This window comes from Massilia luteola, assembly GCF_034420155.1.
GTDB classification, from domain to species: domain Bacteria; phylum Pseudomonadota; class Gammaproteobacteria; order Burkholderiales; family Burkholderiaceae_D; genus Telluria; species Telluria luteola.
Genome location: NZ_JAXOFN010000019.1, coordinates 1 through 113,304 on the forward strand (window position 1 = coordinate 1; position 113,304 = coordinate 113,304).

General features: G+C 63.8%; 113 protein-coding genes (1 of these 113 only partly in view). 56 read left to right on the plus strand and 57 right to left on the minus strand.

Features of this window, described 5'->3' with window-relative positions; all coding sequences use genetic code 11:
• Positions 1-36: 36 nt before the first annotated feature.
• The 10 genes from U9J41_RS18670 (at position 37) to U9J41_RS18715 (ending at position 8,594) form a co-directional block, all read left to right on the plus strand.
• On the plus strand, positions 37-2,679 hold the full coding sequence (locus U9J41_RS18670; RefSeq protein ID WP_322403671.1) for a type VI secretion system Vgr family protein: 2,643 nt from the start codon (positions 37-39) through the stop codon (positions 2,677-2,679).
• 17 nt (positions 2,680-2,696) lie between these two features.
• Entirely contained in the window at positions 2,697-3,683 is a 987-nt protein-coding gene (locus tag U9J41_RS18675; RefSeq protein WP_322403672.1) for a hypothetical protein, read from the plus strand.
• A gap of 94 nt (positions 3,684-3,777) precedes the next feature.
• Positions 3,778-4,263 (plus strand): hypothetical protein, encoded by a 486-nt coding sequence (locus tag U9J41_RS18680; RefSeq protein ID WP_322403673.1) that lies wholly within the window; start codon positions 3,778-3,780, stop codon positions 4,261-4,263.
• Positions 4,264-4,559: 296 nt separating this feature from the next.
• Positions 4,560-4,745, plus strand: coding sequence for a hypothetical protein (locus U9J41_RS18685; RefSeq protein WP_322403674.1), 186 nt, complete (start codon positions 4,560-4,562; stop codon positions 4,743-4,745).
• Positions 4,746-4,792: 47 nt separating this feature from the next.
• Positions 4,793-5,176: a 3D domain-containing protein gene (locus U9J41_RS18690; protein WP_322403675.1), complete on the plus strand. Its 384-nt coding sequence runs from the start codon at positions 4,793-4,795 to the stop codon at positions 5,174-5,176.
• Complete coding sequence (locus U9J41_RS18695; RefSeq protein ID WP_322403676.1) at positions 5,176-5,661, plus strand: hypothetical protein; 486 nt, start codon at positions 5,176-5,178, stop codon at positions 5,659-5,661. The genes U9J41_RS18690 and U9J41_RS18695 overlap by 1 nt, the downstream gene beginning before the upstream one ends.
• Before the next feature lie 58 nt (positions 5,662-5,719).
• Entirely contained in the window at positions 5,720-5,998 is a 279-nt protein-coding gene (locus U9J41_RS18700; protein WP_425260706.1) for a PAAR domain-containing protein, read from the plus strand.
• Positions 5,999-6,084: 86 nt separating this feature from the next.
• Positions 6,085-7,113 (plus strand): IS5 family transposase, encoded by a 1,029-nt coding sequence (locus tag U9J41_RS18705; RefSeq protein WP_322403788.1) that lies wholly within the window; start codon positions 6,085-6,087, stop codon positions 7,111-7,113.
• A gap of 283 nt (positions 7,114-7,396) precedes the next feature.
• Positions 7,397-8,029, plus strand: a complete 633-nt coding sequence (locus U9J41_RS18710) for a hypothetical protein (RefSeq protein WP_322403677.1) — start codon at positions 7,397-7,399, stop codon at positions 8,027-8,029.
• Positions 8,030-8,315: 286 nt separating this feature from the next.
• Positions 8,316-8,594: a PAAR domain-containing protein gene (locus tag U9J41_RS18715; protein ID WP_322403678.1), complete on the plus strand. Its 279-nt coding sequence runs from the start codon at positions 8,316-8,318 to the stop codon at positions 8,592-8,594.
• 80 nt (positions 8,595-8,674) lie between these two features.
• On the opposite strand, the gene U9J41_RS18720 is transcribed toward U9J41_RS18715, so the two are convergent.
• The gene (locus tag U9J41_RS18720; protein WP_322403679.1) at positions 8,675-9,304 is read right to left on the minus strand and encodes a TetR family transcriptional regulator; all 630 of its coding nucleotides are present in this window, start codon (positions 9,302-9,304) and stop codon (positions 8,675-8,677) included.
• Between the two features lie 223 nt (positions 9,305-9,527).
• On the opposite strand from U9J41_RS18720, the gene U9J41_RS18725 reads away from it, so the two are divergent.
• The 4 genes from U9J41_RS18725 to U9J41_RS18740 all read left to right on the plus strand — a co-directional run bounded on the left by U9J41_RS18725 (position 9,528) and on the right by U9J41_RS18740 (position 16,568).
• Positions 9,528-10,826 (plus strand): efflux RND transporter periplasmic adaptor subunit, encoded by a 1,299-nt coding sequence (locus U9J41_RS18725; protein ID WP_322403680.1) that lies wholly within the window; start codon positions 9,528-9,530, stop codon positions 10,824-10,826.
• Between the two features lie 30 nt (positions 10,827-10,856).
• Complete coding sequence (locus U9J41_RS18730) at positions 10,857-14,012, plus strand: efflux RND transporter permease subunit (RefSeq protein ID WP_322403681.1); 3,156 nt, start codon at positions 10,857-10,859, stop codon at positions 14,010-14,012.
• Between the two features lie 8 nt (positions 14,013-14,020).
• Entirely contained in the window at positions 14,021-15,436 is a 1,416-nt protein-coding gene (locus tag U9J41_RS18735; protein ID WP_322403682.1) for an efflux transporter outer membrane subunit, read from the plus strand.
• 214 nt (positions 15,437-15,650) lie between these two features.
• Complete coding sequence (locus U9J41_RS18740) at positions 15,651-16,568, plus strand: zinc-binding metallopeptidase family protein (protein WP_322403683.1); 918 nt, start codon at positions 15,651-15,653, stop codon at positions 16,566-16,568.
• A gap of 71 nt (positions 16,569-16,639) precedes the next feature.
• Here the strand turns inward: U9J41_RS18740 and U9J41_RS18745 are convergent, their stop codons facing one another.
• From U9J41_RS18745 to U9J41_RS18785, 9 genes are all read right to left on the minus strand, one after another.
• Entirely contained in the window at positions 16,640-17,398 is a 759-nt protein-coding gene (locus tag U9J41_RS18745; RefSeq protein ID WP_322403684.1) for an MIP/aquaporin family protein, read from the minus strand.
• 55 nt (positions 17,399-17,453) lie between these two features.
• Positions 17,454-17,834: a response regulator gene (locus U9J41_RS18750; protein WP_322403685.1), complete on the minus strand. Its 381-nt coding sequence runs from the start codon at positions 17,832-17,834 to the stop codon at positions 17,454-17,456.
• A gap of 99 nt (positions 17,835-17,933) precedes the next feature.
• Complete coding sequence (locus U9J41_RS18755) at positions 17,934-18,326, minus strand: VOC family protein (RefSeq protein ID WP_322403686.1); 393 nt, start codon at positions 18,324-18,326, stop codon at positions 17,934-17,936.
• 25 nt (positions 18,327-18,351) lie between these two features.
• On the minus strand, positions 18,352-18,936 hold the full coding sequence (locus U9J41_RS18760) for a transglutaminase-like domain-containing protein (RefSeq protein WP_322403687.1): 585 nt from the start codon (positions 18,934-18,936) through the stop codon (positions 18,352-18,354).
• 4 nt (positions 18,937-18,940) lie between these two features.
• Positions 18,941-20,197, minus strand: coding sequence for a radical SAM family heme chaperone HemW (gene hemW, locus U9J41_RS18765; RefSeq protein WP_322403688.1), 1,257 nt, complete (start codon positions 20,195-20,197; stop codon positions 18,941-18,943).
• Complete coding sequence (gene rdgB / locus U9J41_RS18770) at positions 20,194-20,787, minus strand: RdgB/HAM1 family non-canonical purine NTP pyrophosphatase (protein ID WP_322403689.1); 594 nt, start codon at positions 20,785-20,787, stop codon at positions 20,194-20,196. Before rdgB ends, hemW begins: the two co-directional genes overlap by 4 nt.
• Before the next feature lie 73 nt (positions 20,788-20,860).
• Entirely contained in the window at positions 20,861-22,249 is a 1,389-nt protein-coding gene (locus U9J41_RS18775) for a sensor histidine kinase (protein WP_322403690.1), read from the minus strand.
• Entirely contained in the window at positions 22,230-22,934 is a 705-nt protein-coding gene (locus U9J41_RS18780) for a response regulator transcription factor (RefSeq protein WP_322403691.1), read from the minus strand. Before U9J41_RS18780 ends, U9J41_RS18775 begins: the two co-directional genes overlap by 20 nt.
• Positions 22,935-22,963: 29 nt before the next feature.
• Complete coding sequence (locus U9J41_RS18785; RefSeq protein ID WP_322403692.1) at positions 22,964-24,163, minus strand: aminotransferase class I/II-fold pyridoxal phosphate-dependent enzyme; 1,200 nt, start codon at positions 24,161-24,163, stop codon at positions 22,964-22,966.
• Positions 24,164-24,757: 594 nt separating this feature from the next.
• On the opposite strand from U9J41_RS18785, the gene U9J41_RS18790 reads away from it, so the two are divergent.
• Genes U9J41_RS18790 through U9J41_RS18805 form a run of 4 tightly spaced genes read left to right on the plus strand, consistent with a single transcriptional unit; the run spans position 24,758 to position 28,934 of the window.
• Positions 24,758-25,276 (plus strand): hypothetical protein, encoded by a 519-nt coding sequence (locus U9J41_RS18790; protein ID WP_322403693.1) that lies wholly within the window; start codon positions 24,758-24,760, stop codon positions 25,274-25,276.
• Between the two features lie 14 nt (positions 25,277-25,290).
• Positions 25,291-27,018: an ABC transporter permease gene (locus tag U9J41_RS18795; protein WP_322403694.1), complete on the plus strand. Its 1,728-nt coding sequence runs from the start codon at positions 25,291-25,293 to the stop codon at positions 27,016-27,018.
• Positions 27,019-27,064: 46 nt separating this feature from the next.
• Positions 27,065-28,366: an ABC transporter ATP-binding protein gene (locus U9J41_RS18800; RefSeq protein ID WP_322403695.1), complete on the plus strand. Its 1,302-nt coding sequence runs from the start codon at positions 27,065-27,067 to the stop codon at positions 28,364-28,366.
• A 1-nt stretch (position 28,367) separates the two neighbouring features.
• Positions 28,368-28,934 carry a DUF4337 domain-containing protein gene (locus U9J41_RS18805; RefSeq protein ID WP_322403696.1) on the plus strand — a complete coding sequence of 189 codons (567 nt, stop codon included), beginning with the start codon at positions 28,368-28,370 and terminating at the stop codon, positions 28,932-28,934.
• Positions 28,935-29,087: 153 nt separating this feature from the next.
• Here U9J41_RS18805 and rph read toward each other — a convergent pair whose 3' ends face one another.
• Genes rph through U9J41_RS18820 form a run of 3 tightly spaced genes read right to left on the minus strand, consistent with a single transcriptional unit; the run spans position 29,088 to position 31,782 of the window.
• A complete protein-coding gene (gene rph / locus U9J41_RS18810) occupies positions 29,088-29,822 on the minus strand; it encodes a ribonuclease PH (RefSeq protein WP_322403697.1) in 735 nt (244 codons plus the stop codon).
• Between the two features lie 31 nt (positions 29,823-29,853).
• Complete coding sequence (locus tag U9J41_RS18815; RefSeq protein ID WP_322403698.1) at positions 29,854-30,783, minus strand: PP2C family protein-serine/threonine phosphatase; 930 nt, start codon at positions 30,781-30,783, stop codon at positions 29,854-29,856.
• 9 nt (positions 30,784-30,792) lie between these two features.
• Positions 30,793-31,782 (minus strand): serine/threonine protein kinase, encoded by a 990-nt coding sequence (locus U9J41_RS18820; protein WP_322403699.1) that lies wholly within the window; start codon positions 31,780-31,782, stop codon positions 30,793-30,795.
• A gap of 166 nt (positions 31,783-31,948) precedes the next feature.
• Here U9J41_RS18820 and U9J41_RS18825 point away from each other — a divergent pair, with 166 nt between their 5' ends.
• The 4 genes from U9J41_RS18825 (at position 31,949) to U9J41_RS18840 (ending at position 36,284) form a co-directional block, all read left to right on the plus strand.
• On the plus strand, positions 31,949-32,836 hold the full coding sequence (locus U9J41_RS18825) for a YicC/YloC family endoribonuclease (protein ID WP_322403700.1): 888 nt from the start codon (positions 31,949-31,951) through the stop codon (positions 32,834-32,836).
• A 130-nt stretch (positions 32,837-32,966) separates the two neighbouring features.
• Complete coding sequence (gene gmk / locus U9J41_RS18830; RefSeq protein WP_322403701.1) at positions 32,967-33,614, plus strand: guanylate kinase; 648 nt, start codon at positions 32,967-32,969, stop codon at positions 33,612-33,614.
• 117 nt (positions 33,615-33,731) lie between these two features.
• Entirely contained in the window at positions 33,732-33,935 is a 204-nt protein-coding gene (rpoZ, locus tag U9J41_RS18835; protein ID WP_056443456.1) for a DNA-directed RNA polymerase subunit omega, read from the plus strand.
• Positions 33,936-34,034: 99 nt separating this feature from the next.
• Complete coding sequence (locus U9J41_RS18840) at positions 34,035-36,284, plus strand: RelA/SpoT family protein (protein ID WP_322403702.1); 2,250 nt, start codon at positions 34,035-34,037, stop codon at positions 36,282-36,284.
• Positions 36,285-36,338: 54 nt separating this feature from the next.
• Here the strand turns inward: U9J41_RS18840 and U9J41_RS18845 are convergent, their stop codons facing one another.
• From U9J41_RS18845 to greB, 7 genes are all read right to left on the minus strand, one after another.
• Positions 36,339-37,106, minus strand: a complete 768-nt coding sequence (locus U9J41_RS18845; RefSeq protein ID WP_322403703.1) for a hypothetical protein — start codon at positions 37,104-37,106, stop codon at positions 36,339-36,341.
• Between the two features lie 7 nt (positions 37,107-37,113).
• On the minus strand, positions 37,114-37,470 hold the full coding sequence (locus U9J41_RS18850; RefSeq protein WP_322403704.1) for a hypothetical protein: 357 nt from the start codon (positions 37,468-37,470) through the stop codon (positions 37,114-37,116).
• Positions 37,457-39,319: a carbamoyltransferase family protein gene (locus U9J41_RS18855; RefSeq protein WP_322403705.1), complete on the minus strand. Its 1,863-nt coding sequence runs from the start codon at positions 39,317-39,319 to the stop codon at positions 37,457-37,459. The genes U9J41_RS18850 and U9J41_RS18855 overlap by 14 nt, the downstream gene beginning before the upstream one ends.
• Positions 39,320-39,328: 9 nt before the next feature.
• Positions 39,329-40,345 carry an SGNH/GDSL hydrolase family protein gene (locus U9J41_RS18860; protein ID WP_322403706.1) on the minus strand — a complete coding sequence of 339 codons (1,017 nt, stop codon included), beginning with the start codon at positions 40,343-40,345 and terminating at the stop codon, positions 39,329-39,331.
• Between the two features lie 57 nt (positions 40,346-40,402).
• Positions 40,403-40,687 (minus strand): hypothetical protein, encoded by a 285-nt coding sequence (locus U9J41_RS18865; RefSeq protein WP_322403707.1) that lies wholly within the window; start codon positions 40,685-40,687, stop codon positions 40,403-40,405.
• 129 nt (positions 40,688-40,816) lie between these two features.
• Positions 40,817-41,425: a biliverdin-producing heme oxygenase gene (locus U9J41_RS18870; protein ID WP_322403708.1), complete on the minus strand. Its 609-nt coding sequence runs from the start codon at positions 41,423-41,425 to the stop codon at positions 40,817-40,819.
• A gap of 74 nt (positions 41,426-41,499) precedes the next feature.
• Entirely contained in the window at positions 41,500-42,069 is a 570-nt protein-coding gene (gene greB / locus U9J41_RS18875; protein WP_322403709.1) for a transcription elongation factor GreB, read from the minus strand.
• Between the two features lie 80 nt (positions 42,070-42,149).
• On the opposite strand from greB, the gene U9J41_RS18880 reads away from it, so the two are divergent.
• The 15 genes from U9J41_RS18880 (at position 42,150) to U9J41_RS18950 (ending at position 56,187) form a co-directional block, all read left to right on the plus strand.
• The gene (locus U9J41_RS18880; RefSeq protein WP_322403710.1) at positions 42,150-42,746 is read left to right on the plus strand and encodes a hypothetical protein; all 597 of its coding nucleotides are present in this window, start codon (positions 42,150-42,152) and stop codon (positions 42,744-42,746) included.
• 18 nt (positions 42,747-42,764) lie between these two features.
• Positions 42,765-43,889, plus strand: coding sequence for a sensor histidine kinase (locus U9J41_RS18885; RefSeq protein WP_322403711.1), 1,125 nt, complete (start codon positions 42,765-42,767; stop codon positions 43,887-43,889).
• Complete coding sequence (locus U9J41_RS18890; RefSeq protein ID WP_322403712.1) at positions 43,886-44,533, plus strand: response regulator transcription factor; 648 nt, start codon at positions 43,886-43,888, stop codon at positions 44,531-44,533. Before U9J41_RS18885 ends, U9J41_RS18890 begins: the two co-directional genes overlap by 4 nt.
• A gap of 194 nt (positions 44,534-44,727) precedes the next feature.
• Positions 44,728-46,299: a sensor domain-containing diguanylate cyclase gene (locus U9J41_RS18895; protein WP_322403713.1), complete on the plus strand. Its 1,572-nt coding sequence runs from the start codon at positions 44,728-44,730 to the stop codon at positions 46,297-46,299.
• Positions 46,300-46,628: 329 nt separating this feature from the next.
• On the plus strand, positions 46,629-48,086 hold the full coding sequence (locus U9J41_RS18900; RefSeq protein WP_322403714.1) for a flagellin N-terminal helical domain-containing protein: 1,458 nt from the start codon (positions 46,629-46,631) through the stop codon (positions 48,084-48,086).
• An 88-nt stretch (positions 48,087-48,174) separates the two neighbouring features.
• Positions 48,175-48,537, plus strand: a complete 363-nt coding sequence (locus U9J41_RS18905) for a flagellar protein FlaG (RefSeq protein ID WP_322403715.1) — start codon at positions 48,175-48,177, stop codon at positions 48,535-48,537.
• Positions 48,538-48,725: 188 nt separating this feature from the next.
• Entirely contained in the window at positions 48,726-51,371 is a 2,646-nt protein-coding gene (gene fliD / locus U9J41_RS18910) for a flagellar filament capping protein FliD (protein WP_322403716.1), read from the plus strand.
• 22 nt (positions 51,372-51,393) lie between these two features.
• Positions 51,394-51,849, plus strand: a complete 456-nt coding sequence (fliS, locus tag U9J41_RS18915; RefSeq protein ID WP_322403717.1) for a flagellar export chaperone FliS — start codon at positions 51,394-51,396, stop codon at positions 51,847-51,849.
• A gap of 15 nt (positions 51,850-51,864) precedes the next feature.
• Positions 51,865-52,188, plus strand: a complete 324-nt coding sequence (locus U9J41_RS18920; RefSeq protein WP_056443499.1) for a flagellar protein FliT — start codon at positions 51,865-51,867, stop codon at positions 52,186-52,188.
• Positions 52,189-52,217: 29 nt separating this feature from the next.
• Entirely contained in the window at positions 52,218-53,345 is a 1,128-nt protein-coding gene (gene fliK / locus U9J41_RS18925) for a flagellar hook-length control protein FliK (RefSeq protein ID WP_322403718.1), read from the plus strand.
• Entirely contained in the window at positions 53,332-53,712 is a 381-nt protein-coding gene (locus tag U9J41_RS18930) for an EscU/YscU/HrcU family type III secretion system export apparatus switch protein (RefSeq protein ID WP_322403719.1), read from the plus strand. Before fliK ends, U9J41_RS18930 begins: the two co-directional genes overlap by 14 nt.
• Positions 53,696-54,454 carry a flagellar brake protein gene (locus U9J41_RS18935; protein WP_322403720.1) on the plus strand — a complete coding sequence of 253 codons (759 nt, stop codon included), beginning with the start codon at positions 53,696-53,698 and terminating at the stop codon, positions 54,452-54,454. The genes U9J41_RS18930 and U9J41_RS18935 overlap by 17 nt, the downstream gene beginning before the upstream one ends.
• Before the next feature lie 86 nt (positions 54,455-54,540).
• Positions 54,541-55,242, plus strand: a complete 702-nt coding sequence (locus U9J41_RS18940) for an RNA polymerase sigma factor (protein ID WP_322403721.1) — start codon at positions 54,541-54,543, stop codon at positions 55,240-55,242.
• Between the two features lie 79 nt (positions 55,243-55,321).
• Positions 55,322-55,849 carry a DUF4142 domain-containing protein gene (locus U9J41_RS18945; protein WP_322403722.1) on the plus strand — a complete coding sequence of 176 codons (528 nt, stop codon included), beginning with the start codon at positions 55,322-55,324 and terminating at the stop codon, positions 55,847-55,849.
• On the plus strand, positions 55,846-56,187 hold the full coding sequence (locus U9J41_RS18950) for a plastocyanin/azurin family copper-binding protein (protein WP_322403723.1): 342 nt from the start codon (positions 55,846-55,848) through the stop codon (positions 56,185-56,187). The genes U9J41_RS18945 and U9J41_RS18950 overlap by 4 nt, the downstream gene beginning before the upstream one ends.
• A gap of 107 nt (positions 56,188-56,294) precedes the next feature.
• On the opposite strand, the gene fliE is transcribed toward U9J41_RS18950, so the two are convergent.
• Positions 56,295-56,690 (minus strand): flagellar hook-basal body complex protein FliE, encoded by a 396-nt coding sequence (gene fliE, locus U9J41_RS18955; protein ID WP_322403724.1) that lies wholly within the window; start codon positions 56,688-56,690, stop codon positions 56,295-56,297.
• 158 nt (positions 56,691-56,848) lie between these two features.
• Here fliE and fliF point away from each other — a divergent pair, with 158 nt between their 5' ends.
• The 13 genes from fliF (at position 56,849) to fliR (ending at position 68,652) form a co-directional block, all read left to right on the plus strand.
• Positions 56,849-58,543 (plus strand): flagellar basal-body MS-ring/collar protein FliF, encoded by a 1,695-nt coding sequence (gene fliF, locus U9J41_RS18960; protein ID WP_322403725.1) that lies wholly within the window; start codon positions 56,849-56,851, stop codon positions 58,541-58,543.
• The gene (gene fliG / locus U9J41_RS18965; RefSeq protein ID WP_322403726.1) at positions 58,543-59,547 is read left to right on the plus strand and encodes a flagellar motor switch protein FliG; all 1,005 of its coding nucleotides are present in this window, start codon (positions 58,543-58,545) and stop codon (positions 59,545-59,547) included. The genes fliF and fliG overlap by 1 nt, the downstream gene beginning before the upstream one ends.
• Positions 59,547-60,275, plus strand: coding sequence for a flagellar assembly protein FliH (fliH, locus tag U9J41_RS18970; protein WP_322403727.1), 729 nt, complete (start codon positions 59,547-59,549; stop codon positions 60,273-60,275). The genes fliG and fliH overlap by 1 nt, the downstream gene beginning before the upstream one ends.
• Positions 60,275-61,669, plus strand: coding sequence for a flagellar protein export ATPase FliI (gene fliI, locus U9J41_RS18975; protein ID WP_425260722.1), 1,395 nt, complete (start codon positions 60,275-60,277; stop codon positions 61,667-61,669). The genes fliH and fliI overlap by 1 nt, the downstream gene beginning before the upstream one ends.
• A 35-nt stretch (positions 61,670-61,704) precedes the next feature.
• The gene (gene fliJ / locus U9J41_RS18980; RefSeq protein WP_056443533.1) at positions 61,705-62,145 is read left to right on the plus strand and encodes a flagellar export protein FliJ; all 441 of its coding nucleotides are present in this window, start codon (positions 61,705-61,707) and stop codon (positions 62,143-62,145) included.
• 32 nt (positions 62,146-62,177) lie between these two features.
• Positions 62,178-63,509, plus strand: a complete 1,332-nt coding sequence (locus U9J41_RS18985; RefSeq protein ID WP_322403728.1) for a flagellar hook-length control protein FliK — start codon at positions 62,178-62,180, stop codon at positions 63,507-63,509.
• Positions 63,510-63,735: 226 nt separating this feature from the next.
• Entirely contained in the window at positions 63,736-64,272 is a 537-nt protein-coding gene (fliL, locus tag U9J41_RS18990; protein WP_322403729.1) for a flagellar basal body-associated protein FliL, read from the plus strand.
• 29 nt (positions 64,273-64,301) lie between these two features.
• The gene (gene fliM, locus U9J41_RS18995; RefSeq protein WP_322403730.1) at positions 64,302-65,285 is read left to right on the plus strand and encodes a flagellar motor switch protein FliM; all 984 of its coding nucleotides are present in this window, start codon (positions 64,302-64,304) and stop codon (positions 65,283-65,285) included.
• Positions 65,286-65,345: 60 nt separating this feature from the next.
• Entirely contained in the window at positions 65,346-65,771 is a 426-nt protein-coding gene (gene fliN, locus U9J41_RS19000; RefSeq protein ID WP_322403731.1) for a flagellar motor switch protein FliN, read from the plus strand.
• Positions 65,768-66,679 (plus strand): flagellar biosynthetic protein FliO, encoded by a 912-nt coding sequence (gene fliO / locus U9J41_RS19005; protein ID WP_322403732.1) that lies wholly within the window; start codon positions 65,768-65,770, stop codon positions 66,677-66,679. The genes fliN and fliO overlap by 4 nt, the downstream gene beginning before the upstream one ends.
• Positions 66,676-67,422 carry a flagellar type III secretion system pore protein FliP gene (gene fliP / locus U9J41_RS19010; protein ID WP_322403733.1) on the plus strand — a complete coding sequence of 249 codons (747 nt, stop codon included), beginning with the start codon at positions 66,676-66,678 and terminating at the stop codon, positions 67,420-67,422. Before fliO ends, fliP begins: the two co-directional genes overlap by 4 nt.
• 11 nt (positions 67,423-67,433) lie before the next feature.
• Positions 67,434-67,703: a flagellar biosynthesis protein FliQ gene (gene fliQ / locus U9J41_RS19015; protein WP_322403734.1), complete on the plus strand. Its 270-nt coding sequence runs from the start codon at positions 67,434-67,436 to the stop codon at positions 67,701-67,703.
• Between the two features lie 127 nt (positions 67,704-67,830).
• Entirely contained in the window at positions 67,831-68,652 is an 822-nt protein-coding gene (gene fliR, locus U9J41_RS19020; RefSeq protein ID WP_322403735.1) for a flagellar biosynthetic protein FliR, read from the plus strand.
• 113 nt (positions 68,653-68,765) lie between these two features.
• On the opposite strand, the gene flgL is transcribed toward fliR, so the two are convergent.
• From flgL to flgB, 11 genes are all read right to left on the minus strand, one after another.
• Positions 68,766-69,989 carry a flagellar hook-associated protein FlgL gene (gene flgL / locus U9J41_RS19025; protein WP_322403736.1) on the minus strand — a complete coding sequence of 408 codons (1,224 nt, stop codon included), beginning with the start codon at positions 69,987-69,989 and terminating at the stop codon, positions 68,766-68,768.
• A 14-nt stretch (positions 69,990-70,003) separates the two neighbouring features.
• Entirely contained in the window at positions 70,004-71,947 is a 1,944-nt protein-coding gene (gene flgK, locus U9J41_RS19030) for a flagellar hook-associated protein FlgK (RefSeq protein ID WP_322403737.1), read from the minus strand.
• A 76-nt stretch (positions 71,948-72,023) separates the two neighbouring features.
• Positions 72,024-72,983, minus strand: a complete 960-nt coding sequence (flgJ, locus tag U9J41_RS19035; RefSeq protein ID WP_322403738.1) for a flagellar assembly peptidoglycan hydrolase FlgJ — start codon at positions 72,981-72,983, stop codon at positions 72,024-72,026.
• Between the two features lie 21 nt (positions 72,984-73,004).
• Positions 73,005-74,111, minus strand: coding sequence for a flagellar basal body P-ring protein FlgI (locus U9J41_RS19040; protein ID WP_425260729.1), 1,107 nt, complete (start codon positions 74,109-74,111; stop codon positions 73,005-73,007).
• Between the two features lie 113 nt (positions 74,112-74,224).
• A complete protein-coding gene (locus U9J41_RS19045; protein ID WP_322403739.1) occupies positions 74,225-74,854 on the minus strand; it encodes a flagellar basal body L-ring protein FlgH in 630 nt (209 codons plus the stop codon).
• Between the two features lie 38 nt (positions 74,855-74,892).
• Entirely contained in the window at positions 74,893-75,675 is a 783-nt protein-coding gene (flgG, locus tag U9J41_RS19050) for a flagellar basal-body rod protein FlgG (protein ID WP_056443568.1), read from the minus strand.
• 61 nt (positions 75,676-75,736) lie between these two features.
• Positions 75,737-76,477 carry a flagellar basal-body rod protein FlgF gene (flgF, locus tag U9J41_RS19055; protein WP_322403740.1) on the minus strand — a complete coding sequence of 247 codons (741 nt, stop codon included), beginning with the start codon at positions 76,475-76,477 and terminating at the stop codon, positions 75,737-75,739.
• 178 nt (positions 76,478-76,655) lie between these two features.
• Positions 76,656-78,182, minus strand: a complete 1,527-nt coding sequence (locus tag U9J41_RS19060; protein ID WP_322403741.1) for a flagellar hook protein FlgE — start codon at positions 78,180-78,182, stop codon at positions 76,656-76,658.
• Between the two features lie 42 nt (positions 78,183-78,224).
• Positions 78,225-78,932, minus strand: a complete 708-nt coding sequence (locus U9J41_RS19065) for a flagellar hook assembly protein FlgD (protein WP_322403742.1) — start codon at positions 78,930-78,932, stop codon at positions 78,225-78,227.
• 38 nt (positions 78,933-78,970) lie between these two features.
• Positions 78,971-79,369 carry a flagellar basal body rod protein FlgC gene (flgC, locus tag U9J41_RS19070; RefSeq protein WP_056443580.1) on the minus strand — a complete coding sequence of 133 codons (399 nt, stop codon included), beginning with the start codon at positions 79,367-79,369 and terminating at the stop codon, positions 78,971-78,973.
• Between the two features lie 2 nt (positions 79,370-79,371).
• Complete coding sequence (flgB, locus tag U9J41_RS19075; RefSeq protein ID WP_322403743.1) at positions 79,372-79,800, minus strand: flagellar basal body rod protein FlgB; 429 nt, start codon at positions 79,798-79,800, stop codon at positions 79,372-79,374.
• 169 nt (positions 79,801-79,969) lie between these two features.
• Here flgB and flgA point away from each other — a divergent pair, with 169 nt between their 5' ends.
• The 3 genes from flgA (at position 79,970) to U9J41_RS19090 (ending at position 81,608) form a co-directional block, all read left to right on the plus strand.
• Positions 79,970-80,668 carry a flagellar basal body P-ring formation chaperone FlgA gene (gene flgA / locus U9J41_RS19080; protein ID WP_322403744.1) on the plus strand — a complete coding sequence of 233 codons (699 nt, stop codon included), beginning with the start codon at positions 79,970-79,972 and terminating at the stop codon, positions 80,666-80,668.
• A gap of 159 nt (positions 80,669-80,827) precedes the next feature.
• Complete coding sequence (flgM, locus tag U9J41_RS19085) at positions 80,828-81,130, plus strand: flagellar biosynthesis anti-sigma factor FlgM (protein WP_056443589.1); 303 nt, start codon at positions 80,828-80,830, stop codon at positions 81,128-81,130.
• Between the two features lie 7 nt (positions 81,131-81,137).
• Positions 81,138-81,608 carry a flagella synthesis protein FlgN gene (locus U9J41_RS19090; protein ID WP_322403745.1) on the plus strand — a complete coding sequence of 157 codons (471 nt, stop codon included), beginning with the start codon at positions 81,138-81,140 and terminating at the stop codon, positions 81,606-81,608.
• A 102-nt stretch (positions 81,609-81,710) separates the two neighbouring features.
• Here U9J41_RS19090 and U9J41_RS19095 read toward each other — a convergent pair whose 3' ends face one another.
• Positions 81,711-84,131, minus strand: coding sequence for a bifunctional diguanylate cyclase/phosphodiesterase (locus tag U9J41_RS19095; protein ID WP_322403746.1), 2,421 nt, complete (start codon positions 84,129-84,131; stop codon positions 81,711-81,713).
• Between the two features lie 382 nt (positions 84,132-84,513).
• On the opposite strand from U9J41_RS19095, the gene U9J41_RS19100 reads away from it, so the two are divergent.
• Complete coding sequence (locus U9J41_RS19100; protein ID WP_322403747.1) at positions 84,514-85,587, plus strand: M35 family metallo-endopeptidase; 1,074 nt, start codon at positions 84,514-84,516, stop codon at positions 85,585-85,587.
• Here the strand turns inward: U9J41_RS19100 and U9J41_RS19105 are convergent.
• The 6 genes from U9J41_RS19105 to flhF form a co-directional block, all read right to left on the minus strand.
• On the minus strand, positions 85,584-85,985 hold the full coding sequence (locus U9J41_RS19105; RefSeq protein WP_322403748.1) for a hypothetical protein: 402 nt from the start codon (positions 85,983-85,985) through the stop codon (positions 85,584-85,586). The two genes, U9J41_RS19100 and U9J41_RS19105, sit on opposite strands and share 4 nt — an antisense overlap.
• A gap of 64 nt (positions 85,986-86,049) precedes the next feature.
• Positions 86,050-86,784 carry a flagellar motor protein MotD gene (gene motD / locus U9J41_RS19110; RefSeq protein WP_322403749.1) on the minus strand — a complete coding sequence of 245 codons (735 nt, stop codon included), beginning with the start codon at positions 86,782-86,784 and terminating at the stop codon, positions 86,050-86,052.
• Positions 86,785-86,794: 10 nt separating this feature from the next.
• Entirely contained in the window at positions 86,795-87,538 is a 744-nt protein-coding gene (locus tag U9J41_RS19115; protein WP_322403750.1) for a flagellar motor protein, read from the minus strand.
• Positions 87,529-88,248 (minus strand): RNA polymerase sigma factor FliA, encoded by a 720-nt coding sequence (locus tag U9J41_RS19120; protein WP_322403751.1) that lies wholly within the window; start codon positions 88,246-88,248, stop codon positions 87,529-87,531. The genes U9J41_RS19115 and U9J41_RS19120 overlap by 10 nt, the downstream gene beginning before the upstream one ends.
• 30 nt (positions 88,249-88,278) lie before the next feature.
• The gene (locus U9J41_RS19125) at positions 88,279-89,238 is read right to left on the minus strand and encodes a MinD/ParA family ATP-binding protein (RefSeq protein ID WP_322403752.1); all 960 of its coding nucleotides are present in this window, start codon (positions 89,236-89,238) and stop codon (positions 88,279-88,281) included.
• A complete protein-coding gene (flhF, locus tag U9J41_RS19130) occupies positions 89,231-90,718 on the minus strand; it encodes a flagellar biosynthesis GTPase FlhF (protein ID WP_322403753.1) in 1,488 nt (495 codons plus the stop codon). Before flhF ends, U9J41_RS19125 begins: the two co-directional genes overlap by 8 nt.
• A 429-nt stretch (positions 90,719-91,147) precedes the next feature.
• Between flhF and U9J41_RS19135 the strand changes: the two genes are divergently transcribed.
• Positions 91,148-91,384, plus strand: coding sequence for a hypothetical protein (locus U9J41_RS19135; protein WP_322403754.1), 237 nt, complete (start codon positions 91,148-91,150; stop codon positions 91,382-91,384).
• 33 nt (positions 91,385-91,417) lie between these two features.
• On the opposite strand, the gene U9J41_RS19140 is transcribed toward U9J41_RS19135, so the two are convergent.
• From U9J41_RS19140 to flhB, 3 genes are all read right to left on the minus strand, one after another.
• Positions 91,418-92,572: an MraY family glycosyltransferase gene (locus U9J41_RS19140; protein ID WP_322403755.1), complete on the minus strand. Its 1,155-nt coding sequence runs from the start codon at positions 92,570-92,572 to the stop codon at positions 91,418-91,420.
• 376 nt (positions 92,573-92,948) lie between these two features.
• Positions 92,949-95,075, minus strand: a complete 2,127-nt coding sequence (flhA, locus tag U9J41_RS19145; RefSeq protein ID WP_322403756.1) for a flagellar biosynthesis protein FlhA — start codon at positions 95,073-95,075, stop codon at positions 92,949-92,951.
• 171 nt (positions 95,076-95,246) lie between these two features.
• Positions 95,247-96,413: a flagellar biosynthesis protein FlhB gene (gene flhB, locus U9J41_RS19150; protein WP_322403757.1), complete on the minus strand. Its 1,167-nt coding sequence runs from the start codon at positions 96,411-96,413 to the stop codon at positions 95,247-95,249.
• Between the two features lie 361 nt (positions 96,414-96,774).
• On the opposite strand from flhB, the gene U9J41_RS19155 reads away from it, so the two are divergent.
• Complete coding sequence (locus U9J41_RS19155) at positions 96,775-97,086, plus strand: hypothetical protein (protein WP_322403758.1); 312 nt, start codon at positions 96,775-96,777, stop codon at positions 97,084-97,086.
• A gap of 96 nt (positions 97,087-97,182) precedes the next feature.
• Here U9J41_RS19155 and rfbC read toward each other — a convergent pair whose 3' ends face one another.
• From rfbC to U9J41_RS19230, 15 genes are all read right to left on the minus strand, one after another.
• Positions 97,183-97,734: a dTDP-4-dehydrorhamnose 3,5-epimerase gene (gene rfbC, locus U9J41_RS19160; protein ID WP_322403759.1), complete on the minus strand. Its 552-nt coding sequence runs from the start codon at positions 97,732-97,734 to the stop codon at positions 97,183-97,185.
• Positions 97,735-97,744: 10 nt separating this feature from the next.
• On the minus strand, positions 97,745-98,620 hold the full coding sequence (rfbA, locus tag U9J41_RS19165) for a glucose-1-phosphate thymidylyltransferase RfbA (protein ID WP_322403760.1): 876 nt from the start codon (positions 98,618-98,620) through the stop codon (positions 97,745-97,747).
• A gap of 9 nt (positions 98,621-98,629) precedes the next feature.
• Entirely contained in the window at positions 98,630-99,517 is an 888-nt protein-coding gene (rfbD, locus tag U9J41_RS19170; protein ID WP_322403761.1) for a dTDP-4-dehydrorhamnose reductase, read from the minus strand.
• On the minus strand, positions 99,518-100,576 hold the full coding sequence (rfbB, locus tag U9J41_RS19175) for a dTDP-glucose 4,6-dehydratase (RefSeq protein WP_322403762.1): 1,059 nt from the start codon (positions 100,574-100,576) through the stop codon (positions 99,518-99,520).
• Between the two features lie 103 nt (positions 100,577-100,679).
• Positions 100,680-103,517, minus strand: a complete 2,838-nt coding sequence (locus U9J41_RS19180) for a YjbH domain-containing protein (RefSeq protein WP_322403763.1) — start codon at positions 103,515-103,517, stop codon at positions 100,680-100,682.
• 95 nt (positions 103,518-103,612) lie between these two features.
• Entirely contained in the window at positions 103,613-104,290 is a 678-nt protein-coding gene (locus U9J41_RS19185) for a glycosyltransferase family 2 protein (RefSeq protein WP_322403764.1), read from the minus strand.
• A gap of 154 nt (positions 104,291-104,444) precedes the next feature.
• Complete coding sequence (locus tag U9J41_RS19190; protein ID WP_322403765.1) at positions 104,445-105,464, minus strand: EpsG family protein; 1,020 nt, start codon at positions 105,462-105,464, stop codon at positions 104,445-104,447.
• Between the two features lie 3 nt (positions 105,465-105,467).
• Positions 105,468-106,661 carry a glycosyltransferase family 2 protein gene (locus tag U9J41_RS19195; protein ID WP_322403766.1) on the minus strand — a complete coding sequence of 398 codons (1,194 nt, stop codon included), beginning with the start codon at positions 106,659-106,661 and terminating at the stop codon, positions 105,468-105,470.
• 4 nt (positions 106,662-106,665) lie between these two features.
• Entirely contained in the window at positions 106,666-107,553 is an 888-nt protein-coding gene (locus U9J41_RS19200) for a glycosyltransferase family 2 protein (protein WP_322403767.1), read from the minus strand.
• Positions 107,554-107,596: 43 nt separating this feature from the next.
• Positions 107,597-108,613 (minus strand): polysaccharide biosynthesis protein, encoded by a 1,017-nt coding sequence (locus U9J41_RS19205; protein ID WP_322403768.1) that lies wholly within the window; start codon positions 108,611-108,613, stop codon positions 107,597-107,599.
• A gap of 23 nt (positions 108,614-108,636) precedes the next feature.
• Positions 108,637-110,034, minus strand: a complete 1,398-nt coding sequence (locus U9J41_RS19210) for a lipopolysaccharide biosynthesis protein (RefSeq protein WP_322403769.1) — start codon at positions 110,032-110,034, stop codon at positions 108,637-108,639.
• Positions 109,988-111,070: a DegT/DnrJ/EryC1/StrS family aminotransferase gene (locus tag U9J41_RS19215; protein ID WP_322403770.1), complete on the minus strand. Its 1,083-nt coding sequence runs from the start codon at positions 111,068-111,070 to the stop codon at positions 109,988-109,990. Before U9J41_RS19215 ends, U9J41_RS19210 begins: the two co-directional genes overlap by 47 nt.
• Before the next feature lie 62 nt (positions 111,071-111,132).
• The gene (locus U9J41_RS19220; RefSeq protein ID WP_322403771.1) at positions 111,133-112,218 is read right to left on the minus strand and encodes a DegT/DnrJ/EryC1/StrS family aminotransferase; all 1,086 of its coding nucleotides are present in this window, start codon (positions 112,216-112,218) and stop codon (positions 111,133-111,135) included.
• 3 nt (positions 112,219-112,221) lie between these two features.
• Entirely contained in the window at positions 112,222-113,094 is an 873-nt protein-coding gene (locus tag U9J41_RS19225) for an acyltransferase (protein ID WP_322403772.1), read from the minus strand.
• A 115-nt stretch (positions 113,095-113,209) separates the two neighbouring features.
• Positions 113,210-113,304, minus strand: partial view of a GumC family protein gene (locus U9J41_RS19230; protein ID WP_322403773.1) — the 3' portion only. 1,132 nt of this gene lie beyond the right edge of the window; 95 of the gene's 1,227 nt are visible here — the last part of the coding sequence; its start codon lies off the right edge, out of view — the gene reads right to left on this strand; the stop codon is at positions 113,210-113,212.

The following is a 113,304-nucleotide window of genomic DNA, read 5'->3' on the forward strand; positions in this document are numbered from 1 at the left end:
GGAAATCAGATACCTAAAAACGCTCGGAGGCAACACATGGATGGAAACCAAGCGATCGCGGCGGGCGCTGCGCTGTCGGCGTTCAGTCACAATGCCCAGCACGACCGCCTGATGCGCCTGGACTTCCCCCTCGATGATGGACCGGAAGCGATCCTTCTGCCGAACCGGATGACCGCGCGCGAAGAAGTCTCACGCTGCTTTCGCGTCGAAGCCGAACTCCTGTCGGACGACGCCCGAATTCCCCTGAAGGCGATGATGGCCAGGATGGTGACGATTTCCGTCGTGCGCGAAGACGGCTCTCTGCGTTACTTCAACGGCTACGTCACCGAATTCCGCTTCGTGCGCGCCGACGGCGGTTTCGCGTTCTACCGCATGGTGCTGGAACCGTGGCTGGCATTCACCAGGCTGCGCAAGGACAACGTATCGTTCCACGGCAAGAGCGTCATCGAACTGACCGAACTTACCTTCGCCCATTACCGCCAGGCCGACTGGCGGACGCACATCATCGACGACGATCCGCGGCTGACCTGTGCGAACCAGTACGACGAGACCGACTACAACCATTTGCATCGCCGCTGGGAGGCACTTGGGCTGATGTATTGGTACGAGCACCGGGCCGATGGACACACGCTCTGGCTCACCGATAGAAGCACGCTCGTGCAACCGATCGATCCGACCGGGAGCGACGATTCCGCCGCAATTCCGTTCCGCGACAAGGCCGGCTCGCTCGAAGACGATGGCATCCGCGAATGGAGCCCCGTGCGCCGCATCGGTTCCGGCCAGACGACCCTGGCCAGCTTCGACTACAAGAACCCGATTGTGCAGCGTTCGACCGCCGAATCCCTCAACAACCAGGGCGACGTCTATCCATACGAGGTCTACGAAAACACTGGGTCGTACGGTTTTCGCACCCACGACGACGGCGAAAAGCTCGCCTACCGGCGCATGGGCGAGCGCGACGCGAACACCCAATATTTCGAAGCGCGCGGCAACGATCGGACCGCCCAGCCGGGCCGGTTCTTCAAGCTCGGCGGCCACTTCAGCGCCGAGCTGCAGGCCGCCAGGTGGGACGAGGCGCCGCACCCCAGCATCGCCGACCGGGACTACCTGATCCTGTCCGTCGACCACGAGGCCAGCAACAACTACCAGGCCGGACCGGGCGCGCCGTCGAACTACGAGAACACGTTCCGCTGCGTGCGCAAAGATATTCAGTGGCGCCCGGGCCGCAACTACAACAGCCAGCCCTGCACCTATCCCGGCATCCAGACAGCCATCGTCGTCGGACCTGACGGGGCCGAGATCCACACCGATGGCTACGGGCGCGTCAGGGTCCAGTTCCACTGGGATAGGCTGGGCAATTACGACGAGAACAGTTCTCCTTGGCTTCGCATCATGTCGCCCGGCGCGGGCAGTCGGTTCGGAAATATTCGCCTACCGCGGGTCGGCGAGGAAGTGGCGGTGGTTTATCTCGACGGGAACATCGACCATCCTGTCATTCTCGGAGCGCTTTACAACTACACGCACATGCCGCCATGGAAGTTGCCGGAACAGCAGGCCTTGTCCGGGCTGCGGAGTCGGGAATTGCAGGGAGGCGCCAGTGGCAGGCGTGGCAATCACCTGATCCTTGACGATACTGCCGGGAAGATCCAGGCGCAGTTGAAAAGCGATCATCAGTGTAGTCAGCTGTCGCTGGGCCATATTACCCGCATCGAAGATACAAACGGACGCAAGGATGCGCGTGGCGAAGGCTTTGAGCTACGCACGGACGGACATGGGGTGGCGCGCGCGGCTGCGGGCTTGCTGGTCACGACCGAGAGTCGCCAGCGCGCACAATCATCCATGAAAGATATGGGCGAAACCATCCAACGACTCGAAACTGCACATGAGTTGCATGCCGCTCTCGCCGTCGCTGCACTGAAGTGCGAAGCCCAAGAAAGCGGGCAGCAGCACGATGTGGCCGATGCTTTAGAGGCACAGAACGACTCCATTCGAGGAAGCGGCGATAAATTTCCCGAATTGACGGAGCCTCACCTCGTGTTGGCCAGTCCAGCCGGCATCGAAAGCACCACCGCGAAGTCGACTCACATCGCGAGCAGCGAACACACGTCGCTAACAACTGGCCGCAGTTTATCAATCGCGACCGGGGATAGCTTATTCGCTAGCATCAAGCAAACCTTTCGGCTATTCATTCAAACGGCCGGCATGAAGTTAATCGCGGCGGCCGGCAAAGTGACGGTTCATGCCCAGGACGACGACGTCGACGTCATTGCGCGTAAGGTGCTCACACTGATCAGCCAATCCGACTGGGTGGACTTGAAGGGCAAAAAAGGGGTGCGACTGCACGGCGCCGGGAGCATGGTAGAAGTCAGCGACCGGGTGCAGATCTACACCTCCACGCCTGTGCTCATTCACGGAAACTTAGAAACACTTGACCCTCAAAATCGTCCTCATCCCAACTACACGAAAAGCACTAATAATTTCATACCGATACCGGAACGCGGGAAATTTGATGAGCGTTTTCACTTTGTTGCTGAGGACGGAGAAACGCCACTGGCACATCGCCAGTATCGAATCCACGCGGCGGATGGGCAATGCTGGGAAGGCGTAACGAATGCACAAGGACTAACCGATCGGATTTACACCTCGTCTCCGCAAGAGCTATCTGTTGAAATTCTCTAGATCAGGAGTCATCGTTTATGAGCGACAACGAATTCAAGCAAGTCGCCGCGGGCGCCAAGGCGAACGAGACCAAGGGCTCACTAGTTAAAGTGGTTGTGAAAAATAGCAGTGGATCGTGGAAAAGCCCAGCCGAAGGCGAGAAATTTTATATCGACGAAAACGGAGTGTTTCCACGAATTTTCTTCCAACCAGAAGTAGACGAGAGTCGGAAATGTATTTGGAAATGGGAAATTAAGTGGGCGGCGGCCACTAGCGGCCTTCGTGAATCAAAAAAACGAGGACGCACTATCAAAAACTGGAGCCAAACAGGGAAAGAATTTGAAGGCACCACTTCATGGACGGCCGATCTAAATGGCCTATGCTTAGGTGGCACCTTAATCGTAGTCGTAAAATCTGGCACCACGACCTTACGAAGATCAGTTCAAATTCTAGGAACAAATCCAACCGAAGACAAGATCCGAGAGTATATTGCAACCTTTGATAACATACCAGGATTCGACCGCCTTGTTGCTCAAGAAAGCAAACTTAAACAATTTATCAATGCGGACCACGAACCCATTGTCGCCTTTGATGGCGGGTACGGCCTAACACAATTAACCGACCCGAAACCAAAATATAATGAGGCCTGGGATTGGAAAGCAAATATTCGCGCCGGTGTCGCGCTTTATCGCACAAAAAGAAAAGAAGCAGAAATTTACCTAAAAGGAGGCGAAAAACGTACTTTTACCGAGGAGCAATTACAGCTAGAAACGTGGTGTCGCTGGAACTCGGGACATTATCACGAATGGGATAAAGAAAACAAAAAATGGATTCGAAACCCAGCAATTCTCTCAGATAATGAAACGGCAAATATCGGATGGGATATGACAAAGGAGGAAAACAAAGGAAAATCGGAACAAGAGTTGCATAAACGTGATAAGGACGAATACACCAAACCACCGACCAAAAAAAATTTGTGGCGTTACTCAGGGGTAGTCTATGCGGACCATGTCAAGCAAAATTAGATTTTCTTTTATTCTCATTAACATTTTCATCGCTATCCAAACGAACGCTAACGACGAGGTTTTGCTGTTGTCCTCGCACGACAGTCGAGTTTCCTTGAAAATTCAGAATCACCGCTTAGTCGCCAAAGAAACCGGGAAAAACTTAAATTATCAGGTTTCCAATGCGACTTCCAATCACTTGATGCGAGCATACGATGCTCGCATGATTTCCGATAACAGCGACCAGAATGGCCCACTATTTATTGTGCTTAGCCGCGAGCCGTCGCGGCCAAATTCTATGGGGCGAGGTTATTGTGGCGCAGGGTATGAGGAATATCTACTACTGATCGAGATTTCCCGCGCAAAAATCGAACTCCGTGATCAGCTGCTATTGCAGAGTTGCCTAAAGAGCATCTCTATGTTCATCGACCATGGTGATGACTTGGACGACGCTGGAAATGGTTTAGTTCCTAATAACGACGGTTCATTTAGCTATCGCCTCTTCGAAGACGAGGCCAGCCAAGAACGAAATCTAGTCGTCCGTGGCCGGCGATTCCACGTCAGTTTAGTGCCAGCAAAAGATCATTTCACCTCAAAATGACTTGTGATCTCCTTCGTTCGTTGAAAAAGACCCGGCACGCATCAATTCTCCTATTGCTGCTCCGCTAGCCATTTTAATCCAAAAGCGCCTAATTACGCATACTTCATATCGCCGGATAATCGATACTATCACCATAAGCCGATGGTCCCCATTTTTAGTGCGAGCTAGAACAATTGAGAGCCAGAGTAACTCAACATAGAGATGGCGCCTCCGTTCCAAGGTGCAGCTCCTCCCTCAAATCCGACCCTCCTTGTGACCGGATAGAGTCAAACGGAAAAACAAATGCTCAAGGAGAGATGACGTTCACCCTCATCACCCGCGAACCTGGCAAACTCGAACTGACCGTGCAGACCGCGGGAATTACAATGCCTAGCTTAAAAATAAAATTACATGAAGCTTGGTACGAATCTTCATTTCTCATCACTGGCTACCATGTTTGTGAAGAGGATAATTTTTCTGGTGAACTAGAGAGACAGGGCTAGATGAGAAGCACAGGGACGATTTCCTTTACGGAGCGGTAGGGGTGGCCATGCAAGGAACAGGAAAAATAAGCGAGGGCAGATATATACGTCTCGACAACAAACCGGCAAGCTGGCATAAAAACAGCAAAGACAATCCTGACCGGTTAAGCAATCCGTCTGCTGCAAAATCTTCGTACACTGACAAATTTTACGGAAAATATGGAATAGTCGAGAAAAATCATTCGATAGCGGCTGATAAATCAATAATCTCGAAAAAATCCAGAGTCAGCATAGAAGGACTAGGGGAAAGAGTAGCCGATGATTCTGGAGGCGGCACACATTCATATCACATCGATAACTTCCTCGGATCAGGAGACTCAGTAGTGAAGGCTTGGTTAAAAAGCGGAATCAACCATACGCAGCGAGCAGTTAAGTACTTGGGAGTTACCTGATGAATCTTGCGCGTCGATTTATCGTGTTTTTGGCTGCCAGCATCCTCATGACGAGCGCTTATCCGGAAACCTTAAAGAAGGTTTATCTTGATAGCAACCGGAACATACATATCATAAACGACCATGGGATCGACAAGCAAATAACAAACAAAGGAAATGCCGGCCCGCCAAAGCTAGCTCCTGACAGAAAAACCGTGGCTTGGTTAGTCATGAATACTTGGATGGCAGAAGGAGATGATGGCGCGGGCTCTGAAGAGTTAACGCTCTATCGCGACGGAAAAATCAACTCACTTAAATGCACACCGTTTATTCGAGATTATTGGTTTTGGATGAATGGGAATCAAATTGCTATTGACTGCGGCTCAAGGCATTTTGCAGGACGCGAAACCCTTTATGACACCAGGACCATGCGCGGACTTTCGAGTTTCGATGAGGCCAAGGTTCCGTTAGAGAACCGACCAGATTGGTCGGGCGCTGATAACTAATAAAGTTTTCGCGTTACTGCCCTGACTGGGCGGCCCATTATGGTTCCAGTTACGTCTCATGAATGCACTGAGGGGAAACGACGTGATACACAACGGACGCGGGGTAATTCGCCTCAACGATAAAACCGATCACGGTGGCCAGGTCATCAGTGCATCCTCTGACACAACCGTGATGGGCAGCGTCGCAACACTTCAAGATGACATGACGCACTGTCCCAAGTGCAAGGGTAACTTTGCGATCAAACCTGACGGAGCAGGCGCACGGCACGAAGGTAAGCCGTATGCGTATGACGGGGACGTGACGGAATGCGGCGCGCGGTTGATAACATCATTGTGAGTTAAGGGCACCTCGAAAAACCTCGGCTGACCTGACGACGGCTGGGTAAAATCTTGACATCGAACCAGCCAGCGAGAGTCGTCATGATGAAACCCCGGATCAGCCTTTTTGCCGAGCAGGAGCGCGAAGACCGGCGAGCAAAAATAGGCGATCCTTTGGTAGGCCTGGCCGAACACGTCGATTTCGACGCACTGGGTGCTCGCATTGATGCAGCCGCGCCGAGGCCTTCTCGTGCCAAGGGTGGTCGTCCGCCTTACCCGACAGTGCTGATGATCAAGATCTTGGTGCTGCAACAGTTGTACAACCTGGCCGACGACGCCCTGGAGTACCAATTGCTGGACCGCCGCAGTTTCCTGCGTTTTCTCGACCTGACCGAGAGCAGCAGCATCCCCGACGCCAAGACGATCTGGCTGTTCCGTGACCGACTGGCCCAGGCCGGCGTGGGCAATCAGGTATTCGAGCAAGTCCAGCAACAACTGCTGTCGCAAGGTTATTTGGCGCGCCGCGGGCAAATCGTCGACGCCTCGCTGGTGCAAGCGCCGATCCAGCGCAACAAGCGAGAGGAGGCCGGGGCGGTCAAGGAAGGCACGATGCCGCTGGGTTGGAAACCGCACAAGCGCGCGCAAAAAGATGTCGACGCGAAGTGGACCAAAAAGCACGGCAAGGACCACTTCGGCTACAAGCTGCACGCCAGCGTCGACAAGCGCTGCAAGCTGATCCGCAAGATCGCCATCACGCATGCTGCCGTGGCCGATACCAACGTCTTCGAAGAATTGCTGGATCCGAGCAATACCAGCCGCGACATCTATGCCGATCGCGGCTACCCCAGCATTGAAAGGGAAACGAGGTTGAAGCAAGCCGGCTGGCGCGTGCACATCCAGCGACGAGGCCACGCGACCAAAGGCATTTCCGAGACACAGAAACAGCGTAACCGCGGTATCGCTACGCCGCGTGCTCGTGTCGAGCATGTGTTTGGCGCCTTGGCCCAAATGGGCGGCAAACTGGTACGTTGTCTGGGGATCGTACGCACCACATTCGTCCTGCAACTGAAGGCCGCCAGTTATAACCTCAAGCGCCTCGTCTTTTTGAAGGAACACGGCGTAGCACCGTTCTGAACCAGCAGTTTGGCAGCCTGCGGCTGCCAAACTGACCTCATCCAAGTTCACATAGCTATCGACATCCCGACGATGCGCCGGCATGGCGACGCCGAATCAAGCCTGAGATTGCCTTGCTCATGCCGAAAATCGGGTTATTCGAGGTGCCCTTAAATACAGACGGCACGGCTTCTGTTATCGCACATTGGATGAGAGAATCCAGCAATTCCACCCTTGAGAGGATCCATCAAAACTGGAACTATTTAATGTACAAAATGACAAACGACTACCAGGAGATCGTATTTTGAGAAATCTTGACTCCATTAATAGCTCAGCAAAAAGCACAAGGTTTATCTTTACACTCTCTCTTATTATTCCACTAATTATGGGATATGGAGCTTGGGCTTTGGCTATCGGAGCCGCGTCAGAACAGCCACTCCACGGCAACTACCTCGGGCTGTTCGGTCTTGGAATTTCCTCTGCCGCGATTATCGCATTACCAATTCCATATATATTTCATTGGAATTGGGAAGCCAAATATTTCGGCGCAAGCATGCTTTCCCTGAGTAGCGCCTCGATACTCGGCATTTATCCCGTCTTATGTATTGCGCAATACAGCTCACTGCCAATATTTTTCCGTCTAATCTTTGTCTTTCTGGAGTTCATGCTAATAATACGGTGGTGCCTGCGATTTGTAAATATTTATGATTTCATATATTGCGACAAATCGTTATTTAACCATATCTACACAGAAGACTCATCTGCCGTTTATTACTCGCAGCAAGCAGATAAAAAGGTCATAGAAAAGTCGCTTAAATTTGAACAATTTCCGCACTCAAAATATTTCATCCTAACCAGTTTAGTCGCATTTTCTTTAATCCCTTTTGCAACACCAGTATCAAAATTCGTTGGAGTGCCTTTCATTCATATTTTTTAGCAATTTTCGCAATACCATTAAACATGATGTTTCTTGGATTAGCCACGAAAGGATGGCTTGTATTTTACTTCTACCCAACTAAAATAAAAATAAAAACAAATAAGACGGTTTATGTCGATATATCATCGCGACCGCCCAAATCCTCGACATAGCACCAAATTCATGAGCGCACGATCTAATTTCATCAGTGGATGAAGTGGTGTCGCTGCAGGAACTCCGGTTGCTTTAATCGATTACTGTTGGCTAGCGACGCCTGTTTTGAATTCACCAATCCTGAGGAGGGCAAATGTCTTTAAGAATAATCACGGTTGGCGACAAAACCGACCACGGTGGAACCGTCATCAGCGGTTCACCTACACATGATATCCACGGACGCGCGATTGCCAGGCTTGGCGACAAGGTCGACTGCCCACAATCATATCCAGGGGGTAACCCGCACGGGGTCAACAAGATCATCTCGGCACACGATACATTGACCGTGAATGGCGTCCCTGTTGCGGTGGAAGGATGCACAACGGAATGTGGATGCAAGTTGCTCGGGAGCTCGCCGGCAACAGTTAATTAAGATCGCAAAAGGACCGAGCAGCTGACCGAGAGATCGATCCTGCCGGCGCGATCGCCAGCAGGCCGTCTCTTGAGTCACGTCTATTTCGCGACGCCCCCCGCCCTCAACCCATCCAGATACGGATCGATCACGCACCGCCCCAGCGCCAGCAAATCGAAATCCTGCGGATCGAACATCCAGTTGCGGATCAACCCATCGATCATGATCCACAACGCCAGCGCCACGCGGCTCGCGTCGACGTGGCGGGCGAGCAGCCCCTTGTCGGCGGCCAGGCGGATGCGGCGTTCGGCGCGCGTCATCCAGTTGGCCATATTGTCCTTGCGGCGCTGGCGCACCGCGTTCATCTCGTCGACGAATTCCACCTTCAGCGTCGCGATCTCGAACACGCGGCGCGCGCTCGGGTCATTGACGGTCCGGTCCAGCACGGCCAGCATGTGATTGCGCAGGTCGACGAGCGGGTCGTCCGACTCGGCCTGGTCCAGCACCTGCATCTCCGCTTCCAGCGGCAGGATCGCGCGTTCCATCATCGCGTTGAACAGTGCGCCCTTGTCGTCAAAATGCCAATAAATTGCTCCGCGCGTCACACCGGCCGCGGTTGCGATATGCTGCAACGTCGTGCGCGAAACACCTTGTTCCACGAACAATTTTTCAGCAGCATCCAAAATGCCGTCACGGGTCGCAGCCGCCTCTTCCTTGGTCCTGCGGGCCATCCGTTGTACTCTCCGTTTTTATAGGTAAGAAACATTAAACATACACTCGTGATAGTATCTCGTGGTTTTCCCAAAAGCCAGCGATAAACCCGAAGCCGTGCAAGAGGAAGCGTCGAGCGCCCCGCCATCTGTTGCATTTTTTGAACTGCGGTGGTCGATCGAGCCCCTGTAAACAGCGCCGCGGATCGGTTTTGTCCTTTTTTCCACAAGAAGGAAGCATTGAATGCGCTCTGCCCACTCGTCCCTCACCCTGTCCAGGATCGCGGCATGCACCTTGGTCGCCGTGGCCATGCTGTCGGCCTGCGGCTCCAAGGATAAGCCCGAAGCCGGTCCCGGCGCCGCCGGCGCCAAGATGCCGCCACCCCAGGTCGGCGTCATCACCACCAAGTTCCAGCAGGTCGCGCTCGAGACCGAGCTGCCGGCTCGCGTCGAGGCGATCCGCACGGCCGAGGTGCGCGCCCGCGTCAACGGCGTCGTCCTCAAGCGCCTGTTCACCGAGGGCAGCATGGTCAAGCAGGGCCAGTCGCTGTTCCAGATCGATCCCGAGCCTTACCAGGCCCAGCTGAGCGCCGCCCAGGCCTCGCTCGGCCGCGCCCAGGCGAACCTGACGTCGACCGCCGCCACCGTCGAGCGCTACAAGCCGCTCGTCGAAGCCCAGGCCGTCAGCAAGCAGGAATTCACGAACGCCGTCGCTGCCCAGAAGCAGGCCGAAGCGGACGTCAATTCGGCCAAGGCCCAGGTCCGCATCGCCAGGATCAATTACAACTACGCGAACGTCTACGCGCCGATCTCGGGCCGCATCGGCCGCGCGCTCGTGACGGAAGGCGCCCTCGTCTCCGCCGCCGAGGCGACGCAGATGGCGCTGATCCAGCAGACCGACAACGTGTACCTGAACATCACCCAGTCCGCCGCCGAACTGCAGCGCCTGCGCAAGGATGCCGGCGCCAAGGGCATCGGCTCGACCGTCCCCGTGACCGTCGTGCTGGACGACGGCACCGTGATGGCGCAAAAGGGCAAGCTGCTGTTCTCCGACATCACCGTCGACCCGACGAGCGGCCAGGTCACGCTGCGCGCCCAGGTCGCGAACCCGGACAACGCCCTGCTGCCGGGCCAGTACGTGCGCGTGCGCCTTGCCCAGGCCGAGCTGCCGTCCGGCATCCTGCTGCCGCAGCAGGCCGTCACCCGTGGCGGCCCGAACGGCGACACCGTCCTGGTGGTCGGCGCGGACAACAAGCCGACGCCGCGCACCGTCAAGATCGGTTCGCAGAACGGCGACGACTGGGTCGTCACGGATGGCCTCAAGGAAGGCGAGAAGGTGATGGTGGACGGCTTCCAGAAGCTGCAGATGCTGCCGCCGGGCACGCCGGTACAGCCGGTCGCATGGACGCCGGCCGGCGCGCCGGCAGCGCCCCAGCCCAACGCGGCCGGCGCCCAGGCCGCCGCGGCCGCGCCCGCCGCGCGCACGCCGAAAGCCGGTTCGCCGGCCGCCGGCGCCGCCGGCCCGGCCACCACCCGCCAGTGAGCAAGGCAAGGCTAGATAACAGGAACCACAATGGCACGTTTTTTTATTGACCGCCCCATTTTCGCCTGGGTGATCGCGCTGTTCATCATGGTGCTTGGCGGCGTCGCCATCAAGCAATTGCCGATCGCGCAGTATCCAACCGTGGCGCCGCCGTCGATCGTCGTCAGCGTCGCCTATCCCGGCGCTTCCGCACAGACGCTGGAAGACTCCGTCATCTCCGTCATCGAACGCGAGATGAACGGTGCCGAGGGCATGATCTACATGGAATCGACCAGCCAGGCCAACGGCACCGGCTCCATCACGATCAGCTTCGAGACCGGCACCAATCCCAACCTGGCCCAGGTCGACGTCCAGAACCGCCTGGCGCGCGCGACCCCGCGCCTGCCGGCCGCGGTGACCCAGCAGGGCGTGCGCGTCGACAAGGCGCGATCGAACTTCCTGCTGTTCACGATCCTGTCGTCCGACGACCCGACCTGGGACACCGTCGCGCTGGGCGACTACGCGTCGCGCAACGTGCTGCCCGAGATCCAGCGGATCAAGGGCGTCGGCCAGGCCCAGCTGTTCGGCACCGAGAAGGCGATGCGCATCTGGATCGATCCGGCCAAGCTGGTCGGCTTCAACCTGTCGCCGGATGACGTCAACACGGCGATCCGCCAGCAGAACGCCCAGGTGGCGTCCGGCACGATCGGCGACCTGCCGGTGGCCAAGGGCCAGCAGATCACGGCGACCGTCGTCGTCACGGGCCAGCTGGCCACCGTCGAGCAGTTCGGCAACATCGTGCTGCGCGCGAATGCGGACGGCTCCACCGTGCGCCTCAAGGACGTCGCCCGCATCGAGATCGGCGGCCAGGCCTACTCCACGTCGACGCGCCTGAACGGCAAGCCGTCGACCGGTATCGGCGTGCAGCTGTCGCCGACTGGTAACGCGCTGGAAACCGCCAAGCTGATCAAGCAACGCATGGAGCAGCTGCAGAAGTACTTCCCGAAAGGGATGAAGTACTCGATCCCTTACGACAGCACGAAGTTCATCCAGATCTCGATCCAGCAGGTGGTGGAAACGCTGATCGAGGCCGTGATCCTCGTGTTCATCGTGATGTTCGTGTTCCTGCAGAACATCCGCTACACGATCATCCCGACGATCGTCGTGCCGGTCGCCCTGCTGGGCTCCTTCGCCACGCTGCTGGCGATGGGATTCTCGATCAACGTGCTGACGATGTTCGGCATGGTGCTCGTGATCGGTATCGTCGTCGACGATGCGATCGTGGTGGTGGAAAACGTCGAGCGCATCATGTCCGAGGAAGGCCTGCCGCCGCTCCAGGCGACGCGCAAGGCGATGGGCCAGATCTCGGGCGCCATCATCGGCGTGACCGTCGTGCTGATGTCCGTGTTCGTGCCGCTGGCGTTCTTCCAGGGCGCCGTCGGCAACATCTACCGCCAGTTCTCGATCGTGATGGTGTCGTCGATCGGCTTCTCGGCATTCATGGCGCTGTCGCTCACGCCCGCGCTGTGCGCGCACCTGCTGAAGCCCGTCGAGGCGGGCCACCACATGGAGAAGAAAGGCTTCTTCGGCTGGTTCAACCGCACGTTCACGACGGGCGCCAAGCGCTATGAAGGCTTCGTCGGCAAGATCCTCAAGCGCACCGGCCGCGCGCTGGTCGTGTTCGTCCTGCTGGTCGGCATCGTCGGCCTGATGTTCGCGCGCCTGCCGAACTCGTTCCTGCCGAACGAGGACCAGGGCTACATCATCGCTAACATCCAGCTGCCGCCGGGCGCCACCGCCGAGCGCACCAACGTCGTCCTGCACGCGATGGAAGACTATGTGCTGAAGCAGCCGGAAGTGGCCGACATGGTCGCCGTGACGGGCTTCTCGTTCACCGGCCAGGGCCAGAACATGGGTCTCGCGTTCATCCCGCTGAAACCGTGGGACCAGCGCAAGGGCAAGGGCCAGGATGCGCAAGGCCTCGCGGGCCGCATCACGGGGCACATGATGGCCCTGCGTGACTCGTTCATCTTCGTGGTGAGCCCGCCGCCGATCCCGGAACTGGGCCGCGGCACGGGCTTCTCGTTCCGCCTGCAGGACCGCGGCGGCCTCGGCCACGCCGCCCTGCTCCAGGCGCGTAACCAGTTGCTGGGCATGGCGATGCAGAGCAAGGTGCTGACGGGCATCCGTCCGGAAGGCCTGGAAGACGCCCCGCAACTGAAGCTGAACATCGACCGCGACAAGGCGCAGGCCCTGGGCGTGACGTTCGGTGCCATCAATACGGCGCTGTCGACGTCGCTCGGTTCCGCGTACGTGAACGACTTCCCGAACGCCGGCCGCCTGCAGCGCGTGATCGTGCAGGCCGACGCGCCGCAGCGCATGCAGCCGGAAGACCTGCTGCACATCAACGCCCTGAACACGAAGGGCCAGCCGGTGCCGCTGTCCGCGTTCGCGACGACGCAGTGGATCACGGGTCCGATGCAGACGACGCGCTACAACGGCTATTCCGCGATGAGCATCACGGGCGACGCCGCCCCGGGCTATTCGACCGGCCAGGCGCTGGACGAGATGCAGGCGCTGGCCGCCAAGCTGCCGGCCGGCTTCGCGTACGAATGGACCGGCCAGTCGCGCGAGGAGATCCTCGCCGGTTCGACCGTGTTCGTGCTGATCGGCTTCGCGCTGCTGGCCGTGTTCCTGGCCCTCGCCGCACTGTATGAAAGCTGGTCGATCCCGGTCGCCGTGCTGCTGGTCGTGCCGCTGGGCGTGCTCGGCTCGCTGATGGCGGCATCGCTGCGCGGACTGAACAACGACGTGTACTTCAAGGTCGGCCTGATCACCATCATCGGCCTGGCCGCGAAGAACGCGATCCTGATCGTGGAATTCGCGAAGGACCTGCAGGCGCAGGGCAAGTCGCCGTTCGAAGCGGCGCTGCAGGCGGCGCACCTGCGCTTCCGTCCGATCATCATGACGTCGCTCGCGTTCATCCTCGGCGTGCTGCCGCTGGTGGTCGCCAGCGGCGCCGGCGCGGCATCGCAGCGCGCGATCGGTACCGGCGTGATGGGCGGCATGCTGACGGCGACGACGCTGGGCGTGTTCTTCGTGCCCGTGTTCTTCGTCGTCATCCGCGGGTTCTTCAAGGGCAGCGAACGCCAGCGCAAGAAGTACGCGCACGAAGAAGACGCCACTGTCATCGACTCGAAAATCTGATGAACTCCATGAAACGACTCACTCCCCTCGCGCTCGCCCTCGTGCTGGCCGGCTGCGTGAACCTGGCGCCGAAGTATGAGCGGCCGCAAGCGCCGGTGGCGGGCGCCTTCCCGACCGTGGAAGGCACCGTCAACAGCGGCAACGCGGTCGCGACCGAAGCGCCGGCCGCCATCACGTGGCAGCGCTTCTTCACCGACGCGCGCCTGCAGCAGCTGATCTCGCTGTCACTGGCGAACAACCGCGACCTGCGTGTCGCGATTCTCAATATCGAAGCCGCGCGCGCGCAATACCGGATCCAGCGCTCGAACGAGTTCCCGGCGGTGAACGCGGGCATCACGGGCCAGCGCCAGACCACCGGCAAGGACCAGCCGATCAGCAGCGTCTACCAGGCCGGCCTGTCCGTGTCCGCGTTCGAGCTGGATTTCTTCAGCCGCGTGCGCAACCTGTCCGACGCCGCGCTGGCGCAATTCCTCGCCACCGAGGAAGCGCGCAAGACGGCGCAGATCAGCCTGATCGCCCAGGTCGCCAACACGTACCTGACGTATCTCGCCGACGAGGAATTGCTGGCCCTGGTGCAGCAGACCCTCAAGACGCGCGAGGAATCGCTGCGCCTGACGCAGCTGCGCTTCGACAACGGCGTCTCGTCCAAGCTCGACCTGCAGCAGGCCGTGTCGCTCGTCGAGACGGCGCGCACGACCCTGGCGCAGGCCCAGCGCCAGCGCGCGCAGGACCTGAACCTGCTCACCCTGCTGATCGGCCAGCCGATTCCGGACAACCTGCCGGCCGGCGCCACGCTCGCGACGACGAACCTGCCGGACCTGCCGGCCGGGATGCCGTCCGACCTGCTGGCCGTGCGTCCGGACATCCGCGCCGCCGAGCAGCAGCTGATGGCCGCCAACGCCAACATCGGCGCGGCGCGCGCGAATTACTTCCCGCGCATCACGCTGACGGGCAGCGCCGGCACCGCGAGCAGCCAGCTGTCGGGCCTGTTCAAGAGCGGCACGTTCGGCTGGACGTTCGCGCCGCAGGCGATCATGCCGCTGTTCGACTTCGGCCGCACCCGCGCCGGCGTCGAGGGCGCCCGGGCCCAGCGCGACATCGCTGTCGCGCAGTACGAAAAGTCGATCCAGACGGCGTTCCGCGAAGTGGCGGACGCGCTGGCCGGCCAGGCCACGTACAGCGAACAGCTGCGTGCCCAGCAGGCCGTGGCGGCCGCCGAGACGGACCGCTTCAACCTGTCCGACCTGCGCTACCGCAACGGCACCGCCAGCTACCTCGACCTGCTGGATGCCCAGCGCTCGCTGTTCACCGCGCAGCAGCAGGCCATCCAGGCCAACCTGCTGCGCCTGCAGAACCAGGTCACGCTGTACCGCGTGCTGGGCGGCGGCTGGAGCGAGCCGGGGCCGGCGACGGCGGCGCGCTGATTCAAGGCGGAATGATTTCCGCGCGCCATTGAGGACGATCCCGACCGGGGCCGGCTGCGATTTCGGTATCATGAAATTGCAGGCCGGCCCCGGTTTTTTTATGCATGCACGGGCGGCCCCGGCAGCCGTCGCCGGACGGCGTCCGCCAGGACCGCAACCGCGCGCCGAGCCCGGCCTGTCCGGCACGGTCGCCCCATGCGCCGCGCCCCACGCCATGCGACATTTTTTTCGTGCACATTGGAAATCCATCGTCGCCATCGTCCTGCTCGTGCTGCTGGCGCTGGTCACGGTGAATCCGGGCTCCGCCATGCCGGCCCCGCCGCTGGCCGCGCGCCTGCGCGCGCACGTGACGGCGCTCACGGCCGGCACGCGCGACCCGGCCTCGCGGCGGGCGGAGGCGGCCGCCTACATCGACAGCGTGCTGCGGATCGCCGGCTATGCCGTGCACGACCGCGGCAGCGGCGGCCAGCGGCACGACATCGAAGCGGTACTGGCCAACGTGGCGCCCGGTGCGAAGGCGGCACGCACCTTCATCGTCGGCGCCCGCATGGACGGCAATCCCGGCAACGCGCCCGACGGCGACCCGGGCGCGGCCGGCGGCGCGGCCGCCGTGCTGGAGCTGGCGCGGCTGCTGGCCGATGTGCATCCCAGCCGCGGCACCGAAATCCGCTTCGTCTTCTTCCTGGCCCCCAGGCCCGCCGCGGCCGCACCCGCACCGACGCGCGACGTGGACCTGGACGACCTCGCGCGCATGCTGACGGACGCGCCGGTCGAGCGTCCCGCCAGCTTCATCGCCTACGTCGGCAGCCTGGCATCGTCGCGCGAGGTGCAGGATGCGCTGTCGGCCTTCCAGAGCATCGCGGGCGTGCCGGCGCACGGCCTGGCGACGCCGGCCTACATGCAGGGCGTGACCCTGCTCGACCGCGCCGCCTGGCACCATCCCGGCACCGGCATGCCGGCCCTCGTGCTCACGGATACGTCGTTCACGCGCTTTCCGTTTCGCCAGGCCCGGGACAAGCCGGCCGCCGCCGACGACGAACCGCCCGAGCAGGTCATCTTCGGCGGCATGGCGCGCGTCGTGAGCGGCCTGGCGCGCACGCTGACGGCGCTGGCGGCCGAACAGCGCGGATGAAACAGCGGGGATGAAACTGGGCCGATGAAACAGCGCGGATGAGTCGGCGCGAATGAGCCGGCGCCGATGAATCAGTCGGCCGGCGCGAATTCGCCGGCCGCCACCGTGCCGTCCACCGTGCCGTCCACCATGCCGCCCACCGTCGCGCCCGCCTGCGCACGCGGATACAGCCAGCCGAAGACGACCGTCGCCGCCGCCGCGCCGGCCAGCTGGGCCAGCACATAGCCCGGCACGTCCGCGAGCCGGATGCCGGCGCACGTGTCGGTGGCGGCCCGCGCCAGCGTGAGGGCGGGATTGGCGAACGACGACGACGCCGTGAACCAGTACCCCGCGACGATGAACAGCGCCGCCGCATACGGCGTGACGCCAGGGCGCGTGCGCGCGCAGCTGATGATGGTGGCCATCAGGCCGAATGTAGCGACACCCTCGCTCCACCACAGCGCGGCGCCGGTGCGCGCCTGCGTCGCGGCGACGAACGCCGGTTCGCCGAACATCAGGTGCGCGATGGCGACGCCGGCGAACGCGCCGCCCGTCTGCGCCGCGACATACGGCAGCGCGAACGCGACCGGCAGGTTGCGCTGCCAGACTTCGGACAGGGTGACGACGGGATTCAGGTGCGCACCCGAGACGCCGCCGAACATCAGGATCAGCACGACGAGGCCGCAGCCGGACGCGATCGAATTGACGAGCAGCGCGATGGCCGCGTTGCCGCCCGCGAGCCGGTCGCCCATGATGGCGGAGCCGACGACGACGGCCAGCAGCAAGGCGGTGCCGAGCCCTTCGGCGACGAGGCGGCGGGCGGGAAAGAAGGTGTGGTCGAGGTGCTTCATGGCGCATCATTGTGCGCGGGCGGCACCGGTTCGGAGTACTGCCGTTCCGATATATTCAGTCGATACGGCGCCCGATGAGGGACGGAATGATACCGAGGAGGTCGGCCATCGACACCGGTTTCGACAGGAACCGCACGCCATCGGGCATGACGCCCGCCTCGATGGGATTGCCGGAGATGACGAGCGCCGGCAGGCCGGGACGCAGGCGGCGCAGCGCGTGGATCACCTCGACGCCGTTCATGCCGGGCATGCGGAAATCCGTGATGAGCAGGTCGAAAGGATCGGCTTCGGCGGCTTCGACGGCACTGACGGCGTCGAAGCCGTTGTTGGCGACGGCCACGCGATAGCCGGCGACGCTCAGGTAGCGCTCGAACACATAGAGGATGGCTTCTTCGTCATCCACGACCAGGATGCGCGGCGTTGCGGGGACAGGCATCGACCAGCTGCCTTTCATTGAAACACATGCAAGACAGCTACTTTAACACATGGTTGTCAGGATACCCGACACGTTTCGTCACCGCCCCCGCCGGCGCGGCTATGTCGGACGGTACATGGCGCAGAGCTTGTGGCCGTCCGGATCGCGCACATAGGCCAGGTACATCGGCCCCAGGCTGCCCTCGCGCAGGCCCGGCGGCGCTTCGATCGACTTGCCGCCGTGGGCGACCGCGGTATCGTGGAACGCCTGGACCTGCTCGATCGAATCGCATTTGAAGCCGATCGTGGCGCCGTTCGCGCACGTGGCTTCCGCGCCGTCGATGGGTTCGGTGATGCCGAGCGTGCCGCCGTGGTGGCGGTAGAACAGGCGCTGGTGCCCGGTCGGGGCAACATTGGGGAACGGCGCGCCCACGCCGAGCGTTCCCAGCACGGCGTCGTAGAAACGCCTGGAACGTTCGAGGTCGTTCGAACCGATCACGATATGACTGAACATGCTTGTCCTTTCTTCAGGGTCGAGGCTACGGTCGATCCAGGAGCTCGACATCCGGCAGGTTGGCCAGCACCCGGTCCCACGTATCGTAGCATTCGAGCGCATCGACGACGACCGGCAGCGGCTCGGCCCAGATCTCCGGCAACATGCGTTCGTCGCGTTCGCGGACCGCGAACGCCAGCCGCTCCGCCGGCGGCTCGAAACGCGCGTCGACACCCGGCTTGTTGCCCCGCGCATCGATGCGATACCAGCCGAAGTCCTTCAGATGCACGGCGTTCAGGCCGTGCAGGCAGTACGGCGCGCCGCCGTCGCCGACGGACAGGCGCTGGTAGCACAGCCCGGCCGGAATGCCGTTCGCGCGCAGCAGCGCGGCCAGCAGATGGCTCTTCGCGTAGCAGTAGCCCGTCTGGTGGCGCAGGACGTCGGACGCCTTGCACGTCACCGGATTCAGCTTGAAATCGACGCTGTGGCGGATCTCGTCGCGCACGAATTCGAAGCAGGCACGCACGACCTCCAGCTCGGACGCGGCACCCTCGGCCAGCCGGCGCGCGGCGGCTCGGACAGCGGGCGTGTCGGCGTCGATGTACGTGCTTGCGGCAAGATAGCGTTGCATGGCTTTACCCTTCGGCCAGGAAGATTTCCTGCAGATCGTTGAGGAAGCGCTGTCCCAGTGCCGTCGGCCGGATGACGCGGAAGTCGCGATAAATGAGTCCCTTCGACTCGGCCTCGTTCAACCCTTTTTCGATGGCGTTGAGCGGCATGCCGGTACGCTCGCCGAACAGGTTCGGGTCGAAGCCTTCCGTCAGCCTCAGCCCGTTGAGCATGAATTCGAAGCCCATGTCGGCGCGCCCGATCTCGTGTTCCTCGGCGACGGCATTGCCCTTCATGGCCGCTTCCATGAACGACGCGGGCTGCTTGTAGCGGGCCTGGCGCAGCACGCGGTGCGGGAACGACAGCTTGGAGTGGGCGCCGGCGCCGATGCCGAGATAGTCGCCGAACCGCCAGTAGTTCAGGTTATGGCGCGCGCGGTGGCCCGGCCGCGCATAGGCCGAGACTTCGTAGTGGTCGTAGCCGGCGGCGGCCGTGCGCGCGGCGATCATGTCCTGGATGTCGGCAGTCGCGTCGTCGTCCGGCACCGCCGGCGGATACTTGGCGAACACCGTGTTCGGTTCCATCGTCAGGTGGTAAAGCGACAGGTGCGGCGGCGCGAATCCCAGCGCCATGTCGATGTCGGCCTGCGCCTCGGAAAGCAGCTGTCCCGGCAGCGCGTACATCAGGTCGAGGTTGAAGTTGTCGAAGTTCGCCTGCGCGATCTCCACGGCCTTGATCGCCTCGTTGGCGTCGTGGATGCGGCCCAGCGCCTGCAGGTGCCGGCTGTCGAAGCTCTGGATGCCGATCGACAGGCGGTTGATGCCGCTGGCGCGGAACGACTTGAATTTGTCGGCTTCGAACGTGCCGGGATTCGCCTCCATCGTGATCTCGGCATCGAGATCGAGCGGCAGCAAGGTGCGCAGGTCCGACATCAGGCGCTCCAGCCCCGCCGCCGACATCAGGCTGGGCGTGCCGCCGCCGATGAACACCGTGTGGATCTTGCGACCCCAGATCAGCGGCAGCGACTGTTCCAGGTCGGCGCGCAGCGCGTCCAGGTAAGCCTGTTCCGGGATCGGGTCTTTCGACTCGTGCGAATTGAAGTCGCAGTACGGGCATTTGCGGACGCACCACGGCCAGTGGGTGTACAGCGACAGCGGCGGCAGCGCCGCCAGGTTCAGCGCCCCCGGTTGCAGGTATTGCAGGGCTGCAGTCGCCGCGTCGCGGGGTGTGGCGGCGGGCGTGGGGGGCACGGCCGCCGAGCTGGCGGGCTTGATCGGAATCATGCCAGCTTCCCGAGCTTGTCGACGAGCGCGCGCAGCGCCTGGCCGCGGTGCGACACGGCGTTCTTTTCCGCCGGCGCCAGTTCGGCGGCCGTGCGGCCGAAATCCGGCACCAGGAAATACGGATCGTAGCCGAAGCCGTTGGCGCCGCGCGGCGCGTCGATGATCCGCCCGCGCCAGACGCCGTCCGCGATCACGGGTTGCGGGTCGTCCGCGTGGCGCACGTACACGAGCACGCAGTAGTAATACGCCGATTTGTCGGCGTGGGCCGCGAGGTCGGCGATCAGCTTGTCGTTGTTGCGCGCGTCCGACTTCGGCTCGCCGGCAAAGCGCGCGGAATACACGCCGGGGGCGCCGCCGAGCGCGTTCACGCACACGCCGGAATCGTCGGCGAGCGCGGGCAGGCCGGTCAGGCGCGCCGCGTGGCGGGCCTTCTGCAGGGCGTTCTCGACGAAGGTGCCGAACGGTTCTTCCGCTTCGGGGACGTCGAACTCGCCCTGCGGATGCAGTTCGAAGCCGATCGGGCCGAGTAATTGGGCGAATTCCTTGAGCTTGCCCGCGTTGTTGGAGGCAAGGATGAGGCGTTGGGTCATTGCTGTCTCGGTCTGGACGAAGAACTGCGTATTTTACCGCTCATCCCGCGATCCGCGCAGCAGGCCGGGCGCGCTAGGCGTGCGGGAACACCATGCTCGCCTCGAACCCGGGATCGGCGCGGCGCAGCGCGAGCGTGCCCTCGTGCAGCTGGGTGATGGCGGTGACGATCGACAGGCCCAGGCCATTGCCCGGCAGGTGGCGGCTCTGGTCCACGCGGTAGAAGCGCCGCGTGATCTTGTCCATGTCTTCGACCGGCACGCCCGAACCGTAATCGCGCACGGTCAGTACCGGCGCGCCGTCCACCGTGCCGACGTCGACGTCGACCCGGCCGCCGCCGCGGCCGTACTTGAGGGCGTTGTCGATCAGGCTCGCGAGGGCGCTGGCCAGCAGGTCGCGGTCGCCGCGGATCGTCGTCGGCCGGCCCACGAAGCGCAGCAGCACGCCCTGCTCTTCGGCGGCCGCTTCGTACAATTCCGTCATGTCGTGCGCGATGGCGGCCAGGTCGAGCTTTTCGAAGGTGCCCGCGCGCACGCCGGATTCCAGCGCGGCGATCTGCAGCAGCTTGTCGAACAGCGAGATCACGCTGTCGATGTCCTCGATGGCCAGGCGCGCATCCGCCACGAGCGCATGCGGGTCGGCCGACGCCTGCAGCGCGCGGTCGAGGCGCGAGCGCACGCGCGACAGCGGCGTGCGCAGGTCGTGCGCGATCGAGTTCGACACGTGGCGCACGCCCTCCATCAGCGCCTCGATGCGGTCGAGCATGCGGTTGATGTCGTCGCCCAGGCGCGCGAATTCGTCGTTGCCCATCACGACGATGCGGCTGGACAGCTCGCCCGCCGCGATGCGCGCCGTCGTGCGGCGGATGCGGCCGATGCGCGCCTCCAGCCGCGAACGGAAGATCTGGGCGCCGAAGAACGCGAGCACGATCGACACGGCGGCGCTGATCAGGAGCGCGCGCTCGACGACGTCGCGGATGGCGGCGAGTTCGATCAGGTCGCGGCCGACGATGAGCCGGCTGCCGTCGTCGAGCCGCGTCGCGATGAGGCGCACGGACACGGGCGCGCCGTTGCGCTGCATCTGTCCGAATCCCAGCTCGCCGGACGCCGGCAGCTCGCCGGACCAGTGCCCCAGGTTGCCGGCCAGGACGCGGCCCTGGGCGTCGACGACGCCCACCACTTCCGTGTCGGTGTCGATCAGGTCGTGCAGCTGGGCGTCGATCTCGCGTACGAGGCCGCGGCGGCCGTCGCTGGTCCAGGCGTCGGCCAGGTGCGCCTCCACGCTCATGATCTTGCTGTCGATCGAGTGCTCGAACACGCCCACCGTGCCGAAATAGACGATGCCCGACAGCGTGGCCATCGACGCGGCCAGCAGCAGGCCGTAGCCGACCGCCAGCCGGAACGCGATCGAGCCGCGCAGGCTGACGCCGGCGCCGGCGCCGGATCTAGCGTGACGACGGGCCATACGTCGGGGCGGCGCTCAGCACATAGCCGGCGCCGCGCACCGTGTGGATCAGGGCCGGGTTGAAATCCTTGTCGATCTTGCTGCGCAGGCGGCTGATCTGGACGTCGATCACGTTCGTCTGCGGATCGAAATGGTATTCCCACACGCCTTCCAGCAGCATCGTGCGGGTGACGATCTGGCCTTCGTGGCGCATGAGGTATTCGAGCAGGCGGAATTCGCGCGGCTGCAGGGTGATCGTCGTGCCCTGCCGCGTCACGCGCATCGTGCGCACGTCGAGCTGCAGGTCGGCCACCTGCAGCACGGTGGCGTCGCGCGACCAGGCGTTGCGCCGGCTGAGGTTTTCCACCCGGGCCAGCAGCTCCGACATGACGAAGGGCTTGGTGAGATAGTCGTCGCTGCCGGCGCGCAGGCCGCGCACACGCTCGTCGACGCTGTTCAGCGCGGACAGGATCAGCACCGGCGTGCCGTCGCCGCGGGCGCGCATCTGCTCGAGGATGCCGATGCCGTCGACCTGGCCGGGCAGCATGCGGTCGAGCACGACGACGTCCCAGCGCGTCTCCTGCAGGCGGCGGTTGCCCGCCTCGCCGTTGGTCTCCGCCTGCACGGCGTAGCCGGCCGCGCGCAATCCGCTGCAAAGGTAGTCGCGCGTTTCGGTGTCGTCTTCGATCACGAGGCAGTTCGGCATGGTTCGGCTCTTGGTCTTTCTCGGGTTGACTATAGCATGGCGGCCAGGCGCGCCATCACGGCCACGACGTGGTCGATCTGGTCGCGCGTATGCCCCGCGTTGAGCATGAAGCGCAGCCGCGCCTGGCCCACGGGAACGGCCGGGAACTGGATCGCGTCGACGTGGATGCCCTCCGCGCGCAGCGCGCGCTGGAACATCTGGCAGCGCTCGGCGTCCTTGATCAGCACGGGCACGATCGGCGTCTGCGTCGACGTGAGCGTGTAGCCCAACGGGCGCATGCGCTCGACGAAGTAGCGCTGGTTGTCCCACAGGCGCACGCGGCGCTGCGGCTCTTCCCGCAGCAGGTCCAGCGCGGCCAGCAGGGCGTTGGCCTGGTCCGGCGGCGGCGGGCAGGTGAAGCCGTAGGCGGAACTCGTCAGGCGCAGCACGTCGGCCATCTCGCGCTCCAGCGCCACGAAGCCGCCGATGGCGCCCAGCGCCTTGGACAAGGTCCCCATCTGCATGATGGCGGGGCTGTAGCAGCCATAGTGCTCCGACGTGCCGCCGCCGTTCGCGCCCAGGATGCCGGTCGCGTGGGCGTCGTCGACATACAGGATCGCGCCGTATTTCTCGGCGAGCTGCGTGAGCTCGGGCAGCGGCGCGATCGTCCCTTCCATGCTGAACACGCCGTCGCTGACGATGATCGGACTGACCCCGTCCGCCGCCTTCAGCAGCGACTCCAGGTGGTCCATGTCGGCGTGGCGGTAAGTGTGCTTGTCCGCGCCCGACATCAGGATGCCCTCGCGGATGCTGACGTGGTTGTACTCGTCCGTGAAATATGCGTACTTGCGGCGCTTCTTCGGGCGGTAGCCGTGGATGCGCGCCAGCAGGCCGACCTTGACGAGCGTGGACAGCACGCCGATGTTCGTCATGTAGCCCGTGACGAACAGCACGGCGTCGGTCTTGTGCTTGAGTTCACCCAGCCGGCGCTCCAGCTCGCGGTACACGGGCAGGTCGCCGCCCAGCAGCCGCGATTCGCAATTGCCGACCCCGTAGCGTTCCAGGCCCGCCTTCGCGGCGTCCACGAGACGGGGATGGTTCGCCAGCGCCAGGTAATTGTTGGTGCTGAACGACACGGCAGCCTCGCCGTTCACGCGGAACACCGGGTCCGGCAACGTGTCGTGGACGGGCGTCTCGTGGTGAATGGCGTGGGTTTGCAGCCAGTCTGCAATGTCGGCGAGGTCGTGCATGTTTGGGGGCAGTGTCGGAAATGGACGCGCTGCCGGATTGGCATGGAAATGGCGCTGCGATGCAGTATAGGCGAGCGGCGGGAGCGTAAAAATTACGATCAGGTAATGTCACTCACATTAACAAACGGTAATATCGTAAAGACGAATACACCGCTATCATTCGCAGCGGCCTCCCACGTCCGCCCAGCCGTCCTGTTCGCGCGCGCGAGCGGCGCCGCCCTGCCGTTGCGCATGTCATTGCGGTGCAATATTCAATGCCCAGGATAGCGCCCCACAGCGCAGGATATTTCCTTGACGCTAGAAAGGACGGCCACGTAGAATCCGACCGTTTTCATTTCATGGAGTCCCTTTCATGGGCACTTGTTCGAGTGGCAGTTGTTGCCGGCTGAATGCCGGTCCGGCCCCGGCAAGATAACGCAGGTCCTTCCTCCTGCCGTCATCTCGCCTCGGGCGAATGATGGTATCCGCGTCCCTTTGCATCCGGGACATCGCATTCCACGACAAACGAATCGTGCCGCACGCCTTCCAACGAGGGACGCGCACGGCGTCACCAAGCGCGAATGAAAGGTATGCCGTTCACCGACGGAGATACCGATGTTTCGTTGTTCGATGTTTTATTGTGCCGCCTGGCTGCTGGCCGCGGCACCGGGTGTGCGTGCCGACGACCTCCCCGCGGCGGAGGCCTGGAACGCGCACGTCCAGGCCACGTACGTGTGGCAAGCCAAACCCGCGTCCGGCGCCGGCTGCACCGGCCCCGCCAGCCTCGCCCCGTGGCGCGGGACGGGCTATTGCTTCAGCGCGACGGCCGCCGAACGCTACTTCGACCCGGAAGTGGTACAGGGCAAGGCCATGTCCGGCCTGCACGGCTTCGGCGGCATGACCAATGGCGGGCAGCAGAAGACGAGCGGCACGAGCCCGACGTTCCACCGCGCCTGGCTGTTCCTGCGCCAGACCTGGAACCTGGGCGGCGACATGCAGGCGGCAAGCGCGCCGGGCGTGGGCGCGTTCATCGGCGACGGCCGGCTGGGCTGGCAGCACGGCGCCAACCCTGCCTACGAGGGCGCGCGCGGACCGGCGAATGTGTTCGGCCCGCGCCGGCACGGGCAATCCTGACGGAGACGAGGACCATGTTCGAACTGTTCACCCCGGGCCGCACCGGCCGCTCGTTCCTCACGACGACCCCGAACCGCTGGGACTGGGCGCTGCTGCCGCTCGTCCTCGTCGTGCTGGCGCTGGCCGCGTACGGCGCCATGCAGATGGCGCGGCCGTTCGTGCTGGGCCAGCCGACGCCGATCTCGCTCGATCCGGCCTTCCTGCCCTACTACCTGCTGCGCACGATTCTGCGCATGTTCAGCGCCCTCGGCGCCGCGCTGCTGTTCACGTTCACGTTCGCCGTCGTCGCCACGCGCTGGAAGAGCGCCGAAAAGATCATGGTGCCGCTGCTGGACGTGCTGCAGTCGGTGCCGATCCTGGGCTTCCAGGCCATCGCCATCGCCCCGTTCATCGCCCTCTTCCCCGGCAACCTGCTGGGCGTGGAATGCGCCGCCGTGTTCGCGATTTTCACGTCGCAGGCGTGGAACATGGCGTTCAGCCTGTACCAGTCGATGAAGACGATCCCGCCCGAACTGGCGGAAGCGGCGCGCGTGTTCCGGCTGTCGCCGTGGCAGCGCTTCTGGCGCCTGGAACTGCCGTACGCGATGCCCGCGCTGCTGTGGAACATGATGATGTCGATGTCCGGCGGCTGGTTCTTCCTCGTCGCCGCGGAGGCGATCTCGGTGGCGGGCCAGGACATCAAGCTGCCCGGCATCGGCGCCTACATCGCGGTCGCCATCGAGCAGAAGAACGGCAGCGCCATCGCCTGGGCCATCGCCGCGATGTTCGCCGGCATCCTGCTGTACGACCAGTTGTTCTTCCGCCCGCTGCTGGCGTGGGCCGACAAATTCCGCTTCGAGGAATCGCAGGGCGAATACGCCCAGCAATCATGGGTGCTGGACTGGGGGCGCCGCAGCGTGTGGATCCGCGCCCTCACCGACCGCATGTGGGCGATGCTCGCGCGCACGCTCGGCTGGTTCGGCACGCGCGACGTCGTCGACGCGGCGCCGCGCCCGTCGCGCTTCACGCTGTCCACGCGCGCGATCGACCGGATCGTCCTCGTGCTCGCGCTGCTGGGCGCGTGGCGCTTCCTGCTGTTCATCCACGCGCAGGTGGGCTGGGGCGAGGCGCTGCGCGTCGTGGGCCTCGGCTGCATCACGCTCGTGCGGGTGATGCTCCTGATCGGCCTCGCCTCGCTCGTGTGGGTGCCCGCCGCCGTGTGGATCGGCCTGCGCCCGCGCTACGCCCAGGCCGTGCAGGCGCTCGCGCAATTCCTGGCCGCGTTCCCCGTCAACCTGATGTTCCCGATCGTCGTTTACGCGCTCGTGCACCTGCGCCTGAATCCGAACGTGTGGCTCAGCCCTTTGATGGTGTTCGGCACGCAGTGGTACATCCTGTTCAACGTGGTCGCGGGCGCGTCGACCCTGCCGAACGAGCTGCGCCTCGCGGCCGACAACCTGGGCCTGACGGGCTGGCTGAAATGGAAGCGCGTGTACCTGCCGGCCGTGTTCCCCAGCTTCGTGACGGGCGCGATCACGGCGAGCGGCGGCTCGTGGAACGCGAGCATCGTGGCCGAATACGTCACGTGGGGAAAAACGTCGCTCGTGGCCGATGGCCTGGGCAGCTACATCAAGCAGATGACGGACGCCGGCGACTTCCACCGCATCGCGCTCGGCATCGGCGTGATGTGCGTGTTCGTCATGCTGCTGAACCGGTTCTTCTGGCGCCGGCTTTACTTGCTGGCCGAGGGCCGCAGCCGTTGAAGTGCACGGTGGGCACAGGGTGCCCACCAAACTCATTGGAACCACCATGGAAAAACTGGTTGAACTGAAAGGCGTGAAAAAGGCCTTCCGCAGCGCCGACGGCGCCCCGCGCACCGTGCTCGAAGGCGTCGACTTCACGCTGGCCGACGGCGAGATCGTCGCGCTGCTCGGCAAATCCGGCTCCGGCAAATCGACGCTGCTGCGCATCGTCGCGGGCCTCATCCCCGCCGACGCGGGCAAGGTCGAATACCGCGGGCGTCCCATCCGCGGGCCGCTGTCCGGCGTGGCGATGGTGTTCCAGTCATTCGCGCTGTTCCCGTGGCTGACGGTGCAGCAGAACGTGGAACTCGGCCTGGAAGCGCAAGGCGTTGCGCCCGCCGCGCGGCGCGAACGCGCGGACGCGATGCTCGACCTGATCGGCCTCTCCGGCTTCGGCAGCGCGCTGCCGCGCGAGCTCTCGGGCGGCATGCGCCAGCGGGTGGGCATCGCGCGCGCGCTCGTCACGCACCCGGACGTGCTGCTGATGGATGAAGCCTTTTCCGCCCTCGACGTGCTGACGGGCGAGACGCTGCGGGGCGACATCCTCGACCTGTGGGACGGCAAGCGGATTCCCACGCGCGGCATCCTGATCGTCTCGCACAACATCGAGGAAGCCGTCATGATGGCCGACCGCATCATCATCCTGTCCAGCGATCCTGGCCGGGTGCGCCACGAGATCCGCATCGACCTGCCGCGCCCGCGCAATGCCGACACGCCGGAAGTGCGCGCCCTCGTCGACGAAGTCTACGGCCTGATGACGATGCGTCCCGCCGTCGCGCCGGCGCTGGGCGCCGCGCGCCCGGCCACCATCGACTATCGCGTGCCGGACACGGACGTGGGCCGCATGGAGAGCGTGCTGGACCTGCTGGCCGGCGCCCCGTACGACGGCCGCGCCGACCTGCCGCAGCTGTCGGAAGACACCGAGCTGCCGGACGAGGAACTGTTCCCGACCTACGAGGCACTGGGCCTGCTGGGCCTCGCGCACGTCGAGCGCGGCGACATCGCCCTGACCGGCCTGGGCCTGCGCTATGCCCAGGCCGACCAGGCGCTGCGCCAGGCCCTGTTCGGCCAGCAGCTGCTGAAGAACGTGCCGCTGGCCGCGCGCATCCGCCGCCAGCTGGAGGACGAATCGGGCGGCGCGCTGCCGGAAGACCCGTTCATCGACCTGCTGGAGGACACGCTGGAAGCCGACCAGGCCAAGCGCATGCTGGAAGTGGCGATCGAATGGGGCCGCTACGGCGAATTGTACGAGTACGACTATCACACGGGACGACTGAAACTGCCGGGCACCGGCAACACGAAGGAGTGACATGGAAGGATTGGACATCACCGGCGACTCCAGGCTGGATCGCAAGGTCGCGCTGACCGTCGCGCTGCTGGCGTCGTTCATGGGCGTCTGCAAGATCAAGGACGACAACATCGTACAGGCGATGCAGCAGGCGCAGGCCGACAAGATCGACCACTGGTCCTTCTACCAGGCCCGCAACCTGCGCCAGGAACAGGCGCATACGACCCTGCTGCAGCTGCGCCTGGCCGCGGCGGCCCGCCCGGCCGGCGAGCAGGCGGGCTACGCCGCCGCGATCGCGGAGCTGGAAAAACTGGAGAGCGGCCAGGCGAAAAAGAAGGACGAGGTGCTGGCGCAGGCCAAACAGGACCAGACGACATACGACGCGCTGAATTACCGCGACGACCAGTTCGACCTGTCGGACGCGGCGCTGGCGCTGGCCTTGTCGCTGCTGGCCGTGACCACGCTGACGCGGCAGCGCTGGCTGTACCTGGCGGCGCTGGTGCCGACGGTGGTCGGCGTGTTTTATGGCGTGGCCGGGTTGTGCGGGTTGCCGTTTCACCCGAGCTGGTTGACGGGGTTGTTGTCGTAACGCCGATACGTCATCCCCGCGCAGGCGGGGACCCAAGTTTGCCGGCAGCGGTAGGGTGGGCACACCGTGCCCACGCGGACGTTTGCGGCATGCCGGCGTCACGCGTGGGCACGTGATTGATGCCCCCGGCATCAATCACCCCACCCTACTCGATCAAGCACTCAGGCCGAGCGCCTGCTTCTGCAAGGTCACCAACTCGCGAATCCCCTGCTCCGCCAGGTCGAGCAACCGGTTCATGCCCGCCCGGTCGAAGGCCTCGCCTTCGGCCGTGCCCTGCACCTCGACGAAGTGGCCGGCATCCGTCATCACGACGTTCATGTCCGTGTCGCAGCCGGAATCCTCGATGTAGTCCAGGTCCAGCACGGGCACGCCCGCCACCACGCCCACCGAGATCGCGGCCACGAAGTGCTTCACCGGCACGGCCGGGATCAGGCCCGCGCCCACCAGGCGCGAAAACGCGTCATGCGCCGCCACCATCGCACCGGTGATCGAGGCCGTGCGCGTGCCGCCGTCGGCCTGGATCACGTCGCAGTCCAGGTGCAGGGTGCGTTCGCCGAACGCTTCCAGGTCGAACGCGGCGCGCAGCGAGCGGCCGATCAGGCGCTGGATTTCCTGCGTGCGGCCGGACTGCTTCCCGCGCGCCGCCTCGCGGTCCATGCGCGTGTGCGTGGAGCGCGGCAGCATGCCGTATTCCGCCGTCAGCCAGCCCTGCCCCTTCCCCTTTAAAAAGCCCGGCACTTTTTCTTCGATGCTGGCGGTGCAGATCACCTTCGTGTCGCCGCACTCGATCAGCACGGAACCTTCGGCGTGCTTCGTGTACTGGCGGGTGATGCGGATGGCGCGCAGCTGGTCGACGGCACGGCCGCCGGGGCGGAGGGTTTCGGTCATGGATGTCCTTCGTGTGAGTGGTTGTTCGGGTTTATTTCAGTATCTGCGACGACTTCTCGATCGCGTCGCGGATCTCGGCGATCGCCTTCTCGATGTCGTCCTCGTCGAACGGATCGTCGGGGCCGGGCGCGGCGGCCGGGGAATCGATGCGGCTCGTGACTTCGCCCTCGGGCAGCATCTGCGTGGAGACGACGCCCGGGTCGGCGGCAAGGGCCGGCGTGCCCGCGCCCTGCCACTGGATGGCGAGGGCCGTCGTGTTGTCGCCGCGGCTGCCGGCGATGGTGGTGGCCATCGCGACCATCTCCGGCACGGCCTGCACGACGCCGTGCGCGGACAGGCGGTGCGCGATCTCGGTGTCGGGCAGGACCGACCACAGGCCGTCGGAGCACAGCAGCAGGATGTCGCCCGGCTCCAGGCTCGCGCCGCGCGTCAGCTCGACCTTCGGCGGCGTCGACGCGCCCAGGCAGTTGTACAGCTTGTTGCGGTCCGGGTGCGTGGCGCGCTCGCTCGCGTCGGCCTGCCCTTTCGCGATCAGGTACTCGATGTGCGAATGGTCGCGCGTGCGTCCGAGGACCTGCCCGCGGCGCAGCCAGTACAGGCGCGAATCGCCGCAATGGGCCCACACGGCGCTGTTGTGCTGCACCAGGCAGGCGACGATCGTCGTGCGCGGGGAGTCCGGCATGGCGTGCTCGCGGGTGTAGCGCAGGATGTCGTCGTGGGCCTGCCGCAGGGCCTCCTCGAGGAAGCGTTCGGGCTTGCGCACGTACGGCGTCGCCTGCGCCTTGAAGCGCGCGGCGATGCTTTGCAGGGCGATCGTGGCCGCGACCTCGCCGCGCAGATGGCCGCCCATGCCGTCCGCCAGCACGAGCAGCAGCGCTTCGCGCGTGTACAGATAGCCCATGCGGTCCTGGTTGAGTTTGCGGCCGCCGATGTGGCTTTGCTGGTAGACGGAGAATTGCATGTCGGTTCCTCAGTTACGTCCGCCGCGGCCGAAGCCGATGCGTCCCACGAGGCCGCGCCAGCCGGATTCCGGGGCGGCCTCCGTCGCCGCCTGCTGCGGTCCGGTGCGCGCCGCGGGGAGCCCGGCCTGCAGCGCCTTCTGCACCGCGAACACGCTCTGCGGCCGCGCCAGCGGATCGAGCGCGAGGCAGGCGTTCACCATCGCCACCAGGCCCGGCGTGTACGCGCCTTCGAGCCGCGCGACCTGGTCGACCATCGTGTCGGCCACGCGGCGCTGGTCGGCCGGCTGCGGCGGCGCGCCCGCCATGCAGGCGAACATGGCCGCGCCGATGCTGTAGATGTCCGTCCATGGCCCGAGCGCGGCGCCTTTCGCATACAGCTCGGGCGCGGCGAAGCCGGGCGTGTACATCGGCGCCAGGGTGGGCGAATCGGTATGGATGGTCTGGCGCGCCGCGCCGAAGTCGAGCAGCAGGGGCGAGCCGTCGGCGCGCAGGTAGATGTTGGCCGGCTTCAGGTCCAGGTGCAGCAGCTTGTTGGCGTGGACCTCGCGCAGCCCGGCGCAGACGCCGTTGAAGACCTGCCGGATGAAGGGTTCGCTGGCGCGGCTGCCCTTGGCAACGAGACGCGCGGCATATTCCTGCAGCGAGTGGCCGGATTCGTAGGCCATCACCATGTAGACCGTGTCGTTGGCACGGAAAAAATTTAACACACGCACGACGTTCGGATGGACGATGCGCGCCAGCGCCCGCCCTTCCTCGAAAAAGCATTTCAGGCCGATGCGGAAGATGGGCAGATTGGTCTTGGCGATCACGGGCGCGAGCGCGCCCGGCGGGCGCAGCGCCAGGGCGCTGGGCAGGTATTCCTTGACGGCGACGGCGTTGCCGTCGCCGTCATATGCCAGATAAACAATACTGAACCCGCCGGACGCAATTTTCTTTACAATGCGATATCCGCCAATTTCCAGGCCATCGGGCAAGGGAGCATTATTCTGGGCAGCCATTTGGGAAAGTATTCCTTGCTAAACACGGGGATTGTGTGGATAAATCACCGCTTTGTAAAGAATAAGGGAATCTCGCAAAACCACAGCGCGCGGCGCCACCCGCACCGCGCCGCCGGGTGGGTCGCGCAGATTCCGGAAATCGGGGACTCCATTGAGCATTTCTAGCATGACAGGTTATGCGGTCGCCACAAGCGAAGGCGCTGCCGGCACGCTGACGATCGAGATCAAGAGCGTCAATTCGCGCTTCCTCGACCTGCAGTTCCGCATCAACGACGATTTGCGCGCGCTTGAACCGGACCTGCGCTCCGCCATCATGGCAGCCATCACGCGCGGCAAGGTCGAGGTCCGACTGTCGTTCGGCCGCAAGGCCACGACAGGCTCGCAAGCCCTCAACCACACGCTGCTGGCCGACCTCGCCCGGCTGCAGACCGAGGTCACGCGCCACTTCGTATCCGCGCCCCTGATGACGGTGGCCGAACTGCTGCGCTGGCCGGGCGTGATCGAGGAAGCGCAGATCGGCCAGGAATCGCTGCAGGCCGACGTCGCCGCCCTCGCCGCGAAAACGATTGCCGCCTTCGTCGACAGCCGCAAGCGCGAAGGCGCGGCGCTGGAAACGATGCTGGTCGCGCGCATCGAGGCGATGGAAGCCATCGTCAAGCGCATCACGCCGCTGATCCCGCAGGTCATCGCCCAGTTCCAGCAAAAGGCCATCGAGCGCATGCAGGACGCGCTGGGCCTCGCCGGCCACGGCAATCCGCAAGTCCTCACGCGCCAGGAAGTATTCGAACGGATCCGCCAGGAAGTCACGCTGTACGGTATCCGCATCGACGTCTCGGAAGAATTGTCGCGCCTGACGGCCCACCTGACCGAGACCCGCCACATCCTCAAAAAAGGCGGCCAGGTCGGCAAGCGCCTCGACTTCATGATGCAGGAACTGAACCGCGAGGCGAATACGCTGGGCGCCAAGGCTTCCGTCAAGGAGCTGGCGGATGCGTCGATGGAGCTCAAGCTGCTCATTGAACAGATGCGCGAGCAGGTACAGAATCTCGAGTAATCGCGGGCACGCCGCTGGGCGCGCATGCGTCACGCGTGGGCAGTGTTTCGGGCATCTAGTCCGAAACACTGCCCACGCGGATTTAGAATCACCGATACATCAAGAGTCACACGTAATAAAGGAACCCACCATGCTCACCTCCGCTTTCTCAGGCAGCCTGTTCGTCGTCGCCGCTCCGTCCGGCGCCGGCAAGTCGACCCTGGTCAATGCGCTGCTGGCGCTGGAACCGGGTATCAAGCTGTCGATCTCGACCACGACGCGCCCGCCGCGCCCGGGCGAGGAGGACGGCCGCGAATACCACTTCACCAGCGCCGAGGATTTCGTCGCCCGCGCCGACCGCGGCGAATTCCTGGAATGGGCCGAAGTGCATGGAAATTACTACGGCACGAGCCGCCTGACCGTGGAACAGGAAATGAAGACGGGCATCGACATCCTGCTGGAAATCGACTGGCAGGGCGCGCGCCAGGTGAAGAAGCAGTTCCCGGATGCGGCCGGCATCTTCATCCTGCCGCCGTCGATCGCGGCGCTGGAAGAGCGCCTGCACAAGCGCGGCACCGACGAGCCGCACATCATCACGCGGCGCCTGCTGGCCGCAGGGGGCGAGATCGCTCACGCTCCCGAGTTCGAGTATGCTATCATCAACGAAGAATTCAACGTTGCCCTGTCCGAGCTGCAGGCGATTGTCAGGGCGACACGTTCGCGCTTCGCCCAACAGGCAGCCCGCAACGCCTCGCTGTTTGCCCAACTGGGAATCCACGCGCTGCTACCGCAAACTTGACCATTGGTGGGCACGGGGTGTCCACCCTACTGCGATTCGTAGGGTGGGCGCCCCGTGCCCACGTGCCGTTTGCGTGACAGAATTATCACTGAAACAATTTCATTTGTTGGAGTTACCATGGCCCGCATCACCATCGAAGACTGCCTGAAAAACATCCCGAACCGTTTCCAGCTGACCCTGGCCGCGACCTACCGCGCGCGCCAGCTGCTGCAAGGCCACACCCCGAAAGTCGAAGCCAAGGACAAGCCGACCGTCGTCGCGCTGCGTGAAATCGCTGCCGGCAAGGTCGGCCTGGAAATGCTGAAAAAAGTCCCGATGTAAGCCGGACGGTGCCTGAGCTTATATGAGCCGACGGTGGTCCATGAATCAGCCCGTGATTCTGTTATGCTGTTTCCATACTGCGGCTGATTGTCTTTTCGTATGAACCTGTCCTCACCGGATTCCGTCCACTCGGGCACCAACACCACCAAGGCGAGCCGGCCCGGCCGGCCCGCCAACAAACCGCAGGAAACCGAACCGGTCCCCGCGCCCGGCGTCGCGTCGATTACCCATCTGGCCACCAAGCTGGCCGAATACCTCACTCCCGTCGAACTCAAGCGCGTCAAGGAAGCGTACCGCTTCTCGGACGAGATGCACCTCGGCCAGGTCCGCAAATCGGGCGAGCCCTATATCTCGCACCCGATCGCCGTCGCCGAAATCTGCGCCGACTGGAAGCTGGACGCCCAGGCCATCATGGCCGCGCTGCTGCACGACGTGATCGAGGACCAGGACGTCAAGAAGGAAGAGCTGCTGGAACGCTTCGGCCCGCAGGTCGCCGACCTCGTCGACGGCCTGTCGAAGCTGGAGAAAATCGAATTCCAGAGCGTCGTCGAGGCGCAGGCGGAAAACTTCCGCAAGATGCTGCTGGCGATGGCATCGGACGTGCGCGTCATCCTCATCAAGCTCGCCGACCGCCTGCACAATATGCGCACGCTCGGCGTGATGGTCCCGGCCAAGAAGCGCCGCATCGCGAGCGAGACGATGGAAGTCTACGTGCCGATCGCGCATCGCCTCGGCCTGAACGACATCTACCGCGAGCTGCAGGACCTGTCGTTCTCGCACCTGTATCCGCTGCGCTACCGCACGCTGTCGAAGGCGATCAAGTCGGCGCGCGGCAACCGCCGCGAAGTGGTCAAGAAGATCCTCGACGCGGTCAAGAACCAGCTGGCCACAGCGGGCCTGCCGGCCGAAGTCTACGGCCGCGAGAAGACCCTGTACGGCATCTACAAAAAGATGCGCAGCAAGCACCTGTCGTTCTCGCAGGTGCTGGACGTGTACGGCTTCCGCGTCGTCGTCGACACCGTCCCGAACTGCTACGTGGCGCTCGGCTCCCTGCATGCGCTGTACAAGCCCATGCCCGGCAAGTTCAAGGACTACATCGCGATCCGCAAGATCAACGGCTACCAGTCGCTGCACACCACCCTGATCGGCCCGTACGGCACCCCCGTCGAATTCCAGATTCGCACGCAGGAGATGCACCGCACGGCGGAATCCGGCGTGGCCGCGCACTGGCTGTACAAGACCGGCGACCAGAACATGACCGACCTGCAGCAGCGCACGCACGCGTGGCTGCAGTCGCTGCTCGACATCCAGCAGCAGACGGGCGATTCCGCCGAATTCCTCGAGCACGTGAAGGTCGACCTGTTCCCGGACTCCGTCTACGTGTTCACGCCGAAGTCGAAGATCATCGCCCTGCCGCGCGGGGCCACGCCGCTCGACTTCGCCTACAGCATCCACACCGGCATCGGCGACCACACGGTGTCCGTCAAGATCAACCACGAACCCGCGTCGCTGCGCACGGAACTGCGCAACGGCGACATCGTCGAGATCGAGACCGACCCCGATTCGCGCCCCAGCCCGACGTGGCTGTCGTTTGTCCGCACGGGCAAGGCGCGCTCGGCGATCCGCCACCACCTGCGCACCATCAACCTGAACGAATCCGTCGAACTCGGCCAGGAACTGCTGCGCCAGGCGCTGGCCCAGCTGAGCATCAAGGCCGAGCTGGCGCCGTCGACCGTCGACCGGCTGCTGGCCGAATCGTCCGCGAAGTCGATGGACGAGGTGTACGCCGACATCGGCATCGGCAAGCGCATGCCCGCCCTCGTGGCACGCCACATCGTGAGCCTGCTGGGCGGCGACGTCACCACCGTGCCGGCCCAGCCGAGCAACGGCAGCGAACTGGACCCTGTCACGATCTACGGCAGCGAAGGCGTCGCGGTCCAGCTGGCACCGTGCTGCCTGCCGATCCCGGGCGACCACATCATCGGCCAGCTGCGCCGCGACCAGGGCCTCGTCGTGCACACGGCCGACTGCTCGCAAGCGAACCGCCTGCGCCTGAAGGAACCGGACCGCTGGATTCCGGCCCAGTGGGGCACCGAACTGAACCGCCGCTTCGACTGCCGCATCCGCCTCTTGATCAACAACGAAAAGGGCATCCTGGCCCGCGTCGCCGCCGAGATCGGCGAGTCCGATGCCAACATCACGTATGTCGGCATGGACGAGGACGACGAACACATGATGACCCAGCTGCGCTTCACGATCCAGATCAAGGATCGCGTGCACCTGGCGCATCTGATCCGGAACCTGCGGCGGGTGGCCGGCGTCAATCGCGTGGAGCGCGAGCGCGCGTGACGCGTCCGCGGCGGCGTCTTAGTCTTAGCCTTAGCCTTAGCCTTAGCCTTAGCCTTACAACGCCAGCGTACACCGGAACCCGACGTACGCCCGCCGCGCCCGCGGCCGCTCATCGACGACGGTAAACACACCCGCTCCTTCCTGCGACGACCAGCTGCCGCCCCGCGCCAGCGCCCTGCCCCACCAGCTGCGCCCGGCCCGCGGCCACCACCCCAGGCCCTGCTGCATCGGCACACCAGGTGGCGTCGCCAGGGTGGGCGAATCGGGCGCGAAACCGTGCGCGACGATGCCGTCCGCGTCGCCCTGGACATCGTCGAAGACCCAGCTGAACGCATTGCCCGCAAAGTCATGGATGCGTTCGCCGTTCGACAACACATGCCAGCGCCGCTCGCGCGGATCGGGCGATGTTGCGCAGGCCGGCTGGGGCGCGTCGAACCGGCCCAGGTGCAATCCCTGGAACAGCCGGCCCGCACCGACGGCGCCGCCGCTCCAGTTCGCCGCCTGGGCCGCGAGATCGTGCGCGATGGCCAGTGCCTGCGATTCGGTCAGCAGCCCGGCCCCGGCCCGCGTGCACGCCTGGCGCGCGGCGTGGTAGCCGATGCGCACCCACGGCGGCGCCGTCGCGCTCAGCAGGAGCTGCCCGTCCGGTCCGCGCGCCGCCAGCCAGCGCGCCACCGCGAACGCCGGCACGGTGACGCCGCCCGGCAGCGTGGTCGCCGGCACGACGACGAAGCCGGCCGGAAGCAGCGCGGCCGGGAGTGGCCCGGCCGGCCACATGCGCGCGGCCGTCACGACAGCCATGTCCGCATCGGGATTGCCCATGCGTTGCCTAGAACATCGGGTAGACATAGGGCGACAGCGCCGCGCGCGGCCACGCCGCCACGTGCAGTTCGTGCAGCGCCCGCGCCGCCTCGGCCGCGCGCGGCGCGAGCGCCGCCAGTTCGGGATGCCCGTGTGCGCGCCAGTGCGCGGCGAGGCACGCGCCGAACTCCTCGGCATCCAGGCACGACGGCGCCAGGAAATCGCCGAGGCCCATTGTCGTGCGCGTGCGCTGCGTGTAATAGCTGGCCAGGCGCGGGTTCGGGCCCAGCGGGAACGGCACCTGGCCGAGCACGCAGCCGGCGGTCAGCGCGTCGAACAGCGGCGCCGCAATCTCGCGCGCGGCCGCGTCGTCAATCGAGCTCATAGGTCTTCCTCCAGTCTTCGCCGTCCGCCAGCGGCGGCTGTTCGCGGCGCCACAACACGATGTCTTCCAGCACCAGCAGGTCCATCTCCGTGCGCATGAAGCAGCGGTAGGCATCCTGCGGACTGCACACGATCGGCTCGCCGCGCACGTTGAACGACGTGTTCACGAGCAGCGGGCAGCCGGTCAGCCTTTCGAACGCTTCGAGCAGCGCACGGAATTCCGGATGGCCGTCGCGATCCACCGTCTGGATCCGCGCCGAGTAGTCGACGTGCGTGACGGCCGGGACGTCGCTGCGGGGCTGGTTGATGACGGCCATCATGTCGTCGTCGCCGGCCTCGAACGCCCCCGTATCGATCGGCAGCCGCCGCATGTCGTTCACCGGCGCCACCATCAGCATGTAGGGACTGTCGCCGTCAAGATCGAAGTATTCGGCGCAGCGCTCGCGCAGCACGGCCGGTGCGAACGGGCGGAACGATTCGCGGAACTTGATCTTGAGGTTCATGGTGGCCTGCGTGCGCGGGTTGCGCGGATCACCGAGGATCGAGCGCGCACCCAGCGCGCGCGGCCCGAACTCCATTCGTCCCGACAGCCAGCCGACGATCTTGCCGGCCGCGAGCTGCTCGGCCACGAGGGCCAGGCGCTCGGCGCGCTCGGGCATGCGCCGGTACGGATAGCCCTTGCGGTCGAGGAAGGCGAGGATCTCCTCGCTCGAATAACGCGGCCCCAGATAGCTGCCGCGCTGGGCGTCGCCGGCGCCGGGCGCGCGCCGGCGCGGGGCCTCGAACGCCATGTGATGCGCCAGCAGGGCCGCGCCGAGCGCGCCGCCCGCGTCCCCGGCGGCCGGCTGGATCCAGATGCCGTCGAAGATGCCGGCCGCGGCCAGCTTGCCGTTGGCGACGCAGTTCAACGCCACGCCGCCGGCCAGCACGAGCCGGCTTTCTCCGCTCAGGCGGCGCAGGTGGCGCGCCGTCTTGAGCACGATCTCCTCGGTCACCTGCTGGATGCTGGCCGCGAGGTCCATCTCGCGCCGCGTGATGGGCGTTTCGGGCTGGCGCGCCGGGCCGTCGAACAGGTCGGCGAAGCGCGGGTCCGGCATCGCCAGCCCGTCCAGCCAGCCGAAGAACGCCATATCCAGCCGGTACGAACCATCGGGACGGACGTCGATCAGGTGCTCGCGGATCCGCCCGGCGTAACGCGGCCGGCCATACGGCGCGAGGCCCATCAGCTTGTACTCGCCGGAATTGACCTTGAAGCCGCAGAAGCTCGTGACGGCGCTGTACAGCAGGCCCAGCGAATGCGGATAGTCGATCTCGGCGAACAGCTCGAGCGTGCGGCCGTGGCCGACGCCGAGCGTGGTCGTGGCCCATTCGCCGACGCCGTCGATGGTCAGCACGGCGGCGCTGTCGAACGGCGACGGGTAGAAGGCGCTGGCCGCATGCGCCATGTGGTGCTCGGCGAACAGCACGCGGCCGGCGCGGCCCAGCGTGCCGAGCGTCTGCCGTACGTGCTCGTTCACCCAGATCTTATCGCCCAGCACGGCCCCCGCCGCCTGCGCGAACAGGGCGCGCGCGCCGGCCGCATCGCCGCGGACGGCGCCGGCGCAGGCGTTCTGCACGACGCGGTCGAACGTCAGCACCGGATTGTCGTAGAAGACGATCGCATCGAGGTCGGCGGCGTCGACGAAGCCTTCCTCGAGACAGTAATTGATGGCGTTGGCGGGAAACGATGGATCGTGCTTGCGGCGCGTGAAGCGCTCCTCTTGCGCGGCCGCGACGATCGCGCCGCTCCGCACCAGCGCCGCCGCCGCGTCATGGTAATAGCCGGCGATGCCCAGGATGGTCTTGGCCATGGCGCCTCCTCAGCTCGCGCGGGCCAGTTGCGCGCCCAGCAGCGCGGCGACGACGGGTTCGAGCGAGCGCGCGAGGGCGTCGTGGCCGGCCGGCGTGAAATGGATGTCTGTTTCCCAGCGCAGCCGGCGCCGCGCCGCGGGCGCGATGCGCAGCAGGTCGGGCAGCGGATCGTGCAGGCGGCAGCCGAGTTCGGCGGCCAGTTCGGCAAAGCGGGCCTGGTACGGCGCGGCATCGCAGGTCTCGTCGAGATGCTGCGGCAACGGCAGCGGCATCAGCACCACGGGCCGGTCGAGCGCGCGGATCCATTGCGCCAGGATCGCGCGCATCAGGCGCCAGGCGGGATTGGCGGGCGAATCGTAATGCGGCAGCGGCTGGTACTGGGTCAGGTGCTGGACCATGTCGCGCATGCCCAGCCTCGTGATCATCTTGCGCAGCAGGAGGAAGCGCCCGCCCTGGTCCACAGCCGCGGCCTGGGCGGCATCCAGTTCGTGGTCATCGTACGGTGCGCGCCGCGGCGGCACGTGGCACAGCCGCAAGGCGTCGTTCTCCAGCCGGAAGTACGGCTTGGCGTAGATACGCTCGATGCCATGTTCGTCGCGGTGCGGACGGAACTGCGCGGCGACGCGCCGGATGTTTTCGACGAAGACCGTGATCACGACGAGGTCGTGCTCGATGTCGCGGGCGAATTCGCGCCAGATGAGGTATTGCTGGTCGGTCCCGGTCGACGACAGGCCGAAATTGTAGAACTCGACGGGCGGCGTGCCGGCATCGGGCAGCCGCGTCTCCAGCAGGTCCGTATAGCGCTGGCGGTTGGGCACGGCGTCGCCGGCCGTGAACGAATCGCCGAATACGAGTACCCGCCGATGCCCGGGCGGGCGTGCCCGCACGAAGGGCCGGTCGGCGCGGAAGCCCTGTTCGTTGACCTGCATGAGATATCCCCCGCCTTCATGCGGAATCCGCACCCGCAGGCGGGGGATGTAGCGATAGCCGACGACAGGGTGGTATTCGTATAATTGCCTCATCATTTCCTCGTGTGGTCTTTTCGGACGAAATGATGATGCGTTATTTGATTGCGAGGATTTTTATGCAAACTCAAATTGTCGATACCGAATGAAATAACCGATTCGTTTCCTCTCATATATTATTTTTGGAAAATATTTAAACGCAGAAACGAAATGCGCCGCATTGCGTTTCATTGGCGCCGCACAAAATCGGCGCTGGCCGGATCCATCATATTTATTCGGTCGCTCGCAGCGCAGGGCCGCTCTGCGCCGGGCCGCAGCAGTGCGCAGCGGATAGTGCGACGGAATTATTGATTTGGGAAAATAGAAAAGCGGATACGCAAACTGAACAATGGGATTGAGCATGCGGCCATCGACTTTTCAGCACAATGGTTTATTGATCCGATACCTGCTGGTGTTTTTGATCGGCTACGTTCTATTTTCTATTTATGCCCGTGCCGACACCCGACACCATCGATTGCGCGCACCGTCCGCTCAGACGATTTCCGAATGCGGATCGGCACGCAATTCGAGAATGCGGTCGAATGCCGCGCACGCGCCGGCGCAGGCGTCCGCGATCTCGGCCGGCGTGCGCACCTTGGCGCGCAGCGCCTGCATGAAGGCGCGCCAGCGGGGGCCGGGGCCGCCGGCGTCGCCCTTCAGGTAGCGCAGCCGGTGCGGCGCCAGGCGTGCGCGCAGGCGTTCGTACAGCACGGCGCCGCCCAGTTGCGAGCCTTCGATCACGTAGCGCACGCCCCAGCGGTAGGCGGGGCTGGCCGCTGCCGGCCATGCATCCGCGACCAGGTACTTTTCAGCATGCACCGGTACGCCCCCTTCGGCCAGGTCGGTCTCGATCAGGCCGAGCCGCGCGTCGTCGTCGAAAGCCGGGCCGTCCGCGAAGCCCGCCAGCCACACGTGCAGCGGACCGAGCCAGGCGCGTAGCAGGGCCAGGTGGGCCGTGTAGTCGTCCAGCGAGGCGTCGGGGGCACCGATGGGCAGGCCGCTGTCGAGCGCCGCGTGGCGCCCGGCGGTGGCTGCGCGCAGGGCGGCCAGAGGATCGGCGGCGTGCGTGGCGGCGTGCGCGGCATCGGGAAAGCGGGTCATGGGATGGAAGGGGTGAAACCGGGCATCTTATCAGCGGCGGCAATGTCGCGCCGCATGGCATGCGAGCGGCACCGTCAGTCGGCGGCCGGCGCCGGATACTCGACGCTCAGGATGTCCAGTTCGTCATTGCCTTGCGGCGTGTGCAGCGCGACGGTGTCGCCTTCGCGCGCCTTGGTCAGCGCGCGCGCCACCGGCGAGACCCAGCTGATCTTGCCCTTGAGCGGATCGAGTTCGTCGATGCCAACGATGGTGACGGCATGTTCCTCGCCCGCCTTGTTGACATAGGTGACGGTGGCGCCGAAGAACACCTGATCGTTGCCGTGATGGACCGACGGGTCCACGACGAAGGCGGAATCCAGGCGCTTGGTGAGAAAGCGGATGCGCCGGTCGATCTCGCGCAGGCGTCGCTTGCCGTAGATGTAGTCGCCGTTTTCCGAGCGGTCGCCGTTGGACGCGGCCCAATGCACGATCCGCACGACTTCCGGCCGGTCGACGTCGATCAGCTGCAGCAGCTCGTCCTTGATGGCCTGGTGGCCGGCCGGCGTGATGTAGTTCTTGGACCCGGCGGGAATCGCCCGGGCCAGCGCCAGGGCTTCGTCGTCATCGTCGTCGTTGTCCGACTCTTTTACAAATGCCTTGTTCATGCGTGTATTGTAGCGCCTTCGACAACACGCACGCGCATGCGGCGTGCCGGTCCCGCGCCGGTTTCCCGTATCATGGGGTCATGACACGCGCCCTTCCCCGCAGCCGGATGTTCGCGCCACTGGTGTACCTGGCGGCCGTGGTGCTGCTCGTCGAGGAATGGTGCTGGGATACCGGCATGCGCCTGACGCGCGCCCTCGCGCGCTGGCCCGCGCTGGCGGCGCTGGAGGGCCGCGTGCGCACGCTGCCGCCGTACGGTGCGCTGTGCGCGTTCGTGCTGCCGGGTCTGCTGCTGCTGCCCGTCAAGGTGCTGGCCGTCGTCGCGATTGCCCATGGCCACGCGCTGTCCGGCATCGCGACCATCGTGCTGGCCAAGATCGGCGGCGCGGCCGTGGTGGCCCGGCTGTACGTGCTGACGTTGCCGACCTTGCTCGCGGTTGGATGGTTCGCGCGCTGCCACGGCTGGTTCATGGCAGCCAGGGCCCGTTGCCTGGATTACCTGCGCACGAGCCACGCCTACCATCTGACTGGCCGCGCGCTGCGTGGACTGCGGATCGGCCTCAGGCGCGTGCTGCGCCGGCTGCGCCCACACCCGGCCGATGCGCAAGGCCGCCATGCCAGCCGCACCGTGCGCGTGCTGCGCCGCTTCGTGGTCCAGTGGCGCGCGCGCCGGCGCTAACCGACAAACGATATGAACATGAGTCCAGACATCTCGAGCCGCAGTCCCCGCGCCGCGCAAACGCAGGCGGCCCCGCCCGCGCAGTCTTCCGTCCCCGCCCCCGGCCTCGTCTACCAGTTCGTGCTGCGCGCCGACGGCACCATGGCCTACCCGTACCTGAGCGAGGGTTGCACGGCGCTGCTGGGCGTGGCGGCGGCCGAACTGCAACAGGACCCGGCATGCTTCGTGCGGCTGATCCTGCCCGACGACCGCGCAGGCTGGCGGGAAGCGATGGCGGCGTCGAAGGCGACGCTGGCCGCGTGGAACTGGGAAGGCCGCATCTGCGCCCGCGGCTGGAACGACGTCAAATGGATCAGCCTGCGCGCGACGCCGCTGCCGCTGATCGATGGCGGCGTGCGCTGGGACGGCATCATGACCAACATCACCGCGAGCAAGCTGGAGCAGGAAGAAAACCGGCGTTCGCGCGCGCGCCTGGCCGAGCTGACGGACCACATCCAGCAGGTCAAGGAACAGGAGCGGGCCCGCATCGCGCGCGAGATCCACGACGACCTGGGCGGCAACCTCACGGCGATCAAGATGGCCCTCGCCATGCTCGCCGCGCGCCTGCCCGACGATCCCGCCCTGCGCGACAAGGCCGACTACCTGGACGACCTCGTCGACCGCACGATCGAGGCCGTGCATCGCATCTCGCTGGACCTGCGTCCCGGCACGCTCGACCTGGGGCTCGTCGCCGCCCTCGAGTGGCAGGCGCGCGAATTCGAAAAGCAGATGGGCATCGCGTGCGTGTTCCGCAGCGCCGACAAGGAAATCGACCTCGATCCGGACCAGGCGGTCGCGTTGTTCCGCATCGTCCAGGAGGCGCTGACGAATATCGCCAAGCACGCCGGCGCCACGCGCGTGACGCTGAGCCTGCGCCGCCTGCGCCAGCACCTGACGCTCAGCATCTGCGATAATGGCCGCGGCATCACGCCCGCCGACCGTCTCAAGCCGCAATCGTTCGGCCTGCGCGGCATGAGCGAACGCGCCCACGCGCTGGGCGGCACGCTCGCCTTGTCGCAGGCGCCCGGAGGTGGCACGATGGTCGTCGTCAAGATCAGCCTGGCCGCCGCCGCGGCCGGACGCAGCGAATCCACCCGAGCATGACAGAAAAAGCCAGCATCCGCGTTTTTATTGCAGACGACCACGCCATCGTGCGTGAAGGCCTGAAGCAGATCCTCGCCGAACAGCGCGACATCGTCGTGGCGGGCGAAGCCGAGACCGGTCTCGATGCCGTCAAGCTGTTCCGCAAGTCGCGCTGCAATGTGCTGCTGCTCGACATCTCCCTGCCCGACCGCAACGGCATCGAAGTCCTCAAGCAGATCAAGGGCGAGAAGCCGGACCTGGCCGTGCTGATGCTGTCCATGCACCGCGAAGACCAGTACGCGATCCGCTCGCTCAAGGCGGGCGCCGCCGGCTACCTGACGAAGCAGAGCGCGCCGCGCGAGCTCGTCAACGCGATCCGCCAGGTGGCGGGCGGCCAGCGCTACGTCAGCGCGCAGCTGGCCCAGGTGCTGGCGGCCCAGCTCGGCGAAAACCACGACGCGCCCGTGCACGAAGGGCTGTCCGACCGCGAATACCAGACCCTCACCATGATCGCCTCCGGCAAGACCGTCAGCGAGATCGCGCGCGAACTCTCGCTGTCGGTGAAGACGGTCAGCGAGTACCGCTCGCGCCTGCTGGCCAAGATGAAACTCAAGACCAGTGCAGAACTCACGCATTACGCGATTCGCAATCAGCTGATCGATTAAACTGTCCAGTGGGCACGTGCCCACGCGTTACGCCAACACATCGCGAACGTTGCGCGTGGGCGGAGAGCCGCCCACCTGCCGCTGTCATTACAGTCCGTGAGATTGCGTGGTAATTGCGCGCTTGTTCAACGGTTTGATTTTTTGTCAGCGGCATACCATGGTGACAATAAGAATTCCATATTGCAACGTCCAAAATGTCCAGCTCACAACGCCCGCCGGGGGATCCCGGCCAGAATCCAGCGGAAATCGCACGCGAAGCGTTCCGCCGGCTCGCCACGCGGCGCATCGCGCCGACGCCGGACGCCTACCGCGAGATCTATAACGAGATCGCCGGCGTCGACGTCCTGCCGCCTCCGCCATCCGATCCGGGCGCGGAGAACGTACTGGCCGGCTTTGCGCACCGGCTGGCCGACACGCCGGGCGAACTGGCCGAGTTCGGCGTGCGCTTCAACCGCGCCGTCAAGCAGCGCGACTGGGACGGCTATGCACGTACGCTGTCGCAACTGGCCGAGAAACACCTGCGCCGCCATACCCACCCCGCCCTCGCGCTGGGCGCCGAGAACGGCGAAGCGAAGCTGCTGCGCGACCTGCTCAGCCGCACGCTGACGTTCGCCGTCGCGTCGCTGCTGGCGGGCACGCCGCACCTGTCCGGTGAGGCGGAATCGCTGGGCGCCGCCGTCAAGGCCGCCCACGGCGAGGATGCGCTGCAGGAAATCGCCGGGCGTCTGAAAGACCTGTGCTACCAGATCGAACTCAAGAGCGGCGATACGGCCGAGCAGCAGGAACTGCTGCTGCGCCTGTTCAAGCTGTTGCTGGAAAACGTGTCCGAACTGCTGGACGACGACAGCTGGATGCGCGGCCAGATCGCCGCCGTGCAGGACCTCATCGCCGGCCCGCTCGACCACCGCGCGCTGGAAGACGCGACGCGCAGCCTCAAGGATGTCATCTACAAGCAGGGGCAACTGAAACACGGCATCGCGGACGTCAAGGCGACCGTCAAGAACATGATGATGACGTTCATCGACCGGCTCGGTTCGGTGGCGGCGTCGACCGGCGACTTCCACGAAAAGATCGGCGGCTTTTCCGAGCGCATCCGCCACGCCGGCAACATCGAGGAACTCAACGAGGTGCTGGAAGAAGTGCTGCGCGAGACCAAGCTCGTGCAGGCCGAGGCGATGGCATCGCGCGACCGCATGGTGGCCGCGCACCAGGAAGTGCAGGAAGCCGAGGCGCGCATCAAGGATCTGGAAGCGAAGCTGCAGCATATGAGCGAGCTGGTGCGCGAAGACCAGTTGACGGGCAGCCTCAACCGCCGCGGCCTGGACGACGTGTTCGAACGCGAGAGCGCGCGGGCCGACCGCCGCGGCACGCCGCTGTGCGTGGCCCTGCTCGACCTGGACAATTTCAAGAAGCTCAACGACACCTATGGCCACCTGGTCGGCGACAACGCCCTGCGCCACCTCGTGAAGATTGTCCGCGAGACGTTGCGCTCGATGGACGTGATCGCCCGCTTCGGCGGCGAGGAATTCCTCATCCTGTTGCCGGAAACGAATGTCGAGGCGGCCTCGGCGGCGATGGTGCGCGTGCAGCGTGAATTGACCAAGCACTTCTTCCTGCATGAAAACGAAAAGATGCTGATCACGTTCTCGTGCGGCGTGGCCCTGCGCCACCCGAACGAGGACCAGGCCAGCCTGATGTCGCGCGCGGACCGGGCCATGTACCAGGCCAAGCAGACCGGCAAGAACCGGGTGGTGGTGGCCGAGTAACGGGCGCCACGCGAACGCCGCCACGCCCACGCGTCGGCGGCGTTTTTATTGTCCGGCAATGACAAGATGTTATCTGAACCTGTCCGGCACCAAAAAAAAATAAAAATTTTTTCGCCCTAAAGTTCCCGAATTCAGCGCCGCCAAGACAAGCCCGCCCCACCCGAGGACACAAAAATTTCGGCTTTTTTCGCTCTACCCCTCTAAACTTTTTCCGTAGAGCACCGTTACCAGCTTCAACAGCGGTTTGAATGTCACGGAACAGCGTGACAGACCAAAGTAAAACGAGTGGCACGTCGCCACGCCCCGTAAGACCAGTCTGGAGAGACACCATGTCGTCCGTTATCAATACCAACGTTGCATCCCTGAACGCCCAGCGTAACCTGTCCGCTTCGCAAAACTCGCTCAACACCTCGATCCAGCGCCTGTCGTCGGGCCTGCGCATCAACAGCGCAAAAGACGACGCCGCCGGCCTCGCCATCTCCGACCGCATGAATTCGCAGATCAAGGGCATGGACCAGGCAGTCCGCAACGCGAACGACGGCGTGTCGATGGCCCAGACGGCCGAAGGCGCCCTGTCGAGCTCGGGCGACATGCTGCAGCGTATCCGCGAACTGGCAGTGCAATCCTCGAACTCCTCGAACTCGTCCAGCGACCGCAAGGCACTGCAGACCGAAGTATCGCAGCTGACCTCGGAACTGAACCGCGTCGCCAGCACCACCCAGTTCAACGGCCAGAACCTGTTGGACGGCACGATGGGCACCGCGAACTTCCAGGTCGGCGCCAACGCCAACCAGCTGATCTCGATGACCGGCGCGAACTTCAATACTTCGACCTACGGCAACAACACCTCGACCAACCTCGGCTCGGTCGGCACGTCCGACCCGATCACCGGCGGCACGCTGACCATCAACGGTACGTCGGGTTCGTCCGACATCACCATCGACGCGAGCAGCAGCGCCAAGACGGCCGCCGCCGCGATCAACAACAAATCGGGCGACACCGGCGTGACCGCCAGCGCGCAAACCAACGCGATGTTCCAGGCCACCAGCGGCGGTTCGTTCACCCTGCAAGTGACCTCCGACAACAATGGCACCGGCGCTACCCCCGTCACCGTCGCGTTCCAGGTCGGCGGCAGCGGCACCACCGCAGACGATTATGCCGCCGCGATCAGCGCCTTCAACGCGCAGACCGCGAAGACCGGCGTGACCGCATCCTACGATGCCACCAACAAGGGCCTGAAACTGTCGAATGCCAACGGCAATGACATCAGCCTGACGGACAACGATGCGACGGTGCCGACCAACACGCTGTCGTCCTATGACGCTACCGGCAAGAGCGACCCGACCACCACCGGTGTTGCGATCGGTGCGACGGCCACCGTCGCCAAAGGCGCGATCACGCTGGATTCGAGCCAGGCCTTCTCGACCTCCGACGCCAGCGGGTTCTCCATTGCCGCCACGTCGGACCTGAAATCGGTCGCCAACATCGACGTCAGCACCTTCGACGGCGCCCAGCAAGCGATCAAGATCGCCGACGCCGCCCTGTCCAAGGTCGACGACCAGCGTTCGCAGCTCGGCGCACTGCAGTCGCGCTTCGATTCGACGATCTCGAACCTGCAGTCGACGAACCAGAACCTGTCGGCATCGAAGAGCCGCATCGTCGACACCGACTTCGCTTCGGAAACCGCGAACATGACCCGCGGCCAGATCCTGCAGCAGGCCGGTACGTCGATGCTGGCCCAGGCGAACTCGCTGCCGAACGGTGTCCTGTCGCTGCTGCGTGGCTAATCAGTAATGCAATAGGCCCCCGATAGCGGTGTAAAGTGATTCCTCGGCTGGAGTAATTCAGCCGGGGAATTTTTGCTAGGGAATCATCATGAACATTCAACCAGTGGGTTCGCCCGCCACTCCTCGCGTGGACGAACGCTCGACCCAGCCGGCGGCACCTGCGGCTACGGCGGGCGCGACCGGCAAGAGCAAGACCGCCGACGGGGACACGCCGTCGCACGAGGATGTGTCGGCCGCCGTCGACAAGATGAACGAGGCGATGCTGGGCTCGTCGCAGAGCCTGCAGTTTTCGATCGACGAAGACAGCAAGGACATCGTCGTCAAGGTCATCGACCAGAGCACGAAGGAAGTCGTACGGCAGATTCCTTCCAAGGAAGCGCTGCAGATCGCCAAATCGCTCGACAAGTCGATCGACAAGATGCAAGGCCTGCTGATCAATCAGACGGCCTGACCGTCCGATGTTTGCTTTTCCGTCAAGCGCGGGGCAATGCCCTGCGCTTGATGCCCCGTTTCGCCTCCCCCACCCGCGTTTTTCCCGCCCAGATGGCCGGGTACGGAAATAACGCATATTTCCCACTCTCAAGTACGGTTTGCTTCTGTCGATAATGACTTACATTATCGCTTTCACGGGAGAAACAAGTGGGAATCAGCTCACCTGGTATTGGATCCGGCCTCGACGTCAACGGTCTCGTCAGCAAGCTGATGGCGGCCGAGTCGCAGCCGCTGTCCAACTACGACATGAAGACCGGGGTGTACCAGGGCAAGCTGCAAGCGTACGGCCAGGTGAGTTCGGCCGTGACCAGCTTCCAGGGTGCGCTGACCACACTGAACTCGACCGGCACGTTCAGCGCGCTCACCGCCAAGTCCAGCAACGACGGCCTCATGAGCGCCAGCGCCAGCACCGGCGCGGTGGCGGGCAAGTACAAGATCAACGTGACCCAGCTGGCCCAGTCGCAGAGCCTGATGACGGGCGGCCAGGCCAGCACCAGCACGCAGATCGGCGACGGCAGCAAGACCACGCTGACGTTCCAGTTCGGCAATGTCAGCGGCGGCACGTTCGGCACGGCCGGCAACGCGCTGAGCGCCGCTACGGCCGCGTCCGGCATCGCGAGCGGCTCGCTGACCATCAACGGCACCGCGATCAGCACCAACGGCACGACGCGCAGCGCGCGCGACCTGGCGCAGGTGATTAATGATGAATCCGACAACACCGGGGTCAGCGCCAAGGCCGGCACGACGACCACGTCGGCCACCTTGTTCAGCGGCTTCGGCGACGTGACCGTCGCGAGCGGCGGCAGCTATGCCCTGTCGGTGGGCGGCGTCAGCCTGGCGTCGTCGGACGGCACCACGACCGTGACGGCGGCGTCGCTCGATACCGCGCTCGGCACCACCGGCGTCAAGGACGCGCTGGCGGCCGCCAACATCACCACGACCGGCACGGCCGCGGGCGGCGACCTGCAGTTCTTCGCGGCGGACGGCTCCAACATCAACGTCAAGGAAGCGGTCAGCGGCACCGTCACCGGCGGCATCGGCCTGGCGAGCACCGCCGCCAATACGGGGTCGGACACCACCGTGACGGCCGGCGTGACGCTCAGCTCGGCGGACGGCAGCCAAATCGTCGTCGGCGGCAACAGCCCGGCCGCGGCCGGACTGACCGCGGGCAGCGCCGGCAGCTACATCGGCGCCGGCTTCGTGCAGGACGGCAGCCAGGCCAGCGGCACCGTCACGCTCGATACCAAGGACCAGACCCTGCAGGGCATCCGCGACGCCATCAACAAGGCCAATATCGGCGTCACGGCCACCATCGTGTCGGACGGCAGCGACAGCCCGTACCACCTCGTCGTCACGTCGAACAAGACCGGCGCCAAGTCGTCGATGAAGATCAGCGCCGACGGCGCCGACGGCGGCCCGGTCAACGCCGGCATCGCCAGCCTGCTGGGCTACGACCCGAACGGCACCCAGGGCCTCACGCAGACGAGTGGCGCGCAGGATACCAAGCTGACCATGAACGGCATCGCCGTCACGAGCAGCAGCACGACCGTGGACGACGTCGTCCAGGGCGTCAGCATGGACCTGAACACGACGGGCAGCACGACCTTGACGGTCGCCCAGGACACGAGCACCGTATCGACCGCGATCACCGGCTTCGTGAAAGCGTACAACGACCTGAACTCGACGATTGCGAAACTGACCGCGTACGACGCCACCACCAAGACCGGCGGCGTGCTGCAGGGCGACTCGGCCGTGCGCGCCGTCCAGACCCAGCTGCGGCGCGCGCTCAGCACGTCGGTCGCGGGCCTGGACAGCAATATGACGAACCTGACCCAGGTCGGCATCACGTTCGCGCAGGACGGCAGCCTGACGGTCGATTCGACCAAGCTGAACACGGCGATCTCCAGCAACTTCAACGACATCGCCGGCCTGTTCGCGGCGGCCGGCTCGGCCAGCGACGGCGGCGTCACGTACAACAAGTCGGGCGCCGCCACCCAGCCGGGCGAATACGCCATCAACGTCTCGCACATGGCGACGCAGGGCACGCTGACGAGCGCCAATGCGCTGTCCGGCTCGACGACGATCGCATCGAACACGACCTGGACCTTCACGCTGAACCAGACCGATCCGGTCACCGACAGCAAGGTCCAGAACATCCAGATCCCGGCCGGCACGTACACGAACGACCAGCTGTCGTCGATGCTGCGCGCGGCCATCAACGGCAACAGCACGTTTTCCTCGGCCGGCGACAGCGTCGAAACATCGCTCGACGCGACCGGGCACCTGTCGATCTCGTCGAGCAAGTTCGGGACGACGTCGAACATCGCGATCGCCAGCGTCACCGGCACCCAGGTCAGCGACCTCTTCGGCGGTGCCACGCCGGCCGTCGGCACCGACGTCGAAGGCACCATCGGCGGCGTCGCGGCGACCGGCAACGGCCAGGTGCTGACTGCGGCCGATGGTTCGAAGGCCGCCGGCATCGAGCTGACGATCAAGAGCGGCGTCGCGGGCGACCGCGGCACCGTGTCGTTCTCGCAGGGCTATGCCTATGCGCTCACGAACCTGGCCACGAGCTTTACCGGCAAGGACAGCCTGCTGGCCAGCAAGACCGACGGCTTGAACGCCAGCATCAAGAGCGTGGCCGACCAGCGCGACCGGTTCAGCCAGCACCTGACCCAGGTGGAAGCGATGTACCGCGCCCAATTTACCTCGCTCGACACGATGATTTCGTCGATGCAAAGCACCCAAAGTTACCTGACCCAGCAACTGGCCGCCATCGCGGCCAACCGATAACTGGATTTATTGGAGAAACAAGATGTTTGGAACCATGAAACGCGGCGTCAACGCATACGCCAACGTGGGCCTCGAAACCGGCATCGCCTCGGCCTCGCCGCATACGCTGATCGTCATGCTGTACGACGGCGCCCTCGTCGCGCTGCTGAGCGCCAAGACGAACATCGCCGCCGGCAACATCGCCGCCAAGGGATCGGCCATCTCGAAGGCCATCTCGATCATCGACAACGGCCTGCGCGCGTCGCTCGACAAGAACGCCGGCGGCGAGATCGCCGTCAACCTCGACGCCCTGTACGACTACATGAGCCGCCGCCTGCTGCACGCGAACCTCAAGAACGACGTCACCATCATCGACGAGGTGCACCGCCTGCTGGCCGACCTGCGCGGCGCCTGGGTCGCAATCGGCGAGAAGGTCCAGCAGCAGCCGGTCCCGGCGCCCACGGCCATGCCGAAGGCCGCGACGCTGGTGAGCGCATAAACGGGGAACGCGACCATGATGACCAATTCCGAAATCGCGTCCCTGTATGAAGCCATGGTCGGCATCACCGACCAGATGCTGGCCGCCGCCACCGCGAGCGACTGGGATCGCCTGCTCCAGCTCGAGCACCAGTGCGCCGCCTGCGTGCGCCAGCTCAAGGCCAACGGCGACAGCCCGCTGGCCGGCCAGGAACGCATGCGCAAGGTGAACGCCATCCGCAAGATGCTCGACTCCGACCGCAAGATCCGCGACCTCACCCAGCCGTGGATGGCGAAGCTGCAGGCCATGATCGGCAACAAGACCGTCGAACGCCGCGTCGCGCGCGCCTACGGCATCTGAGCGGGACGATCGTCCCGCCGACCTGAACGATGCTGCCGCGCGATACCGTCTCGCTGACCCCGGTCGCGCCCACCCGCCCCACCCTGCCGGTCGGCGACCCGCGCCAGCAAGCCTTTACGCGCGCCCTCGCCGGCCTCGTCGGGCAATCCCTGGCCGCCGACGTGATGACGAAGCTGCCCGACGGCAGCTTCGTCGTACGCATCAACGACATGGCGGCGCGCATGCCGCTGCCCGCCGGCGCCGAGGTCGGCACGCAAGTGCCCCTGACCCTCGTGGCGCTCACGCCCCGTCCCACCTTCCAGCTCCAGACCGGCCAGGGCGCACCGGCCTTCGCCGAGGCCGGCCCGGCGCCGGAAGGCACCAGCCTGCAATTCGCCCCGCTCGCTTATCTGGAAGGCAAGGATGCCGCCGCACTTACGCGCACGGCCGCTCTGCTGGCCGGCGCGCGCGGCCTCGCGCAACTCCCCGGCGGCGGGTTCGATACCGCCAACGCCTCGATCAGCGCGGCCGGCAAGGCGCTGGGCGACGTCATCGCGGCCGCCCAGAAAGCGGATGCGCAGGCCAGCGCCGCCGTCGGCCGCACGCCGCTGCTGGGCGCGCCGTCAGGCGATGCGGACGCCATCGCCAAAGCGTTGCAGGATGGGCTCGCTAAAAGCGGCCTGTTCTACGAATCGCACGTGGCCGAATGGGCCGAAGGCGCCCGCCCCCGCACCGACCTGGCGGCGGAGCCGCAGGCGCGCGGCATGGCGCCGCCGACCGATCCCAATACGGCCCAGTTCATCAACCTGCAGTTGAACGCGCACGAACAGGGGCGCGTCGCCTGGCAGGGCCAGCTGTGGCCGGGACGCGACATGCACTGGGACGTCGAGCGGGATCCCGCCGGCCGCCAGGACGGCGGCGCCGGCGACGGGGCCGCCACATGGCAGAGCAACCTGCGCCTGCGCTTCGGCGCGCTGGGCGAGGTCGGCGCGCGCGTGGTGCTGTCCGGCGACCAGTTGCACATCCGCCTCGACGCGCCGGATGCCGCGACCAAGCACCTGCTGGACGCGTACCGGGCGCGCCTGGCGCAGGCGCTGGACGCGGCCGGGACGCCGCTGTCCACGCTGGCGATCCACGACGCCGCGCCGAAAGGCGAACGGGGCGATGGACAAGGATAAGGACGCGGGTACGACCGCGTGGCGCCGCCAGAGCGCCGTCGCGCTGGCCTATGGCGCCGGCGACCCGGCGCCGAAAGTCGTCGCCAAGGGGATGGGACTCGTCGCCGAGCAGATCATCGGCCGCGCGAAAGAGGCCGGCGTGTTCGTGCACGAGTCGAAAGAGCTGGTGGCGTTGCTGATGGAAGTCGATCTCGACCGCCAAATTCCACCCGCCCTGTACCGCGCCATTGCCGAACTATTGGCCTGGCTCTATTATATTGAATCCGCGCAAGTTTCCGGCCAGACACCACCGCCGGCACCGGACACGATATCGCTCCTCCCACCCCAAGAAAGCACTCCGGTTGACACAGATGCAAGCAATCACTGACGCCGAATTAGAAGCCTGGCACGACTACGAAGTCGAGTCGTCCAGGGAGATCGTGGCCCTGCTGCGCCAGATCGCCGAAAAGAACCAGCTGATCCGGATGCTGATCAAGGGCGAGGCCGACGTCTGCGTCACGTCGCTGCTGCACGTCGATCCGGACGCCGGCGCGCTCATCATCGACCGTTCCGTCAGCCCCGAGCAGAACAAGCGCATCGTGGCCGCCGGCACGGTGCGCTGCGACACGTCGCTGGACAAGATCCGCATCGTGTTCGGCCTGGACAACCTGAGCGAAGTGGAATTCGAAGGGGGCAGCGCGCTGCGCTGCGCCATCCCGGCCAGCCTGATCCGCCTGCAGCGGCGCGAGTTCTACCGCATGCCGACGCCGGTGACGAGCCCGGTGCGTGCGACGATTCCCCTGCCGGCCGAGCTGGGCGGCGACGCCACCGTGTTCCCGCTGGCCGACATCAGTTGCGGCGGCATCGCGATCTACGACAACAAGATGCAGCTCGGCACGACCATCGGCGAGACCTACGCCAACTGCCGCATCGACCTGCCGGAAATCGGCGCCGTCACCTGCTCGCTGCAGGTCCGCAATTCGATGGACATGACGCTGCTGAACAACAAGACGAGCCGCCGCCTCGGCTGCCAGTTCGTCGACATCTCGCGCGCCAACCTGGCCGCCGTGCAACGCTACATCACCAAGCTCGAACGCGAGCGCAACGCGCGCCTGTCCGGCCTGGCGTGACGGAGCGGCCTGACGTATCCTGACGGTGGGAACGCGGGGCCGCGGCCCTGCATCCAATCGTCAGGCATACGACACGAAGGACTCCCATGCAGGCCGCCACACCGAACCCCTCTTCCCTCGACGACGACGCGCTGCTGCGCCGCATCCGCGCCGGCGACCGCGACGCGTTTTCCCTCCTCATGCGGCGCTACAACCGCCGGCTGTACCGCGTGGCGCGCAGCGTCCTGCGCGACGATGCGGAAGCCGAGGACGCGCTCCAGGACGCCTACCTGCAAGCGTTTCGCGCCCTGCCGGCATTCCGCGGCGAGGCCGCGCTCGGCACCTGGCTGACGCGGATCGTCGTCAACGCCGCCCTGATGCGCCAGCGCAAGACCGGGCGGCTGGCCGAGGTCATCGAACTGGGTGCGGATTTCGGCGCGGACGATGCCGCCGGACCGCACTACGCCGACGCCAGCCATGGCGAGCGCGAGCAGCCGGAACTGGCCGCGCTGCGCACCCAGACGCGGCGCCTGATCGAAACGGGCATCGACAAGCTGCCCGCCGTCTTCCGCACCGTGTTCGTGCTGCGCGCCGTGGAAGAGCTGACCGTCGAGGAAACGGCGGCCACGCTGGACATTCCCGAGGCCACCGTGCGCAGCCGTTATTTCCGGGCCCGGGCCATGCTGCGCGAGGCGCTCGCGCGCGAGATCGATTTCGCCATCGAGGACGCGTTCGGCTTCGACGGCGCGCGCTGCGACCGGATCGTCGACGCCGTGCGGCGCCGGCTGGACGCGGAATGGGGCAGCTGACCGATGGCGGGAACGCGGGGGAAATGACGTGCATCCAATGGGTTGTTCCACCTTTTCCAACCCAATCAAGGATGCTGCCATGAACAAATCCACCCCGCTGCTGCTGTCTTCGCTGTTCGCCCTCGGCCTCGGCCTGTCCGCGCCCGCCCACGCCGCCGGGCCGAACGATGCCCAGATCGCCGCCATCGTCGTCGCCGCCAATGCGGTCGACATCGACGCCGGCAAGCAGGCCGAGACAAAAACGAAGAACAAGGACGTGCGCGCCTTTGCCGAACGCATGGTGGCCGACCATTCCGGCGTGAACCAGCAGGCCACGGCGCTGGTGCAAAAGCTGCACGTGACGCCCGAGGACAACGACACCAGCAAGAGCCTGACGGCGGGCGGCGCGGCGACCCGCACCCGTCTCGCGGGCCTGTCCGGCAAGGCCTTCGACAAGGCCTATGTCGACAATGAGGTGACGTATCACCAGACCGTGCTCGACGCCCTCGACAAGACGCTGATCCCCAACGCGTCCAATGCCGAGCTGAAGGCCCTGCTCGTCAAGGTCCGCCCGGCCTTCGTGGCGCACCTGGAGCACGCGAAGCACATCCAGGCCGAATTCAAGTGAAATTCAGGCAACGCCTGGCCGCCGCGTTGTGCTGGCTGCCGATCGCGGCGGGCGCGGCGGAACACCATGTCGTCATCGACGGCATGAAGTTTTCGCCGCAGGTGGTGCAGGCCCGGCCCGGGGACACGATCGTCTGGGAAAACCGCGACATGTTCGTCCACAACGTGACGGCGGCCGCGGCCTCGGCCAGGATGAGCTCGGGCGACCTGGCGCCCGGCAAGACGTGGCGCTGGGTGGTGCCGGCGGGACCGTCGTTCGACTATCTCTGCACCTTGCACCCGGTAATGAAGGGACACGTGGACGTCGCCGGGCCGCCGCGGCGGTCACCGGCGCGCTGAAATTCGGGGTCAGAGCCCTTTATTTGGCAAAATCCGTTCGGCAATAACGTAGTCGAGTCGCCGCGGCGTGATCAATTGCTCAGAAATGGGCTCTGACCCCGAATTTTTTAGACCTGCATGTTCATGATCTCGTGGTAAGCCGACACCAGTTTGTTGCGCACCTGCACGGTGGACTGGAAGCTGATGTTGGCCTTCTGCATCGCGATCATCGTGTCGGACAGGCTGACGGAATCGTCGCCCGCGGCGAAGCGCTTGCCCATGTCGTCGGCCTGGTTCTGGGTGTCGCTGACGTTTTGCAGCGCCCCCTTCAAGGCATCGGAGAAGCTGACCTTCGACGATGACTCGGCGGCATCCGTGCCCGAGGTCTTGCCGAGGCCGCCAATGCCGAGGCCGCCGCCCAGCGCGTCCGCGGCGGACGGCGCCGCGGCCGGCTTCTGCGCCGCCGCCTTCAGTTGCGCCATCATCGCTTCGATCCGGCTGCTGTCGATGCCGCCGATGTTCATGTCCGTTCTCCTGCGCATGTCGATTCAGGCTGTCAGAATATCAGCGCGGCGACAACTATTGCCCTCGAGCAGCGCCGTAAACATGGCCTTATTCCGGGGTTTGAGTGTTGCCCTACGGCTCCATAATGGCGTTCATAAACCCAATCCCTCACCCCACCATGGCAACGACAGCGGAAGAACTCCTCGACAGCGACATCGCGCCCCCGGCCGAACAACAGCCCAAGTTCTGGCAGACGACGATCGGCAAACGCGTCGTCATCGGTGGCGTCATCGCCGGCGTGCTGGCCGTCGTCGCCGCCCTGTGGCTGTGGACGTCGGCGCCGGACTACCGTGTGCTGTTCTCCAACTACACCGACAAGGACGGCGGCGCGATCACCGCGGCGCTCGACCAGATGGGGGTCAAGTACAAGTTCTCGGACAGCGGCAGCGCGATTCTCGTGCCCGCCGACCGCATCCACGACCTGCGCCTGAAGCTGGCGGCGCAGGGCCTGCCGCGCGCCGGCAACGTCGGCTTCGAGCTGCTCGAGAACCAGAAGCTGGGCACGTCGCAATTCGTCGAACAGGTCAACTACCAGCGCTCGCTGGAAGGCGAACTGGCCAATTCGATCCAGTCGCTGGCGGCCGTCAGCACGGCGCGCGTGCACCTGGCGCTGCCGAAACCGTCCGTGTTCGTGCGCGAGCAGCAGAAGCCGACGGCATCCGTGCTGCTGAACCTGCAGCCGGGCCGCTCGCTCGATCCGGCCCAGGTCAGCGCCATCGTGCACCTGGTCGCATCGTCGATCCCGGAACTGACGCCGGCGAACGTGACCGTCGTCGACCAGAACGGCACCCTGCTGTCGGACAGCGCCGGCAAGAACGGCAAGCAGCTCGACCCGAACCAGTTGAAATACGTCGAAGCGCTGCAGCAGAACATCGTCAAGCAGGTCGAGTCGATCATCGCCCCACTCGTGGGCCCGAACAATGTGCGCGCCGAGGCGACGGCCGACGTCGACTTCTCCCAGACCGACACCGCGGCCGAGCTGTACAAGCCGAACTCGCCGCCGGAACCGCAGGCCATCCGCAGCCAGCAGACCTCCGAGCAGACCGGGCCGGGCAGCACCAACCCGTCCGGCATCCCGGGCGCGCTGTCGAACCAGCCGCCGGGCGTGGCCACGGCCCCGATCGACGGCGCCCCGGCCCAGGCGCAAACCACAAACAATGGAGCAAGCGCCGGCCCGAGCCGCAAGGATTCGACGACGAATTACGAAGTCGACAAGACCTTGCGCTACGAACAGAAGCCGATGGGCGGCATCAAGCGCCTGACGGTGGGCGTGGTGGTGAACTACCGCCGCACCATCGACCCGAAGACGGGCAAGGTCGTCGTCAAGCCGCTGTCCAGCGCCGAAGTCGCGCAGATCAACGAACTGGTCAAGCAGGCCATGGGCTACAGCCAGGCGCGCGGCGACACGCTGAACGTGACCAACGCCCCGTTCGAGGGCGTCGACAAGCCGGACGAGCAGGCGCCGGAGTGGTACAAGGACCCGGCCAACCTGCCGCTGGCGAAGGACATCGCGCGGTATGCCTTCATCGCCATGGTGCTGGCCTTCCTGTGGTTCCGCTTCGTGCGGCCGCTGCTCAAGCCGGCGATCAGGAAGTTCGACGAAGCCGTGGCGCTCCCGCCCGAGCCGGAACCGGAAGAGCCGGAACCGGAACCGGAACCGGATTACGAAGCGGAAGCGCGCATGCAGCGTGAAGCGGAAGAGCACCAGAAGGTCCAGGTCTACAAGACCAATCTGGAAATGGCGAAAGACCTGGCCAAGAACGATCCGCGCATCGTGGCCAACGTGATCAAAGAATGGCTGGGTACTGAATAATGAGCGACAAGGACAAGGAAAGCACGACCAAGGCGGCCATCCTGATGCTGGCCCTGGGCGAATCGGAAGCGGCCGAGGTGATGAAGTACCTCGGCCCGCGCGAAGTGCTCAAGCTGGGCGCCGCGATGGCGCAGATGAAGGCCGTGCAGCACGAGGAAGTCCTGACGGTGCTGGGCGAATTCCGCGAGCGCGTCGACCTGCAGTCGACCGTCGGCCTCGACTCCGACGAGTACATCCGCCAGGTCTTGACCAAGGCGCTGGGCGACGACAAGGCGGCCGTGCTGCTGAACCGCATCCTGGGCGGCAAGGACGCGTCCGGCATCGAAAGCCTGAAGTGGATGGACTCGCCGTCTGTCGCCGAACTGATCCGCAACGAACACCCGCAGATCATCGCCACGATCCTCGTCCACCTCGAACGCGACCAGGCCTGCGAGGTGCTGGCGCACTTCACCGACCGCCTGCGCAACGACGTCGTGCTGCGTATCGCCACCCTGGACGGCGTGCAGCCTGCCGCTTTACGCGAACTGAACGACGTGCTGACCAAGCTTCTGTCCGGCAACGAGAACATCAAGAAGTCGTCGCTGGGCGGCGTGCGCACGGCGGCCGAGATCCTGAACTTCATGAGCGGCGAGCAGGAAAGCTCGGTCATGGAAAACATCAAGAACTACGACAACGACATGGCGCAGAAGATCATGGACGAGATGTTCGTGTTCGACAACATCATCGACATCGACGACCGCGGCATCCAGTTGCTGTTGCGCGAAGTGCAGTCGGAAATGCTGATCATCGCGCTGAAAGGCGCATCGCAGGACTTGCGCGATAAAATCTTCAAGAACATGTCGCAACGTGCGGCGGAAATGATGCGCGAAGACCTGGAATCGAAAGGTCCCGTGCGCCTGTCGGAAGTGGAAACCCAGCAGAAACAGATCCTGCAAATCGTCCGGCGCCTCGCCGACGAAGGCCAGATCGTTCTGGGCGGCAAAGGTGAGGACTCGTTCGTCTGATGGCAATCTCGAAAGAATTTCAGTCGGCATATCAACGCTGGGAAATGACGTCGTTCGGCGACGAGCGGCCCAGCACCCTGGCGCAGCGCGCCGCCGAAGCGGAGAAGGTCGCCGCGGCCGCCGCCGCCGCGCGCGCGTACGAACCGCCGCCGCAACCGGCCGTGCCGATGCCGACCGTGGACGAGATCGAGGCGATCCGCGCCTCTGCGCATGAAGAAGGCTATGCCGAGGGCCTCGACGCGGGCCAGGCCGAAGGCCATGCGGCCGGCTACGAAGAAGGCCTGGCGCTGGGCCGTGCCGAGGCGGCCGAGGAACTCGACCACCTGCGCCAGCTGGCGACCACGTTCGGCGACGCCGTCACGCAGGCCGACGACACCATCTCGAACGACGTGCTGGAACTCGCGCTGCACCTGGCGCGCGGCATGGTGCGCACGGCGTTCGAGGTCAAGCCGGACCTGATTCTCCCCGTCGTGCGCGAAGCCATCGACTACCTGCCGAACCTGCAGCAGCCGGCCCTGCTGATGCTGCATCCGGAAGACGCGCTGATCGTCAAGAGCGGCATCGGCCAGGACCTGGACAAGAGCGGCTGGCGCATCGTCGAGGACGACGGCATCGCGCGCGGCGGCTGCCGCGTGGACACGGCCAGCAACCAGATCGACGCCCAGATCGGATCGCGCTGGCAGCGCCTGACGCACGCGCTGGGCAAGAACCTGGACTGGCTGGAGTAATGGCCACAAACGCGCACACGGGCCGCTGGAAGTCCTACCTGAAGGATTGCGGCAGCGTGGTCGATTTCGTCGAGCCGATGCAGGTGTCGGGCCGCGTCACCCGCGTGGCCGGCCTCGTGATGGAGTGCGTCGGCCTGAAGCTGGCGGTCGGCAGCGCGTGCATGATCCCGGTCGCGTCGGGCGCGCGCATCGAGGCCGAAGTCGTCGGCTTCGAAGGCGACCGCCTGTTCCTGATGCCGCAGTCGGACGTCGAAGGCGTCGTGCCCGGTTCGCGCGTGTTCCCCGTGGAAGCGAGCGTGCCGAAACCCGGCAGCGTGCCGCATCCGCGCCGCCGTCCGATGGACCGCGCGCGCCACCTGCCCGTCGGCTGGGGCCTGCTGGGCCGCGTCGTCGACGGCGCCGGCCGCCCGCTGGACGGCAAGGGTCCCGTCGTGACCGAAGACATGGGCCCGCTGAACGCGCGCCCCATCAATCCGCTCGACCGCGCGCCGATCTCGGAAACGCTGGACGTGGGCGTCCGCGCCATCAACTCGATGTTGACGGTCGGCCGCGGCCAGCGTCTCGGCCTGTTCGCCGGCACCGGCGTCGGCAAGTCGGTGCTGCTGGGGATGATCGCGCGCTACACGACGGCCGACGTGATCGTCGTGGGCCTGATCGGCGAACGGGGCCGCGAGGTCAAGGAATTCATCGAACAGATCCTCGGCGAGGAGGGCCTGGCCCGCTCGGCCGTCGTGGCCGCGCCGGCCGACTCGCCGCCGCTGATGCGCCTGCAGGGCGCCGCCTACGCCACCGCCATCGCCGAGCACTTCCGCGACGAGGGCCGCAACGTCCTCCTGATCATGGATTCGCTCACGCGCTACGCGATGGCCCAGCGCGAGATCGCCCTCGCCATCGGCGAACCGCCGGCGACCAAGGGCTATCCGCCGTCCGTGTTCGCCAAGCTGCCGGTGCTGGTGGAGCGCGCGGGCAACGGCCAGGCCGGCGGCGGCTCGATCACGGCGTTCTACACCGTGCTGTCCGAGGGCGACGACCAGCAGGACCCGATCGCCGACGCGGCGCGCGGTATCCTGGACGGCCACATCGTGCTGAACCGCAAACTGGCCGAGGCGGGCCATTATCCGGCGATCGACATCGAGCAGTCGATCTCGCGCGCCATGCACGGCATCACGTCGCGCGAGCACCAGCAGGCCGCGCGCACACTGAAGCAGCTGTATTCGCGCTACGAGCGCTCGCGCGACCTGATCACCGTGGGCGCCTATGCGCCGGGCACCGATCCGGTGCTGGACAAGGCGATCGCCCTGCACGAGCGCATCGAAGCCTTCCTGTGCCAGGAAATCCACGACAACGTCGGCATGCTGCAGAGCTTGGGGGAATTGACCTCGCTGTTCGGCTGATTGGCCGGACGGCCCATCGGTATACTTGACGTACCATGGCCAATGCATCCGCACTCGACACCCTGATCGACCTCGCCCAGCGCGAGTCCGACGCCTGCGCAAAGCGCCTGGGCGCCGCGCTGAAGGCCGTCGAGGACGGGGAGCAGAAGCTGCAGATGCTGCACGGCTACCGCGACGACTACGCGAACAAGCTCGACGCGGCGCAGATGGCGGGCATCACGCCGTTCGCGTACCAGAATTTCGTCGCCTTCCTCGGCAAGCTGGAACAGGCGATCGACGGCCAGCGCGAAGTGCTCAAGCACGCGCGCGTCAAGGCCGACATGGAAAAGAAGGGATGGCAGGAAAGCGAGCGCAAGCGCCTGTCCTATCGGACCCTGAACGAGCGCGCGGCTCTTGAAGCCCTTGCGCTGGAAAGCAAGCGCGACCAGAAGATGATGGACGACCACGCGGCCCGGACGGCCCGCCACAAGCGCTGACCGGCGCCACACCAACCGAAGCGACAAGCGACATGACCACGACCTCCATGACCCAACAGCTCAACTCGACCAGCGGCGTCAACAACGTCAACAACGTCAACCAGCGCAACGGCAGCGCGGGCGGCAGCGACGGCAGCCAGTTCAGCGCCATGTTGTCCGGCGAAATGGAACGCAACAGCGCCGCGCTCGCGTTCATGCCGGCCCCGGCACCCGCCCCGGCCGCTGCGCCGGCCCCGAAGCAGGACGCGGCCAAGCCGGCCGAGGCCGACAAGCCCGCGGAACACGACCCCGCGCCGCAGGCGGCCGCCAAGCCGGCGGACAAGACCGGGGCCAGCGATGCGAACGACGATGTCGCCGACAAGTCCGACGACGACAAGGACGACAAGGATGACAACGGCGCCAAGGCCGGCGACCCGGCCAGCGCCATGCTCGCGCTGATGGCCAGCCTGCACAAGCCGGGCGTCGACACCGCCAAGACGACCACGGCCCAGGCCTTCGACGCGCTCACCGGCAAGGGCAAGCGCACGGACGCCGGCCAACTGGCCGCGCTGCAGGCCGCGATGAAGTCGGTGTCGAAAGAGGCCGGCACGGACGCGGCCGGCGCCAAGACGTTCTCGGCCACGTCGATCAAGAACCCGGCCCTGGCCGCCGCCGGCGCCGATCTCGGCGCGGACAAGGCCGCGGCGGCCACGGCCGACCTGCGCGGCGCAGCGGCCACCGTCAAGCCGGACGCCAAGCCGCAGCTCGACGCCGCCGACTTCACCGTGCAGCAGGCGCGCGACGCCGCCCTGCTCGCCCAAAAGGAACAGGTCCCGACGGCCACCGCCGCCGCGGCCGCGCAGTTGCAGCCGGCCACGCTGGAAGCCGCCGAAGCCGCGGCCGCCGCCAGCGACCACCTGACGGCGCACGTGGGCACGGATGCGTGGAACGACCAGGTCGGCCAGAAAGTCGTCTACATGCTGGACGGCGAAGACCAGACCGCGTCGCTCACGCTGAATCCGCCGGACCTGGGTCCGCTGCAGGTCGTGCTGTCCGTCTCGAACGGCCAGGCCGACGTGACGTTCTCGTCGAACCAGCTGGAAGTGCGCCAGGCGCTGGAAAACGCCCTGCCCCGCCTGCAGGAGATGATGGGCGAGAGCGGCATCGCGCTGGGCAATGCCACCGTCAACGCGGGCATGTCGGACGGCAGCCAGGCACAGCAGCAGGCGATGGCGTCGAGCGGCTTCGGACGCGGCAACGGCAGCGGCAATGGCCGCCGCAACGGCGCCAACGATGCGGGCACGGTCGTGGGCGAAGCCACCGTCCGGCCGGCCACGCGCACGGCGCCGATCGGCGACCGCGGCGTGGTCGATACGTTCGCGTAGACGATTCCGGCAGCATCGGCGACAGGGCCGTGGGGTGGGCATTCGTGCCCGCGCGGACGTTCGAATCATGCATACGTCACGCGTGGGTACGCTGTGCCCACCCAACAATCCGTCAAGAAACAACGAGATAGCCCAGGTTCTTGCTTCTTTTCGACCGTTGCCGCTGCTCAATTTTTCCCGATAATGACATAATGACGGCACGATCCAACAGCGGGACCGAATACCCTTGAAAGCGAATCCAAAAATCAAAGCCGATCCGAAAGCGGATGCGGCGGCACCGGCGGCCGGCGGCAAAGGCAAGCTGTTCATCATGATCGGCGCGGCCGTGCTCGTGCTGGCGCTCGGCGCAGGCGCCGGCTGGTACTTCCTGCACAACAGCAGCGAAGCGGCGGCCGGACAGGCCAAGAAAGATCATACGGACACCAAGAAAAAGAAAAAGGATGAAGCACCGCCGGAATACGTCGCCATCGAGCCCTTTACGGTGAATCTGCAGCCGGAGCACGGCGACCAGTACCTGCAGGTTGCGTTCACCCTGCAGGTCGACAGCCCGGAGCAGGTCGAGCTCATCAAGGCCAATATGGCCAAGGTGCGCAGCCGCGTGCTGCTGCTGTTGTCGGGCAAGAAGGCGTCCGAGATCAGCACGGTGGAAGGCAAGCAGCAGTTGGCCGGCGAGATCCTCGCGGCGGTCAACGCACCGTTCGTCGAACATGGCGACGAACAAGAAGTGTCCGACGTTTTGTTCACTTCCTTTATCATCCAGTAAAGCAGAAGTCATTACGGTAAAGCCGCATCATGGCCGATAATTTTCTCTCACAGGAAGAAGTCGATGCCCTCCTCAAAGGGGTCAACGGCGATCAGGACGACGTCGCGGCGCCTGAAGACACCTCGGGAGTCCGCACGTACAACCTGGCAACGCAGGAGCGGATCGTCCGCGGCCGCATGCCGACGCTCGAGATCATCAACGAGCGTTTCGCCAGGTATCTGCGGGTCGGCCTGTTCAACTTCCTGCGCCGGTCCGCCGAGGTGTCGGTGGGGTCGGTGCGCGTGTCGAAGTACAGCGAGTTCATCCGCAACCTCGTCGTGCCGACGAACCTGAACCTGATCCACATGAAGCCGCTGCGCGGCACGGCGCTGATGGTGTTCGACCCGGGCCTCGTGTTCCTGCTGGTGGACAACCTGTTCGGCGGCGACGGCCGCTTCCACACGCGCGTGGAAGGCCGCGACTTCACGCAGACCGAGCAGCGCATCATCATGCGCATCCTCGACATCGTGTTCGAGGCCTACGCCAAGTCGTGGGAACCGGTGTACCCGATCGAATTCGAGTACATCCGCTCGGAGATGAACACGCAGTTCGCGAACATCGCCACCCCGAATGAAGTCGTGGTATCGTGCACTTTCACCATCGAGCTCGGTTCGGTGTCGGGCCAGATCCACTTCTGCATGCCCTATTCGATGGTCGAACCGATCCGCGACGCGCTGACGTCGAGCATCCAGGGCGAAGCGCTGGAAGTCGACAAGCGCTGGATCCGCCTGCTGACGCAGCAGATCCAGGTGGCCGAAGTGGAACTGGTGGCCGTGCTGGGCCACGGCAAGGCGAATTTCGACGAAATCCTGAACATGAAGGTCGGCGACGTGATCCCGATCTCGGTCCCGGAAACGCTCCAGGCTACCGTGGACGGCGTGCCCGTCATGGACTGCAGCTATGGCGTGTACAACGGACAATATTCGCTGAAGGTCGAAAAACTGCTGGCGAACAGCGAAACCTTCAACAAGTAAACCACCTCATACGAAGCGTCGGCGGATCAACCGCAGCGCCAGGCAACACAGGAGAGCAACATGTCCGACACACAAGACGACCAAGGCAGCATCGACGACGATTGGGGTGCCGCGATCGCCGAACAGGCCGCCGCGGAAGCTGCTGCGCTGGCCAACCAGCAGCAGGCGGCCTCGGCCGCCGTGTTCAAGGATTTCTCGAACAAGGGCCCGCGTCCGGAGACGCCGAACGACATCGACTTCATCCTCGACATCCCCGTCCAGCTGACGGTGGAACTGGGCCGCACGAAGATCGCCATCAAGAACCTGCTGCAACTGGCGCAGGGTTCGGTGGTCGAACTGGACGGCCTGGCGGGCGAACCGATGGACGTGCTCGTCAACGGCTGCCTGATCGCCCAGGGCGAGGTGGTGGTCGTGAACGACAAGTTCGGTATCCGCCTCACCGACATCATCACCCCGTCCGAGCGCATCCGCAAGCTCAACAAATGACGGCGCGCCTGCTGACCATCCTGGCCCTCGCCCTCCCGCTGGCCGCCTGCGCGGCAGAGCCGGGGCAGGCGTCCGGTTCGTCGGCTGCGGCGGCCACGTCGGCCGGACAGGACGCGCGCGCGGCGGACAACGCGAGGCCGGCCGCGCAGGCGTCGGCCGCCGCACCGACGCACCAGGCCGCCGAGCCAGGCGCGGCGTCCGCAACGCCCGCCACGACGCATCCGCGGGCCGTGGCCGGCGCGCCGTCCGCCCAGCCAGGCGCCGCGTCCGCGCCGTCCGCCACGATGCATCCACGGGCCGTGGCCGGCACCGGCGTGCCGTCCGCCGCGTCCGCTGCCGCCGCCCCGCAGCCGCCCGCCGTCCAACCCGATACCGCAGCCGCACCCGCAGCCACGGCCGCACCCGCCAGCCCGGCCGCGCCGGCCGGGGCCGCGCCCGATGGCGCCGCACCCCGCCCCGTCACGCCGGGCGTCGCTACGCCGGGTGTCGCCACGCCGGGCGTCGCTACGTCGGGCGTCGCCGTCCCTCCCGTCACGATGCCCTCCGGCTCGTCCACCGGCAGCCTGCTGCAGACGCTGTTCGCGCTGATCCTCGTGCTGGCCGTGCTGGGCGCCCTTGCCTGGTTCCTCAAGCGCTACGGCCCCAAGGTCGGCGGCGGCAACGCCAACCTGCGGGTCGTCGGGTCGCTGAACCTCGGCGGCCGCGAACGCATCATGGTGGTCGAAGTCGGCAATGAATGGATCGTGGTCGGCGCCTCACCCGGCCGCATCAATGCGCTGGCGACGATGCCGCGCCAGGACGGGCAGAATGGCGACAGCGGCGCTGCGAACGCAGCCCTTGCTCCGCATGCCCCCGCGGCGCACAGCTTCGCCGACTGGCTCAAACAGACGATCGACAAACGCAAGTGACACACACTAAACGACTCCTGCTGGCGACGGGTCTGCTGGCCCTGCCGCTGGCGGCGGCGGTCGCCGCGCCCGCCATCCCCGCTTTCACGACGAGCCCGGCCCCGGGCGGCGGCACCGCCTATTCCCTGCCGGTGCAGACGCTGCTCCTGATGACGGCGCTGACCTTCATCCCGGCCGCCCTGCTGATGATGACGAGTTTTACGCGCATCATCATCGTCCTCTCCCTGCTGCGCCAGGCGCTCGGCACCCAGACGGCGCCGCCGAACCAGGTGATGGTCGGCCTCGCGCTGTTCATGACCCTGTTCGTGATGGGCCCGACGTTCGACCGCATCTACACGGAAGCGTACGTGCCGCTGCAGGAAAACCGCATCCAGATGGGCGAGGCGATGGACAAGGCCGCCACGCCGATCAAGGCCTTCATGCTCAAGCAGACGCGCCAGGCCGACCTCGCCCTGTTCGTCAAGATCTCGCGCACGCCCGCGCTGCAGGGCCCGGAAGACGTGCCGCTGCGCGTGCTGATCCCCGCCTTCATCACGAGCGAACTCAAAACCGCGTTCCAGATCGGCTTCGCCATCTTCATCCCGTTCCTCATCATCGACATGGTCGTCGCGTCCGTGCTGATGTCGATGGGGATGATGATGATGTCGCCGGCCGTGATCTCGCTGCCGTTCAAGCTGATGCTGTTCGTGCTCGTCGACGGCTGGCAGTTGCTGCTGGGCTCCCTGTCCCAGAGTTTTTACTAGGAGGAGACGACATGACCCCGGAAAGCGTCCTCGCGATGGGCCGCACGGCCATGGAAGTCACGCTGATGGTGTCGGCGCCGCTGCTGCTCGTGGCGCTCGTCATCGGCCTCGTCGTCAGCATCTTCCAGGCCGCCACGCAGATCAACGAGCAGACCCTGTCCTTCATCCCCAAGCTGGTCGGCGTCTTCATCGCGCTCGTGCTGGCCGGGCCGTGGATGATCACGGTCATGACCGATTACATGCGCAACCTGTTCAGCGGCATTCCGCAGATGATCGGGTGATGGCGCCGCGCTTGGGCCTGGCTTCGACTACGGGCGCGGGCCATGCGCGCGTCACGCGTGGGCAGCGTTCGCGTCGCCGCGGTGCCGGCAGTGCGGTGGAGCTGCCGACCGTACCGGAACCTCCGGCATGATTTCCTTTACGACCACCCAGCTCTATGCGTGGATCGGCGGGCTGTTATGGCCGCTGACGCGCATCCTCGGCCTCGTCGCGGTGGCGCCCGTGTTCGGCAACACGGCCGTGCCGATCCTCATCAAGACGACGCTCGGCGTGCTGCTGGCGGCGATCATCGCCCCCACCTTGCCGGCCATGCCGGCCGTCGATCCGGCGTCGTGGGCGGGCCTGCTGATCGTCGCGCAGGAACTCCTGATCGGCACGGCGATGGGCTTTGCGATGCGCCTCGTGTTCGCCGCCGTCGAATTCGCCGGCGAGGTCGCCAGCTCGTCGATGGGCTTTTCGTTCGCGACCTTCTTCGATCCCAGCTCGGCCGGACGCTCGTCGGCCATCAGCCAGTTCCTCGCGCTCGTCGCGACGATGGCCTTCCTCGCCATGAACGCTCACCTCGTGCTGATCGAGGCGCTGGCGGAAAGCTTTTTCACGCTGCCGATCTCGGCCACGCCGATGTCGCTGTCCGCGCCGCTGGAAATGGTGCGCTGGGGCAGCCACGTGTTCTCGGCCGGCCTGCAGCTCGCGATGCCGATCATCGCCGCCATGCTCATCACCAACATCGCGCTGGCGATCCTGACGCGCGCGGCGCCGCAACTGAACCTGTTCGGCATCGGCTTCCCGATCACCCTGGGCGCCGGATTCCTCGTCATCAGCCTGACGCTGCCGTACCTCGGCACGCCGTTGCAGAACCTGTTCAACCAGGGGATCGAGGCGGGCCGCAAGATTCCGCGCGTCGGCGCGCAGCGGCCGGGCGCGAAGCAGATACCTGCACCGCCGCGGTAATGCATGCGCCTCGTGGGCACAGTTCGTAGGGTGGGCTCCCCGAGCCCACGCGAAAGCAGACGGCACGCAAACGTCCACGCAGGCGGAGGCCGCCCACCCGACGACCGCACCGATCAGGAGATGTAGTTGAACAGCGACAGCCCCGACATCGTCTTGAACGACACCTGGGCCGCCTGCAACGTCTGCTGCTGCTGGGTGTACAGCGAAATCGCTTTGACCATGTCCAGGTCCTGCAGCCCGCTCAGCGAGGTCTGATACTGGATGTCGAGGTCGCTGCCCGTGCTGTCCAGCGAATCCACTTCCTTCATGCGCGAACCCACCGACGCCTGCACGGTCAGCACGTTGTCCAGCGCGTTCTTCATGTTCAGGCTGGCCGTGTTCAGGTTGTTGGTCAGCGCGGCCTTGCCCGCGTCGCCGCTGGCGGGAGAACGCAGGGTCTGGATCAGGTTCGTGATCGTCGTGAACACCGACTGCTTCTGGCTCGGCTGCACGCCGAACGAGTCGCCGTCGGCCGGGGCGCCCTTGATGTCGAACGAGATGCCGTCGAAGGCGATCGCGGCGCCCGCCGTGTACGGCTGGTCGCTCTGCAGCGCGGCGCCCGTCGTGTTGTCCGTCACCGTGTACGTCGTCGCGGCCGGCGTGCCCGTCACCGCGAAGGCGATCGAATAGTCGTGGCCCGTCAGCTGGCTGGTGTCGGTCACGGCGCCCGGGGCGATGATGCCCGAGCCGGTGTTGCCGGTCGTGGCCTGGGTGACGAACGTGCCGTTGCCGGTGACGTTGGCTTCGAAGACGGCGCTGCCGCTTTCGCTGATGGCCATCTTGCGCGCCGATCCCACCTGCAGCGTGCGCTGGCCCTGGTCGCCCTGGTAGGTGGCGCCGGTCGGGGTCTGCGTGAACGGTTGCGTGGTGGTCTTGTAGCCGGAAAACAGATAGGTGCCGGTGCCGTCCGTCGTGTTGGCCGCGCCGAGCAGGTCGGCCATGCGTCCCTCCAGCTCGGTGGCCAGCGCGGCGCGGTCGCTGTCCGAATAACCGGCGTTGCCGGCGGTGACGATCAGGGACTGGATGTCCGTGAGCTGGCCCGTGACGTCCTGCAGCGTCTTGTCGACCATCGACAGCGACGAACTGGCGTTCGTGCGGTTGGTGCCGAACTGCGTGTTCATCGATTGCGACTGGGTCAGTTCCAGCGCCTTGGCCGAACCGATCGGATCGTCGGCGGCCGTCAGCATGCGCTTGTTCGTCGACAGCTGCATCTGCGTCTTTGCCATCTGGCTCTGCAGCGTGTTGATCTGCGTGGTCCCGGCCTGGAAGATCGCGTTGGTGCTGATACGTAGGGTCATGGCGTGGCTCCGCTTCAGCTGCCGATCTGCAGCAAAGCATTGAAAATCGTGTCGGCGATCTGCATCACCTTGCCCGATGCCTGATAGGCCTGCTGGTATTTGAGCAGGTTGGCCGCCTCCTCGTCCAGGTTGACGCCCGAGACGTTGTTGGCGGCCGATTGCGCCTGCGTCAGCTGGGCCGCCGCGGCTTCGGCATTGGCCTGCACTTCGCGCGTCTTGTTGCCGACGGTGCTGACCAGCGTGGCATAGGCCGACTGGAACGTCGCCTTGCCGCCGTCCAGCACGTTGGTCGACTGCAGGTCGCCCATCAGGCTGGCGTTGCGCGTGTCGCCCAGGCCCGTGTTGGGCGCGATCGTGAAGGTGTCGCCGTCGGCCGGGGCGCCGTTCAGCGTGAAGCTCATCCCCGCGACCGTGTAGCTGGCGCCGTCCTGGAACGGCGGGTTGGTGCCGGCCGGGTAGGTCGTCGTCGCGCCGTTCACGGTCACGTCGACGTCGGCCGGAAAGCCGGTCAGGGTGCCCGAGGCCTTGTCGAAGCCAATCGAGACGGGCGCGGCCAGCGGCGCGGCCAGGTAGTTCTTGTCGACCGCGCCCGCGCTGATCTTGCCCGAGCCGCTGTTGGTCAGCGGGACGCTCGTGGCGATCGGCGCGGCGGCCGCGATCTGCGCGCCGTCCGTCAGCGCCAGCTTGAAGTTGGCGGCGGCGTTCAGGGTCGGGCGCACGAGGAAGTTGTCGCCGGTATCGGCCACGCCCGAGACGTCGAACGCGAGCCCGTCGATGACCTGCGGCTGGCCCTGCGGGAACGGCGAGATCACCGTCTTCTTGTTGTCCGACAGGCGGTACACGTTGAAGTTGGTGCCGTCGAAGTCGACCTTGTAGTCACTCGTCGTGAGCTGCGTGGCGTCGACGACCGTGGCCGCGATGGCCGTGGTGCTGGTCTGGTTGTTGTTGACGTTCTTCGTCACCTCGGCCGGCGCGACGGTGAAGATGTCGCCGCCCGCATTGCCGTTGCCGTCCAGGCCGAGATGGTTCTGGTCGTTGATCGTCGTGGCCAGCGCGATCGCGACGCGGCCCATCGAGTTCTGCGCCAGGTCCAGCGACTGGCTGCGGAACTGCAGCGCGGCGCCCAGCTCGCCGCCCGTGAGCGCGCTCTCGGCCATCGGCGTGATCTTGCCCTGGGTGATATAGCCCACCGTGGTGCGGGTCTGGTCCGTCGGCGAATTCGTCGCCGCCAGCTGGAAGGAGTTCGTGCCGACGACGAGCGGCTGGCCGTTGCCGATCGAGACGGTCAGGCTGTTGTTATCGCCCGGCACGACGGTCGCCTTGATCTGCTTGTTCAAGTCCATGATCAGCTGGTCGCGCTTGTCCAGCAGGTCGTTCGGCGGATTCAGGCCGGCGGCATCCGTCAGCTTGCCGATCTGGTCATTCAGCTGGGCGATCTGCTTGGCGTAGGTGTTGATCGACGTGACGCTGGCCGTGATCTGGGTATTGACGCCCTTGCGGATCTCGTCCATGCGGCCGGTCATGCTCTGGAACCGGGCGGCCAGCGTGTCGGCCGAGCTGATGAACGAACCGCGCGACGACACGCCGGCGCCGTCGCCGGTCAGGTTCTGCACGGACGAAAAGAAATCCTGCAGCGCCGGCGACAGGCCGGACGTGGTGTCGGCCAGCAGGTTGTCGATCTGCTGGACCTGGGCCTGGTAGGCGTCCAGTCCGCTGCTCGACGCCTGGGCCGTGCGCACCTGCGCGTTCAGGAAGTCGTCCGAATAGCGCTTGACCTGGGCGACCTGCGTACCCGTGCCGATATAGCCGTTGGCGCCCCCCATCGAGATCGACGTCGATTGCACCACCACCTCGCGGCTGTAGCCCGCGACGTTGGCGTTGGTGATGTTGTTGCCGGCCGTTGCAAGGGCCGCCTGGGCCGCGTACAAACCGGTTTTGCCGATGCTGAGGAGGGACATGATGGTTTTCTTTCTGCTATGTCATTGACGGCAAGTTCCGCCAAAACTTTATTCTTGTTGTCCTGTCAATACCCCATCACGCCAGCGAATGCTTGATGATGCGCGACAGCTTGACCGCGTACTGCGGGTCGGTCGCATAGCCGGCGCGCTGCAGGCCATGCGCGAACGCGGCCGCGTCGCCGCCGTGCGCCAGCACTTTTTCGTAGCGCGGGTTATTGCTCAACAACTTCGCGTAGTCCTTGAACGCGTCGGCGCAGGAATCGTAGGCGCGGAACTTCTCGACCCGGCTGTGCGGCTTGCCGTGGATGTATTCCGTCGTGACGGCCGTCGCGACCTTGCCCTTCCAGCCCGGGCCGGCCTTGATGCCGAACAGGTTGTTGCTCGACGTGCCGTCGCTGTTGCGGATCACGCGCTTGCCCCAGCCCGTCTCGAGCGCGGCCTGGCCCAGCATGAACTTGGCCGGCACGCCCGTCGTCTGTTCCGCTTCCTCGGCGGCGTCGGCCAGCTTTTCCTGGAACGCGCGCACGTGCGCCGGCTTGTTCGCGTTGTCCGTGCCGCGCGCGCTGCCGGTGACGCCGGAAGCGCTCGTGGCGGCCGCGCCGTCGGTCGGCATCGTGTCGAGGTCGCCGTGCATGCGCAGTGCCGCACTGCTGGCGGCGCTGCCGGCCTGCTGCTCGCCGCCGATGCCCAGCGCCTGCTTGTTCATGTCCTGCATCAGCTGCTGGCCCTTCTGCTGCGCGGTCAATTGCCGCACGAGCACGTCGGCCAGGCCGATGCCGCGCTTGGCCAGCTTCTGGCTCATCTGCTGGTCGAGCATGCCCGTGAAGGTCTTGGACTCCTGGCTGTCCATCATGCCGTCCTGCGGCGTGGCGTCGCGCATGCTCTTCATCATCATGCCGATGAACATGGATTCGAACTGCGTGGCCGCGCCCTTGAGCGCCTCCGGCGAACCGGCTTTCGCCGACTGCTTGAGGTCGCCGAGGCTGTTGGTGTCGAGCGCGAACTTGCCGGACAGGTCAGAAGTGGAACCGAGCATGGTGGCCTCGCTGGTAATCGGTTAGATGATCTCGAGCTCGGCGCGCAGCGAACCGGCCGCCTTGAGCGCCTGCAGGATCGCGAGCAGGTCTTGCGGCGTGGCGCCGATCGCGTTCATGGCCTTGACGACTTCGGCCAGCGACGCGCCGGCGTTCAGCATGATGACCTTGCCCGCATCCTTCTTGACGGCCACCTGCGGGTTCTTCGTGACGACGGTGCTGCCCAGCGAACCCGCGGGCGGCTGGCTGACCTGCGTGTCGGTGCCGATGCTGACGGACAGGTTGCCGTGCGCGATCGCGCAGGGATCGAGCGTGACGGCGCGGTTCATGACGACGGAACCCGTGCGCGCGTTGAGGATGATTTTCGCGGCGGCCTCGGCCGGCTTGACGTCCAGGCCTTCAAGGATGCCGAGGAAGCTGACGCGCTGGTCGCTCGACGACGGCACGCGCACGCGGATCACGCGGCCGTCCAGCGCCGTGGCGATGCCCGGGCCGAACTTGTCGTTGACGGCTTCCACGACGCGGCTGGCGGTGGCGAAATCCGTCGTGTTGAGTTCCAGCTTGACCTGGTTGTCGGCGCCGAGGTTCGACGCGACGGCGCGCTCGACCGTGCCGCCGGACGAGATGCGGCCAACGGACAATTGATTCACCTGCACCTGCGCACCGCCGCCCGACGCACCGGCGCCGCCGACGAGCACGTTACCCTGGGCCATCGCATACACCTGGCCGTCGGCGCCCTGCAGCGGCGTCATCAGCAACGTGCCGCCGCGCAGGCTCTTCGCATTGCCCATCGACGAGACGGTCACGTCGATCGTCTGGCCGGGCTGCGCGAACGCCGGCAGCGACGTGGTCACCATCACGGCCGCCACGTTCTTCAGCTGCAGCTGGGTGCCGGCCGGCAGGCTGACGCCCTTCTGCTGCAGCATCGCCATGATCGACTGCACGGTGAACGGCGTCTGCGTGGTCTGGTCGCCCGTGCCGTCGAGGCCGACGACGAGGCCGTAGCCGGACAACTGGTTCTGGCGGACGCCGCCGATGCTGGCGAGGTCTTTCAGGCGCTCGGCGTGGGCGGTCGTGGCCATCAGGGGACCGAGCAGTGCTGCGCAGAGTGCGATGATTTTGAGATTCATAGTTTGTCGGGGTCAGAGCCCATCCGTGTAAACCGGGCTCTGACCCCGAGTCCTTGAAATAGTTTGTCGGGGTCAGAGCCCGCCCGTGTAAACCGGGCTCTGACCCCGAGTCCTTAAAATGGCAGCAACGACTGGAAGAAGCGCGACATCATCGAGGTCATCTCGGCGCGGTCGATCTGGCTGTTGGTGCGGTACTCGACGCGGGCGTCGGCGACGAGGGTCGACTGCACGATGTTGCCCGGCTGGATCGTGTCCGGATTCACCATGCCCGAGAAGCGGATGAACTCGACGCCCTTGTCCATGGCGATCTGTTTTTCGCCGACGACGATCAGGTTACCGTTCTGCAGGACTTCCGACACCGTCACGCCGATCGTGCCCGTGAAGGCGTTCGACGCGGTCTGCGTGTCGCCATCGGCGTACTTGGTGCCGCTGCTCGTGGCGAGGCTGGCGCCCAGGCGGCCCTGCAGCGGACCCGGCACGCCGAGGTTGACGCTGCCCGACTTGTTGCCCGTGCTGGCGCCGCTCTTGTTGGCGGCCGTCTTCTCGACGATGCTGATCGTGAGGATGTCGCCGATGTGGCGCGCGCGCCGGTCCTCGAACATGGGACGGAACGTGTTCGCGTTGTAGATCGCGCCTTCCGTTGGCGTGCCGGCATCGGCCAGCATCGGCCGCACCGTGGTCGGCCCCTTGACGATCGACGTCGGCGTGGCCGCGCAACCGGCCAGCGCCAGCAGAATCGTCATCCCCGCGCAGGCGGGGATCCAAGTTTTACTCACCATTTTCATAACTGGGAAATCTTCTGCAGCATCTGGTCGGACGTGGTGATGGCCTTGCTGTTGATCTCGTACGCGCGCTGCGTCTGGATCATGTTGACCATCTCTTCGACGACGTTCACGTTGGACGTCTCGACATAGCCCTGCATCAGCACGCCGGCGCCGTTCGTGCCCGGGGTGGTGGCCTGCGCGGTGCCGGAGGCGCCCGTTTCGGCATACAGGTTCTCGCCGAGCGATTCCAGGCCGGCCGGGTTGACGAAGTTCGACACCTGGATCGAGCCGATCTGCGTGGGCGCGACGGTGCCCGGCGTCGTCACGGAGACGGTGCCGTCGCGGCCGACGGTCATCGACAGCGCATTGCTGGGCACGGTGATGGGCGGCTGCAGCACATAGCCGCTGGAGGTGACGAGCTGGCCGTTGGAATCGGTCTGGAACGAGCCGTCGCGGGTGTAGGCCGTCGTACCGTCCGGCATCAGGACCTGGAAGAAACCCGAGCCGTTGATCATCACGTCCTTCGAGTTGCCGGTCTGCTGGGGATTGCCCTGCGTGTGGATGCGCTCGGTGGCGACGGTGCGCACACCGGTACCGATCTGCAGGCCCGACGGCAGCTGGGTCTGCTGCGACGATTGCGCGCCGGGCTGGCGCACGTTTTGATACAACAAGTCCTCGAACACGGCACGCGACTTCTTGAAGCCGTTCGTGCTGACGTTGGCGAGGTTGTTGGTGATGACGTCGAGGTTGGTCTGCTGGGCTTCGAGGCCGGTCTTGGCGATGTACAGCGAGCGGATCATGGTGTTCTCCTATGACGACGGCAAACCCGTCGCCCACCATGAAATTATGTCCCAGGAGAAATCAAGTCAAAGCGAGGATCTGCGTCGCTTTCGCCGCGTTATTCTCCGCGTTCTTCAACAGGCTCATTTGGGTCTCGAGAGAACGTGCCAAAGAGATCATGTTCACCATCGAGTCGACGGCCGAGACGTTGCTGCCTTCCAGCGTGCCGCTCGTCACCGCCAGGGCCGGGTCGGCCTGGGCACTGGAACCGTCCTGCATGCGGAAGAAGCCGTCGTCGCCGCGCACGAGCTGTTTCTGGTCCGGATTGACGAGCTTGAGACGGCCGACGACGGTGGACGTGGCGGGCACGGTGTCCGTCGTCAGCGACGAGATGGAGCCGTCCTTCCCGACGGACACGGTCGTGTTCGGCGGAATCGCGATCGGACCGCCCTCGCCCATCACCGTCTGGCCGTTGGCCGTCTGCAGGATGCCGTTCGGGCTGATCTGCAGCGAGCCGTTGCGCGTATAGGCTTCGGTGCCGTCCTGCATCTGCACGGCGATCCAGCCCGGGCCCTTGATGGCCACGTCGAGATCGCGCCCCGTCACCTGCATCGGACCGGCCGTGAAGTCCGCGCCGATGGTGTTGTCGACGACAAACGCGCGCGTCGGCAAGCCTTCGCTCACGACGGGCACGGCGCGGAACGTATCCAGCTGCGCGCGGAAACCCGTCGTGCTGAGGTTGGCCAGGTTGTTCGACGTGGTGGCCTGCTGCTCAAGGATGTGCTTGGCGCCGGTGGCGGCCGTGTAGATCAGGCGGTCCATTTACTTTTTCCCGACAACGAATATCAACATACCGTCGTTCCCGCGTAGGCGGGAACCCAATTTCTGCATGCGTGCGCGCGAACCTGGGCCCCTGCCCGCGCAGGGGCGACGTGCATGCTTTTGCTCGCCAACATGCGCCGTCGTTCCCGCGAAGGCGGGAACCGAAGTTTTGCGTGCATCAGCGCAGGTTCACCAGCGTCTGCAGCACCGAGTCCTGCGTCTTGATGGTCTGGGCGTTGGCCTGGTAGACGCGCTGGGCCGTGATCATGTTGACCAGCTCGGCCGTCAGGTCGACGTTCGAACTTTCCGTCGCGGACGCCTGCAGCACGCCGAAGCTGCCCGTGCCCGCCGTGCCCAGCAGCGGCGTGCCCGAGGCCGAGGTTTCGACCCAGGAGTTGTTGCCGATCGGCTCCAGGCCGCCCGAGTTCGTGAAGTTGGCGAGGACGATCTGGCCCAGCGGCTTGGTCTGGCCGTTGCTGTACTGGCCCAGCAGCGTGCCGTCGGCCGCGGCCGAGAAGCGCTGCAGGTGGCCGGCCGTGTAGCCGTCCTGGGTGGTCAGTTTTTCGCTCGTGTCGGCGCCGTACTGCGTGCTGCCGTTGAAGCCGACCTTGATCGACAGCATTTCCTTGGCGCCGGTGGCCGGGTAGACGGGGAAGGACACGGCCAGGGGCAGCGTCTGCGGCGACATCAGCGCGGCCGACAACGCGCCGTTCGAGTCGAACTTGAGCGTGCCGACCGGGGTCGACGGCACGGACACGGCGGCGGCGACGTCCTTGTCGACCTCGTCCGGGGTATAGCCGACCGTGTTGCCCGCATCGGTGGCGGCCGTCTGGATGGCGGTGACGGTGGCCGCGGTGGCGCCGGCCGTGCCGGCGGCGCTGCCGACGGCGGCGGAGACCGCGGCGGCGTAGTCGGACAGCGCCTGGGCGACGGCGGCCGGGTCCTGCGGCGACGCCTTCGTGGCGGTGGTCCAGGCATCGCGCGCGGCCATCGCCGTCGGATCGCTGGCGCCGGCCTTGGCCACGTTGACGTTGGTGATCTCGGTGCCGTCGGCGCCGGCGTACACGTCCCACGTGCCCGAGCCGGTCTTCACGTAGTACATCGACATCGTGTGCTCGTTGCCCAGGGTGTCGTAGACGCTGACCGGGACCTGCTTGTTGTACGTGGTCGCGTCGTTGGCGTTGAACGGGAAGTTGGTCGGGATGGTCTCGCGCGAGTCGAGGTTGATCGACGTGTCGACCTTGGTCGTGGCGACCGGCTTCATGTCGGCCGTGCTGATCTTCAGCGGGGTCGGCGTGCTGGCCAGGATCTGGCCGTTCGCGGCGACGCCGTAGCCCGTCACGTTGGCGCCCTGCGGCGTCACGACGTAGCCGTTCTTGTCGAGCGAGAACTGGCCGTTGCGGGTGTACTGGACGGCGCCGCCGATCTCGGTACGGAAGAAGCCGCCGCCATTGATGGCGATGTCGAGCGGATTGGCCGTCGTCTCGATATTACCCTGGGTGAACTGCTGGGCGATGCCCGCCACGCTCACGCCGATACCGGCCTGGGTGGCGCCGGCGCCGTTCAGCGAGCGCGCATACACGTCGGCGAATTCCGTGGTCGAGCCCTTGAAGCCCACGGTGCTCGAGTTGGCAATGTTGTTACCGATGACGTCCAGCGATTTCGCCGCGCTGTTCAAGCCGCTCAGGCCTTGTTGGAAGGACATGTTGTGCTCCTGTTATTCGTTCGATCGTTGTGTAAGCGGCGCTTACAGGACTTGCCTGATGTCGGCCAGCGTGAGCGCGCCCTTGCTGGACAGGTTCACCTTGACGCCATCGGTATTGTTGGTCGTGACGCTGGCGACGCTGTCGAGCGACAGGCCGCCGGCGTCGGTCAGGGCGGCGCCGGCGCGCGACGCCACGACCTTGAACGTATAGTTGCCGTCGGCCAGCGTGATCGGCTTGCCGCTGCTGTCCAGCTTGGTCGCATCGGGCACGCCGTCCCACGCGAGCGGCGTGACGCCGGCCTTCTGCGCGCCCAGGTCCATCGTCTCGACCTCGTTGCCCTTCGCGTCGCTGATGACGATCTTGACGTCGTCCGCATCGCTGGCCAGGTTCACGCCGAGAACGCCCTTGCTGCCCGCCAGGGTGACGTTGTTGCCGTCGACGAGCACGCCGCGGCCGATCAGGTTCGTCGCCTGCACCGCTTCCGAACTCTGGTAGCTGGACTTCAGCGATTCCAGGGTCGTGTTCAACTTGTTCACGCCGGTCACGGTCTGCAGCTGCGCGAGCTGGCTCGTCATCTGGGCGTTGTCCATCGGGTTCAGCGGGTCCTGGTTCTGCAGCTGGGTCACCAGCAGGGTCATGAACTTGTCGGTGTCGGCGGAGACGTCGTCCGTGCTGGTCGTCTTCTTCGCGTTCATCGTCGACATCAGGTCGGTGATGGGTGTGCTGGTGGTGTCGGTTACGGTCGCCATGGGAGCGTGTCAGTGTGAGTAGAGGGTGATAGTCCGGATTACTGGCCGAGGGTCAGTGTCTTGAGCAGCATGGTCTTGGCCGCGTTCATGGTCTCGACGTTCGTCTGGTACGAGCGCGAGGCCGACAGCATGTTGACCATTTCGTCGACCACGTTCACGTTGGGCATCGAGACATAGCCCTTGTCGTCGGCGAGGGGATTCTTGGGGTCGTACACCTGCTTCAGCGGCGACGCGTCCTCGACCACTTCGCGCACCTTGACGCCGGTGCCCTGGTCCATCGGGACGGCCTCGAACACGACCTGCTTGGCGCGGTAGGCCTCGCCCGTGGCGCTGGTCGCGCTGTCGGCGTTGGCGAGGTTGCTGGCCGTCGTGTTCAGGCGCTGGGCCTGGGCGCTCATGGCCGAGCCGGCCACGTTGAAGACATTAAATAAGGACATGATTACTGGCCTCCCTGGATGGCCGCGAGCATGTTGCGGATCTGCTGGTTGAGCATCGTGATGCCGGCTTCGTAGCGCAGCGCGTTATCGGCGAACTGGGTGCGTTCCGTGTCCATGTCGACCGTGTTGCCGTCGACGGCGCCCTGCGTCACCGTGCGGTACAGCACGGGCGTGGCACCGTCCCCCAGCGTCTTGCCGTCGGCCGCCGCCTGGCCGTTCGGATAATGCGCGCCGGACGTCGTCGCCAGCGGCGCGTTGTTCGCCGCGCGCGCCAGCGCACCCTGCAGGGCGCTGGAAAAATCGATGTCGCGCGCCTTGAAATTCGGCGTGTCCGCGTTGGCGATGTTCGACGCGAGCAATTCCTGGCGCTGCGAGCGCAGGCTGAGCGCGGTTTCATTGAAACGCAGGTAATCGTCGAGTTTGCCGATCATGGTGGCTCCGTTTTTCCCAGGCATCTGGTGGTGGACAGCATGGATCATACGGACCGGTGGACTCTTCCAATCGGGCAATAAAGAGACCCAAAACCCGGCTATTCGGCGGTTCGGCGGCGGCGCGCCGGACCTAAGATGGCAGCGTCGCAAAAACCCGTACCGCTCAACCATGAAACGCACGCTCCTTACCGCCCTGCTCGTCGGCGCCGCCTCGCTGGCCTCCGCGCAGACGACGCCCGCCGGCCGCCAGAACATCAATGCCCTGCGCACCGTCGTCGAGCAATTCTTGCACACCCAGACGGCGGGCCTGCCCGGCACCGTGACGGTGAAGGTGGGCGCGATCGACGCCCGCACCGCCCTCGCCGCCTGCCCGGCGCCGGAAGCCTTCCTGCAGCCAGGCGCGCGCGCCTGGGGCAAGACGACGGTGGGCGTGCGCTGCACGGCGCCGTCGAACTGGACGCTCTTCGTGCAGGCGCAGGTGAACGTGCAGGCGGACTATGTCGCCGCGGCGCTGCCGCTCGCGCAGGGCCAGCCGATCGAGCAAAGCCAGCTGGTGTTGGTGAAAGGCGACATCGCCTCCATGCCCAACGGCATCATCACGGACATGGCGCAGGCGCTTGGCCGCACGCCGACGGTGTCGCTGGCGGCCGGCACGCCGCTGCGCCTGGACACGCTGCGCAGCCGTCCCGTCGTGCAGCAGGGCCAGGCCGTACGCCTGGTTTCGAACGGCAACGGATTTTCAGTATCGGCCGAAGGCAAGGCCATCGGCAACGCCAGCGACGGCCAGATCGTGCAGGTGCGCACGCCGGGCGGCGCGGTCGTCAGCGGCACGGCGCGGGCCGGCGGCATGGTCGAGGTGGCGTTTTAAGGCAGCACGGGAGACACTGACATCACGGATCGTCGATGGGACTTTGAAAAGTGCGGCATGCGCCCGCACTTTGTTTGATGTCCCCTAAAGTTTTCGGCAACAGCGCCGTTACTTAGGCAGATCCCGGGCTTTCGGCTCCGACCTGAGAAGGATGATGCTGTGAAAATCAACGATACACTCAAGAACAATGCAGGCGTGCAGGCCAACAACACGGCCACGACCGCGAAGAGCAGCGACGCGGCCGCCGCGAAGACGGTCTCGCCTGCGGCGACCGACACCGTACGCCTGTCCTCGCAAGGCCAGGCGCTTGCGGCCGGCGGTACCAATCAAGTGTTCGACAGCAAGAAGGTTGAACGCATCAAGGCGGCCATCGCGGATGGCCATTTCCAAGTGAATTCGGAGAAAGTGGCGGATGGCCTGTTGGATACAGTGCGCGATCTGCTGCATTCCCGCAAACAGTAGATAACCCATGGCCATTGCATCCCCTGGCGCAACCCTGCGCGACGAACAGCAAGTGATCGGTTCCATCGTGGAACTGATGAAGACGGAGCAACAGCTCCTGATCAGTGCGGATGCGGATGGCCTCTCTACCATCACCCCCAACAAGCTGCAACTGGCGCAGCGCGCCGCGACCCTGTCGCGCGTACGCCACAAGGCCCTCGCCGCCGCCGGCTTTCCCGGGAGCGAAGCCGGGATGGAGCCCTGGCTGGCCGTGGGCGGCAACGACGAGCAGCGCGCCGAGTGGAACCGCCTGCTGGACCTGACCCGCGCGGCGAAGGAACTCAACCGCGTCAACGGCATGCTCGTCAACCGCCAGCTGGGCCAGGCCCAGGCGGCACTGAACGAATTGCGCGGTCCCGCGGGCAATGCGGCCGGTGTCTACGGACCGGGCGGCCAGACCATGTCGACGGGGCCGTCGCGGCGGTTCGCGGTCGGCTGAGTTCACTGCGTCGCCGTCCTATCGAACACATGCGTAGGGTGGGCACCCTGTGCCCACGCGCAACGCCAACACGGCGGAACCGGGTGCGCGCCCCGGTCCACCCTACGTCGCTACGGGGGTTCGCCGTTCGGCAAACATCGCCTCGATCTGCTCCGGCCACACGGGCGGACTGAAATAATAACCCTGGATTTCGTCGCACCCGTTCTCGCGCAAAAAGGCCACCTGCTCGGCCGTCTCGACACCCTCCGCCACCGCCTCCAGGTTCAGCGTATGCGCCAGCGCGATGATGGCGCGCGCGATCGCGGCGTCGTTCGGATCGGCCGTCACGTCGCTCACGAACGAACGGTCGATCTTGAGCACGTCGATCGGGAAGCGTTTCAGATAGCTGAGCGACGAATAGCCGGTACCGAAATCGTCGATCGACAGCGCCACGCCGAGCGCCTTCAGCGAGCGCAGCACGCTCGTCGCTTCGCCGGTGTCGCGCATCACCGTGCTTTCCGTGATCTCGATCTCCAGGCAGGCCGGCGGCAGGTTGCTGCGTTCCAGCGCGGCCCGGACCCGCTGCGCCAGCCCGGCCTGCTGGAACTGGCGCGCCGACAGGTTGACGGACACCTGCAGCGGCGGCAGCCCTTGCGCGCGCCACGCGGCCGCGCGCGCGCAGGCTTCGTCCAGCACCCACATGTCGAGGTCGTCGATCAGGCCCGTCTCCTCGGCCAGCGGAATGAAGCGCGCCGGCGGCACGAGGCCCAGCACCGGATGGCGCCAGCGCACGAGGGCCTCCACGCCGAGCACGGCGCCGCTGGCCAGGTCGACGCGCGGCTGGTATTGCAGCACGAACTGGTTGCGCTCGACGGCATGGCGCAGCAGCGCTTCCAGGTCGACCCGCTCGCGGATCGCCTGCGCCATCGCGTCCGTGTGGAAGCAGTGGCGCGCCGGACCGTCGGCGCGCGCGGCGGCCATCGCCACCTGCGCCATCTGCAGCAGTTCGTGCGCGCCGCAGCTCCCATCCGGCAGCAGTGCGATGCCGACGCTGGCGGCCAGGAACACGTGCTGCCCGCCGATCGGGAACGGTTCGCGCATGGCGTCCAGCAGCCGGCCGGCCAGCGCCGCGGCGGCCTCCTGGCCGGACTGCTTCTGCACGACGATGAATTCGTTGCCGCCCTGGCGCGCCAGCATGTCGCCGCCCGCCAGCAGGCCCGATAGGCGGACGACGCATTCGCGCAGCACGTCGTCGCCGCCGCCGTAGCCGTAGCCACTGTTGATCTTGCGGAATTCGTGCAGGTCGAACACGAGCACGGCCAGGGTGCGGCCGTTCAGGCACGCGCCGGCGATCGCCTCGTCCAGCGTCTCGAGGATGCGGTTGCGGTTCGGCAGGCCCGTCAGGGCGTCGTGGGTGAGCTGTTCGACCAGGGCCCGTTCGAGCCGGCGCCGCTCCGACACGTCGCGCACGATGGCCACCTGCTGGCCGCTCGGCATGCCGGCGCGGCGCACCTCGGCCGGGAAGGCGGCGCCGGAGCGGCTGCGGCAATCCACCTCGGCGTCGCCGGCGGCCGCCGGCACCAGCATGTCCAGCGGCAGGCCCGCGGCCGCCTCGCGCGCCACGCCGAACAGGCTTTCCGCGCGCGCATTCATCATCGTGATGCGCCCTTCCGCGCCGACCAGCAGGATGGCGTCCGGCGCGCATTCCATCAGGCTGCGGAAGCTGGCCTCGCTCTCGGCCAGCGAACGTTCCGAACGCTGCAGGCGCAGGTAGGGCGCGTGCACGGCGGCCACCCAGATCGCGCGGTGCAGGCACAGGTAGGCGATCACCTTGTACACGTGGCCGGCCATGTTCATGACGTCGTCCGGACGCGCGTACAGCGTGAAGCTGACGCCGCCCAGCGCCATCACCGCGGCCGTCGCGGCCAGGTAGCGGTCGGTGCGCAAGCGGGTGAGCAGCGCGCGCCGCAGCAGGAACAGCGCGGCGACGGCATTCAGGGCGATCAGCACGACTTCGGCATCGATCTTGAACCGCGTCAGGCCCTGCCCCGGCACGAAGGTCGGCGGCAGCGCCAGCGGATTGTCGACTGCCACCCAGAAGCCGAGCGCGGCAATGCCCAGCGCTGCCGCCAGCGCCCAGCCGCGCACGCGGCGGCCGACGACCCGCTCGCGCGGGGCAAACGCGGCGATGAGCAGCGCGCACGCGCTGACGGTGCGCGCCAGCAGCCAGAATTCGATGCCGCATCCGACGCTGCCCGGCCCCGCCACGCCGGGCATGCCCTGCACCGACATCAGGTGGCCGAAGTCGAGCAGGCCGACCACCAGCGCGGTCGGCGACAGCAGGGCCACACGGATCGGCATGTCGCGGCCGATGCCGTGCCAGCCCGTGGAAAACACGAGCATCGCCACGACCACCGAAAACACTTCCATTGCCGTGTGCGCCGTCAGGTACCAGCGCGGATCCCACGGCAGGGACGTGCCATGGCCCAGCGCGAGCCAGGCCATGAACACGGCCAGCAGCGCCGTGAGGATGGACAGCCGCACGGCGGACGGCATCCTGCGCGCCCGCCGCCTCATGCCGCGATGGCGGCGCCGGCGCCGGTCGTGCGAAGTCCGCTCATGCAGGAAGCGTGGCTGTCGTGCTCGATATTCATGTGATGCAGCGATTGGCGCCGCCGGCAATGCCGTAGCGGCGTGAATGGAGGAGATTCCCGATGGCAACTTTTATATTCAGGGAATCAATATATGATAACAAGTTATTAAATATTGATCGAGCAATACTTACGTTGCTCGTTGAAATGTTGCATCAATGTAGCAACTTGATCGTCATCACGAAGGTATCGCAACGACAAATATTGCGATGCAGCAATACCAACAGCCGGAAGCCGCGCTACAACGGAGGTTTGCACTTCCCCTGGAGGCACACATGAACGGTAACGCGCGCTGGACCGGCGGCATGCTCGCCGCCCTGCTGCTGGTGGCGGACGGCCGGGCGGCGGCGCCGGGCGGCATCGTCGTCGACGTCACGCCGGTCCGGCAAAGCCTGATGCACAGCGACGACGTCGTCGTGACGGTGACGCTCCGCAATACGTCGAGCACGACGCTCTACGTGCCGACCTGGCAGACGCCGTTCGCCGGCGTGCAGGCGCCACTGTTCGACGTCACGCGCGACGGCTTGCCCGTCACCTACCTGGGCATCCAGGCGAAGCGCCCGGCGCCGACGGCCGCCGATTTCGTCGCGCTCAGGCCGGGCGCCGCGCGCAGCGTGCGCGTGGAACTGTCCGCGCTGTACCGGATGGACATCACGGGCGCCTACAGCGTGCGCTACCGTGCCGAGCGCCTGCAGGTGGCCGGCCGGCCCCACGCGTTCCGGCCGCACGGCCGGGCCGGGACGTCGTCGCAGTCAGCCGCCGTGTGGATCGATGGCCGCCTGCCGCGGGGGATGCCGGAACCGCCTCCTGCGGCTGCTCCTGCCGGCAGCGGCCTCGCCTATGCCCACTGTTCGAACGCGCAGCAGGACGGCATCGCCGGCGCCGTCCAGGCCGGCCTGGCGATGGTGCAGGATGCCGACGCCTACCTGCAGGGCCAGGCGCTGGCGGTGCGCTACACGGGCTGGTTCGGCCCGGTGGACAATGCCCGCGCGACGACCGTCGCCCGCCACGTCGCGGCCATCCGCGACGCGTTCGCCACCCGGCCAATCACGGTCGACTGCGCATGCAGCCAGCGGTGGTACGCCTATGTCTATCCGAACGCGCCGTACACGATCCACGTCTGCAAGGCCTTCTGGACGGCGCCGCTGACGGGCACCGATTCCAAAGGCGGCACACTGGTGCACGAGATGAGCCATTTCACCGTCGTGGCCGGGACCGACGATTGGGTATATGGGCAGGCCGCGGCCGCCGCGCTGGCGGGCAGCGATCCGGACCGGGCCATCGACAACGCCGATTCGCACGAATACTTCAGCGAAAACAATCCCTACCGGACCGTGCGGCGCAATTAGGGCGCGATATGCCGGAACATCACCGGCTCCGTGACGAGCGGCGTCGTGGCGTCGGGCTGGTGGATGTCAGCCAGCGCCAGGCCGGCGTAGCGCAGCTCGTACGTGTGGTCGCCCGGACGGAAGGCGTAGTCGGCCGTGATGTCGATGGTGTGCGTGTGGGCGGAGTGCGGCGGCAGTTCGAACCAGCCGGATGCTGCACGCGCGGCGGTGGCGCCGACATAGGCGACGGACGCACCGCCCGGATGCGCGCGCACGTCGAACAGGCGGCCGGCGGGCCGGACATCGGCATCCAGCGCGCGCGGCAGCCACACCCGGCGCTCGCCGCGATTCTCCGCCCTGAAGGTGATCCATACCTTGTCATGTCTTGCGTCGACGCTCAGGCTTGCATGCAAGTTCATCCGGTCTCCTCGTTCGTTCGACAGTGCTGTCGGGCGGGAACGATTGTACCGCGCAGGCGCGGCGTCAGGCGCCGGCGCCGGAGAGAATGGTGACGGCCACGCGCCGGTTGCGCGCGCGCCCGATGGGGTCGAGGTTCGACGCGATCGGCCGGTTGGCGCCGCGTCCCACGGCCGCCAGCCGTTCCTCGGCCACGCCGTTCGCCGCGAACAGGCGCACGACGGTGGTGGCGCGCACCGCGGACAATTCCCAGTTCGACGCGAACGCCGGGTTGCCGATCGGCGTATTGTCGGTAAAACCTTCGACTTCGATCCCGTGCGGATCGTCCTTGAGCAGGTCGGCGACGGTGCGCAGGGTTTCCTGGGCCGGGGGCGTCAGCGCGGCGTCGCCTTCGTCGAACAGGACGCTGGCATTGATCTCCAGCGTGACGCCGCGCGCCGTCTGCGTCACGCGCACCTTGCCGCTGTTCACGAGGGGTTTCAGGATGCTGTCCAGCTTCTTCGCCAGCAGGTCGAGGCGCGCACGGTCGCGCTTGGCCTCTTCCGCCCGTTTGTGGGCGAGGATGTTCGACAGGGGCAGCGCGTCGACCTCGACCATGGTATTCGTCCGGTTCGCGGCGCCGCGGCCGCCGAACGCATCGCCCAGCGCTTCCGACAGCACCGTGTACTTGCCGATATTAACCACGGACACTGCGTACATGACGACGAAGAACGCGAACAGCAAGGTGATGAAGTCGGCGTAGGAAATCAGCCAGCGCTCGTGGTTCTCGGTGTCCTGTTCGTACGGTCGGCGGCGCGCCATGGCTGCGGAATCAGTGCTGCGCCAGCAGGCACGCCACGCGCTCTTCGATCACGCGCGTGTAGTCGCCGGTGGCGATGTCGTGGAAGACATCGGTGAGGATCTCGTACTGGGTCACGCGCTCGGCGACGATGCCCTTGATCTTGTTGCCGACCGGGTAGAAGAACAGGTTCGCGAGGCCGACGCCGTACACGGTCGAGACGAACGCGACGGCGATGCCGGCGCCCAGGCGCGACGGGTCGGACAGGTTTTCCATCACGTGGATCAGGCCCAGCACGGCGCCGAGGATGCCGACCGTCGGCGCATAGCCGGCCGCCGATTCCCAGATGCGCGCGGCTTGCCGTTCGCGGAATTCGTAGGTGTTGATTTCCGTGTCGAGCAGGCTGCGCAGCTTGTCCGGCTGGATGCCGTCGACGACGAGGCGCAAGCCCTTCTGGATGAACGGATCGGCCTTCGCCACATACTGTTCGAGCGACAGCAGCCCGTCGCGCCGTGCCGACAGGCTCCACAGGTTGATCTCGCGTGCGAGCGCCTGGCGGCGGTCGGGCGGCGTGATGAACACCCAGCGCAGCATGCGCACGCCGCGCACGAACGCCTGCGCCTTGGTCTGCAGCAGCACGGCGCCGAACGTGCCGACGACGACGATCGCGAACGCGGCCGGCTGGATCAGCGAGGAGAATTTGCCGCCGTCGAGCGTGTGTCCAACGAAGACCCCGGCCAGCGCCAGTGCGAGGCCGAGCAGGCTGGTCAGGTCCACGAACGCTCCCGCAGATAGGTACGCAGGCGCGCCACGGCCTGGGTGTGCAGCTGCGAGACGCGCGATTCCGACACGCCCATCACGGCGCCGATTTCCTTGAGGTTGAGTTCCTCTTCGTAGTACAGGCCCATCAGCATCTTCTCGCGCGGCGGCAGCGCATCGATGGCGTCGATGACGGTCTGGCGGAAGTCCGTGTCGAGCAGGCTCTTGAGCGGATCGTCGTCGTCCACGGCATAGCGGTCGAGGAAACTGTCGCTGCCCTCTTCGTCATGGAAATCCTCGTAGTAAACGAGCTGGTGGCCGCCGGAATCGCCCAGCAGGTCCTGGTAATCGGCCAGCGACAGCTTGAGCGACTTCGCCACTTCGGATTCGCTGGGCGGACGACCCAGCTGCTGCTGCAGCGCAGCCATGGCCTGCTCGACCTTGCGCATATTGGCGCGCGTGGAGCGCGGCATCCAGTCGCTGCTGCGCAGCTCGTCCAGCATGGCGCCGCGGATGCGCAGCACCGCATAGGTCTCGAACTGCGCGCCGTGGTTCTCCTCGTAGCGGTTGATCGCATCGAGCAGGCCCATCATGCCTGCCTGTACCAGGTCATCGACTTCGACGGACGGCGGGAGCTTGGCCTTCATCTGGTGGGCGAGACGCTTCACCAACGGCATGTGCTCCGTCAGCAGAGAGTTCTTGTCCGCTTTCCCTTTGACCGTGTACATGGTTCCAGTGATTGGTTAATCATTGCCGCTTCAAGCGGCCCGTCCCTGCTGGATGCCCGTGCGCGCGAAGCGCCCGGCCAGGCGGCGGAAAGCCACCGAAGCGCCGGCCAGCGGGAATGCGTCGACCACGGCGCGCCCGAGGCGCGCGGCGCGGTGCAGGTACTCGTCCGCCGGCACGGAGCCCATGGAGCTCAGCGTTACCGCCAAGTAACGAGTTGCCGCAGATGACATATTATCGTATACCACCTTCGCCTCGGCTTCGGTAGCGCCGGTGACAAGAATACCGAACGGACGGCGGCCGAGCTGCTGCGACAGCCGCTTGATCAACGCATACGCGTTCGTGATCGACGTGGCGCTCGTCGACACCTGCACGACGATCTCGGACGTGGCCATGATCGGCACGGAGAACGTGCCATCCTGGGAAAATTCCCCGTCGACGATCACGATGCTGCCGGACGATTGCTGGACCAGCACGTCGAAGGCTTTGGCCAGACGCCGCATCTCATCCGCTCCCCCCGCGCTCCCCGTCGTCCCCGCGCTTCCCGTCGCCCCCGCGAAGGCGGGGGCCCAATCTTGCTGGCGCACCCTGCTGTTCGAAGACACTTGGGTTCCCGCCTGCGCGGGAACGACGGAAGGATGCGCGCGCACGGCGGAAGGATGCGCCGGGACGGCGCCGTGCGCCATCTTCACCACGGAGAATCCCTGCGGCACCGGATGGATCACCTGGTTCAGCGCGCATTCCTGGCGCGCCACCTGCAGCAGGCTGGGGCTGCGGTCGACGCCGAGGCGCTGGGCCACGCCGTAGTCGCGCGTGCAGGCGTCCACGATCATCACGTCATTGCCGGACTGGGCCAGCGAAGCGCCCAGGTTGACGAGCATGGCGCCCTTGTCATCCTCGGGCGTGGCGGAAAGAAAGGTCACGATGCGCGGCTTGGGGCCCGCCAGCATCCGGCGCAGGCCCTCCGCCTGGTCGAAGTCGAAACTAGCCAACGTACACCTCGCGCAGCGAACGGTCGTTGTTCAGGTTGCCGAGGCCGGCCATCATCAGCGGCAGGTCGGCATCTTGCAATTGGGCGGCGGCGTCGCGCTTGTTGCGGAAGGCGCGGTCGACGAGCATCGCGCGGTCGGCCAGGTGCAGGTCTTCCGGCACGCGCTGGCCGGTGGAGATGTAGTACAGGTTCAGCTTCTGGCGCACGAGCACGTCCAGCACGTTGCCGATCGATGCGGCCTCGTCCAGCTTGGTCATGATGCAGCCGGCCAGGCCGGTGCCCTGGTAGGCGCGCACGACTTCGTTGAGGGTCTCGTTGGTCGACGTCGCGTTCAGGCACAGCAGGCGCTTCACGTCGGCGCCAGACTCCGTCAGCATGGCGACCTGCTCCGTCACCATCTGGTCGCGCTGCGACATGCCGATCGTGTCGATCAGCACCGTGTGCTTGTTGCGCAGTTCCTTGAGGGCGATGCGCAGGTCGGCCTCGTCCTTCACCGAGTGCACCATCACGCCCAGTATCTTGCCGTAGATGCGCAGTTGTTCGTGGCCGCCGATACGATAGGCGTCCGTCGTGATCAGCGCCAGCTTTTCCGGACCGTGGCGCATGACGCAGCGCGCCGCCAGCTTGGCGGTGGTCGTCGTCTTGCCGACGCCGGTCGGGCCGACCAGCGCGAACACGCCGCCGCGGTCGAGGATGGCATCCTCGTCGGCCATCGTCGTGATGTTGCGCGACAGGACAGTCTTGATCCAGCGCAGCGACTCGGCCGCATCCTTACCGGCTGGCAGCTTGTCGACCAGGTAGCGCGACAGGCTCGCCGAAAAGCCGGCGGCCAGCATCTCGCGCAGCACGGCGGCTTTCTGCGGTTCGCGCTGCTGGGTGCTGCCCCACGACAGTTCGGCCAGTTGCGTTTCCATCATGCCGCGCATGGCACGGATTTCGCTCATCATGCCGCTCATTTCGGCGGCGGCGGATTCCTTCGCCTGGGCGATCGCGGCCGACATCATCGCGGTCATCGCGGCCATGTCGAAGGCCGGCGCTTCCGGTTGCGCGGCGCGGCGGTTGGCATACGTCGGCGGCACGGCGGGCGCGGCCGGCTCGTCCAGGTCGTACAGCGAATTCAGCGATTGGCGTGCGGCCGGGGCTTCCTGGAACGGACGGGCTGCGGGGGCGTCGGCGAACGAACGGGCCTGCGGCGCTTCCTGGAAAGCGCGTGCAGGACGCGCGGCCGGGCGCGGCGCCGGCGCCGGCTCCAGGTCATCGAACGAGGGTTCCTGCATGTGCAGGTTCGGACGCGGCGCCGCCATCTCCGATTCCGGCGCGGGCGAGGCCAGCGACGCGACGTCGTCGTTGTCCAGCGCCAGGATCTCGACCACGCCATCGACCGGGCGATTCGACAGGATGACCGCGTCCGGCCCCAATGCCTCGCGCACTTTGCGCAGGGCTTCACGGGAAGTCGCCGCTGTAAATTTCTTCACGTTCATCGTTGTTCTCCGCTCTTCCTGGCTGTGGCTTAAGGTGGTTCGCTGTCCGGTCATGCGGGCACAATGGCCCATTCACGGATAGGATTATTGACGATGCCGGGAGGAAACGATTGGAGGAAAAGGCGGGGGAAAATCCGCCTATTCGATCAAACTCAAAACGGCGGGACGTTATTCCTGAAGAATAATTCTGGTCACAGGCCGCGATCGCTGCCATTCTGTCACCTGAACGGCCGTAAATTGCGCGACGGGTTGCTATTTTGACATGCACAATGTAGCGAATTGTGCAGGCAATGTAAAAAAAGCAAAATTATGTAGCCGCCGGTAATTTAAATAACTGTAAATCTCTTCAATTGTAACGACCGGCAACAAAGCTCATGCTAGACTGTATTTAAAAAACGATGAGACGGTCAGACATAGAAAGGCCAGCAGATGAAACTGAGACTACCGAAGCGTCATTCCGCTGCCAACATGGAAGCCTTGCTCGTGCATTTCAGCACGTCGCTCGATCGTAGTCTTCCCACTTTGCGGACATTTTTCATCGTGACGGGCGTGATTGCGGCGGCAGCCCGCACAGGCATATTTTCCGACTTCATGTTCGCCACCGGCCTCTTGCTTCAGTTCGCGATATGGTTCGAGCACTGGTGGATGCAAAAACGGACCCGCTGAGGGTCCGTTTTTTCATCTTGGTTCTGAAACGCTTCACCGCAACTTGGCGTTCACGGTGACATTGGAACCGATCCTGCCTGCCTCGCCAGCGGTCCAGCGTCCACGCACCAGACGTCCATACACTGCGACGTAGATCACAACCTGGGCCAGTACGGTCAGGATGCTCATTGCGATCGACGTCCCGACCGCCACGCTCACCGCCACGCAAACGGCGACGACGGGAGGGATGATGCATGCTACCGCGGCATTGCGCTTCCATGGATTCTTGGAATTCTTGTCAACGTATCTGAATACGATCCGGCGATACACGAGGGTATGCAGGTGCAGCGCGTCCGGCGCGCCCGGGCTGACTTTCTGGATGAAGCGTCGACGATAAATGCTGAAAAGCACTTCGATGACAGGATACGCGCAGATGGACAGCACTTGCCAGGCATTCACGCTGGCGTTACGTACCAGCAGCAGCACCGCCATTTCGGAAACCCAAAATCCGAGGAAATAAGCACCGCCGTCGCCCAGGAAGAGTTTACCGCGCGGATAGTTCAACGCCATGAAACCGAGCGTGGCGCCGATGCACAGCACGCCGAGATTCGCCACGAGGTTGTCGCCGCACCGCAGTGCAACCGCGGCCAGGCCTGCGGCCATGATGACGATCGTGCTGCTGGACAGGCCGTTGAATCCGTCGATGATGTTGATCGCATTCGAACCGCCGGCCACGACGACGGCAGTCACGAGGAGCGCGAACGGCACGAAGGCAAGCAGCGCATCCACGCCCCAGAGGTCCAGGTCACTCAGGGTCGCACCCAATAATGCGCTGGCGGCCAGCGCGCTCAACGCGGTTGCCGTCAAGCGCATCCGTACCGACACGCGCTTCGTGAAGTCCTCGATCAGACCGGCCACAAAGGCAGGCAGGCTCGCGACGACCAACAGCAACATGTCCGCGCCGATCGACGATGTTTGTCCCGCCTGGTACAAGCTTCGAAATGCTATGCCCCCCACCAGAATGCCAGTGATGACACCCAGTCCTCCGATGCGAGGAACTGCAGTCGTATGCACTTTTTGCACACCATCCAGATCATGGTCGTGCGACAGGCCGCCATGCCATTTTTGCGACAGGACGATGAGCACACTGACCAAGAGACTTGCAGCGAAAGCGATCAACGCGAGCTGAAAGAGCTGAATTTCCGACATTGTCCTGTTTCCCTCACGCGCATGTACGATCCCGGCGCGTGTTTGCAGATGGATAAAGATGTGTTACTGATTCGGCGCCCAGAAATGATGAGCAGAACACGGTTCGATCACGGCGAATGCGCTGATTTTTCGAACGCATGATGTTATCACGAATCAATATTACAAATTGACTTTTAACATACAGTGCGTTGGTCCGTTGCGGCGCAACAACCAGAGGTATGTCGTGGGGGCAAAAATCTGCGTTTCGTGCCTTTCTGACAGGCAATCTATCTATAACATACGCCAGCGCGATTGAGTCTCGCGGCTGCTTTTCAACAATTAATGAATAGGCGCCACCACGGCTGCTAGGTGCCGAAATCATCGCTCGATGACGGCATCAGGCCGCACCAACGAGGCTCGTCACACGGATGGTTTTCGATTCCGGAATCTCGGAATGCGACAACACCTTGAGCTGCGGCAGCGCCCGGCGCAGGAAGCGCGACAGCAAGGTGCGCAGCGGTCCCGGCACGAGCAGCACGGGCGTCAGCCCCATCGCTTCCTGCTGCTGTGCCGCGTTGGCGGCCTGCTGGACGATGGTGTCGGCCAGGCCGGGTTCGATACCCGTGCCGTCGCCGCCGGCGTTCAGGGCCTGCACGAGCAGGCGTTCGAGACGATTGTCCAGGGTCATCACGGACAGCTCGTTGGTGCCCGGGAATAGCTGCTGCACGATGGCGCGGCCCAGCGCGACGCGCACCAGCGACGTCAGGTCGTTCGGATCGTTGGTCGCGCCGCCATGCTCGGACAGCGTCTCGATGATCGTGCGCATGTCGCGGATGTGCACGCCTTCCTGCAGCAGGTTCTGCAACACTTTCTGCAGGGTCGACAGGGACACGACCTTGGGCACCAGGTCCTCGACCAGCTTGGGCGCATCCTTGGCCAGGTGATCGAGCAACGCCTGCACTTCCATCCGGCCCAGCAGTTCCGACGCGTGCGTCGTGATCAGGTGGTTCAGGTGGGTGGCGATGACGGTGCCGGCGTCGACGACGGTATAGCCCATGCTCTGCGCATCGTCCTTCAGGCTGGCGTCGATCCAGATGGCCGGCAGGCCGAATGCGGGATCCGTCGTCACGAGGCCCGGCAGCGTGCCGCTCGCCATGCCCGGGTTGATCGCCAGGTATTGGCCATTCATCGCCTCGCCGCTGCCCACTTCCACGCCCTTGAGGGTGATGCGGTAGGCCGACGGCTTCAGCTCCAGGTTGTCGCGGATGTGCACGGGCGGCGCCAGGAAACCGACTTCCTGCGCGAATTTCTTGCGGATGCCCTTGATGCGCTTCAGCAGTTCGCCATTCTGCCCCTTGTCGACGAGCGGAATCAGGCGGTAGCCCACTTCGAGGCCGAGGGTATCGACCGGCAGGACGTCCTGCCAGCTCGCTTCTTCCTGCTCGGCCGGCGTGGTGGCGGCCGCGGCGCCGCCCGGCGTACCCGCCGGTCCCGCACCGCCGGGCGCGCCCTGCAATTCTTCCGGGGGCATGTTTTTACGACGCTTTTCGAGCAGATAGGCGCCGCCGAACAGCGAGCTGCCCAGCAGCAGGAACACGAGGTTCGGCATGCCCGGGATCAGGCCCATGCCGCCCAGGATGCCGCCGGTGATGTACAGCACTTCTGGTTTCGCGAACAGCTGGCTGACGACCTGGCTGCCGACGTCCTTGTCGCTGGCCACGCGCGAGACGACCATACCGGCCGCGATCGAGATGATCAGCGACGGGATCTGCGCGACGAGGCCGTCACCGATGGCCAGCAGCGTGTAATTCTTGATGGCGTCGGCAAACCCCATGTCGTGCTGGACCATGCCCACGATCAGGCCGCCGACGACGTTGATCACGGTGACCAGGATGCCGGCCACCGCGTCGCCGCGCACGTATTTCGACGCACCGTCCATCGCGCCGTAGAACTCGGCTTCCTGCGCCACTTCGGAACGGCGGGCCTTGGCGTCCTGTTCGCCGATCAGGCCGGCGTTCAGGTCGGCATCGATCGCCATCTGCTTGCCGGGCATCGCGTCCAGGGCGAAGCGTGCGCCCACCTCGGCGATACGGCCCGCGCCCTTGGTGACGACGGTGAAGTTGATGATGGTGAGAATGATGAAGACGACGAGACCGACCGTGTAGTTGCCGCCGATCAGGAAGTGACCAAACGCTTCGATCACCTTGCCCGCCGCGGCGCCGCCCGTATGGCCCTCGGTCAGCACGACGCGGGTCGACGCCACGTTCAGGGACAGACGCAGCATCGTCGTCACCAGCAGCACGGCCGGGAACGCCATGAAATCGAGCGGCTTGATCGTGTACAGCGCGGTCAGCAGCACGATCACGGACATCGCGATGTTGAAGCTGAAGAACAGGTCGAGCGCGAATGCCGGCAGCGGCAGGATCATCATTGCCAGCAGCAGGATGATCAGGATCGGCGCGGCCAGCGCGTTGCCGCGGGAACCGATCTTCTTCAGCCAGGCCGGCAGTTTGAAACCGTTCATTGATGCTCCGTCATTCAGTGTCGATGCGTAGGCGCGGCAAGCCGGCCGGGATACGACATTATTGCTGATGCCTGACGGAAACTATGCAGCAAGTAGACGGGAAAAAGCCGCGCATTTCGTGGGGTGGGCGCACGCGCGCACGCGGATGCATGCAATATGCTGGCATTGCGGTCAATGCGGCTTGCCAGCTTTTTGCGACGCCGGATTGAACGGGTCCATCTCCGGCGGCACCGGCAGCCTGGTCGGACGGTCCGGATACTGGTCGAGAGTGCCCTTGCCGTAGGCACGCAACTGGTAGACATAGGCCAGCACTTCGGCCACGGCCGAGTACAGGGCTTCCGGGATCTCGTCGTCGATATCGGTGTGCTTGTACAGCGCACGCGCCAGCGCCGGGGCTTCCAGCATGGCGACCTTGTTTTCCTTGGCGATCTCGCGGATCCTGGCCGCGACCTCGTCGGTACCCTTGGCGACGACGCGCGGCGCGCCCCGCTGCCCTTCCCCATACTTCAGCGCGACGGCGAAGTGGGTCGGGTTGGTGACGACGACGTCGGCGGTCGGGACGTTGGCCATCATGCGTTTCTGCGCCATCTGGCGTTGCAACTGGCGAATCTTGCCCTTGATCTGGGGATTGCCGTCCGATTCCTTCGATTCCTGGATGACTTCCTGGCGCGTCATCTTGAGCTTGTCGGCGTAATGCCACATCTGGTACGGACCGTCGAGGATGGCGATGGCGCCCAAGGCGCCGACCATCGTCAGGAACGCCTTGGCGAGCAGGCCGCCCAGGTGCGGCGCGGCCGTGCCGAACGGTTCGGCGACGAGGCCGATCACGGCATCCTTCTGGCTCAGCACGACGAACCACGCCACCGCGCCGACCAGCAGGGTCTTGGCGACGGCCTTCAGCAGCTCGACGAGGGCATTGGTCGACACCATATTCCCCAGGCCGCGCATCGGATTGAGCTTGCCGAAATTCGGCGTAAACGCCTTGGCGCTGAAGTTCCAGCCGCCGATCAGCATGGGCGACGCCAGCATCATCAGCATGATGGCGCCCGCCAGCGGCAGGCAGGCCAGCAGCACGCCGCCGACGTCCGCCGCGATGCGCTCGATGAGGACGTTGGGGTTGTAGATCTGCTCGCGGTCGAGCGACAGCCCGCGCTCCAGCACGGTCGACAGCTTGTTGACGATACCGCCGCCCATCATCCACAACCCGGCGCCCGCCGTCATCAGCACGGTGAAGGTGGCCACTTCGCGCGAGCGGGGAATGTCGCCGTCTTCGCGCGCCTGCCTCAGCCGTTTCTCTGACGCTGGTTCGGTCCGTTCTGCGTCGCTGTCTTCTGCCATTCCTGCGCTCCGGTGTCCGCCGTCCTGACGACAGCTACGTTGTTCAGGCTGGCATTATTCCAGATGTTGCCGCGCGGCTAGGAAAGAAGAAGGAGGGGAAACAGGCTGCATATCACTTCCCTGACGCATTTTCTCGACGCAATGCATATGTGAACACGCAACAAAAACCGGTAAAATTGGTAGGAATGTCGTGCGCTATCTGTCAAAATTGCAAATTGCTTATGTCGAAAAAAGATCACATTTTAGGCTGAGCTGGGTTTAAGTTGGCATCTGATGAATCAGAGCAATGTTTAATTGCTATATAATTGGCTAGGAACATTGCGCTGTGCAGGTGCCCCGTTAATTGAACAAAGGATACGAAATGAAGAAACTCCTCGTCACGACCGCTATTCTGAGCATGCTGTCGGCTCAGGCATTCGCTCAGGAAGCCGGCGCCACCGCAGGCCAAACCGGCGGCACCGCAGGTACCGCCACCTCCACTGGCGCCGCCACCGGCACCGCCGCAGGCACCGCGGGCACCGCCGCTGCAGGTACCGGCTTCGCCGCTACGTCCGCAATCGCCGGTCTGTCGGTCGGCACCGTGGTAGCGATCGGCGCGGCAGTTGCCGCTGTGGCTGTCGCCGCTTCGGACAACGGTTCGACCACCGATCACTCGACCACGACCCACCACTGATCGCGATCGGGACGCTTGCGCGTTCCGTTGCCGACAGTTGCAAAAAAAACGGCCGCATCATCAGCGGCCGTTTTTTTTGTTCATACGCTCAGGCGATCAGTCGAATACCTCGGCCTGTGCGAGAAGCTTGCCGGCCTGGTCCTTGGCCGCGAGTTGCGGCGGCGCATCGATGGGCCACTCGATGCCGATGGCCGGATCGTTCCACGACAAGCTCCGCTCATGCTCCGGATACCAGTAATCCGTGGTCTTGTAAAGGAACTCGGCCGATTCGCTCAGCACCACGAAACCATGTGCGAATCCGGGCGGGACCCACAGTTGCAGGCAGTTTTCCGCGCTCAACTCAACCCCCACCCACCGCCCGAAGGTCGGCGACGACTTGCGGAGGTCGACGGCCACGTCGAACACGCTACCCTGCACCACCCGCACGAGCTTGCCCTGCGGATGCTGGATCTGGTAATGCAACCCGCGCAAAACGCCCTTGGCCGACTTGCTGTGATTGTCCTGCACGAACTGGGCGTCGACGCCGGTGGCTTGCGCAAAATCGCGCGCATTGAAGCTTTCGTAAAAGAAGCCGCGCGCATCGCCGAAGACTTTCGGTGCCAGCACAAGCACATCGGGAATGGCGGTCGGGGTAACGGTAAAAGGCATAGCACTCGGATTATTTCAACAGGTTTAAAAGGTAGCTACCGTAGCCATTCTTGGCCAGCGGCGCCGCAAGTTTCTGCAGGTCGGCGGCATCGATCCAGCCTTGGCGATATGCGATTTCTTCCGGACACGCGACCTGCAGCCCTTGGCGTTTTTGCAGCGTGGCGATGAAGCTGGCAGCTTCGAGAAGGCTGTCGTGTGTGCCGGTATCGAGCCAGGCAAAGCCGCGGCCCATGATCTCGACGTTCAGCTTGCCGCGCTCGAGATAGCAGCGGTTGACGTCCGTGATCTCCAGTTCGCCGCGCGCCGACGGCTTGATGTCGGCCGCCACGTTGCAGACGTCGTTGTCGTAGAAGTACAACCCGGTCACCGCGTACGACGATTTGGGTGCTGTCGGCTTTTCCTCGATGCTCAGTGCGCGTTGATTCGCATCGAACTCGACGACGCCGTAGCGTTCCGGGTCGTGCACGTGGTAGGCGAATACGGTGGCGCTGTCCGTGCGCTCGTTGGCGCTGTGCAGTTGCCGGACCAGGTCATGGCCGTAGAAGATATTGTCGCCGAGGACGAGCGCACTCGGATCGTTGCCGACGAAATCCTTGCCGATGATGAAGGCCTGGGCCAGGCCGTCCGGCGAGGGCTGCACGGCATACTGGATGTTCATGCCCCAGCGGCTGCCGTCGCCAAGCAGCTCGGCGAAGCGCGGCGTGTCCTGCGGCGTGCTGATGATGAGCACGTCGCGGATGCCGCTCAGCATCAGCGTGCTGAGCGGATAGTAGATCATCGGCTTGTCGTACACCGGCATCAATTGCTTGCTGACGGCCTGGGTGACTGGGTACAACCGGGTTCCCGAGCCACCGGCGAGGATGATGCCTTTGCGATTGTTGGCCATGGCTGTCTCTTAAAAAATTTGCTGGAGCACGTGACGCACACCGTCTTGCCAGGGCGGCAGGCGCAACCCGAACGTCGTGCGGAAGCGGGCCGTGTCGAGCCGCGAATTGAGGGGCCGTTTGGCCGGCGTCGGATACTGCTCGGTAGCCAGCGGCGCGACCGCATCGACGGTCGCCTTCAGCGGCTTGCCGGCCGCCAGCGCCTCGCCGATCACGAATTGCGCGTAGCCGTGCCAGCTCGTCTCGCCGCCAGCCGCCACGTGGTACGTACCGTAGGGGAAGCCGGTGCCGCCCGCGCGCGCGTGCTCGCGCACGAGGTGGGCGCTGACGTCGGCCAGCAGCGCGGCCGGAGTCGGCGCGCCGAACTGGTCCGCGACGACGGTGAGCTTCTCGCGCTCACCCGCGAGCCGCAGCATCGTCTTGGCAAAATTGCCGCCGTGCGCACCCACGACCCAGCTCGTGCGCAGGATCAGGTGGCGCGGATTGGCGGCCGCCAGACCCTGCTCGCCTTCGAGCTTGGTACGGCCATAGACGCTCTGCGGCGCCGGTGCGTCGCGTTCCGTGTAGGCGCCCTGCTTCGTGCCGTCGAACACATAATCGGTCGAATAATGGATCACGAGCGCGCCGAGCTTCGCGCCCTCCTCGCCGAGGATTGCCGGGGCGACGGCGTTGACGGCACGGGCCGTCGCCTCGTCGGACTCGGCCTTGTCGACGGCCGTGTAGGCCGCCGGGTTGACGATGACGTCCGGCGCCACGCGGCGCACGAGTTCGCGCAGCGCGTCGGCGTCGGCCAGGTTGCAATCCTGCGTGCCGACGGCGACGACCTCGCCGAGCGGCGCCAGCGCGCGCTGCAGTTCGAAGCCGAGCTGGCCGTTCTTGCCTGTCAGAAGAATTTTCATTCAGGCTCCGTATTGTTGGCCGACCCAGGCGCGGTAGCTGCCGCTCGTCACGTTCTGGACCCATTCCTGGTTGTCGAGATACCACTGCACCGTCTTGCGGATGCCCGTCTCGAAGGTCTCGGCTGGCTTCCAGCCCAATTCGCGCTCGAGCTTGGTTGCGTCGATCGCATAGCGGCGGTCATGGCCGGGACGGTCCGTCACGAACGTGATCTGGGTCGCGTACGACTGGCCGTCCGCACGCGGGCTCAGTTCGTCGAGGATCGCGCACAGGGTGCGCACGACGTCGAGGTTCGCCTTCTCGTTCCAGCCGCCGACGTTGTAGACTTCGCCCAACTGGCCCGCCTCGAGCACGCGGCGGATGGCCGAGCAATGGTCCTTCACGTACAGCCAGTCGCGGATCTGCTGGCCGTCGCCATAGATCGGCAGCGGCTTGCCTGCCAGTGCATTGTGGATGCACAGCGGGATCAGCTTTTCCGGGAAGTGATAAGGACCATAGTTGTTGGAGCAATTGGTGGTCAGCACCGGCAAGCCGTACGTGTGGTGATAGGCGCGCACGAGGTGGTCGCTGGCCGCCTTGCTGGCGGAATACGGGCTGTTCGGCTCGTAACGGTTCGTTTCGCGGAAAGCGGGATCATCCTTGCCGAGGGAGCCGTAGACCTCGTCGGTGGACACGTGCAGGAAGCGGAACGCGGCCTTGCGATCGTCCGGCAGCGCGCCCCAGTATTCGCGCACGGCTTCGAGCAGGTGGAAGGTGCCGACGATATTCGTTTCGATGAATTCGCCCGGGCCGTGGATGCTGCGGTCCACATGGCTCTCGGCCGCGAAGTTCACGACGGCGCGTGGCTGGTGTTCCTGCAGCAGACGGCGCACGAGGTCCACGTCGCCGATGTCGCCATGCACGAAGATATGCCGCGGATTGTCGCGCAGGCTCGCCAGGTTCTCGAGGTTGCCGGCATAGGTCAGCTTGTCGAGGTTGATGACCGGCTCGTCGGCCAGGGCGCACCAGTCCAGCACGAAATTACTGCCGATAAAGCCGGCGCCGCCTGTCGTCAAAATCATCTATTCATTCTCCTGTTGACGGATGACGCGCGGCGGCCAGTCGAACCGGGCCAGTCCGCCGGTCCGAGAATCCGGCGGTGCCGCACGATCCCGATTTCAAATATCAATAAGTCCCGAACCAAGCCACGCCGACGGATTTCGCACCCGGCGTCACCGCAAAATTCGAACGAGTATCCGTGCGCTGGGCCTGCCACAACCAGCCGCCGACTGCCATGCCGAGCACGCCGCCGGCGACGACGTCGGACACCCAGTGCTGACGGCCCGCCGTACGGCCCAGCGAACTCGCGGCAGCCAGGCCGTACAGCCATGGCGCGTCGTATTCTTGAGCGAACGGCGTCACCGCCGCGAACGCCACGGTGGCGTGGTTGGATGGGAACGATGCGTTCGAACGGTCCGCCGTCCTGCTCCACTGCCCCAGCCCTTCGCTCGGCCGCGCTCGCCCGACGACATGCTTGGTCGCGATCGACAAAGCCGCGGCACCCGCGATCGATTCCAGCGAGATGATACCAATGTTTTGCATGCGCGCATCGCCGAATGCAACCGCACTCGCGGCACTGCCGGCCAAAACGACGGGCACGGCCTTGCCGATATTGTTCCAGGCACGCGTGACGCTTGATCCCGCATGCTTCTTCATGAAGCGGTCAACCGGCTTGTCGAGCAAGGCGCCGGCCAGGATCGCACCGCCGCCAACGACGAGCCCATTGCCCCATTGCGGCAGTGTTGGCGTCGTCTTGACGGACTGTTCTACGCGCATGCGGAACAGGGGCCACGGGTTCGGCATCGCCTCGACGGGCGGATTCACGGCGGGCAGGTTCTGTTCGTCGCGACGTTCGGCGAAATTGCCGAGGCCGTCGAACGTGTTCATGTCGCGGCGCGGCTGCTCGACCAGATCGTACAGGTCACCCGGGCCGGCGACCATCTGGCCGACGTCGCGTGTCCAGGGCGACAAGGCGATGCCGGCCGAGGCCTGGGAGTCAAGTGGCAGCATGACATTCAACGGCACCGACAGGAACACGCCCTTGTCGTTGTACGGATTCGACGGTGTGCCCGGATTGGTGATATCGCGACCGTTGGTCCTGGTGTACCAAATACCGATCTCGACACCGGACGGGAAACGACGCTTGAACTCGAGGCGCACACCATTATCCTTTGCAAGGAAGCGGCCTGCGCGCGCCGTCGCCGTGACATCGTATGGAAGCTTGTAATGCAGGGCCGCGAAGCCGGTCACGGTCTGGTAGTCGCGCTTGTCGAACCATCCCTTGACGCCACGCTGCTGCAGGGCGTCGATGGACATGTCCGCCGCCCAACGACTGTCCTTGGGCAGGTACAGTATTTGTCCCCCGACACCGCGGTACATTTCCTCGTACAGCCCCCCGGACACGCGTGCATAGACACGCTCGGCTGGCATCATGTACTGGTTAAGCATGAGACGATTAAGCTTGAAGCGGCCACCCCGCTTATAGTCGGCAATGTCAGTGCGCACATGCGGCAACAGACTGTTGGATGGCTGCGTGACTCCCGAGACGTTCTCGAACAAGTCCAGCTTGAGGTCACTGTTCAGGTACAGGCCCTGCGCCAGGCGCCGGTCATAATTGGCTGCGGCCCACAATTCGTAGCGCAACGCTCCGCTCGGATCGTTGAAGAAGAACGATACCTTAGGGATGACTTTGAACCGGTTGGCCTCGCGATCTTCCGAGGCCAACTGCACCGTGTTGCCATCCTGACCAACCTGGACATGAAGGCTGCCCTCGTCTCCAATTGCTGCCAGTAAGCCTTGCTGTTCCTCGCCGATCTGATCGCTGGGCCGCGCATAGCGCACATTAACCGTCTGCAGAAAGTCCTCGCGATTGACCAGTCCGGTGAGGTAATCTGTAAGCCGCTGAAGGTCAATAAACTCATAAGTTACTATGGACTGCTCCAGCTTCGTGTATGTCACCTGGATCGCGCGCGTACCCCGCGGCGCAAACGCGAGCGCTGTGCGGACGGCACGTCCCACCGCACGGCCCATGTTCGAGATGCGGCTATTAGTCAGCGACAGCTTGAGCGTATTATCTTCGAACGTCACGCGGACATTCTTGAAATCCTGCCTGACGAGTGCTTGCACCAATTCAGCACCATGGCTGGCATGTAGTTGCCACTCGTCGATGCCGACTCGTGGCGGCGCCTTCTTGGGATCGAATGGGGCCGGCTCATACAGTTTTGGGATGAACTCGCGTTCGTCGAACGGAATGCTGAGGTAGGCGTTCGCACTGAAGTGATCGCGTTGGCGGGCGATTTGGGCGCCTAACCAACCCCAACGATATTCCACAGCGACCGCGGGCCCCTTTTTATGCTTATCGGCGCCTGACTCACTTGCTCGAAAGTCGTTTTTATAATCGGTGGCGTCGTACTCGCCAACAAATGCCCATCCAGGTACAGCGACGGGTGCCCAGCGAATGCCCGCGAATGCACCCGTTGGACGACTCTTTCCCATCCCGATGGTGGCCTCGACATTGCGCGCGGCGCCGAACGTTTTAGTCGCGACAACGTACTTGCCCGCAAATAATTCCGTTCCAAATATATCGGTTTTGCCAACAGCGACCGACGGCAAATACCGGCCTTCTTGCCAAAGCATCAGTTTGCCATCGATGACCTTATCCTTATAGCGGCCGTAATTACTGCCATAGCCACCGGCGACATTTGTGAATCCTGCAATGTTACTGATACCAACATAGCGGCCCGTTATTTGCAGGTACGGCAAAAGCGTCGCAGTAACCCAAAAGCTGTCGTATGGCTTATCATGGCCAAGCCCGACGCTGACGGTACCGTCAGCCTCGACAAAAGCGCTTGGCATGTTGATATATCCCGACTGTCCCTGCAAAGTTGGGGTGGCGCCGAAAGAATTCGCGGCGCCCAGGGCAACCCAGCTGAATTGCAGAGATTTTTTTAATATCTTAATCAAATGTTTAATCGAAGTATTGAAAATTCATCGGTCAAGCGGCCGACGCAAGCTGAAATGTCAGCACCTAATTGCGCATGATATATGAGCCGCGACAATCAAACGGATACGCTTTCGCGGCGTTCAGCGGACGAAGTCTGCTTAGGCGACAAGCAGAGGAATCGAATCGCACTAGCCAAGTGCCAACGAAGGTGTCGCAAGCTCTTCCGGCTTGCACGTTGGGCGTCGTGGATTACGGAAGTTGTAGGTTGCAAGATCGTTTGCCAACCGTTCAGTTTCAGGCGTCGGCACACGTCAGCATCTTCCATATACATGAAATAGCGGGTATCGAAACCGCCAACTGCCTCGAACGCTCTGCTGCGAAACATGACAAACATTCCAGCGGCCCAATCAACTTGCAGCAGTTGATTCGGAATAACATAGTCCGCTTCTCGCCGACGCAATACCACGCGCTTCAGTAGCCTGCCGATTGTCGGATAATGCCTGACGCTGTCCTCCATGCCGCCACCCGGCGACAATACCTTCGGCGCCACAGCGCCGACCGTCGGACTCACGAAAGGCGCAAACATAAGATCCATCGAAAAGTCTTGCAACCGAATATCCGGATTGACGATGACGAAGTACGCGCAACTCACCTGTTCGAAAGCTTGATTATGGTTTTCACCAAAACCCTTGGCCTGAGAATTTCTAATGGTAACAAGAGATAAATCGGTGAATTCAGCAAGACAACTCTCATCCTCGGGAATATTGATCGTAAGAATGATGGTGAGATTCAAGAAATTAAGCCTACGGAGGTCGCATAGCAGGTTCTTGATCAACTGGAGTTGGCCATGGCTGACGATCGAGAAAACGACATGATGCTCGACGTCGATTTGTTTATTTAAATAAGCGGCGCGGTCCACAGGATGAATTTTATAAGGTTGAAATTTCTTAAAAAAACTCGTAAGGGTAGAACACAACACCACCCTCCGGTCCGACGAAAAAAACCTGTCGCAGAAAATTGGCGACGCTAAGCAATCCGGTTAATATCAACAACGTCGTAATAGTGCGCTGTCTATACGTTGTCAAATTTTGCGCCACAAAAATCGTCATGATAAACACACCCAATTGCAGGACGCGCAAGCCGGCATACGATACCGCACTGGTAACGAGGCCGGCGGCGAAAACCAGTAGGCCAAGTGTTCTCAAATTGACGCCGAGTCGAAAAGGAATGCGGTTGATTCTACTTATCAATAACAGCATCATGAACTGGAACAATGGCATGACGCCCGAGAAAACACCCGGGCGAGCAAAGTCCGAGTATGATTCGGACTTCCCAGCAAAATACGAAAAGTAGAGCAGGTCCTGAACGTTAAGCAGCAACAAGAAAGGCAACGCGAAAACAATCACACTTGGTGCGAGAAAAATCAATACGAGCAGACTGCTGTGCGCTGAAATAGGTGGCAACAAATAGCCCACACGAAATCTTGATGAAGAATTTACGAAATAGTGCATTGCCACGGTCGCAATTGCAAACGCAAGTCCGTAACGCAAGCCATTGAAGGTGGCATCGATGAACAGAATCGGCAGCAGCAGCAATCCAAACAAAGGGAGCGTACGATCGATTTTGGACGCGCCAAATGAATAAAGTAGCAGACAAAGCGAGACATGGATAAAAGCGAAACCATTAAAACCAAATCCGATTACTTTGGTAACCGCGAATAGTACGCCAAAAATCGGATCGACCGACAGCGGATTATAATCCGCCAAGCTGAATATCTCGAACGCCTGACGGTAGTTTTCAGTATCAGTTCCTACATTACCGCGCATTGCTGCGAGGATCGCGACCGGTAAATATCCTGAGACGTAGAAAAGGAACTTGTGCCGCTCCCAAGCCCAAGGCGCCAGCACATAAAGTGCAAAAGGCAACAACAGGATGACGGGATACAGAACGACCGATACGATTTCCATGGATCAGACGTTCGAGTCAACCGGGAACATACGAGTCACGCTTTCCGCGCCGGCGAATGGGCGCTCCGCAATGATTTGCTCGATCCGATCGGCAGCCTCTTTGGAGTTTTCGAAAGAATCATAGCGGATAAATTGCGAACCCGACATGCGCTCGCTGATGCGTCGCCAAACAGCCCCGAACACGTAGCCCGCTTCTGCTAAAGCCGATTTCGCAACATCGACAATCATTCCAAGATTACGTCGGCGAATGTAGGCTTTAAAAGGACCTCTGATGTCTTTTCCGTAGCCCCGTGTGTAAAGTGCACATTTAAGATAGAGATTGAAAAAATTCGCCAGATCGACCTTGTCGGTTCGCTCAAGTGCTTTCAACATAGAGAACGACCAAACCGTCGGAACCGAATAGTATTCCGGAACGCGTTCATCCCAGATCAAATTGCGAAATGGAGCAATATGGCTGTTTTCTCTCAGCTTTCCGAGATGGGTTCCGTTGGAACTTGTGCCGGAAGTACTACCGCCAGACAGGCCAGGCACAATCACCGGGTAGTCAACATGAATCAACGATCGACATTCACACGCCAACAAGGTGGAACTATAGACGTCAGGGCTGACACCACCAAACAGTGTCCCATATTTTTGTTCGATCCTTTCCAGCAGAGAGCGTCTGATCAGACCGGCATAAATACGAGGCATATTTTGCGGTCCAGTGCCAAGCTTCGCTGCAGCCCGCTTCAGTTCGCGCCGCGGATCAAGCTGTTTAATGGCACCGGCAAACGCGCCCGCCCCGATGGTCGCCGAATCGAAGGTGCCGCGACGACGGTGCACAAAATCGGGCCACCAATAAGTCAAAGGAAATGAGAACGTGACCGCTTCGACATCGGCCCACAGCGCATAATTTGCGACATCCATGACGGCAGAGGTGACAATATCGTCGTCACCAACACAGGTTACAAATTGACCGCTGGCATGACGAATCGCTTCGTTAAAATTATCGACGACGGAAAAATCAGGACTCGTACGAACGTAGACGATCTTATCAAATAGGCCATGCTCCCGCAAAGTGTTGAGCAGGCTGTCGTCGGCAGCACTATCCGCGACTACGACCTCGCACTGGTCCCCCAACTTCAGACAGGCATTGATAGTCCAACGAGCATACTGAGCGCGGTTCTTTGTCGGTATAACAACTGAAACTAAAGCCATATCGTTACCTGCACGCTGCTTGCAATACGTTAACATTTCTCGGAAACTTCGAAATTAGATAACGTAGATTCGAAAATATGACATTGCTACCCCAAAACAAAAGAGATAAGGGACGCACTATCTTATAGAAAATACGATCGACACTGCGACAACGCTGAAGTACCTCAGGTTCTATATATCCGCCGAATTTGGCAAAACAACGGATCTTTTCGGACAACAAGACGCCATCGATGGGTAAACTCGATTTCTGATACCAGCCCAGATGCACGGCCTCCACCTCGGGGGCCGTGCGACACGTGTAATAGTGTGGACGCGTCAGGCTTGCGTGTCCGACATTAAACCCAAATGCTCGCCCGAGGAAGAAGTCCGTGCGATAAATCGCGAGCGTGGTGTCGACCGGAGCGATGATATTGCTGCCAATACGTGGATTCCTCAGGAAACGCTGCTTTTGTCGGCTGACAGATTCCTTCAACACCGGATTGTCGATATCGTCGGTGCGCAAAGATATACCCAACTTTCCGATACAGGCATGATTTTCCATCTGCTGAACCAGATAACTCAACCAGCATTCGGCTCCTTTAACCTGCGCAGGAACTACGATATCGGCGTCCGAAAAAACATAATATGGCGCATCTTTCGGCCATTCCGCATGATGCAACGCCTCGTTGAAGCCCAAAACCCAATTGTTTCTGCGAGACCTGATAAGCGTCAGATTTGGCGTATGAGCGAGGCGCTGAAACTGCGTTTCACGATCGGCGACACTCGACGCGTTGTCCACCACGAAAATCCGATATGGAATTTTTGTCGTCACATCAATCGAATCAAGCATCGAAAACAGACTTTCGAACTCGTTTCGATGTAGAATAACGATAGGAATTACGCTTTTATGCATTTTTCGGCGATATTAATAAAGCAACAAACCGGAACGTATTGAATCAGGTCCAACCTTTTAATTCGTCACGAATATACTGCAGCGTCATCAGAAGCTCGCGGATCTGGGGAATCGAAAGCTGTTCGGTGTTGTGCGAGGTGTAATCGTCAACATCATTCGCTTCCGGCTGACCTTCGAGAATAAATTTATCGTAGTTCAGATCACGGTTATCGGCAGGGATACGATAATACTTACCCATGTCATGAGCCTTCGCCATCTCTTCGCGCGACACGAGCGATTCGTAAAGTTTCTCACCATGGCGCGTACCGATAATCTTGAACGGCACGTCGCGATCAAAGAGTTCCTTCAAAGCATGTCCAAGGTCACCGATGGTCGAAGCCGGGGCCTTCTGAACAAAAAGATCTCCCTGCTGACCGTGCTCGAATGCATGCAACACCAAATCAACGGAGTCCTCCAACGACATCAGGAAGCGCGTCATTTTGGGATCGGTCACCGTCAAAGGAGTGCCTCCCTTGATTTTCTCGACAAAAAGCGGAATTACCGACCCACGCGAAGCCATGACATTTCCATAACGGGTCGCACACAACACGGTGCCGCCCTCTCGGATAGTGCGGGAACGGGCGATCATCACCTTTTCGGCCATTGCTTTCGAAATACCCATTGCGTTAATGGGGTACACGGCCTTGTCGGTACTCAGCACGACCACGCGTCTGACATTGTTATCGATCGCGGCATTAATCACGTTCTCGGTGCCGAGAACATTGGTGCGCACGGCTTCCATCGGATAAAACTCGCACGATGGCACTTGCTTCAATGCCGCGGCGTGAAACACGAAGTCGACACCCTCCATTGCGCGATTAATGCTATCGTAATTACGCACATCGCCAATGTAAAACTTGACTTTTGGATTATTTAGCGCGATCCGCATATCTTCCTGCTTCTTCTCGTCGCGGCTGAATACAATAATTTCCTTCACGTCCGTATTCAAGAAACGGTTCAGGACAGTATTGCCGAACGATCCCGTCCCACCGGTAATCATCAGGACTTTATTGTCAAACATACTCAATTATCCTTCTAACACTATTACATAAGCTGATTTACGACGTAACCGCCGATCGCTATTACGACCAGCACCTTGGCAGCAATTTTCAGTGAAACTTTCGCAGCCGGTCCGACTGTCGATGATATCGCTGCACGTATCCACGACACCGTCGTAGACAACGAATGATAAACAGCATATGTCCAACATACCGCCTTAATGTTTCCTTTGCTGGCTGCCAGGGCGGCTACGCAGAGGGTAAGGGCAGTAAGCACGACTGAGGACAATGCTTGAAATCGATATTCCCTGGCCGCGACCAACAGCGCATAGGGTACAAATCCGAGCGAACCGATCACATAACCCGGTAAAAGAATCGCAACGTAGTCCGCAACCGTTGCAGCGATAGGATCATGACGCAGCCATAAATCAATCAGAGGCAATCGCCAAATCCATAACACAATCGCCGGAGCGATAGTTGCGGTTAAAATTACGTAAACAAAATGACGAGTTGTTTTCGCTGCCTCGGAATGTTTATTACCGATAACCTCCGCCAATACGCGAGGTTGAAAAAACTGACTAATCGGACTTGCCAATAACGAAATCGGCACCATACACACCGTCATCGCCAGGAAGTATGGCGCCACATCATTCGCCGAGGCCAATGCCGAGACAATCGGTTTATCGAGTTGTGTCACAGCGGCACCCGCCGCCGAAAATACAACCAGATCGAGTCCATGACGAATCAGACTTGCCACTTCACTCGGCGCTGGTTTGGTATGTTCCGACATGCCTGGATGCGCCAATGCCTTTTTACAGTAATAGCGCGTCAGCATGGCATGCATAATGGCAAAAAAAGCTTGAGTGCACAGAAAAGAGTCAAGCGTGGCCGACACAAAAGCGAGCACGTAGGCGGAAACGCATGCACGGATCAGCGAGCCGACGATTTGCGTTGAACTTGCGATTGTATATGAGCGCTTCGCCAGAAGCACCGAGAAATACAGATTCTGCAACACCAGGGCCCAGAACAGTATCACACTTGCAAAAACACCCTTAGCGTCAATGCTTCCCAAAAGGCCAACTTCTTGTGCTACCAGGCTGGCAACGGCCAAGCACACATAAAATCCCGTCAGCCCCACCTCAGCCGACAACACCAATCTATAGGTGCTTTCCGTCGCAGACGTCGACGCCTCCCGACCTACTATGGTCGACATGCCCAGATCCATCATGGTGAGAAGTGCCTGCAGGGACAGGACAACTGCTACGATACCAAACTGCGCCGAACCCAGGTACCGATGATACATAGGTAGAAAAAGCAGTCCAACAAATAAGCCTGCTGACTTCCCCAAAAACAACACTAACATGTTACCGGCAGCTTTTTTATGGCCGGCCAATTGACTAACAATCATTGTTAGTGAGCGCTTTGATCGCTGATTCGAATGCATCTCCAATAAGATCGATATCTTCAGTCGTCAGCCACCAACCACATGGCAATGCCAAAATACGCTGTTGCAAAAAAGACGTGTTTGGCAATTCAACGTGTTCAGGTACGCCGAAACCTGTATAGATGTCATTTCTTTGGTGCAAGGATGAACAAGACACACCCTGTTTTTTCAATTCCTTGAGGAGAGCATCACGGTGTTCCACAAATACCAGGAAAACCCAGTACGCAGGAAGGGCATTGGATGCCGGCACGACATGCTGTACACCATTGATATGAGACAGGCGATCGCGCAACGCAATGGCGTTCACGCGCGCTTTGTCGACACGTGCTTGCACGCTGTCGAGTTGCATGGTGCCGATTGCCGCACAAAGGTTGTTCATGGTGACTGCCCAACCTATTTCGGACACGTCGGAAGCTGGGTTAATTTCGCCTGTATCCGTGCGAAAATCAACAGCATCAATCCCGAAGCGGCGCAAGCGGCGCGCGCGTTGCGCATCTTCATGGCGTCGACAGGCTAATGCACCGCCTTCGGTGCAGTTGATCTGACGGTTAGGATAAAACGAGTAAACCGCAAAATCACCTGCTAGACCGACGTTCTCATCGTCACGTCGGGCGAAAAGAGCGTTGTCACAGTCTTCGATTAATGCGATACCGCGTTCCTTGCAGAGCTTCGACAGCTCCCGCGCCGGTCCCGGGTAACCTGCCAAATGGTATAAAATAAGAGCCTTCGTAGCCGGCCCGATCTTACGCACAACGTCCTCGATGTCAATTTCGACGCTGTACGGTTTGACGTCAACCCAACGCGGCATGGCGCCACATTGTGCAATGGCAGAATTAGTTGCCAAGCATGCAAATGCCGTAGTCAATACTTCGTCACCAGGGCCGACGTCGGCCAGACGAAGGGCGAGCAGCATTGCGCTTGTCATGTCGACAGTCGATACCATATGCGAATGCCCGGTCAAGGCAGCCAGCCCCTGTTCGAATTTCGTGACATATTCGCCGTTTGCGACCCGCCCTGACCGCAGAACGTCGAGCATGACCGCCTCCATCTGCTCGGTGCGTACGACACCGAAAAGTGGGATCTGTTTCACAGCTTGCCTCAACCTTTCTTGATGATCGAAACGATCTGTTCGCGCACGGCGTCGTCGACCCACCAGCCGCACGGAATATGCAACAAGCGGCTGTAGAACTGCGCCAGGCCCGGCAAGGCTACTTGGGACGATTTGAAGATACTATGCAGATTATTAGGCCGATGCAGTTTTGAAGCAGAAATACCGGCACCAACAAGCGCTTTTTCCAAGTCGGCCGAACTGTCAGTCAACAATGTATATAACCAATAACTGCTTTGGCCGTATGCATCGCAAACCGCAAAATCGACTCCCGGAGCGTTGACTAGTTCGTTGTCATAATAACGACCATTTTCGATGTGACGTTCAATAACACGATCCACATAGTCCAATTGCGTCAAACCGATCGTCGCGCTAACATTATTCATATTATATTTATAACCGACGCTGTCGATATCGACTTCGGTCCGTGGCACTCCTTTGAGCATGCCGAACCAACGAAATTTTTTTGCAGCGATCATATGCTTCTCATCCTTAATGGCAAGCACGCCGCCATCGACCGTGGTCATATGCTTAATGGCCTGGAAGGAAAAGATCGCGAAATCTCCGACGTTACCGATAGTATTTCCGTCGTATATAGCTCCCAATGCATGCGCGCAATCCTCAATGAGCGCAATACCGTATTCATCCGCCACGGCTCGCAGTTCCGCGAGGCGTGCCGGGTAGCCTGCATAATGAACGCAAATGATGGCCTTAGTTCTAGGAGTGATGCGTTCGCGCACCGACTGAGGATCCAGATTGCCGCTTGCAGGATCAACATCAGCCCACACAACCTTAGCCCCTAGGTATAAAGGCGAGGTATTAGTCGGCTCTGCGGTCATGGGCGTACTGATGACCTCCGAGTCAGGGCCGACGCCCGACAACTTCAAGGCGGCATGCAAAGCCGCAGTGCCACTACTGAGCGCCAGAACGTTTTTCAGTCCAAAATGACTGCCGAAGGCCGCTTCAAAACGATAAACGGCCTCTCCTTCAGCGATCATCCCGCTATACAAGATATCTTCCAATGCCGGCATCAAAACGTTTCTCGGCGGCATGGCAACTTTGACCAAGGGAATCATAAGTTATTCAGAAAGATTGATAAAACGGGCTTTGTTTCCGGCGAGATTCTTTAGCACAATTGCCTCGATATCCGATAGTCGTTTCGAATACGTTTTATTTGTGATGTCACAAACCGTAGCTTGCGGAATCTTTTTCAACAAGTCTTGTGCGAAATTCTGATCGATCGCAAATCCGATGCGCTCAACGTTCGTACCGTTCGAGCGACTCAATACCGTCGTAAACTCATTACGTTGGATATCAAAACCATTTGTTTGCGAAATTTCATTTAACCAACCATTCAACAACGTCCATTTCTCATCTAACGAAATTTCTCGATAGAACGAAAGATTGGACTTAGGTGCTGCGGGTGAGCCCGCTAAAACGCTATTCGCAGGCCAAGATTTTGTGATGTTGGACGCAATCAAAGCAACCAGTTTTTTCCCGAGCGTTACACCAGAAGCCACAATGCAAGACCCTACGAGCCAAACGTCATCCTCAAGCACGACCGGACGTTCGCCGTACAGGGTACACCCTTCGATCTGTTCGCCGGCCGCCACATGAGACCAAATCTGCGAATACATACCGACGCGAACGCCATTCCCAATGGTAAGACCTCCGGAACCGTCAAGAATGCAGTGTTGGCCGAACCAGCCATGCTGGCCAATCTGGACACCAACGGTCGACAACACTAACGAGCGATCATGAATACTTGTCCAATCACCAACGGCGACGTTCCCGCCGTTACATACGAATTTTACGCCACTGCCTATAACACAATAGTCCCCGATGACAACTTGAGACGGTTCGTGAAATATAAATTGGACGTCTGGCGCTACTCGGGTACGCTCTCCCAAGAACACCTTTCCAGGTCCAATAATATTCAAATTATTCGACATATTGTATTCCGCTCTTCTTTCAAGTTATTAAGGAGTCAGCAGGACGAGGCGTGATTTTCGTCCTGCCCCATTTTTCCAGCAGAAACACTTGAAAATCCCGCACACCAAATTGCAATTAATTTCTGAGCATATTCTTCAGTTCGTCCCACTTGGCCGCGCCTCCTGGCAGTCTAATCAGACTGCGCACGGCTTCGACCCCGAAAATCCAAA

What these genes read in the sequence shown, in the direction of transcription:
- fliR (WP_322403735.1), top strand. Translation starts at nt 67,831, where the DNA reads ATGATTTCCTTTACGACCACCCAGCTCTATGCGTGGATCGGCGGGCTG.
- U9J41_RS18690 (WP_322403675.1), top strand. Translation starts at nt 4,793, where the DNA reads ATGCAAGGAACAGGAAAAATAAGCGAGGGCAGATATATACGTCTCGAC.
- U9J41_RS18860 (WP_322403706.1), bottom strand. Translation starts at nt 40,345, where the DNA reads ATGATGAGGCAATTATACGAATACCACCCTGTCGTCGGCTATCGCTAC.
- fliQ (WP_322403734.1), top strand. Translation starts at nt 67,434, where the DNA reads ATGACCCCGGAAAGCGTCCTCGCGATGGGCCGCACGGCCATGGAAGTC.
- U9J41_RS18850 (WP_322403704.1), bottom strand. Translation starts at nt 37,470, where the DNA reads ATGAGCTCGATTGACGACGCGGCCGCGCGCGAGATTGCGGCGCCGCTG.
- U9J41_RS19195 (WP_322403766.1), bottom strand. Translation starts at nt 106,661, where the DNA reads ATGGCTTTAGTTTCAGTTGTTATACCGACAAAGAACCGCGCTCAGTAT.
- U9J41_RS18750 (WP_322403685.1), bottom strand. Translation starts at nt 17,834, where the DNA reads ATGCCTGTCCCCGCAACGCCGCGCATCCTGGTCGTGGATGACGAAGAA.
- rfbA (WP_322403760.1), bottom strand. Translation starts at nt 98,620, where the DNA reads ATGGCCAACAATCGCAAAGGCATCATCCTCGCCGGTGGCTCGGGAACC.
- U9J41_RS18825 (WP_322403700.1), top strand. Translation starts at nt 31,949, where the DNA reads ATGACAGGTTATGCGGTCGCCACAAGCGAAGGCGCTGCCGGCACGCTG.
- U9J41_RS18820 (WP_322403699.1), bottom strand. Translation starts at nt 31,782, where the DNA reads ATGGCTGCCCAGAATAATGCTCCCTTGCCCGATGGCCTGGAAATTGGC.
- U9J41_RS18865 (WP_322403707.1), bottom strand. Translation starts at nt 40,687, where the DNA reads ATGCTCAATCCCATTGTTCAGTTTGCGTATCCGCTTTTCTATTTTCCC.
- rfbC (WP_322403759.1), bottom strand. Translation starts at nt 97,734, where the DNA reads ATGCCTTTTACCGTTACCCCGACCGCCATTCCCGATGTGCTTGTGCTG.
- U9J41_RS19065 (WP_322403742.1), bottom strand. Translation starts at nt 78,932, where the DNA reads ATGGCGACCGTAACCGACACCACCAGCACACCCATCACCGACCTGATG.
- flgG (WP_056443568.1), bottom strand. Translation starts at nt 75,675, where the DNA reads ATGATCCGCTCGCTGTACATCGCCAAGACCGGCCTCGAAGCCCAGCAG.
- hemW (WP_322403688.1), bottom strand. Translation starts at nt 20,197, where the DNA reads ATGATTCCGATCAAGCCCGCCAGCTCGGCGGCCGTGCCCCCCACGCCC.
- rfbB (WP_322403762.1), bottom strand. Translation starts at nt 100,576, where the DNA reads ATGATTTTGACGACAGGCGGCGCCGGCTTTATCGGCAGTAATTTCGTG.
- U9J41_RS18885 (WP_322403711.1), top strand. Translation starts at nt 42,765, where the DNA reads ATGAGTCCAGACATCTCGAGCCGCAGTCCCCGCGCCGCGCAAACGCAG.
- U9J41_RS18930 (WP_322403719.1), top strand. Translation starts at nt 53,332, where the DNA reads ATGGACAAGGATAAGGACGCGGGTACGACCGCGTGGCGCCGCCAGAGC.
- gmk (WP_322403701.1), top strand. Translation starts at nt 32,967, where the DNA reads ATGCTCACCTCCGCTTTCTCAGGCAGCCTGTTCGTCGTCGCCGCTCCG.
- U9J41_RS19105 (WP_322403748.1), bottom strand. Translation starts at nt 85,985, where the DNA reads ATGAACTTGCATGCAAGCCTGAGCGTCGACGCAAGACATGACAAGGTA.
- U9J41_RS19090 (WP_322403745.1), top strand. Translation starts at nt 81,138, where the DNA reads ATGGCCATTGCATCCCCTGGCGCAACCCTGCGCGACGAACAGCAAGTG.
- U9J41_RS18695 (WP_322403676.1), top strand. Translation starts at nt 5,176, where the DNA reads ATGAATCTTGCGCGTCGATTTATCGTGTTTTTGGCTGCCAGCATCCTC.
- U9J41_RS18940 (WP_322403721.1), top strand. Translation starts at nt 54,541, where the DNA reads ATGCAGGCCGCCACACCGAACCCCTCTTCCCTCGACGACGACGCGCTG.
- fliJ (WP_056443533.1), top strand. Translation starts at nt 61,705, where the DNA reads ATGGCCAATGCATCCGCACTCGACACCCTGATCGACCTCGCCCAGCGC.
- rpoZ (WP_056443456.1), top strand. Translation starts at nt 33,732, where the DNA reads ATGGCCCGCATCACCATCGAAGACTGCCTGAAAAACATCCCGAACCGT.
- U9J41_RS18735 (WP_322403682.1), top strand. Translation starts at nt 14,021, where the DNA reads ATGAAACGACTCACTCCCCTCGCGCTCGCCCTCGTGCTGGCCGGCTGC.
- U9J41_RS18945 (WP_322403722.1), top strand. Translation starts at nt 55,322, where the DNA reads ATGAACAAATCCACCCCGCTGCTGCTGTCTTCGCTGTTCGCCCTCGGC.
- U9J41_RS19120 (WP_322403751.1), bottom strand. Translation starts at nt 88,248, where the DNA reads ATGTACACGGTCAAAGGGAAAGCGGACAAGAACTCTCTGCTGACGGAG.
- fliE (WP_322403724.1), bottom strand. Translation starts at nt 56,690, where the DNA reads ATGAACATCGGCGGCATCGACAGCAGCCGGATCGAAGCGATGATGGCG.
- fliF (WP_322403725.1), top strand. Translation starts at nt 56,849, where the DNA reads ATGGCAACGACAGCGGAAGAACTCCTCGACAGCGACATCGCGCCCCCG.
- U9J41_RS18755 (WP_322403686.1), bottom strand. Translation starts at nt 18,326, where the DNA reads ATGTTCAGTCATATCGTGATCGGTTCGAACGACCTCGAACGTTCCAGG.
- flgB (WP_322403743.1), bottom strand. Translation starts at nt 79,800, where the DNA reads ATGATCGGCAAACTCGACGATTACCTGCGTTTCAATGAAACCGCGCTC.
- U9J41_RS18730 (WP_322403681.1), top strand. Translation starts at nt 10,857, where the DNA reads ATGGCACGTTTTTTTATTGACCGCCCCATTTTCGCCTGGGTGATCGCG.
- U9J41_RS18745 (WP_322403684.1), bottom strand. Translation starts at nt 17,398, where the DNA reads ATGAAGCACCTCGACCACACCTTCTTTCCCGCCCGCCGCCTCGTCGCC.
- U9J41_RS18795 (WP_322403694.1), top strand. Translation starts at nt 25,291, where the DNA reads ATGTTCGAACTGTTCACCCCGGGCCGCACCGGCCGCTCGTTCCTCACG.
- fliM (WP_322403730.1), top strand. Translation starts at nt 64,302, where the DNA reads ATGGCCGATAATTTTCTCTCACAGGAAGAAGTCGATGCCCTCCTCAAA.
- fliK (WP_322403718.1), top strand. Translation starts at nt 52,218, where the DNA reads ATGCTGCCGCGCGATACCGTCTCGCTGACCCCGGTCGCGCCCACCCGC.
- greB (WP_322403709.1), bottom strand. Translation starts at nt 42,069, where the DNA reads ATGAACAAGGCATTTGTAAAAGAGTCGGACAACGACGACGATGACGAC.
- U9J41_RS18890 (WP_322403712.1), top strand. Translation starts at nt 43,886, where the DNA reads ATGACAGAAAAAGCCAGCATCCGCGTTTTTATTGCAGACGACCACGCC.
- U9J41_RS18790 (WP_322403693.1), top strand. Translation starts at nt 24,758, where the DNA reads ATGTTTCGTTGTTCGATGTTTTATTGTGCCGCCTGGCTGCTGGCCGCG.
- U9J41_RS18845 (WP_322403703.1), bottom strand. Translation starts at nt 37,106, where the DNA reads ATGGGCAATCCCGATGCGGACATGGCTGTCGTGACGGCCGCGCGCATG.
- U9J41_RS18840 (WP_322403702.1), top strand. Translation starts at nt 34,035, where the DNA reads ATGAACCTGTCCTCACCGGATTCCGTCCACTCGGGCACCAACACCACC.
- U9J41_RS18700 (WP_425260706.1), top strand. Translation starts at nt 5,720, where the DNA reads ATGAATGCACTGAGGGGAAACGACGTGATACACAACGGACGCGGGGTA.
- U9J41_RS18720 (WP_322403679.1), bottom strand. Translation starts at nt 9,304, where the DNA reads ATGGCCCGCAGGACCAAGGAAGAGGCGGCTGCGACCCGTGACGGCATT.
- fliH (WP_322403727.1), top strand. Translation starts at nt 59,547, where the DNA reads ATGGCAATCTCGAAAGAATTTCAGTCGGCATATCAACGCTGGGAAATG.
- U9J41_RS19190 (WP_322403765.1), bottom strand. Translation starts at nt 105,464, where the DNA reads ATGGAAATCGTATCGGTCGTTCTGTATCCCGTCATCCTGTTGTTGCCT.
- flhF (WP_322403753.1), bottom strand. Translation starts at nt 90,718, where the DNA reads ATGAACGTGAAGAAATTTACAGCGGCGACTTCCCGTGAAGCCCTGCGC.
- U9J41_RS18855 (WP_322403705.1), bottom strand. Translation starts at nt 39,319, where the DNA reads ATGGCCAAGACCATCCTGGGCATCGCCGGCTATTACCATGACGCGGCG.
- U9J41_RS18870 (WP_322403708.1), bottom strand. Translation starts at nt 41,425, where the DNA reads ATGACCCGCTTTCCCGATGCCGCGCACGCCGCCACGCACGCCGCCGAT.
- U9J41_RS18775 (WP_322403690.1), bottom strand. Translation starts at nt 22,249, where the DNA reads ATGGCCCGTCGTCACGCTAGATCCGGCGCCGGCGCCGGCGTCAGCCTG.
- flgL (WP_322403736.1), bottom strand. Translation starts at nt 69,989, where the DNA reads ATGACCCTACGTATCAGCACCAACGCGATCTTCCAGGCCGGGACCACG.
- U9J41_RS19140 (WP_322403755.1), bottom strand. Translation starts at nt 92,572, where the DNA reads ATGTCGGAAATTCAGCTCTTTCAGCTCGCGTTGATCGCTTTCGCTGCA.
- U9J41_RS19210 (WP_322403769.1), bottom strand. Translation starts at nt 110,034, where the DNA reads ATGCATTCGAATCAGCGATCAAAGCGCTCACTAACAATGATTGTTAGT.
- flhB (WP_322403757.1), bottom strand. Translation starts at nt 96,413, where the DNA reads ATGGCAGAAGACAGCGACGCAGAACGGACCGAACCAGCGTCAGAGAAA.
- U9J41_RS19040 (WP_425260729.1), bottom strand. Translation starts at nt 74,111, where the DNA reads ATGAATCTCAAAATCATCGCACTCTGCGCAGCACTGCTCGGTCCCCTG.
- U9J41_RS19100 (WP_322403747.1), top strand. Translation starts at nt 84,514, where the DNA reads ATGAACGGTAACGCGCGCTGGACCGGCGGCATGCTCGCCGCCCTGCTG.
- U9J41_RS18935 (WP_322403720.1), top strand. Translation starts at nt 53,696, where the DNA reads ATGCAAGCAATCACTGACGCCGAATTAGAAGCCTGGCACGACTACGAA.
- U9J41_RS18740 (WP_322403683.1), top strand. Translation starts at nt 15,651, where the DNA reads ATGCGACATTTTTTTCGTGCACATTGGAAATCCATCGTCGCCATCGTC.
- fliI (WP_425260722.1), top strand. Translation starts at nt 60,275, where the DNA reads ATGGCCACAAACGCGCACACGGGCCGCTGGAAGTCCTACCTGAAGGAT.
- fliO (WP_322403732.1), top strand. Translation starts at nt 65,768, where the DNA reads ATGACGGCGCGCCTGCTGACCATCCTGGCCCTCGCCCTCCCGCTGGCC.
- U9J41_RS18880 (WP_322403710.1), top strand. Translation starts at nt 42,150, where the DNA reads ATGACACGCGCCCTTCCCCGCAGCCGGATGTTCGCGCCACTGGTGTAC.
- U9J41_RS19220 (WP_322403771.1), bottom strand. Translation starts at nt 112,218, where the DNA reads ATGATTCCCTTGGTCAAAGTTGCCATGCCGCCGAGAAACGTTTTGATG.
- U9J41_RS18920 (WP_056443499.1), top strand. Translation starts at nt 51,865, where the DNA reads ATGATGACCAATTCCGAAATCGCGTCCCTGTATGAAGCCATGGTCGGC.
- U9J41_RS19155 (WP_322403758.1), top strand. Translation starts at nt 96,775, where the DNA reads ATGAAGAAACTCCTCGTCACGACCGCTATTCTGAGCATGCTGTCGGCT.
- flgJ (WP_322403738.1), bottom strand. Translation starts at nt 72,983, where the DNA reads ATGCTCGGTTCCACTTCTGACCTGTCCGGCAAGTTCGCGCTCGACACC.
- U9J41_RS19215 (WP_322403770.1), bottom strand. Translation starts at nt 111,070, where the DNA reads ATGCTCGACGTTCTGCGGTCAGGGCGGGTCGCAAACGGCGAATATGTC.
- U9J41_RS19205 (WP_322403768.1), bottom strand. Translation starts at nt 108,613, where the DNA reads ATGTTTGACAATAAAGTCCTGATGATTACCGGTGGGACGGGATCGTTC.
- U9J41_RS19225 (WP_322403772.1), bottom strand. Translation starts at nt 113,094, where the DNA reads ATGTCGAATAATTTGAATATTATTGGACCTGGAAAGGTGTTCTTGGGA.
- U9J41_RS19200 (WP_322403767.1), bottom strand. Translation starts at nt 107,553, where the DNA reads ATGCATAAAAGCGTAATTCCTATCGTTATTCTACATCGAAACGAGTTC.
- rph (WP_322403697.1), bottom strand. Translation starts at nt 29,822, where the DNA reads ATGACCGAAACCCTCCGCCCCGGCGGCCGTGCCGTCGACCAGCTGCGC.
- fliG (WP_322403726.1), top strand. Translation starts at nt 58,543, where the DNA reads ATGAGCGACAAGGACAAGGAAAGCACGACCAAGGCGGCCATCCTGATG.
- U9J41_RS18760 (WP_322403687.1), bottom strand. Translation starts at nt 18,936, where the DNA reads ATGCAACGCTATCTTGCCGCAAGCACGTACATCGACGCCGACACGCCC.
- U9J41_RS19135 (WP_322403754.1), top strand. Translation starts at nt 91,148, where the DNA reads ATGAAACTGAGACTACCGAAGCGTCATTCCGCTGCCAACATGGAAGCC.
- flgF (WP_322403740.1), bottom strand. Translation starts at nt 76,477, where the DNA reads ATGGACCGCCTGATCTACACGGCCGCCACCGGCGCCAAGCACATCCTT.
- fliS (WP_322403717.1), top strand. Translation starts at nt 51,394, where the DNA reads ATGTTTGGAACCATGAAACGCGGCGTCAACGCATACGCCAACGTGGGC.
- U9J41_RS18725 (WP_322403680.1), top strand. Translation starts at nt 9,528, where the DNA reads ATGCGCTCTGCCCACTCGTCCCTCACCCTGTCCAGGATCGCGGCATGC.
- U9J41_RS18905 (WP_322403715.1), top strand. Translation starts at nt 48,175, where the DNA reads ATGAACATTCAACCAGTGGGTTCGCCCGCCACTCCTCGCGTGGACGAA.
- rfbD (WP_322403761.1), bottom strand. Translation starts at nt 99,517, where the DNA reads ATGAAAATTCTTCTGACAGGCAAGAACGGCCAGCTCGGCTTCGAACTG.
- U9J41_RS18780 (WP_322403691.1), bottom strand. Translation starts at nt 22,934, where the DNA reads ATGCCGAACTGCCTCGTGATCGAAGACGACACCGAAACGCGCGACTAC.
- flhA (WP_322403756.1), bottom strand. Translation starts at nt 95,075, where the DNA reads ATGAACGGTTTCAAACTGCCGGCCTGGCTGAAGAAGATCGGTTCCCGC.
- motD (WP_322403749.1), bottom strand. Translation starts at nt 86,784, where the DNA reads ATGGCGCGCCGCCGACCGTACGAACAGGACACCGAGAACCACGAGCGC.
- flgA (WP_322403744.1), top strand. Translation starts at nt 79,970, where the DNA reads ATGAAACGCACGCTCCTTACCGCCCTGCTCGTCGGCGCCGCCTCGCTG.
- U9J41_RS18705 (WP_322403788.1), top strand. Translation starts at nt 6,085, where the DNA reads ATGAAACCCCGGATCAGCCTTTTTGCCGAGCAGGAGCGCGAAGACCGG.
- U9J41_RS18670 (WP_322403671.1), top strand. Translation starts at nt 37, where the DNA reads ATGGATGGAAACCAAGCGATCGCGGCGGGCGCTGCGCTGTCGGCGTTC.
- U9J41_RS18675 (WP_322403672.1), top strand. Translation starts at nt 2,697, where the DNA reads ATGAGCGACAACGAATTCAAGCAAGTCGCCGCGGGCGCCAAGGCGAAC.
- U9J41_RS19060 (WP_322403741.1), bottom strand. Translation starts at nt 78,182, where the DNA reads ATGTCCTTCCAACAAGGCCTGAGCGGCTTGAACAGCGCGGCGAAATCG.
- U9J41_RS18895 (WP_322403713.1), top strand. Translation starts at nt 44,728, where the DNA reads ATGTCCAGCTCACAACGCCCGCCGGGGGATCCCGGCCAGAATCCAGCG.
- rdgB (WP_322403689.1), bottom strand. Translation starts at nt 20,787, where the DNA reads ATGACCCAACGCCTCATCCTTGCCTCCAACAACGCGGGCAAGCTCAAG.
- U9J41_RS18805 (WP_322403696.1), top strand. Translation starts at nt 28,368, where the DNA reads ATGGAAGGATTGGACATCACCGGCGACTCCAGGCTGGATCGCAAGGTC.
- flgK (WP_322403737.1), bottom strand. Translation starts at nt 71,947, where the DNA reads ATGTCCCTCCTCAGCATCGGCAAAACCGGTTTGTACGCGGCCCAGGCG.
- U9J41_RS18985 (WP_322403728.1), top strand. Translation starts at nt 62,178, where the DNA reads ATGACCACGACCTCCATGACCCAACAGCTCAACTCGACCAGCGGCGTC.
- U9J41_RS18815 (WP_322403698.1), bottom strand. Translation starts at nt 30,783, where the DNA reads ATGCAATTCTCCGTCTACCAGCAAAGCCACATCGGCGGCCGCAAACTC.
- U9J41_RS18685 (WP_322403674.1), top strand. Translation starts at nt 4,560, where the DNA reads ATGACGTTCACCCTCATCACCCGCGAACCTGGCAAACTCGAACTGACC.
- U9J41_RS18785 (WP_322403692.1), bottom strand. Translation starts at nt 24,163, where the DNA reads ATGCACGACCTCGCCGACATTGCAGACTGGCTGCAAACCCACGCCATT.
- U9J41_RS18715 (WP_322403678.1), top strand. Translation starts at nt 8,316, where the DNA reads ATGTCTTTAAGAATAATCACGGTTGGCGACAAAACCGACCACGGTGGA.
- fliN (WP_322403731.1), top strand. Translation starts at nt 65,346, where the DNA reads ATGTCCGACACACAAGACGACCAAGGCAGCATCGACGACGATTGGGGT.
- U9J41_RS18800 (WP_322403695.1), top strand. Translation starts at nt 27,065, where the DNA reads ATGGAAAAACTGGTTGAACTGAAAGGCGTGAAAAAGGCCTTCCGCAGC.
- U9J41_RS19045 (WP_322403739.1), bottom strand. Translation starts at nt 74,854, where the DNA reads ATGACGATTCTGCTGGCGCTGGCCGGTTGCGCGGCCACGCCGACGTCG.
- U9J41_RS18900 (WP_322403714.1), top strand. Translation starts at nt 46,629, where the DNA reads ATGTCGTCCGTTATCAATACCAACGTTGCATCCCTGAACGCCCAGCGT.
- flgC (WP_056443580.1), bottom strand. Translation starts at nt 79,369, where the DNA reads ATGTCCTTATTTAATGTCTTCAACGTGGCCGGCTCGGCCATGAGCGCC.